Below are 115,343 nucleotides of genomic sequence, written 5' to 3' on the forward strand. Positions count from 1 at the left end.
TCATCGAGGGACGCCCGCAGCGTGACCACCACGCCTGCCTCGAGCAGCTCGTGACGGAGTGCGTCTTGCGTCAGCGCGCCGCCACCCAGGGCAACGACGCCCCCCTCTGCGGCAGCCTCGCGCGCCGCCTGTGCCTCGAGCGTCCGAAACGCCGGCTCGCCCTGCTCTGCGAAGATGCGCTCGACGCTCATCCCCGCGTGCTGCGCGATGCGCTGGTCGAGGTCGATGACGGGCCGCCCGAGGTGGCGTCCGAGCGCCACGGCCACGGTGCTCTTGCCCGCACCCATCGGTCCTGAGAGGAAGATCGTTCGCACGCGACGCTGCGCCATGGGCATCCCCTAGCAGACGCGGCGGGGGGTGGCATGGTGGCCCGCCCCAAACGAAGCGAGGCGACCTCTCGCGAAGTCGCCTCGAAGACGGCCGGGCCGCTTTCGCTTACTGCGGCATCGACTCCGCGCGGTTCACGATGCGCGGGGTGATGAAGATGAGGAGCTCGTTGCGGTCATCACGGACCTGGCGGTTCTGGAAGAGCACGCCCAGCACCGGGATGTCGCCGAAGAAGGGCACCTGCCGGATGCTGCGGCTGGTGGTGCGCGTGTAGATGCCGCCGATGACCGCGGTGTGCCCGTCGGGGATGAGCAGGTCCGTCTCGGCCTCGCGCTTGAGGATGGTGGGGTCACCGCGAACGCTGGTACGGCTGAAGTCGGGCTCGTCGCGCGTGACGCGCACGTGCATGGACACCGAGCCGTCTGCCGTGACGTGCGGGCGCACGTTCAGCTCGAGCTTGGCCTCCTGGAAGGCCGTGTTCACGCCCTGAGCGCTCACCACGGAGTACGGGATGAGGGTGCCCTGCGCGATGGTGGCCTCGTGGTTGTCGAGGGTCAGGATGCGGGGCGAGCTGATGATGCGCACAGTGCCGCGCGCCTCGGCGGCGCTGAGGCGCACGTTGAGGTTGAAGTTGCCGCCCACGCTGCCCAGCGTCATGCCGAGCGCACCACCCGCGCCGGTACCGACTGCAGCGGGAAGGTTCACAGCGTAGTTGGGCGTTGCGAACGTGTTGGAAAAGGGCGACAGACCCGCCGTGGGTGTGCCTGCCGCGTCGGTCGCGCCACCCGCTACGCCCACGTTGCTCGGGAACACCAACCCTGTGGGGTTTCCGGTGGAGCTGCTCATGGAGACGTCGCCGCCCCACTGAATGCCCACGTCGCGCGAGTACTGGCTGCTGGCCTCGACGATGCGCGCCTCGATGAGGACCTGCGGCGTCTGCGTGTCCAGCGAGCGGATGAGCTCTTCGACGGCGTCGAGGTTCTCCTCGATGTCGCGCACGATCATCATGTTGGTGCGCTCGTCCACGGACACCGAGCCACGCTCGCTGAGCAGCTCGGTGACGCGCGGGGCAACGTCGGCCGCCGTCGCGTAGCTCACGGGCACGAGCCGGGTTTCGATGGGAGCGAGCTCGATGGCCTGGCGCTGCCGTGCGATGGCAGCCTCCCGCTCGGACTGCAGCTGGGAGAGCGGCGCCACGCGGATGAGGTTGCCTCGGCGCACCATGCCGAGACCCTTGGCCTGTAGGATGACGTCGAGCGCCTGGTCCCAGGGGACGTTCAGGAGGCGCAGCGTGATCTGACCCGTCACGTTGTCGGCCGCGATGATGTTCACACCGCCGACCTCGGCGAGGAGCCTCAGGATGTTGTGGATGTCCGCGTCCAGCACGTCGAGGTCGATGCGGCGACCGGAGTAGCCACGGCGACCCGCGCCCGCCACCTGGAGAGGGACATCGGTAAGGAATGCGGCGGCTTCGTCGGTCTCGACGGTGGTCACTTCGTCACCATCGCCGAGGAGACCCTCCATCTCTTCCCCGTCGCGGAAGTCACGCTCGCGAGCCACGGTGCGGGTCCGCGGCCGAGCCTGCTGGGTCGGGTCGCCCGAGAACACCCAGAGGATGCGGTTGCCGGCGCGCACGGCCGTCCCGGTCGCGCCATCAGCGCGCACCACGCGCACCACCACGCCGTCGTTGGTCTGCTCGACGCGCACGCGACGCACCAGGCCGTCGGCGCTGCCCTGGGTCTGCTGCGACACGCTCGGATCCAGGACGGCGCCGCGGATCTCGAGCACGTTGTCACTGCCGCGCTGCACGACCCGGAACGCGGACGCTCGGTCCAGCTGCAGAATGACCCGCTCGCGCCCGTCCCGTGACTCCACGGAGACACCCGACAACGTCGTGACGTCGGCAGGCACCGAGAGAGCCGCCTCGGGGATGGCGTCCGCAGACGCGGGCTGTGCCCAGAGAGCGGGCAACATCACTGCAAATAGGGTCGCGGAGAGGGCGCGCATATCAGGACTCCTGAGGTGAGTAGCGAGAGCTTCCATCGTCTTGCTACTCATCGCAAAAAACAGGCGAAACAACTTCATCAACCGCCGCTTGGAATCGTGGGAATGACGGGGGTTGCCGTCTCCCCCGTGATGGGCGCAACCGAGCCCAAGCTCATGAGCAACATCTGCTCGTCACTACGCAGCGTGAGCGTCCGCGTCAGTGCCGGTTGATCGGGCGCAGAGGGGTTCTCACGGGTGAGCACGACCTCGTTCGCGCGGATGCGGTCCACGCGCCACACCAGCGGAATGGCGATGCCGTCGGAGCCACCTACCTGCACGGTCTCCGGTCGCCCGATGTACTGGCGAGCGCGGACCGTGTAGCCCACACCGCTGCGGTCCGCGATCATCGCGCGGCCGCCCAGGCCACCAGTGATGATGCCCAGCACGCGCATTTCGTCGACGCTGGTGTCGGACATGATGCTCTCGACGGCAGGCGGCGCGATCACTTCGATCTCGAAGTGCCGGAAGGGGTCGCGCTGCTGTACGTCGATCTCGACGAACGCTTCGTCTGCGTAAACGAGGGCGGCGGGACCGGCGTCAGCGGCTGGCTCGGCCGGCGCGTTGGGATCCGCAACCGGCGGAGCCACTGCGGCACCTTCGGCGGTCGCCGTGGGAGGCGGCGCCGTGACCGGGCCACCGGCGCCAGCCTGGATCGGGTCGTCACAGCCGGCCGCGGCCAAGCACGTGGCGAGGAGCACAGACTCGATGGACCAACGCTGCGAGCTGAAAGGCGTGCGGCTCATGTGCCCGCTCCTGTATGCGGCGGCGGGGCGCCGCCCGCAGGGGCGCCTTCGGCCTCCGGCCGCTTGAAGGTGATGGCTTTGACGCTGATGGTGAGATCTTGCGTGTCCTCGTCCGGATGCTGGAGCGTGATGTCTTCCATGCTCACGGCGCGGTCGAGGCGCGACACGCTGTGGAAGAACCGCGCGATCTGATGGTGTGTCCCGGTGAGCTCGAGCTGGACGGGGATGCTGGTGTAGAACTCGCCCGGCTCCTCCGCCTGGGGCTCCACGTTCCGAAGGCGGATGCCGCACAGCTCGGCGGACCGGTTGATCTCCTCGAGGAAGGCGGCCATCTCGGCCTGCTCTGGCAACACTCGCCGGCTGCGGATGTCGACGGCCTCGCGCGCGGTCAGCTCTTGCTGAATCTGCACGAACTCCTGCTGACGCTGCAGCGCCTCGTTGCGCTCGGTGGTCTTCGTGGCGTTGGCCTGTTGCGCCGAGCTGATGTCGTCCGTCATGGGCTGGTGCAGCACGAAGAAGTAGAGCGCCGAAACCAGGCCAAAGATCACGAAGAGAATGGCCACCTTTCCGGCAAGAGGCACGTTCGCGAAGGTCGGGTTTTGTTTTGGCGGTGCCATATCAGTACCTCACCCGGCAGTTCAGATCGAAGGCGATGACGCTCTCATCGTTGACCTCGGCACCTGCCGTCCTCTCGAGGACGACCTCGGCAAAGAGCTCTGACAAGGAGAGGCGTCGCAGGAACTCCGCGACGTCTTCGTTGGTGCGTGCCTCGCCCGCAATCTCGCAGACGCGCTCGCTCTCGGTGAAGGATTTCAACCAGAGCCGGCGCACGTCCCAGCCTTCACGGAAGCCAGCGTACGGGTTCACCTGGCGCTGACGCTCGAGCGCTTCCGGGTCGATGGTGGGCCCCCCCGGCACGCTGAGGATGCGCGAGAGCTCCATCATCACCCGGAGCGGGCCCGTGCGAGCCGCGTTGAGCTCGGCCACCACTTCTTCGAGCCGAACGCTCCGCGCCAGCTGTGCGCGCAGCTCATCCAGCCGGGCGGTGCGCTGCTCGAGGTCCGCGATTTCGGCATCGAGGTCGCGGTTGGCGCGCTGAATGCCTTCGAGCTCGCCCTGATACTGGAAGTAGACCAGCGCAAGCCCAATGCCCCACAGGAAGGTGGCCAGCAGGTAGATGCCGGCCCAGAGCGGTCCGCTCCCGGACGACTGTGCCTGCGCCTGCTTCTTGGTCTTCGGGAGGAGGTTGATACGAATCATTGCGCACGCTCCCTGTCTTTGCGAAGGGCGAGCCCCATCGCGACGGCCGCCTGCGCGGTGCGACCTTGGAGCGCCACCGGGTCGATCAGCTTGCCTGCGGGCTGGGCCACGAGCAGGGAGTCGAGCAGTGTGACCTTGGAGCGCGAGCGCTTGGCGAGCGCGTCCAACAGCGCGCGGATGTTCGCCGTGCCACCCGAGCAGTAGATGCTGGTGATGTCACGGTCGCCGCTGGTCGCTAGGTAGAAGTCGAGCGAGCGCTGAATCTCACCCGCCAGCTGCTCCACCGACTGGTTGATGATGCTGGGGACTTCCTGGGGCACGATGCCGCGCCCGTCACCGCCGCACTTGTAGGCCTCGGCCTCTTCGCGGCTGATGCCGAGCTGACGCTGGATCTCGTCCGTGATGGCGTTCCCGCCGTTGGCGATGTCACGCGTGAACGCCGTGGTGCCGTCGGCCAGGATGTTGACGGTGGTGAGTGACGCGCCCACGTGGATGAGGACGATGGTGTCCTTTGCAGGCGGCGGACCGTAGGCCGTCTCGTACACGTTCTGGACGGTGAAGGCGTCGAGGTCCACGACCACGGGCTGCAGGCGCGCCTCGATGGCGAGGTTGTAGAGGTCGTTGATCTCCTCCTTCTTCGCCGCCACCAGCAGCACGTCCATCTGACCCTGGTCTTCGCGCCGAGTCAGCGTCTGGTAGTCGAGCGTGACCTCGGCGAGATCGAACGGGATGTGCTGCTCGGCCTCCCAGCTGATCTGCTCGGCCAGCTCCGCGGGCGTCATGAGCGGCATCGCGATCTTCTTGATGATCACGCTATGACCGCTCGCTCGGAGCGCCACACGCCGGTTCTTGGAGCCGTGGAAGAGCTTTTCTAGCCCCTCGACGACGGCGCCGGAGTTGATGATGTGCCCGTCGACGATCGTATCCGCGGGGAGCGGATGGAAACCGAAACGTACGAGCTGACGGGGGGCCTTTCCGGCCTCCTTGATTTCACAGACCTTGATGGCTGCGGAACCGATATCCACGCCAACCAGGTTCTTGCCTTCCGATGCCATCGACCCGCATCACTCCTCCTCGCCGAATACTCGAACTCGATCCGCGAGGCTGAGGCCTAGAGCTTCGAGGATCTTCCGCTTGGTATCCACGCGGCACCCGAAGCCTTTTTCAACACGATCGATCGTCAACACCGAGAGATTCGCACTGCGCGCCAGTTCTGCCTTGGACATCATCCTTTCGATGCGGATGCGACGGACCGTGTTGGGCTTGCGCTCTTCAAGGATCGTCGTCCGCTTCTTCTCGCTCTTGTCGGGCCTCGCGCTGGTGTCGCGAGGAGACCCGGGATCTGCTTCGCCCGCGGGGGCGGGTGTGGCAGCGGGCCTGAGGTCCGACGCCCGCGGTTGTCCTGGCGCCGTGACGGCGACTGGAGACGCGGACGCTGCCGACATGGGCCGCCGACCGCTTGCAGCGGCAGGTGCGGCCACGTCGTCCGACGCAATCTCAGAGGAACCGGCCGAATTCTCGGCGGGCATGCTGGCCTCTGGGATTTGGTCGTCTTCCGTCATGGCTCGGGCAGATGTCTAGCAGCGGTGTGAACCACCCTGGGCCGATTCACAAGCCACGCTAGGTGTGAAACCTAGCATCGTCAAGCAAGTTAGCATAACTTACCTATGAATTATAGGTAAGTTGAATGTAAGTGTGCCCTCTGCACCGACGGTAGCTGAGTGGCGATCGTTGGGGTAACGATCGTATCCACAGCCACGAGACGCTTCGTGCTCATCTTTCGGATGTCAATGAACGAACAGACTGAGGACATGCTCGCACCCTCCTCGGGCGAGGGCAAAAAAACGCGCAAGATGCCCGCTCGGGTGTGCCCGGAGAGTCGCTCGGGTGCCGTCGGTTGCCCCCGCGGCGCCAACGCGTTAGACCCTAGCGCCGTGCCGTTGGAACCGACCGTGTCTGCCTCCGCGAAAGTCGCTCTCCGCCCGCGGGCTCGCGCCCTGTGGACGCTGGGGTGCGCGCTGGCCCTCGGCCTCTCGGCGCTGGTCGTGTTGCTCCCCATCGCCTCCGCGCAGCGACAGCACCGCGTGCGCTCGGGGCAGACGCTGGCCGCCATCGCCACGCGTCACCACGTGAGCCTGTCGAACCTGGCGGGCGCCAACCGCTTGCGAACCACCGCCCGGCTCCAGGTCGGCCAGGTGCTCACCATCCCGGAAGAGGGCGTCGCCTACGTGGCCGTTGGGCAGACCCTCTCGCACGTGGCGCGCGAGAACAACATCACGTCGGAGCAGCTGGCCCGAGCCAACCGCATGGCTGTGGACACGGTGCTCCAGCCCGGGCAGCGTTTGGTGCTCCCTGGGCACGAGAACACGGCCGCAGCGCGTCAGCAGTACGGGCGCCCGCGCAACCCTGGGGTGGTCACCTTCTTCCGCTTCTCCAGCCGTGAGACGGCGCGCATCCGCGTGCTGGACAGCCGCGGTCGCCCGCGCGCGGCGGCCCGCACCCAGCTGTCACGGTTGATGCGCGAGCGCGGGACCGATGACACCACTCGGGTGGACGACCGCCTGATCCGCCTGCTGGTGCAGGTGAGCGACCACTTCGGTGGGCGCAAGCTCTACATCATCAGCGGCTTCCGCGCGGCAGGCGGTTTCACGCGCGAGTCCAGCCGTCACGTCGAGGGCAAGGCCATCGACTTCCGCATGGATCGCGTGAGCAACACCGACCTGCGCGACTATTGCCGCCAGCTCCCCGACGTGGGCGTGGGCTACTACCCGAACAGCACCTTCATCCACCTCGACACGCGCTCGGAGTCCGCCTACTGGGTGGACTACTCGAGCTCGGGCGAGGCCCCGCGATACCGCCGAAACGGCAGCGCCGATGGCGCAGCCAGCGGTGGTGAAGCAGGAGACGCCGAAGGCAGCGACGGGGCGGCAGACGCGTCCGCTCCCGAGTGACACGCAGGCGTTCGCGCTCCTCCGGAGCTCAGGGGCACTGCCGATAGAGCGAGGGGGTGGCCTCGCACACGCCGTCCGCACCATCTTCGCCGCCCACGCACGCGCGCAGGGCACCACAGACGGGCTCGCCAGCGGGAGCACAGTCTTCGAGCGTGCTGCAGGGCTCGCCAGGCGGTGCCTCCGGGACGCGCAGGTCTTCGGCGCAGCCCAGGGTGAGGGTGACCAACAGGAGCCCGAGCAGGGTCGTGGGGGCTTTCGCTAGGCGTGCTTCGGGCATCCGTCAGAGGATGCCATGCTCCTTCAGCCGCCGGTAGAAGGTCCTGCGGGGAATGCCCAGCTCGGCCGCTGCCCGTACGCGGTTCCACCCGGCCGCGGTGAGCGCCTCGAGGATGCGTTCGTGCTCGAGGGCCTTCCACTCCGTCTCGCTGCGCGGCGCAGGGGGCTCTGGGGGGGTGGCGGGCTGGGACGCAGGCGGACCCAGCGCCGGCAGCTCGTCCACCTCGAAGTCGATGGGCTGCGAAGCGCTCGGCGTGACCGGTGGACCCCCCAGCAGCTCATGGAACACGTCCGCATCGAGCACCGGGCCGTCGGAGAGCACCCACGCGCTGGCCAGCAGGTGCTCCAGCTGGCGCACGTTACCAGGCAGCCCCGAGGCTGCGATGCGCGCGAGCGCTCTCGTGGTCAGCCGGGCAGGCGCGTCTCCCCGCTCGCGCGCGAGCTGGGCCAGCAGGTGGGCGGCGAGCAGGGGCAGATCGGTGAGCCGCTCGCGCAGCGGGGGGACCACGATCTCCACCACCTGCAGACGGTAGAAGAGGTCCTCGCGGAACGTGCCTGCCGCCACGCACTCTGCGAGCGGACGACGCGTCGCCCCCACGATACGCACATCGACGTGGACGTCGTGGTCACCCCCGAGAGGGCGCACGCGGCCCTCTTGGAGCACCCGCAGCAGGTCCACCTGCATCTTGGGGGGCATGTCCTCGAGCTCGTCCAGGAAGAGCGTGCCGCCCTCCGCGCGCACGAAGACGCCGTCGCGGCTCCGGTCAGCGCCGGTGAAGGCGCCACGCACGTGGCCGAAGAGCTCGCTCTCCAGCAGCGAGGCGGCGAGCGCCCCGCAGCCGAGGGCAACGAACGGCCGGTCCCGACGGCGCCCGCTGCCGTGCAGGGCGCGAGCCACCAGCTCTTTTCCCGTCCCGCTCTCCCCGCGCAGCACGATGGGCAGGTCCACGTCCCGAACGCGGTCGACGCGCGCCAGCATGGCGCCGAGCGCTGCGCTGCGGCCGATGATGCCGAAGCGCTCGTACCCCGTGCGGAACGGCTCCGCGACCTTCGCGAGCGCACGCTGCGTGTCGGCCAGCTGGACCTCGCGACGCCCCAGTGCATCTTCCAGCGCTCCCCGCGCGGCCTCTAGCTCGTTCCTCTGTGCCAGCAGCTGGTCCCGCTGGGTGGCCAGCGTCGCGAGCGCCTGATGCGTCTCGAGCGCCACCGCCGCCTGATCGGCGAAGGCCAGCAGCAGGTCGAGGTCGTCGGCGTGGAAGCGCGCACGCCGCGAGCGGTGCTCGAGATAGAGCGCCCCCAGCACGCCGTCGCGTCCGCGGATGGGCACGCACGCCACGCTGGTCAGCGCGAGCTGGTGCACGCTCGCGAAGTCGCGCACGCGTGGGTCGTTCTGGGCATCCACCGTCACGATGGGGCGCGCGTCCAGAATGACCGACTGCGCAATGCTGCGGCTGAAGGTGGCGTCGCCGGGTGCGCCGAGATCTCCCCCCGCGTGCCGCTCGATCTCCGGCGTGGGCCCAGCGGCGCCCGCGAGCAGCACGAAGCCGCGCTCGGCCCCGGTCAGATCCACGGCGCCATCGGTGATGCGCTCGAGCAGCCGCGGCAGCTCACGTTCGCGCGCGAGGCGCGTGATGGTCTGGAAGACGCGCGCCAGCCGGTCGCGCTCGTCGCTCGGACGGGCGTCCACGAGCCGTGCGCGAGCTCGTGCATGCCCACGGCCCAGGCCCTCGAACAGGCCCGCGCGCAGACGGGGGGGCAGGGTCAGGCCAAGCGTCTCGAGCTGTCCGAGCAGCTCGGCTTGGGCTCGCGACAAGGCCTCATCATTGCCCTGGTCGCGCGCTAGGATGACCGTGGCCGCCAACGCCTCGGCGCCCAGCATGCGCTGAGGGAGCATACTGGCGTGCTGCACCAGCGCCTCGACGGGCGCCCCCGAGGCGGCGTGGTGCCAAGCTAGGAGCAGGCGCTGCAGGCTGCCGCCCGGCAGAGATTGGCACACCTTGGCAGAGACCTCGAGATCGCTCGCACGGCGGCGCACGAGGCGCATCGTGACCTCGAGGACCTCAACTCGGGTGGCCGCCCAGCGTGCCCCCTCGGCGCGCAGCTGCTGCGCCGCCTGCTCGAGCGCCAGCAAGGCGGCGTCCGTATCCCCATCCCGCTGTGCGAGCAGGGCCAACTGTACCCTCATGGGGGGTGTCGGCGGCCCGTCAGGGCCATCCAGCACGTTTAGCAAGACGCCAATCGAGCGCGCCTCGTCCACGGCGCCCAGCCGCACCAACCAGCCCGCGCGCAGCACACCCGCCTCGCGCGAACGCTCGGTTTCCTGCTCGAGCAGGCGCAGACCGTCCCCGAGCCGCCCGCCCTCGAGCAGCGCATCCGCCAGCTCCAGCCCACGGTAGCGGGCCATGTCGAGGGGCCCCTCGGCGCACAGCCAGTCGTGATGCCAGATCTCGTTCACCTGGCGGTGGTAACACAACTTGACACAGTTCGGCGCACATTCGGCGCGGGGGCGAGAGCACACACCGTGCGCGAAGTGCAGCCGGTGGAGGGCGGAGCGTGGTACATGCCGGGCCATGAGTGCGTCCCCTGCCCTACGGAACGTGGCCGCGTGGGCCGGCGCGGCGGCTGCCGCCTGCCTCGGCGCCGGGCTGTGGCTCGCCAGTCGCCCGGGTGCGCCGCTCAGCGCTCTCGGCTACCCCGGCTACGACCACGCGTTCGTGGGCTTCGTAGCGCTCGTCCCCATGATGGTCTGGCTCGAGGTCGCACCGCAGCGGGTGAGTGCTTGGGCCGGTGCGCTGGGCGCGCTGGGCATGGGAGCCGGGATGGCCTTCCTGGCCGCCTACGGTGCCGCCCTGAGCGTGCTGCCGGCGCTGGGTGCGCTGGGCTATCCCGAAGCCGACGCGCGCGCGACCGCGCAGCTGGCCGCCGCCGTTCAGGCGGTCCCCGTGGCGGTGGCCACCACCCTCACCTGGTTGGCCGTGCGGCGCGGGCGGCGCGCGCCGGGGTTCATGGTGTTCGCCTGGGTGGCGGCCGAGGGCCTCGCGCCACTCGGAAGCGAGCGCTTGGCCGTGGCTCTGTACGAGCACCCGGAGTGGATCGCGCTCGCGTCGCTGGGCGGGCCCTCGCTGGTGAGCCTCCAGCTGGCGCTGGTGAACGGCGCCATCGCCGAGTGCCTCCTGCTGGCCGTTCCGCCGCGCCGCCGCCCGTACCTGGTGCTGGCCGCCGCCGTGGCGATGGGCGGCAGCCTGGGCATCCACGTCATCCGAACGGAGGCGCTGGCCATCGCGACCACAGGCGCCCCCACGGTGGAAGTGCTGGTGGTGCAGACCGGCGGGACCGACGACACAGGGCTCGCAGACCAGACCACGGCGGCGCTGGGCCAGCTGCCCGAGGACGACGCGCCCGACGTCGTGGTCTGGCCCGCCGGCGGGTTCGTCACGCCGCTCGAGTGGTCCGAGCTGGATCTGGCAGCGCGCCTGCCCAGCGTGGAGCTCCCCTTCGTGGTGGGCACACCCATGGTGCGGGGCGAGCCGCCCGAGGGACCCAGCATGAACACGCTGGTGCTCGCGGATGCCGCGCACCAGAGGCAGTCGCTGTACCAGGCTGCGGTGATGGCGCCGTTCCTCGACTTCACGCCGCTCCCCGAGCTGCTGCCCACGAGCGTGCGCGCCCGCATCCATGACGCGGGCCGCCGTCCGGGCCAGCACGGCGCCATGTTCGAGGTCGCGCGCGTGCCCTTCGGCGTGATGGTCGGGTGGGACGACATCAGCGGGCCCGAGCTGCGGCGGCAACTGGACGAGCAAGACCCCGAGTGGCTGCTGAGCGTGGTGGACGACCGCGCCTTCGTGGGCACGCCGCTGCCCGAGTACCACCACGCGTGCGCCGTGTTCCGCGCCATCGAGCAAGGCCGCTTCTTGGTGCGCGTGGCCGCCGAGGGGGGCTCGGCGCTGATCGACCCGCTGGGCGCCGTGCGCTCACGCTCCGCTGTGTGCCAGCCGTTCGCGCAGGTGGTCGAGGCCCCACGGCTGCACGCCGCGACCGGCTACCGCGTGGTGGGGAACTTCGCCACCTTGCTGTGCCTCCTGTTCGCCCTCTCGATGGTGCTGCTGCGGCCCGCGCGGCCACCCAGCGAGGGCGACGGGGACGGCCGCCCCGAGGCGGGATGACCCCGCGGCTCGTGCCGGCGGCGCTCGTGCCGGGCGACCACGTGGCCTTGGTGGCCCCCAGCGGGCCGTTCGACCGTGATGCCTTCGAGCGCGGCGTGGAGCTGCTGAGCTCGCGCGGCTACGTGTGCCACTACGACGAGGCCATCTTCGCGCGGGACGGCTACCTGGCTGGCGACGACGTGCGCCGAGAGCGCGAGCTGCTGCGCGCCCTGGCGGACCCCGCCATCAAGGTTCTCATCGCGGCGCGGGGGGGCTTCGGAGCCACGCGGCTGCTGCCCCGCCTCAGCGTGTCGGCCGTGCGCGCAGCGGGCAAGGGGCTGGTGGGCTTCAGCGACATCACCGCACTCCACGCACTCTGGGCGCGCGCGGGGGTGGCGTCGCTGCACGCCGCGATGGTGGCCAAGGTGGGTGACCTGGACGACGCACTGCAGCTGCGCTGGCTGCACGCGCTCGAAGGCGCGCCCTCGCCGGCGCTCACGGACCTCACCACCGTAGTTCCGGGCCGGGTGGTGGGCCCGCTCGTGGGCGGCAACCTGGCGGTGCTGGCGGCGCTGGTGGGGACTCCGTTCGCGCCTCCGCTCGATGGTTCGGTGCTCTTCCTCGAGGACATCGGCGAGCGCCCGTATCGCATCGACCGGATGCTCACCACGCTCACGCACGCCGGCTGGTTCGAGCAGGTGCGCGGGGTGGCCTTCGGCGCCTTCACGGACTGCGCACCCGGCGTCGACGGCGTCAGTGGGCGCGATGTCCTGGTGAGGCACGCGGAAGCGCTCGGGCTGCCTTGCGTGCTGGACGTTCCCGCTGGCCATGTGGACGACAACCGCGAGCTGCCGCTGGGGCGCACCGTGACACTGGACGCCACCGCCAGGATTCTGCACTTCGAGTAGCTAGGCGGGCTTCGCACCCACAGCGCCGCGAAGCCCCTGTACTTGCCAGGTGATTCGCTTACGATGGGGCGAGGCAACGACCGGTGCAGCTACTCGCGAGCGGAAAGACCCACGCAGGTCGACGAACCTCCAACGAGGACTGTTTCGGAATCGAGCTCGACCTGGGTCTCTTCGTGGTGGCCGACGGGATGGGCAGCGCGGGAGAGGCGGCGAGCCGGCTGGCCGTGGACACCATCTGCGCGCACTTCCGGCTGGCCGGGCTCGGCGACCCGCTGATCGAGTTCGACGCGGCCATCGCCAACGCTGCGCAGCGCATCGACCGTGACGAGCGCAGCCAGAACATGGCGGCCACGCTGGCCGCGCTCTCGCTGTTCAACCAGGGCGCCACGGTCGCGCACGTGGGCGACAGCCGTGTCTATCGCCTGCGCCACCGGCGCATCGAGCGCCTCACGCGAGACCACTCCGTGGTGAGCGACATGGAGTTCGCCCTGGGCCACCCCATTTTGCAGCGCTCGTCGCACCCCATGGGGACGGTGGTCACGCGCGCGCTCGGCGGAGGCGGGGATGCACGCCCCGACGTACGCTTCCTGGACGTGGCGCCGAAGGACCGCTTCCTGCTCTGCAGCGACGGGCTCACGGACTCCATCGTGGAGTCCGAGCTGCGTCCGCTGCTGGCCCGGGGAACGCCCGACGAGGCCAGCGACTACTTGATGGAGCAGGCCATCCGCAACGGCGCACGTGACAACGTGACGGTCATCGTCGTGGACGTGTTGCGCCTCTGAGCCGCGCCGCGGGACGCTCGCTCAGTTGGGGATCAGCTCGTGCATGCCGGCGCCGCGCAGGTCTTCGGTGACGAGCCGAGTCAGCTGGTCGTTCCAATACTCCACGGCCACGCGGTCGGTGTCGGCCTCCATGTGCGGGTTGCCCACGCCGCTCTCGTCGGTGAGGTACGTGTAGGGCGCGCCCGTCACGGTGGCCATCGCGCGGAAGAGGAACTCCACCTCGCGGTCGGCGCCGCTGGCCGCCACGGGCAGGAGCCGGATGCCGCGGCGTGACGCGTCGCGCATGGCCTGCACGTAGGTGTACGACGACTGGTAGTGCTGTGGGGGTGCGTCGGCGATCACGACCATGACGCGCACGGCGTCCCCGTCGCTCCACGACTGCCGCGCGAAGGCAGCTGCGAGGCCCGCGTTCAGGTCCTCGGGGTAGTCGCCGCCACCGTCGGCTCGGATGGACAGCATGGTGCGCGCGAAGCCCTGGATATCCGACGTGAAGCGGATCTCCTGGAGCGGCTCGCGGTCGCCGCGGTCGCGATAGAACGTGGCGCCCACGCGGATGGCCACCTCGGGCGACGCGGCGTGGATGCGACCGACGATGTCCGCCACCTCGGCGTTCACGTAGCGCAGCTCGTCTTCCATGCTGCCCGTCACGTCGATGAGGAAGGCGAGGTCCAGGCGCTGCGGCGCCGTGGCGGTGACGCCCTGCATGCGGAAAACGACGTCTTGCCCGTCACCGGCCATGGGGATGCGCGCGGCCACCTGCGCGCGGACTCCGCCCGCCGTGACCGTGGCCTGGACGTCCGAGCCCACGTCACCGAGCACGCCCGGGAAGTAGTCCCAGTAGCCGTCGGCCATGGTGGTGCCTTCCACCTGACCGCCCTGCCCGCCCAGCGACACGTTGGCGCCACGGAAGGGGCGACCCTGCGCGTCCACCACGCGGAAGCGGACGCGCCGCGAGACGTCGAAGCCGGCGCGCTGCGCCTCGAACGGACGACGGTTCACGTACTCGAGGTAGTTCCCGCGGCGGTCGGTGTCGCCCACGGTGGCGGCGGTCAGCACGCGCGACTGCGGGGCCACCTGCTGCTGTGGAGTGGGCATGGGGTCCGGGATGGCGATCTCCGACTCCTCGATCGTCACGGTGACGGTCACGTCCATGGGGGCAGAACGCATGCTCGAGGGGGAAGGCGCCTCGGCGGCGTATGCCTCCGAGCTGGGGCGACGGGCGCCCGCGGTGTCGGGAGCGGCGGCGCGTGCCGGGACGCCGCCCGTGCCCCCCTCGTGGCGAGCGGGCGTCGATGGGGCCGGAGACGACTCGCGCGCGACGCCGTCGAGCTCGCCCCCGCCGGCGTATCCTCCCACGCTGTCGTCGGAGGGGGCGTAGTACCCTTCGCTCCCGCCGCGGGGGCTGCTGCTGCCCGTGCTCTCCGCAGACACCAGGGCCACTTCGCTCGTGGACGACTCGGTGGAAGCGCCGGTGCGGGGCGTGTGAGCCGTGGAGCCGCTGCAGCCGGCGAGCGCGAGCACCAGGGCGAGACGCTGGGGCAGGCGCCGCGTGGCGCCGGTGAGACGTGAGCTGAACATGGAGGACTCCTTGGTGGCGTACCAGTCGCCGGGTGAGCGTGGGACCCGCTCGTGCCTCGACGGCTTGGGTGATTCGCCTGTTCAACGCCGCCTCGCGCCCCGGCCTTACACTCTCTTTGTCCGTTCGTTCGTTGTGGCGCTCTCGCCCCAGGGTGTAAGCCACCCGGGTGGAGACACGTTCCTCCACGGTGACCGACGGCCAGCTCGCCATGTCCCTTCCCGCGCCCCTCGGGACCACACCCTGGTCACCGGGAACGCGCCTGCGAGCGGGGCTGTCCGCCGTGCTGGAAAGTGCGGCGCGCTTGCCGTACAAGGCGGGAGTACGTGGCGCTGCCCTCCCCGGGCGGCCCGTGCGCGAGGCATGGGTGGCCAACACGGAAGCGGCGGATCGAATCGCTTGGGAGCGCACACTGCTTCGCCGCATCCGTGCCGGCGAGCGGGCCGCGTTCGCCGAGCTGTACCGCGCCTACGCCCCCGTGCTCTACCGGCGGGTGCTGCTGCCCAAACTAGGCGCGCCGGGCGCCGCGGAAGACGCGCTGGCCGAGACCTTCCGCACGGCCTTCGTGAAGCTCGACAGCTACGAGGATCAGGGGGTGAGCATCTACCACTGGCTTTCGCGCATCGCGTCCAACAAGGCCATCGACATGCACCGGGCGCGCGCCCGGACGGACCGCGCCCTGACGCAGCTGGAGGGGCTCCTGGCGCCGCTCGAGCAGCCCGGCGCGCGAGATCCCTTCGGCGAGCTCAGCGCACGCCGCGACCAGGCCGCGCTCGAGGCGCGCATCACGGAGGCGCTGTCCGCGCTGAACCCGCGCTATCGCCGCGCCATCGAGCTGCGCTTCCTGGAGGAGCGCGAGCGGCCGGCGTGCGCCGAAGCGCTGGAGGTGAAGTTGGGCACCTTCGATGTGCTGCTGCTGCGGGCGCTGCGCGCGTTTCGACGCGCGTGGGACGAGCGCGAGGCGTCGGGCGCGAGCGCGCGGCGTGTGCCAGAGAGCGAGGCTCAGGATGACTGACGAGCACCGCGAGCCCAGCGTGGACGACCTGCCGAGCGAGGAAGAGCTGGCGGAGGCGGCGGCGCTGGCACGCGCCCTCGAGCGCGAAACGCTGGACGAGGCCCAGCTCGACGCGCTGCTGCCCGCGCTCGAAGCGGGACACCTCCTCAAGATGACGCGGGCCCCCGAGCTGAGCGAGGCCCGCCTGTCGGCGCTGTATGCCGAGCTCGAGGCGTCGCTGCCCGCTACCAACCCCACGGTCGTTCGTGAGACCGGAAGCACCGGAGCGTTCATGGGGTGGCGTGCCCTGCGTGCGTGGCTGCTGGTCGCCACGAGCGCCAGCCTGGCCGCCGCCGTGGGCCTGTGGTTCTTCTCCCGCGACGCCGCCGCGCCGAACACGGAGGCGTCGCTACCCCCGCCTTCCCTCGCCGTGCTCGAGGCGCAGCTCGGCGCAGTCCAGCGCACGGAGGGAGAGAGCACGGACACCACGGCCAACGCGGGGGCGCAGCCGTTGGCGCAGGCCATGCGGCCATACCGCGAGGAGCTCCTGGCCCAGCTCGCCACGGAGTACGCGCCATGAGCCGCTGCCTGTGGAACGCCCTCCTGGTGTCGGCGCTGGTGCTCTCGGCGCACGGGTGCGACGAGCCCGCAACGAGCCCGAGCGAGAGTGCATCGGCCTGGGTCGGCGCCCTGCGAGAGGCACACCAGCGCGCGGACGCTGCGGAGCAGCGCGGAGACGTGGCCGCTGCGGCGGCCGCGCTCTCGCCGCTGGCCAGCGCCCCCGCACCGGACGCGGTGGCCGCGACCCACGCGCGGGCGGCGCGTCAAGACCTGTACTTCCGCCTGGCCACCCTCGCGGCGGGGCAGGACGACCACGAAGCCGCACGCGCGGCCGCGAACTCGGGCCTGGCTCTGGGCCACGGCGATGACGTGCTGACGGCCAACCTGCTGATCGCGCGCGGCGAAGCCCAGGAAGCGCTCGGTGAGCGTGAGGGGGCGAGCGCCGACTACCTCGCCGCGCTGCGCATCAACGAGGTGCTGCTGGATGCCGTGCTCGCCGGGGAGGAACCACGATGACCCTGCGCCAGACGCTGCGCTTTTCGGTCGGCGCGCTGGCCCTCACGCTCGCGTGCGGGCCGGGTTGCGCCGGGTCCGCGCAGGGCGGCGCGGGGTCGACCTCTCCGGAGACCGCGGAAGCCGCCCCTGCCGACCTCTCCATCGACTTGGCCATCGAGTGCCGCGCGGAGGCCACCACCGGCGGTGAGGAGGTGCTGCTCGAGAGCAGCGGCGTGCCCGTCTCGGAGGCCGAGCTCGACGTCCAGGCGGCCCCACCGCCGAGCCGGGCGCCGGAGGGCGGCGCCGCGCCCACCACCGCCGCAAGCTCGCCCGGGGACGTGGTGGGCGACCTCTACACGACCCAAAGCGCCGGACTGGGCGCGCTCGGGTGTGCGCTGGACGCTTCCGACTGTGCGAGCGCGGCTCAGCTCGGAGACGAGATCTGTCGGCTCGCCGAGCGGGTGTGCGGACTCGCCCCGGATGACGCCCGCTGCGACGAAGCCCGCAGCCGCTGCGCCCGGGCGCGTGCTCGGGTCAACACGAGCTGCGGCCCACGCTAGAAGCGTCGTCGTCTAGGCGGAGAGTTCCTCCACGCCTGCGGCCCGCGCCACGTCCAGCACCTCGCGCACCTTCGAGGCCAGCGCGTACGCGTCCACGGGCTTGCGCAGCGTCGCGGCGAAGTCGCCGGACTCGGCCGCCTCTTCGTCGTGGCCCGACATCAGGATCGCGGGGAAGACATAGCTCTGTGCGCGCAGCTCCGCGAGCAGCTCTCGCCCACCCATGTGCGGCATCACGGCGTCGGTCTCCAAGAGGTCGATGGGCTCGCGCTGAACCACCTTGAGCGCCGCCTCGGCCGACCAGGCGAGCTCCACACGGTACCCGCAGAACTCGAGGATGGCCTTCGACGCCAAGAGAGGGCCGTCGCGGTCGTCGACCACCAGCACCGTCTCGTGTCCGACAGGCAGCGCACGTGTGGCGAGTTCCACGGGCACCACGCTCTCGGCGGTGGGCACGGCTGGGATCCACAGCTCCACGAGCGTGCCCTCCCCGGGGGTAGACTCGAGGTGCACGAAGCCACCGTGCTCGCGCACCGCCACGTGCACCATGGTGAGCCCGAGCCCCGTGCCCTCCTCCGGTGAGCGCGTGGTGAAGAACGGCTCGAAGACGCGCGCCTGGTGCTCGAGCGGGATGCCGCAGCCGTCATCGCTGACGGACAGCACCAGGTACTCCCCGTCGCGGCCGCCACGCCCTTCGCTATCCATGGCCAGGCGCGCCCGGATGGCGATCTCTCCCGCCGCCGTGGTGGCGTGCTGCGCGTTGAGCGCCAGGTTGAGCAGTGCCTGCTCGAGCAGCCCGACATCACCCATGAGGTAGCCCGTGCCGATGTCCGGCACTTCCACCGTGACCTTGCGCTCGCCGGAGGTGCCGCGCTCCACCAGCACCGCCACCCGTCGCACCAGATCCGCAGGGCGGAAGGGAGCCAGCTCACCGCTGGGCGCCCGCGTCAGGACGCGCAGGCGCTTCGATAGGTCTGCCGCGCGCAGCATGCTCTGCTCCATGAGGTCCACGTACGACAGCGCGCGCTCATTCAGTTCCGGCATGCGGCGCAACAGACCTACGCCACCCAGCATCCCGCTCAGCAGGTTGTTGAAGTCGTGCGCGATGCCTCCTGCCAACGTGCCGAGAGCCTGCAGCTTCTGCGCCTGCATCAGGTCCCGTTCCTGAGCGCGACCCTTCTCGCGCAGCGCGCGCTCGTGGGCACGGTTGCCCAGCGTGCGGGTGGCCAGCGACGCGACCAGCAGCACTCCGCTCCACAGGAACACAGGGGCCAGGGCGGGGCTCCATTGGTCGCGCTGCGTGTACGTCACCGCAACGACCATGCCCAACATGCCGGACGGCACGAGCGCATCCCAGAACGCACCCTCGCGGGGACGTGGCAGGGCGACCTCGGCCTGCAGCGCGTCCTCGAGGTACGCCCCCGCGATGACGAGGGCGAAGCCCAGCACCCAGAAGACGTCGAGGTCGTGACCCGCTTCGTAGCTGTTGGTCAGCAGGGAGTGCGCGTAGAGGGTGGTGACGAACGTGAGCACGGCCATCGCCGCGATGAGCCAGCCGAGCACGCCGCGGTTCTCGCCCCACTCGCGCTGCCAGTAGGACACCAGGGCGAACGACAGCGCCGAGAAGTGGAGCACGGGATAGCCCAGCGCACACGCCACGTAGAGCGCGGAGGCATGGCCACGCGCCGGCACGTAGTAGAGCACCGCCGTGATCATGACCATGGCGGCCAGCGTCACCCCATAGTCACCCACCAGCTTGAGACCGAGAGGCGCATCGCGCTCCCCACGCCCGTACTCGTAGAAGCCCAGCAGGAAGGGCGGGACGAGGCCGAGGAAGCCCAGCTCGCTGACCGCTGGAAAGGGCGTGAACTCGCCGACCACGAGCTCGAGGTAGTTCCACACCAGCATCCCGAGGAACCACGAGGCGCAGCCAGCCCCGAAGAACGCGAAGGCGCGCGCGCGGTGGCGCTGATGGGAGCGTCGCGCCGTGTGGAAGCACTTGGCCGCTGACAGGAAGCTGATCAGCGTCCAGCCTATGTTCGCCCACCAGTGCACGAACGTCTGGTGGTCTCGGAGCCCGATGTCGCCAACGCCGTAGGCCACGGTGATGAGCGCTAGCGCGGCGAGCACCCGCAGCGGGACGCGCGCTCTCTGCACGTTGGACTGGAGATCGAGTTCCACCTGTCTGTCAGGATGCGCGGCCCTGCCCCCCGCCACAAGAGCGGGAGTTCGCGCCGTGACAGGTCAGTCCGTGCTGACGCCGTAGCGCCGGAGCTTGTCCAGGAACGTGGTGCGCTTGAGGCCGAGCGTGCGCGCCGCTTCGCTCTTGTTGCCGCCCGCCCGCGTCATGGCGCGCTCGAGGATCTTGCGCTCGAGGTCGTTGAACGTCCCCACCCACTCGTCGCCGGCGCCCACCTCCGCCTCGGGGGGCAGTGCGACAGCGCTCTCGCTGGGCGGGCGTTCCGCCGCTCCGGACTCCACACCCACACGAAAATCCGCGAGCAGCAGCTGGGGGCCGCCCGCGCGCGCGACAGCCTCTTCGACGCGCTCGGCCAGCTCGCGGACGTCGCCATCCAGCTGCGCGCGCACGAGGTAGTCCACGACGGCTTGCGACACACCGAGCAGCTCACGCCCCAGCCGGCGGCATGCGCTGGCCACCGCCAGCAGGGTCAGCGACGGGACGTCGGCGGCGCGGCGTGCGAGCGGGGGCACGGCGACCACGCGCTCTCCCACCATTCGACCGAGCGGCGCCGCCAGCGTCCCGCGCGCCACCAGCTCGTCGAGCGGCGTGCGCGTCACCAGCACCACCCGGGCGGCGTTGTCCGCGCGCGGAGGGAGCGCGCTGGCCGCTCCCGTCGGCTCGTCCGGTGACGCCCCGTCCACCGCAGCCGGAGGCGCCATGAAGAGCGCGAGGGCCTCCTGTGCGGCCATGGAGAGCGCCGGCACATCGCGCAGCACGAGCGTCCCCTCCGCAGCGTGGGCCACCCAGCCCGGGTCGCCGGTCTCGGGGTCCCCCATCAGCGCCACCAGCGTCTCGCTGTCCGCAACGGACGCGCAGTCCACCACCACCAACGGCCCCTCGGCCCGTGACCCCTCGCGGTGCAGCAACTCCACCAGGTGCAGCAGCGGCGCCCCCGTGGGCGCCAGCAGGCAGAGCGGTTCGAGCCCGGGAGCCAGCGTGGTGAGCTGCCCCTCGCAAGCGCGCATGGCCGGGCTGTAGGCCACGCGCGGCAGCTCGGCGCCGCCCGCGCGCCCACCTGCCTGCAGCAGCTCGAGGCTCCCGCGCAGGCGCGCGACGCGCAGGTCCCGCTCGTGAAGCTCGTCCAACACTTGCTCGTGCGCCTGGATGAGCTGGCCCACGCGCGCCTGCGCCCGCAGCTGCCCGGCCATGGCGCCGAGCTGCGACGCCAGCCGTCGCGCGAAGGCCTCGGCGGCGTGGATCTCTTCGAGCGCCAGCGCGCTGCGACGACGCCCACGGGGAATGACCAGCAGCCCGTCCACGTGCCCATCGTTCGCGAGCGGCAGGATGGCGAGCGCATCGTGCTGTGCGAGCGCGTCCAGGAGCGGACGCAGCTCCGGGCGGCGTACCGACTGGGCCTCGAGCTCGGGCACCAGCGTGAGCGTGCCAGGGTTGTCGAACGCGAAGTCGATCAGGCGCGTGGAGAGCGAGGCGGCCTGCACGCGCGGCATCCCCGCTGCGTCGATGGTGACCACCCGTGCGGGCTCGAGGACATAGAGCACGGGCTGGGCATCGGACTCGCCCGCCGCCTCGCGCAGCGCGGGCAGCACCGCGGCCCCGAGCTCCGTGAGCGTGGGCACGGCGTCGAGGCGCCTGCCCGCGAGCGCCAACGCATCGAGGAAGCGACCTCCGTAGGGGGCGATGGCGCGCCGCACCAGCGGGGCGAGCGCGCGATCCACGGCGAGCGTCAGCCCTGCGGCGACCGCCCACGCCCAGGCCGGGGCCGGATCGCTCGAGCCGAGCGCATAGCGTGCGAGGGCGAAGCACACCGTCACGAACCCCACCGCGAGCACCGCGCGCACGATGCGCCGAACCGCAGCTCCGGCGTAGACCCGACGGCGCGGGTCCACCATGGCCACGTGCCCATAGAGCAGCACGATGGACAGCACGGCCGCCGTGAGCGCCTCGGCCGCCGGATCGGGCACCAGCACGCCCACCCCCAGCAGCCACGAGGTGAGCGGCAGCGCGACCACGACCACCACCAAGCCCATGACGCCCCAGGCGTTGGAGGCCAGCGCAGCCGGCCCGCTCCCGAGGCGACGGCGGCCCGCGCGCAGCACCAGCGCAGCCGTGAACGCGCCCCACATGAAGAGGCGAGGTGCGCCGCGCAGGGCAGCCTCCGGCAAGAGGTAGCCCTCGTCGGACAGCTGACTGGGCGGGAACGCGCCGAGCAGGCCGAGGAGCGCGCAGGCCAGCGCCAGCACGGTGGCGAGCGGCGCGAGGCGCAGCAGACCCCCGGGACGGTCCGGGACGACGAGCGCGAGCTGAAAGACACGCGCCCCGGCCAGCGGCATGGCCAGGGAGTGCGCCACGAGCCGCAGCGGCGAGGCCGGGTCAGGAAGCAGGAAGGCGGCCAGGATGATGCCGGCGAGGACCCCGACGCCGCTCACACGTCGCGCCCCCGCGGCGTCCACGTGGCGGAGGAAGAGCGGGGTCAGTGACAGCGCGAGCGCGAGCAGCCCGAGCGGCGTGCGCACGCCCTCGAGGCCGCCCGCAGCCGACGCACCCGCGAGCAGGTAGAGGACGGCCGCCGGACCGACGACGGGGAGGATGCGGCTGCGCGAATTCATGGGGCGTTGCCGCAGCCCGCGCTACGGCGACGGACCATATCACCGTCGGGCGGTGGTTCCAGCAGCGTGCAGCCCGTGGGTGAACCAAGTGGGCGTCAGGCCACGCGTCAGGGACCGGCGTCCACGCCCGTGTCCTCGGGACCCATGTCCTCGGGCCCGAGATCCACACCCGTGTCCACCGGGCCGAGGTCCACACCCGTGTCCACCGGACCGAGGTCCACGCCCGTGTCCACCGGACCGGCATCGACACCCGTGTCCTCGGAGCCGCCGTCCGCGGGGCTGCCCATGTCCTCTGGAGGTCCGCCGTCCACCTGTCGCCGCTCGGTGCACGCCAGGTTCAAGCAGCGCAGACCCGACACGCAGTCCGTGTCGCGCCGGCAGTAGCCACCGATGGTGCGCGGCGCAGGCCCCTCGCACGCCATGGTCAGCAGCAGCAGAGTGAGGGGGAGCGCGCCGAGCAGGCGACGCGCGACGCAGCTGAGGTGGGAGTGATGCATGACGCTCGACTCAAAGGTGTGTCACAGATAGGACCTGACTGGCAACTTCCATTCTCGGTGGAGGTTGGCCACTGGGAGGTGATCGCGTGGCAGGAGACGGCAGCGCTCAACGGAAGCCGCTGCGCTCGGCGGAGGGCTCAGCTGAGCGCAGACAGACTCGGTTGCGCTCGACTGGGCCCGCGCGCCCTCGCCCGCCTACGTCTGAGCCAGTCGAGCCCAAGCGCGGACGAACGCCCCCGCGGCGCTCCACGCGCATCGCTCCATGCGCTCACCCGTCGGGCTCATCCGAGCCACGAACGTCAGCCACCGCCGGGGCGGGGCAGGGGTCAGCAAGGGCGTGGGGGGACCCGGAAAAGAAACGCAGCGCAGCGAAGTGCACTTTTCCAGGGAGTCCCGACAGGACGCGCCAGCGCGTCCGTGCCCGCCGCGACCCCTGCCCCGCCCCGGCGGATCGATCACGCCCGCCAGCATCACGAGCAGCCACAGGAATAGGTGGATCAATCGCCCGTTGCCCATCGCCGCCGGGTAAGAGAGACTCGCGGGATGAGTCCGCCCTCGAGCGGCGAAGCCCCGCGCCCGTCCCCTGCCACCCTGACCAGCGGAGCGCTGGTGGGTTCGACCATCAAGGATCGATACCACCTCGTTCGGTTGATCGGGGATGGTGGCGTGGGCGCCGTGTACAAGGCCGCCGACCAGCTCCTGCGACGCTTCGTCGCCATCAAGCTCCTGCACCCCACCACGGCCCGCAAGCCCGAGGCCGTGGAGCGCTTCTTGCGCGAGGCGCGCTCGGCGGCGGGCATCGGTCACCCCAACGTCACGGACGTGCTCGACTTCGGTGAGGAGCGCGGCCAGCCCTTCCTGGTGATGGAGTACCTGCGCGGTCGCAGCCTCTCCCACGCCATCGCCCACGACGGCCGCTTCAGCGTGGAGCGCGCGTGCGCCATCGCCACCCACAGCCTGGCTGGTCTCGCCGCCGCGCATCACCGCGGCATCCTGCATCGCGACCTCAAGCCCGCGAACCTCATGCTCATCGCGCAGTTCGGTGACCCGGACTTCGTGAAGGTCTGCGACTTCGGGTTCGCCACGCTGATTGGCCCGCGTTCCGTCGATGAAGCGCGCTCGCTGACGCCTGCGCGCACGCTGGTGGGGACGCCCGCCTACGCGGCGCCCGAGCGGCTGCGCGGTGACGACAAGCCCGACCCCCGGATGGACGTCTACTCCATGGGCGTGGTGCTCTACGAGATGCTGGCCGGACGCCGCCCGTTCGACGGCGCCACCTTCCAGGAGCTGTCGCACAAGGTTCGCCAGGAGCCGCCGCCGCCGCTGCGCTACCTGCGCCCGGACATGCCCGATGCCCTCGAGCGCATCGTGATGAAGGCGCTGGGCAAGGAGCGCGAGACACGCTGGCGCGACGCCGAAGAGTTCGCGGACGCGCTCGTCCCGTATGGCGGCAAGCAGGTGCTGCGCGCCGACCAGCCATCGGACAGCTTCACCATGGACCTGCTGCGTCTGCGCGCGCGAGAGACAGAGCACCGCGACCGGGTGAAGCGCTCCGACACCGGTGACTGGGGCGTGTTGGCGCAGGAAGCCCCGCCCGAGCCCGCCGCGCCGGTGTCGAGCCGCGGCAGCGACCGCCTGGACACAGGCGCGCAGCCGAAGAGCGCGAGCCTCGAGATCGACGTCTCGTTCGACACGGCGCCGGGGATCGGGGACGCGCTGCGAGAGAAGCACACCGAGCGCGCGCCACCCAACCACGACGAGGTGCCGCTGCGCGACACGAACGTGGACGCGCTGCCCACGCTCGTCATGCGCGCGTTCGAGGGCCGGCTGGTGCTGGCCGTGCTGCGGTACGTGGGCGACCGCTTCGGGCAGCTGGCGCTGCGCGACCTGCTCACGTACCTGCCGCCGCTCACGCGCGACCTCTTCGCCGCGGGCGTGGCCGAGGACGACTGGGTCCCGTACGATGCCGTGCTGGAGCTGCTCGAGCGCATCGACGCCACCATGGGGCGCGACGACCTGCACTTGGTGGTCGAGTGCGGCCGCGAGATGGCCTCTGCCGTGGCAGCCCGGGTGAAGGAAGAGCTGGGCGATGCCCCGCCCGAGCTGGTGGTCACGCACTTCCCCAAGCTGGCCGCGCGACGCGTGCGTGGCGTGACGTTCCGGGTGACGCGCGTAGGTCGCGGGTACGCGCAGCTCTCGCTCGACGAGCAGGGGCAGTCCACGCTGACAGGTGGCGTCTGCACGCTGGGCCTGCTCGAGAAGCTCCTGACCAACGCCGGCGCCGAAGAAGCCGAGGTCACCATGACCGCCTGCCGCGCCCTGGGCGACGACGACACCCGCTTCGACCTCACCTGGCTGGGCTGACCCGAGCCGAGCCCCGGCTGGCGAGAGGGACCCCTCTCAACGGAAGATGGTGCGGCCTTCGGTCTCCCACCACTGCCGGTACTTGCGCTGGGCCACCTCACGGTCGCGCTTGGGCAGCGAGTGCTGGTAGCCGTAGTAGGCCTGTGTGAGGTGCTTGAGCTCGTCGCCGGCTAGGCGGCGGAGCTTCGCGTCTTCGTGCATGAGCGCCTCGATGAGCCACTCGATGCGGTGCTCGCCGCGGTGCTCCTTGACCCAGCCTGCCCACGCGTCGCGCGAGCGGCCGAAGTCCTGGCGCGTGATGAGCACCAGGCTCTGGTGAGCGGCCTCGCGCAGGCGCTCTTCGTCCACGTCCAGCATGCGCACCAGCAGGTCCAGCGCGCCGTCGTCGCGCAGGTGGCCGAGTGCCTTGATGGCCGCGAGGCGAATGGGCACGGGACGCGCCGGGATGCGTGCGCTGGCGCGAACGCGATCGATGACCCGCCCGAACTCACGTGGGAAGCGGCGCAGCGGCCGGAGCACGTCGAGCGCCAACGCACGCGTGCCCGAGTCCACGTCGAACACGCGCCGCCCGAGGGGACCCACGAGATCCCTGTGCACCAGCTCCGCCGACAGCAACGTGGCGTAGAAGCGCACGTCGTGGTCTTCGCGGTCGAGCAGGGCAGCCACGTAGGGGACCGCTACCTCGCCGAATGCCACCATGGCACGCGAGACGGCCGAGATGTCGCGCCCGCGCGGGAGCCGCTGATGCGGCGCGTTGCGGTCGAACCAGAGCGGACCGGGGAACTCGCGGACCAGCGCGGGCAGCACGCCCTCGCCCGCGCGGAGCGCCGCCTTCACGGCAAAGACGTCTTCCGGCCCCGCGTTCAGCAGCTGCTGCATGGCGGTCTCGACGCTGTCGCCGAGGTCGAGGATGACCGACGGCATGCCGGGATCGACCGCAGCACGCGCGTTGGTGGTGGCCGAAGCGCTCGTGGTGGCGGCGGTGACCGTCAGCTCGGGCTCGTCGTCGTCGTCGTGTGCGGCCTCCGCTTCGCGCGCTGTGGGCGCAGGCGGGCGGTTCGAGCGCAGGCGGCGACGCTCGGCTTCATCCGTGTTCGGGCTCTCGGAGCGGCTCGCCTCTTGCTCACGCGGAGGTGGAGGACGCGACGAGCGCGAGCGCGCGACGACGTCGGTGGTCCCCTTCATCGAGTACACACCGGCTGCCGGGCGGAAGCTGGCGTTCCCGCGCGGTGGCTCCTCCGGGACGGGCACCACAGTGCCCATCACCACCGCCTCGGCGAGGGCGCGGGCCGTGGCGCGAGCGCGCTCGCTGTCCACGACGGTCACCGCGCGCGTCACGGACACGCCGCCGGTCTTTCGAACCAGCGCCTCGGCGGGCACGGGGATGTCCACGAGCGTGGCCTGTTGGCTCGCGGCGCGCTCGGCGCTGGCGGGCGGGGCGTCGCTGGGCTCGCTGGGCTCATCGAAGCCGGGGGCGTCGTGCTCGCCCGTGACCAAGGTCGCGTCTTCGAGCGCCGCCTCGGCACCGTCCAGCATGGTGGAGCCTGAGGCTGTGTCGAGCGTGACGGCCGGGGGTGCCTCCCACGCGGGCTGGGCGGCATCTGCTGCGGGCTCGGGCGCGGGCTCGGGCACTCCGAGATACGCCGGTTCGGGGTCCTCGGGGGTGGTGTCGTCGACCCCTGGCCGGGCCTGAGCTGGCACGCTCTGCGCGCCCGCCGTGTTGGCCACGGGGGACGGGGGAGGTGGCGCCGTGCGCGGCACACCGAGCAGATCCATGGCCTGCGTGCGACGCTTGGGCGCACGCGCCCGCGGCGTGTGCGAGACCTCGGCCACCCAGTTGCGGCGACCGCCCTGCCAGCGCTTGGCGATGTTCCCCTTCGGGTCCGCTGCCTCGGCCTCGGGCGCCGCCTTGCCGAGCTTGCGGCGCAGGATCAGGCGCTGGAACGCCTCGCTGATGCGCGGCATGAACGCGACGAACTCCGGCACGTCCGAGATGCCAAAGTCCTCGCCGCCGCGGTCTCCGTAGAACAAGAGCACCACGCGCTGGCGGATGACCACCGGCGCCACCACGCACGGCTGCGCCTTGTCACGGCCCAACGCGCCGGCCAGCTGTTGGTCGGCGCGTGTGCCGCCCTCGAGGTCGCCCATGCGCGGCTGCGCCGTGCGGAAGGCATCACTCAGGATGCCAGCGTCTTCCACCGACGCCGACGTGCGGCGCACGGTGGCGTAGTCCGGCCCGCGGCCCTCCACGTCCAGCCCCTCGGCCACGTCGTCTTGCACCATGAACAGCACGGCGCAGTCGAAGAACTGCTGCACGAAGGCGAGCGACACCTGCAGCACCTCTTCGCGGCTGCTGGCCTGCTCCAACAGCTCTACCGCCAAACGTGCCGTGAAGGGACCGCGGATGCGGTGCAGCAGCTCGGTGCGCGGGGGCCGCTCCATGAGTGCAGAGGCCGTCTCCCCCGTGGGCGGCTCGGAATCGCGCGTGGGCACCGCGGGGGCGTTGGGCGGAGCAGGGAGGCTCGGCTTCGTGGCGCCGAAGCCTGGGGGATCGGCCACGAGCGACGTGCGCTCGATGGACTCGGCGCCCACCACGCGTGCCACGTTGACGGCCACGGCGACATTCCCGCGGCCTGCCGCAGGGACCTGCCCGTATTTCGCCGTGCTGCCGGTGCGCGCCGAGTAGGTGGCGCTGGTCCGACCTTCCGGCTCTGGCGCGGGCGCAACCGCGGCGACGGCGGCGGCCTCGATGGCGGGGGCCAGGTCGTCGGGCATGGTGCGCCGGTTGTCGTCGATGGCCGCGACCTCCACCAACGTGCCGGCGTCGGCGTCGCCCAGCTTGCGCCCCAAGCGCTTGAGGCGCGGCGAGAGCTCCACGCCGTAGTGCGCGCCCAGGGCGGCCTCGAGGCGCGCCTGGGTGGAGATGCGCTGCTCGATGGCGGCCCCGAGCAAGAACGCCAGCTGCTGCTCCACCTCACGGCTGAGCGGCTCGTGCACGGCCAGGGCCACACGCCCGGGGTGCACGCCGAGCGGCACGACGCGGTGCTGCTCGGCCACCTCGCGCGGGACCAATCGAATGACGTCACGCGACACCGCCATGAGGTCCGCCGCCGCCACCGGAGACAGCTCGAACACCGCTGCACAGTACGACGCCAGGACGTTCTCGGGGGCGGCGCCCACCTCGAGCAGCACCGTGTCGAGGGCACCACCCGAGATGACTTGGCGCTGGATCGCCTCCTCGATTTTCTTCACCGGAACCACTCGGTCCCGGACAAGCAGCGACGTCAGGGCCGACATGGGGCTCCCATGGTCACGTTCCCTGCCGAAAGTGTCAATGATTGCGGTGCGCGACTCATGACTGCCGAGCCGCTGGATCCTCCGGAAAGCGATGCCGCGGATAGCGCCGGCGTAGCTCCTGGGCGAGGCGCGGATAGTGACGCTCCCAGAAGCCCGCCAGGTCGGTGGTGACCTGCACCGCGCGTTTGTTGGGGGCCAGCAGGTGCAGCACCAGGGGCACCTCACCGCGGGCCACGCTCGGACCGCGGGTCATGCCGAAGAAGTCTTGCATGCGGGACTCGATCCAGGGCGCGCGCTCGGCCTCGTAGTTCACCGGCACGCGCGCGCGGGCCGGCAAGGAGACCGTCTCGGGAGCGACGGTGTCGAGCGCCCGCCGTGTGGCCTGGTCCAGCATGCCCAGCAGCGTGGGGAGCAGCGCCAAGGACTTGAGGTCGGCGAACGAGCGCCGGCCATCGCACAGCACACGCAGGGCCTCGATGATGCGCGCGTCGTCGATGGCTGGCGTGGCCACGCCGTGTGCACGAGCGAACGCGACACGATGTTGGAGCGCCTGGAGCTCGTCCATGTCCACGAAGCGCTGCAGGCCTGCGGCGAGCGCCGCGCGCGCCAACGTGTCGGCCACTTCGTCCCCGGACACGTCCCGCCGCACGCTCTGGTCGATGACCAGGCCGTCGTAGCGCAGCCCGCTGATCTGCTCCACCTGCTCGCGCCGCGCGTCGAAGCGCGTCTCCACGTAGCTCACGACGCGCTCGGGAAAGGCATCCAGCAGGTCCTCGGCGTCGACGGCGCTGGCGCGCTCGATGACGGTGCGCTGCTGCTGCCGGCGCGCGTCCACGCAGACCATGAATTCCGCCTCGCGCACCACGCTCTCGGGGGCGAGCTCGCCGCTGCCGCCGCCGGCGAACACCACCGCGGGGCGGCCCGCATCGCGGCGCTTGCCCACACGGTCCGGAAAGCCCACCAGCACGGCGCGCGCGATGGCGGTGCGCTCGGCGTCCAGCGGCGCATCGGGCACGCGCGGCAGGCGCAAGGCGCGGGCCAGCTGGTCGCGGCTCTGCTTGACCGTGTGCACCAGCGCGGGCTCGAGCTCGAGGCGACGCAGCACGCCAGCCGAGAACCCGTGCGCCTCCGCCTCCTCGAAGGCCTCCACCTGCTCCACCACGTCGCTGTCTTCCACCCGCTCCCGGCCACGCCCTCGCGGGCCACCCAGGTGCGCGCGGCTCCCGCGACGGATGTCGCGTTCGGCGATGAGCGCGGCCACCAGCGCCCCGCGCGCGCCCGCCCCTCGCTCGCTGGCCTCCAGCATGAGGCGTCCCAGCCTGGGGTGCGTGGGCAGCGTGGCCAGGCGCCGGCCGAGTGCGGTGGGGCCGAGCATGCCAGCCTGCTCGTCGAGCGCACCCAGGCGCTGCAGCAGCTCGAGCGCGGCCGTGCGCGCGGCCTCGGGGGGCGCCTCGAAGAACGCGAAGGTGCGCGCGTCGTGCCCGAGCGTGGCCAGCAGGAGCAGCGCCTCCGCCAGCTCGGCGCGAGCCACTTCGGGGGCGTCCTGCGCGTCGCGCGAGTCGAAGTCGTGGCGCGTGTAGAGCCGCTCGCACGTGCCGGCCTGCACACGACCCGCGCGGCCGGCCCGCTGCACGGCGCGCGCGCGGCTGATGCGCTCGGTGACCAGGCTGCTGAGGCCCGTCCACGCCTCGTGCCGCGCCACGCGCGCGAGCCCGCTGTCCAGCACGTGCGTGACGCTGGGCAGGGTGACCGAGCTCTCCGCCACGTTGGTGGACAGGATGACCTTGCGGCGCGCGCCCCGCTGCACGGCCTGGTCCTGCTCGCGTGCGGGCAGGTCCCCGTGCAGCAGCGCCAGGTCCGCGCCCGCGTGCTGCACCAGCTCGCGGCAGGCGTCCGCTGCGCGGCGGATCTCGGCCGCGCCCGGCAAGAACACCAGCACGTCGCCAGACGTCTGGGCCAGCGCGCGGCGCACGCCCCCCGCCACGCGCTCTTCCAAGTGGCGCGTGTCCTCGCGGTCGGCGAAGCGCACGTCCACCGGGAACTCGCGGCCCGGCACCCTCACCACGGGCGCGTCCAAGAACGCGGCCACCGGCGCGGGGTCGAGCGTGGCGCTCATGACCACCAGGCGCAGGTCGGGCCGCGCGGAGGCGCGCGCGTGGCGGCACAGGGCCAGGCCCAGGTCCGAGGCCACGCTGCGCTCGTGGAACTCGTCGAAGACCACCGCGGCGAGGCCCCGCAGCGTGGGGTCGTCCGCCAGACGCCGCAGCAGCACGCCCTCCGTCACGAAGCGCAGGCGCGTGCGCGGCCCGGCCAGCGTCTCGAAGCGCACTTGGACGCCGACGCTCTCCCCCAGCGCCTCGCCCTTCTCGTCGGCCACCCGCGCCGCGGCCATGCGCGCGGCGAGGCGGCGAGGCTCGAGAACCCACACCTCTCCGGGCAGTCCGTCCGCTTCACACTGGAGCAGCACCGCGGAGGGCACGCGCGTGGTCTTGCCCGCGCCAGGCTCAGCCACGATGACCACCGCGCCTGCCCGAACGAGCGCCGCCCGGATCTCCGGGAGGAACTGGTCGACGGGCAGCGCGGCCTCGGCGCGCGGTGGCAGAGCGCGTGTCACGCTGCGTCAGACGCGCGTGAGCTTGCGGTACTTGATGCGGCGCGGCACGTCCGCGTCATCACCCAGGCGCTTCTTCTTGTCGGCCGCGTAGTCGGAGTAGCCACCCTCGAAGAACACCACGCTGCTGTCGCCCTCGAAGCCGAGGATGTGCGTGCAGAGCCGGTCCAGATACCAGCGGTCATGGCTGACGATCAAGCAGCAGCCGGGGAACTCCAGGATCGCTTGCTCGAGCGACTGCAGCGTCTCCACGTCGATGTCGTTGGTGGGCTCGTCGAGCAGCAGCACGTTGCCGCCGCTGCGCAGCAGCTTGGCGAGGTGCACGCGGTTGCGCTCACCGCCCGAGAGCGCGCCGACCTTCTTCTGTTGGTCGCTGCCCTTGAAGTTGAACCAGCCCACGTACTGGCGCGCGCGCACGGTGCGACCGCCACCCACGTCGATCTCCTCGGTGCCGCCGGAGACCTCGTCGTAGACGCTGGCGTCGCCCTTCAGGTCGGCGCGGCTCTGGTCCACGTAGCTGAGCTTGACGGTCTCGCCCACCTCGATGTGCCCCGCATCGGGCTGCTCTTCGCCCACCAGCATGCGGAAGAGCGTGGTCTTGCCCGCGCCGTTCGCGCCCACGATGCCCAGGATGGCGCCGGGAGGCAGCGAGAAGCTCAAGTCCTCGTACAGCAGCTTGTCGCCGTAGGCCTTCTTGATGCCGTGCACCTCGATGACCTTGCGGCCCAGACGCGGGCCCGGCGGGATCTTGATCTCAGCGCCGTCGCGCTGCTCGCGGCCGGCCTCGGCCACCAGCGTGTCGAACGCCTCGAGGCGCGCCTTGCTCTTGGCCTGCCGCGCCTTGGGCGAAGCACGGACCCACTCGAGCTCGCGCTGGATCTTCTTGCGCCGCGAGCTGTCGGACTTCTCTTCCTTCTCGAGGCGCTGCGCCTTGTTGTCGAGCCACTCGGAGTAGTTGCCCTTGAAGGGCAAGGCCTTGCCGTGATCCAGCTCGAGGATCCACTCCACCACGTTGTCGAGGAAGTAGCGGTCGTGCGTGACCAGGATGACAGCGCCTGGGTACGCCTGGAGGTGGCCCTGGAGCCACGCCACGCTCTCGGCGTCGAGGTGGTTGGTGGGCTCGTCCAGCAAGAGCATGTCGGGCCGCTGCAGCAGCAGGCGGCACAGCGCCACGCGGCGCTTCTCACCACCCGAAAGCACCTTCGGGTCGGCGTCGGCCGGCGGCAGGCGCAGCGCGTCCATGGCCAGCTCGAGCGTGTGCTCGAGGTTCCAGCCGTCGGCCGCGTCGATTTTGTCCTGCAGGACGCCCTGCTTCTCCAGCAGCTTGGTCATCTCGTCGTCGCTCATCGGCTCGCTGAACTTCATGCTCAGCTCCTCGAACTCGCGCAGCAGATCGCGCACGGGCTTCACGCCCTCTTCGACGGCTTCGCGCACGGTCTTGGCGTCGCCGAGGTCCGGCTCCTGCTCCAAGTACCCCACGGTCAGGCCAGCGCGCTTCCAGGCCTCGCCCGTGAAGTTGGTGTCCACGCCCGCCATGATGCGCAGCACGGTGGACTTACCGGTGCCGTTGACGCCGATGATGCCGATCTTCGCGCCCGGCAGGAACGAGAGGTACAGGTTCTCGACGACCTTCTTGTCCGGCGGGTGAACCTTGGTCACCCCCTGCATCGTGAAAATATAGTCAGCCATGTGGGGTCACTCCTGCTCAGTCGATGGCGATCAGCGTCACGTCGAACACGAGCGTGCCCTGCGGGCGCTCGGGCTGGCCATCGTACGCGAGGTTGCCGGGGATCCAGAAGCGACGCTTCTCGCCAGCGACCATGAGCTGCATGCCTTCGGTCCAGCCGGGGATCACGCCATTGAGCGGGAAGGTGGCCTCGCGGCCGCGACGCAGCGACGAGTCGAACAACGTGCCATCCGTGGTCCAGCCGCTGTAGTGCACGGTGACCGAGCTGGTGGCCGTGGGGTGCACGGTGCCCGTGCCGGGCTGCAGGACCACCGAGGCGACGCCGCTCGCGGTGCGCTCCGCGTTGCGCGGCGCGGCGGCCACGTTGTCGGGAGTGACGGGCGGCGCGGTCTCGATGCCCAGCAGCTCCACGTCGAAGACGAGCATGCCGGCCGGACGGCCGGGCTGGCCGCGGTAGGCGAGCTCTTCGGGGATCCAGAGGCGGCGCTTCTCGCCACGCACCATGAGCTGCAGACCCTCGGTCCAGCCGGGGATCACGCCGCGCAGCGGGAACGAGATGGGCCGGCCACGCTGCACGCTGGAGTCGAACATCTGACCGTCCGTGGTCCAGCCGGTGTAGTGCACGATGACGACGTCCTGGGCGGTGGGGTGGTCGCGACCCGTGCCCGCCTCGAGGACGCGCGATGCCACGCCGGTGGCCGTGCGCTCGGCGTTGGCCGGCGGCGCCGCCACGTCTGCGGGAGCCGGGATTCCGGGCGGCTCTTCGGGGGCGGGCGCAGCGGCCGCTTCGACTTGTGCGCCAGCCTGGGCACCCGCTGGCGGGTCCTCGTGAGCCTGGGCGCGAGGTCCGCGCGGGACGTCGGCAGCGGCAGACTCACCTTCGCCGCGGGGCTCGTCGCCGAGGCCGTTGCTGCTGGTGCGGCAGCCGCCAGCAGGAACGAGGAGCAAAAGGGCGAGCCACAGCGCGGAGGAGCTTCGTTCGGTGAAAGACATGCGCCGCTTGGTACCCGAACGCGCAGGGGATGTCGAGACGCCAGCCTTGCGCGCGGGTGTGCAAACCTTTCCAAAATGTGACGGGCGTCGCTACCATCGCGTGAGGAACGACACCCCGCGTGACCCCTCCCGACGACGACCGCCCCACACTCCTGCTGTTCGGCGACGGCGAGCCCATGCTCGAGGCGCTGGTCGCGGCCTTGAGTGGGCGGGCCATCGTCATGGTGGAAGACGAGGCCGACTCGGCCGTGGCCGCGGTGCTAGCCAACGTGCCCGACGTGACGGTCTTCGTGGGGCGCGCTGCGCAGCCCGAGCAGGCGGCGGCGCTGTTGCGCGAGCTGGGTGCCCACGCGCTCACCGCTTCCAGCCCGGTGGCGCTGCTGTCTTCGGACGACAGCCTCGCGGCGCGCCTGCGGGCCGCCGAGCACGGCGTGGTCACCATCCTGCAGCGCAGCGCCAGCGCGGACGCCATGGCGCGCCAGATGCTGGAGCTGGCCACGCGCCTCTACGACGACCCTGGGGTGCACGAGGCGGGTGAGCTGGCCGAGGCCTCGGTGGACGACCTGGTGCAGATCCTCGGGCGCGAGCTGCAGAGCGGCATCCTCTCCATCACGCAGGCCGACGGCGCGCGCGCCGAGCGCTTCGTGGTGCGCGCCGGGCAGCCCATGCGAGCGGCCATCAGCCAGTTCATCGAGCGCGTGCGGCCGCTCATCGCGGAGGCGAAGCCGCTGCACTATGCCTTCCACGAAGCGCCGGTGGCGCCGCTCTGGACACTGGACGACGAGGCCGAGGCCGAGGCCGACGGCTCGGCCCGCAAGGGCCTGCGTGACCGTCGCTTCTTGTTGATCGCCAACAACCCCGCCGCTGCCGATGCGCTGGCGCAGGAGCTGCGTGCCAACGGCGCGCTGGTGGTGGTGGTGTCGGCCGACGGGTCCGGCTGGGACCGCGCGCGCGACCTGGATCCCGAGATCGCGCTCATCGATGAAGAGGGCCTCAACCACTGGGGCTTCGACGCCGTCGCCCGCTTGCGCGCGGACCCACAGCTGCGCTGGGCGTCGCTGGTGGTGATGGACGCGAAGGAGCTGCTGCCCGAGGACGGCCCGCCACGCGTGGAGCGCCTGGCGGCGAACATCGCGAAGCTCACCGAGCCGGACGCGGCGCTGCGCGCCCGGGCGGCCGCCCACGAGGTCTTCGACGCGCGCATCGAGACCGTGGGCCCCACGCGGCTGGTGCGAGCGCTGCTCAGCACGGGCGGCGCGTGGAACCTGCAGGTGCGCCCGCGCGGCGGGGCCACGCTTCAGCTAGCCCTCGCCGAGGGGCTGGTGGCCGGGGCCAGCGCCCACCTCCCGGACGGCCGTCGGCTCGAGGCCGCTGCAGCGTTCGCGTGCCTGCTGGTGGCGGGGGCGGGCCGCCTGCGCGCCGAGCCCGCCACCCACCCGAAGCTCGCCAACATGCTGATGCCGCTCGACGAGGCCGTGCGCGCCGCGCACGCCGAAGGCAGCCCCATGCCGGTGACGCACAGCCCGTCGGCACCGCCGCCGCCTCCGGAGCGCGGCTCGCGGCCGTCGAGCCCGCCGCGCGCACGCGCTGCGGCCAGCCAGACCCACAGCACGGAGACCAACGCGCTGGTGGGAGAGCTCGAGGACCTGGTGGGTGGCCTGCAAGACGCGCTCGAGGGCCAGCCCACGCGGCCGAAGGGAGTGGCCCGGGTCGCGGCGCCGCGGCCACCGGTGCGCCCGGCATCAGCGCCCGTCGTCTCCGCTTCGCCAACCGCCGCCAAGCCCGCGCCCGCCAACGTCGCGCCCATTGCCCCCAAGCCCGCGCCGACCACCGCTCCCAAGCCCGCGGTCGGCGCGCTCGCCGAGCCCGCTCGGGCCCCGGCGGTCCCGCCGCGGACGGCCAGCCCAGCCACCGCGGCCGTGGCGCGGGCCGCTGCCGTTGCCCCAGGCACCCATCCCGCTGCAGCTCCCGTGGCGAGCTCCAGCAAAGTCTCATCACCGCCTGACGCCAAGCCCGCCACCGCGCGGCCCGCGCCCCCGCCCAGCACGAGCCCTCAGGTGGCCACCCGCGCTGCCCCGCCCGGCGCTCCCCTGGGTGCACCCGTGGCACGCTTGGCGCCCGCCCCGTCGCCGGCTTCCGGCGCGCGCCCGCCCACGCCGGCCGCCGCCGCTACGCGGCCACCTCCCCCGGCCCTCGCGGCCGCCAAGTCACTGCCGCCTCCGCCCCCCGCGGCCGTCAAGTCACTGCCCCCGCCCCCCCCTCCCACGCGCACGTCGCTGCCACCGCCTCTCTCGGAGGACAACAAGCCCACACTCCCGCCGCTCCCCGGCGCTGGCCTGGCCCCCCACCCGCCGGCACCGCCCTCGACACGCCCGCCTCCTCCGCCCTCGACCGCGCCCACTCGAGCCGCTTCGGCTCCTCCTGCGGCCCTGGCTGCCGTGGTGCCAACGGTTGCTGCGCCACTCGCGGAAGTGCCCGCGCCACCCGCGCCCCGGCCCGTGCCCATGCCGCAGCCGCCTCCCGCCACGCTGCCCGCCCAGCCGCAGCCCGTCATGGCACAGCCGGTCGTCTCCGCGGACGAGGCGCCTCGGCGAAAGGTGTCCCCCGTGCACGTGGTCATCGGGCTCGCCATCATCCTCGCCGGCATCGCAGGGTTCGCGCTGGTGTTCACGTTTGCGGCGCAGGGCCCAGCGAGCGATCCCGGCGCCGCCCCCACGCCCGCCCCGCTGGCCACGCCCGCGCCAGCCCCCCTGCCAGCCGCGCCTGCAGCCACCGCGCCCGCACCCGTGTCCCGCGCGCAGGCCAACGCCCAAGCGCCCAGCGCACCGCGGCTCCTGTCGGTGGACCCCGGGCCCATGCCGGAAGAACACGCCGGGGCCGCCGCCACCGTGGAGCGCTACCGCGACAGCCTCGCGCGTGGTGCTCGCGCCCGCTCGCGCGGCGACCTCGAGGTGGCGCTCTCGTCCTATCGCTTCGCCGCGCACCTCAAGCCGCGTAGCACCGACGCCGCGCTGGGCATCGCCCGCACCTACCTGGACGCGCAGCAGCCCGCCGATGCGCTGCGCTGGGCCGAGCGCGCACGCGACGTGGAGACGCGTGGCATCGAGGGGCGCCTGATGGTGGGCGACGTGCTGCTGTCGATGGGCCGGCACGACCAAGCCATCGCCACGTGGCGCGAGGCGCAGACGCTGGCCCCACGCGAGCGCGCCCCCGAAGAGCGCATTCGCCGCGCCGAAGAAGACCTCGCCGAAGAGGACTGACCCCGCCGCCGGTGCGGCCTACTCGTCGCCGCGCTCGAGGGTTGGCGCCGGCGCCTCGCTCCGGCTCACCTCGTGACCCTCCACGTCGATGACACCGGCCACGGGGCGTGCGCCTGGTCGCCCCGTGCGGGAGCGCATGCCGGGGCCGCCCATCGACACGGTGCCCATGGTCACCACCTCCACGTCGCCGCGCGCCACGCGACGCTCGAGCCACGTGCGAACGCCCCGCGCCCACAGCGCGCGCGTGCCCGGGATGAGCAACGACAGCCCCAGCACGTCGCTGAGCACGCCGGGGACGATGAGCAGGGCGCTGCCCAGCAAGACCAGCACGCCACCCAGCACGCCCTCTTCGGGCATCTGCCCGCCCGCCAGCGCCTCGCTCCAGCGTGCCAGCACGCGCGCGCCGAGGCTTCGCGCGATGACGGTGCCCACCACGCTGGTGACGAACAGCAGCCCGAGCGTGGGCCAGAACCCCAGCGCCCGCCCGAGGGCGAGGAGCACGTAGAGCTCGGTCAGCGCAAAGAGGACGAACGCGAGGAAGAGCCTGCCCACCCGCGCCTCACTCCGCCTGCTGCTGTTGGGCGCGCCGCTCGGCCTTGCGCTGCGCCTTCGCGGCCTCGGCTGCGCGCTTGGCCTCGGCCTCGCCCGGCACCTCGCGCTCGGGCGAACGCCCCGCCGGCGCCGTGACGATCACCTCGAGCAGCATGGGCGTGGCCAGCGCGATGAGATCGATGTCCGGGTCCAGCTGCTTGCCCAGCCCCTCGGCCACCAGCATGGCGATGTGCACCACCGTGAAGCTGGGGTCGATCTGCACCTTGTGGCGCCGCAGGATGTTCATGATCCCGGCCACCACCTCGCTGGCCTCCAGCTCGCCCAACGGCTTGCCGTAGAACGTGTCGAAGTAGGCCGTGACCTCGCGCTCGTACTGCGCGTAGTCCTTGGTGCCCACGGTGGGCGCGTACACGTAGAACAGCCGCGCCGCCGCCTTGCCGTCCTTCTGGCTGAGCGCGTGGAAGGTCTCGATGAAGGGCCGCATCAGGTCCTTCGGGATCTCGGCCACCAGCCCCAGGTCGATGAGCACCACCACGCCCTCGTCGGTGAGCATGATGTTGCCGGGGTGCAGGTCGGCGTGCACGAAGCCGTCCTTGAAGACCATCTGCTGGATGGCCGCCGCGCCGCGCAGGGCCAGCAGCTTGCGGTCGCCGCCCACCTTCTCGGGCTCGGTGGCGCGCACGCCGTTCACGAACTCCATGGTGAGCACGCGCCGCGAGCACAGGCCGTCGATCAGCTTGGGCACCTCCACGCCCTCCACGTGCGCGAAGTTGGCCGCGAAGCGCCGGTTGTTGTTGGCCTCCTGCTCGAAGTCCACCTGCCGGTGCATGGCCTCTGCGAACTGGGCCACCGCGCCGCGCAGCGAGAGCAGCTTGAGCGAGGGGATCCACTCCAGCATGCGCGCGCCCACGTCCATCAGCACCAGGTCGCGATCGATCTGTGGCGCGGCCAGCGGGCGCTGCACCTTGAGCGCCACGGCCTCACCCGTGTCGAGGCGCCCACGGTGCACCTGCGCCACCGACGCTGCGGCCACCGGCACCGGGTCGATCGACACGATGCGCGCGCGCGCTTCCTTCGGCAGGTCCTCGTCCAGCACGCGGACCACCTGCTCGAACGGGATGGGCTGCACCTTGTCCTGCAGCGTCTCGAGCTCGCGCACGATGCCCGGCGGGATGATGTCCGGACGCGTGCTCAGGATCTGCCCGAGCTTCACGTAGGTGGCCCCCAGCTTGTCGAGCGTGCTCACCAGCACCTGTCCACGCAGGTGGTCGCGTGCCTCGGTGTCCAGCCGCCCGGCCACGATGCGCCGGCCCATGTAGCGAAAGAACGCCCCGGTGAGCACGGCCAGGATCGCGAGCGAGCGGAGCACCAGAGACAGGAAGCGCATGGCTCACGGTGTAGTTCCGAGCGGCCCGCCCGTCTACCTGGCGCAGAATGGACGAGCCGCGCACCTCCGCGCACACTCACGCCATGACGGAGCCGAAAGACAGCCAGTTCCCGGTGCCCGAGGAGCAAGTGGGGGCCGTCCACGGCTACGGCCCGTGGCCGCTCCTGACGCTGCGCTGCATCATCGGCGGCACCATGATGGGGCTCGCCAACCTGGTGCCCGGCATCAGCGGCGGGACCATGCTGCTGGCCAGCGGCATCTACCCGCGCTTCGTGCAGTCGGTCGCGGAGATCAGCCGCTTCAAGTTCCGCAAGCACTCGCTCTTCCTGCTGGGGATGGTGGCGCTGTGCGCGGGCCTCGCCATCTTGGTGCTGGCCGAGACGGTGCGGAACACCACGGTCGAGCACCGCTGGGCCATGTACAGCCTCTTCATCGGGCTCACGCTGGGCGGCGTGCCGGTGGTCTGGGGGCTCGCGCGGCCCGCCGACGGGCGTGTGTTCGCCGGCTTCGTGCCCGCCTTCTTGCTGATGGTGGTGCTGGCCTTCGTGGACAGCGGCGAGACCACGTCGGCCTCGGGCTTCGGCTTCATGTTCATGGCCGGCGTGATCGGCGCGAGCGCCATGATCCTGCCGGGCATCAGCGGCGGCTACCTGCTCATCTTGTTGGGCGCGTACCTGCCGGTGCTGGACGCCATCAGCGTCTTCAAGGACGCCCTCCGCGCCGGGGACCCGATGGCCGCCAGCGACGCGTTCGTGACGGTCATCCTGCCGGTGGGCCTCGGCGTGCTGGTGGGCGTGCTGGCCGTCAGCAACCTGATCGAGAGGCTGCTCGCCAAGTACGAGAAGCCCACGCTGGGCGCGCTGCTCGGCTTCCTCTTCGGCAGCGTGGTGGGGCTGGCCCCCTTCCGCGAGTTCTACCGGCCGAGCGTGGGCGACCTGGTGGGCGGCATCCGCATGACGGCCGAACGCCTGGCCGAGCTGCCGCAGCACAAGTGGCCCACGCGGGCCTTCGAGCCCACCAACCTGCAGCTGATCGGCGCCGTGGGCATCGGCATCCTGGGGTTCTTGCTGACCGCGCTGCTGGCCAAGTACTCGAACCGCGCGCCGAGCGAGCGGGCCATTCAGCCCGTGCCCTCGCAAGACGGAGACTGACGGGCGCAGGCGCTCAGGCGTAGAGCGCCGCGAGCGCCTCGCCATAGGCTGCGAGCACCGCGCCGCGCTTCACCTTGAGCGTGGGTGTGAGCATGCCGTTCTCGGTGCTGAACTCCTCGGTCACCAAGAGGAACTTGCGCACCTTCTCGAAGTGGCGGAACTCACCGCTCTGCCGGTCCAGCTCGCGCTCGAAGAGGTCCTGCACGCGCGGGTCGCGCACGGCCTCGGCCGCCGTGGCGGGCACCCGATGCTGCGCGCACCACGGCAGCAGCAGGTCGAAGTCGGGCACGATCACGGCCACGTTGTACTCACGGTTCTCACCGAAGAGCATGACGTTCGAGATGTAGGGGCTGAGCTTGAGCTGCTCCTCGAGCGGCGTGGGCACCACGAACTTCCCGTTCTCGAGCTTGTACTGCTCCTTGATGCGCCCGGTGATGTGCAGGAAGCCCTCCCCGTCGAGGTAGCCCATGTCGCCCGTGCGCAGCCCGCGCTCGCCCTTGCGCTCCACGAACACTTCGGCGTTCGCCTCGGGCAGGCCGTGGTAGCCCAGCATCACGTTGTGCCCGAAGACCAGCACCTCGCCGTGCTGGGGGTCGCCCGTCACCGCGCGGTCGATCTCGATGCGCACGCCTGGGAGCACCTTGCCCACCGAGCCGATCTTGCGCGAGCCCGGGTAGTTCATGGTGGCGATGGGTGACGTCTCGGTGAGGCCGTAGCCCTCGTAGACCGGGATGCCGAGGCCGTCGATGAACTCGGCCACCTCGCGCGAGATGGCCGCGCCGCCGCTGAACGCGTACTTCAGCTTGCCGCCGAAGCGCCCGCGGATGTGGCTGAACACCACGCGGTCGAAGATGACGTGCTGCAGATCCGCCACGCCGCTCGACTCGTTGCGGCCCGCCAGGTCCTTGCGCAACTTCGAGTTGGCCAGCGCGGCGCGGAACAGCTTCTGCTTGCGGCCGCCCTCCTCGGCCACCTTTTTGTGCACCGTGTCGTAGATCAGGTTGAAGATGCGCGGCACCGCGAAGAGCAACGTGGGCTGCACCTCCCCGAGGTTCTGCAGGATGCGCGGGACCGACTCGGCGATGGCGATGGAGGCGCCCATCGAGAAGAGCCCGTGCAGCTCCACGGTCTGACCGAAGGAGTGCGCCCAAGGCAGGAAGGACAGCGAGCGGTCCTCCGGCGCCATCGGGAACACCTCGTGCACCGCGCTGACGTTGAGCGCGATGTTGGCGTGCGAGAGGATGACGCCCTTGGGCGTCCCCGTGGTGCCCGACGTGTAGAGGAACGTGGCGGGTGTGCTCGCCTCGGCCGGGACCACGGCCACCGCGGTGTGTCGCCCGCGGTCGCGCAGGGCCTCGTAGGTGCTGTCCGCGCTGCCCGGCTGGTGTGCGAGCGAGACCAGGTGCTCGACGCTCGGGAGCTGCGCCCGCGACGCGGAGAGGGTGCGCGCGATGGCCTCGTTGGCCACGAACACCACCCGCGCGCCGCTGTCGCTCAGGATGTAGCGCCACTCCTCCGCCTGCTGGGCCTCGTACATGGGCACGTAGGCGGCTCCGAGGCCGTAGGTGGCGTGCGCGAGCGCGGCCCACTCCACGCGGTTGTTGGCGATGATGGCGACGCGATCCCCCGGGCCCACGCCCAGGCTCGCGAGCCCGGCGCGGATGCGGTCCACCTCGCGGCCGAAGTCCCCGTAGGTGGTCCACGTCCACGTGCCCCCGCGCTTGGTGCCAAAGAGCGGGCGCTCCGCGTACTGCGCGATGCTGCGGTGGAAGAGGTCGTTCAGGTCGCGAAAGAGCGGGTCGAAGGACATGCGGCCGGGATGGTAGCAGGCCGCTCCCGCGCTGCGGGGATGTCAGTCCTCGATCGCGTAGCGCATCTGCTGGGGCTGACCCTCGTGGGTGAAGTCCACCACCAGCTCGCTGGCGACGCGCAGGCCGTCCCACACGCGGAACGCCTGCTCCGGGCGCTCGATGGGCTGGGCGTTGACGCGCGTGACCACGTCGCCGGGGCGCAGCGCGATGTCGGCGAAGCGCGGATCCTCGGGGAAGAAGCGGGTGATGCGCCACCCCACGAAGCGACCCGCCTCCACCTGCGGCTCGGTGCCCACGCCGCCCAAGAAGCGGCCGAGGCCACCTTCCAGCACGGGGAGCAGCTCGGCCCGGGTGATGGTGCCAGCTCGTCGGGGCTGTGGGGGCTCGGCCGGCGCCTCCACCACGGGCGCCTCCACCGCGGCCGTCTCGGCGGGGGTGGTGCTGCCGCCGCAGCCGCCCAGGGTGAGCAGCAGCGCCAACCACGATGCGCTGACGACAGCGGACGCGAGCGGGCGGTGGGAGGAGCCGAAGAGGAGCGGAATCCGAGAGCGCATACCTGTTTCTGCCCCCTCGGACGCCGCCCGGTCAAGATTCCCGCCTCTCGCCCACTGGGGCGAATTGGACGGGGGCCGCTCGGGTGCTAGCCCTTGGGCCATGTGGAAGCACGCCCGGGTCGCCGTGGTCATGCCAGCGTACCTGGAAGGACGCATGATCGTGCGCGCCCTCGACGCGGTCCCGGCCTACGTGGACGACATCGTGGTGGTGGACGACGGCAGCCCCGATGACACCTCGCTGCGCGCGGGCGAGGTGGCGCAGCGGGACCCACGCGTGCGGGTGCTCCGCCACGAGCTCAACCGCGGCGTGGGGGCCGCGCTGGTGACGGGCTACGAAGCCGCCTTCTCGGCCGGCGCCGACGTGGCGGTGGTCATGGCGGGTGACGGCCAGATGGACCCCGCGGACCTCCCAGCCCTGCTGAGCGCGGTCATCGACGGCGGGGCGGGCTACGCCAAGGGCAACCGCTTGGCCTGGCCCGGAGCGCGCGAGCTGATGCCGCCCCAGCGCTTTGCGGGCAACCACGTGCTCTCGGCCCTCACCCGGCTGGCCACCCAGACCAACGTGGAGGACTCGCAGTGCGGGTATTGCGCGCTGCACCGGGACGCGGCAGCGCGGCTCGACCTCGGTGACCTGTGGCCGCGCTACGGCTACCCCAACGACCTGCTGGCGCAGTGCGCGGCGCGCGGCGTGCGCGTGGTGGACGTTCCCGTGCGCCCGGTGTACCGCGACGAGATCAGCGGCATCGGCTGGCGACACGCGCTGTTCGTCGTTCCTTTCGTGCTGGGGAGGGCCACCCTGCGCCGCCTCGCCGAACAGAGCGCCGGGCAAGATGCGCTCGTGGCGCATGGGTCGATGGGCTCGCTGGCCACCCGCGCGACGCTCGCGCCGCCCCCGTGAGCCGCGTCGCCTCGCCGGGCCTGCGGGTGCTGCTGCTGACCACCAGCTACCCCGCTGCGCCGGACGATACTGCGGGCATCTTCGTGCAGGGCTTCGCCGAGACGCTCGTCGCGCTGGGGCACCACGTGGACGTGGTGGCCCCGGCGCTCGCGCCCTCCCCGGCGCAGCCCCTGTCGCACTCCGCGAACGTCCCACATGGCGGGCCAAGCAACGCGCACGAGCCGCCGCGAGTCACGCGCCTCACCTACGCGCGGCCAGCGTCGCTCCAGCGCACGTTCCACCGGGCAGGCGCCCCCGAGAACCTGCGCGCCGACCGGCTGGCGTGGCTGGGCGCGCTGACCTACCCGCTGGCGCTGGGACGCTACCTGCTGCAGCACGCCAACGCCTTCGACGTGCTGGTGTCGCACTGGGCCGTGCCGAGCGCGTACGTGGCCACGCTGCTGCCCGAGCGTTCGCGTCCGCGCCACGTGGTGGTGACGCACGGAGCCGACATCCACCTGCTCGAGCACGTGCCCGGCGGGGCTCGGCTGGCGCGGCGCATTGCCCACCACTGCAGCGCCATCACGTTCGTGTCGGCCACGCATCGTGCTCGCTTCGAGGCGCTCGTGGGCCACTCCCTCCCGCACGCGTCGGTGCTGGCCATGGGCGTGGACCTGGCCCCCTCTGCGCTCGACCGGCAGCAAGCGCGCGCGACGCTCGGGCTAGAGGGACCCGTGCTGTTCACGCTCGGGCGGCTGGTGCCCATCAAGGGCCTCGACGTGCTGGTCGAAGCGGTGCGAGGCGTGCCCGACGTGACGTTGGTGGTCGCCGGCGCGGGCCCCTCACGCGAAGAGCTCGAGCGCCTCGCGGAGCAGCACGGTGTGCGCGTGCGCTTCGTGGGCGTGGTGCTGGGCCGCGAGAAGGCCATGTGGTTGCGGGCCGCCGACGCGTTCGTGCTGCCCTCACGGCGGCTGGCTTCGGGGCGCGAAGAAGGCACGCCCACCGCCATGCTCGAGGCCATGCTGGCGGGCCTGCCGGTGATCGCGTCCGACACGGGCGGCGTCGCCGAGGCTCTGTGTGACGGCGAGCGGGGTGTGCTGGTGCCGCCCGATGACCCGGCCGCGCTGCGAGCTGCCGTGGTCGCACTCTTGGCCGACCCTGCGGCGGCTCGCGCCCGCGCACGGAGCGCAAAGCAAGCGGCCGAGGCACAGACATGGTCTGCCCTCGGCCCGCGCCTCGACGCTCTGGTTCGGGGTTAGCGCCCGATCAGTTCTGAACGGTGCGCGTGTTGGGCGGCGCGCGGAACGTGAAGCGCTCGTCCGGCACGTCGCGGTTGAACTGCATGTCCGCGAAGGTGAAGCGGTTGGTGTTGCCCTGCGCGTCGCGAATCAAGACGCGCTGCACCACGCCGGCGCGCTGCTCGCCCTCGCCCACCACGCGCACGAAGAACAGCAGCTGCTCGTAGTTCGCGTTGGGGCGGCGCGGGCGCAGCGCCAGCACGTAGCCGTCGGGGAACTGGTGCTGCCGCGCGTTCAGCAGGCGGAAGTTGAAGTCGCGGTCGAGGCGGCCGGTGCCCGTCAGAAACGAGAAGGCCTGCGGCAGCTGGTCGCTGTCCATGGCGCGCTCGATGAGCTGACCCTCGGTCTCACCCGACTCGGGCGGCTGATAGACCACCAGGCGCGAACCATCGCTCACGAACACCTGCCCGTTGGGCGCGGCGTAGTCGAAGCGCATGCGCCCCGGCTTCTTGAAGACCACGCGGCCGTTGGAGCGCACGCGCCGGTCGTACACCTTGGTGAACTGCTCCTGCTCGAAGTTGGCCTGGAAGCTGGTGGTCTGGTCGTAGAACGACTGCACCAAGCCTGCGACCTGCGCGGCGGTCATGCGCGCGGGGGCCGCTGCGGGCGCGGGGGTCCCGGCAGGAGGCGGCGTCGCGGGCCGCATGTTGGGCGCCGGGTTCTGCGCGTGGGCGCCTGCCACGAACGCCGCGCTGGCGAGCATGGACATCAGCACCACGAGGCGGACACGGGTCGAGCGGCGGGGAAGCGAGGAGGTGGCAGGCATAGTGTTTCGAAGAGGCTCCGTGGGCAGAACGAGGCAGCCGCGCGGAGTATTCATGCCCGGCCGACAAATGGCCAGACGCTATGCCTGCAACGAGTGGTCAGTTGGGCTCGGTGACCACGGCCTGGTCGAGCGTCACCGCGGTGCCCGCCATGAGACGCCCGTCGATGGACGCCCCGGTGCGCAGCGCGATGGAGGAGGCCGAGAGGATGGTCCCCTCGCAGTGCGCCGTGGTGTCGAGCTCCACGAGGCCCGCCACCTGCCAGAACACGTTCTCCGGGAGCGCGCCGCCGCTGAGCACCACGTTGGCCCCGCTGCCGATGGTCAGGTTGCCCGCGACCTGGAAGACCCACACGTCCGTGGCGCTGCCGATCAGCGTCACGTCCGAGTTGATGATCAGGCCGGTGTCGAAGCGATAGACGCCGCGCGCGACGGACATGCCGCCGATGTTGCCGTCACCCAGGTTGGTGCTGTTGGCCGGACGCGCGGCGGCGTCTTGGTAGGCGAGCGTCATGTCACTCACCGCGACGGTCAGCAGCGCCGGCGTCGGCACCGCGTAGTCGCTGGCGTAGACGCGCCCCACGACCTGGTCGGACATGGAGAAGGTGTTGGTGGCGTCCGCCGAGAGCGCGAAGTCCGTGATGGAGACGGCCAAGCCCGGGCTGACCGCGATGTCGCCCGTGATCTCGGAGTCGGGCACCGAGGAGATGCCGGCCTGCGAGAGGATCACGAACTCACCCGCCGAGCGGAGCGGCACGGCCGAGCCGGCCGAGGTGCTGTCGCCCGTGGTGAACGTCCAGGTGTTGTTGGCCGCCAGCGCCACGCCAGCAGCGCTGGTCGCGGCCGTGGTGACGAGCACCGTGTAGGTGGTGTCGACCGCGAGGAACTCGGCCGGCCAGAAGGTCGCCGTCGTGCCCGAGTACAGGATGGTGCCCGCCGTCAGCACGGAGGGGGTCCCCGAGCTGACGGTGAAGGTGGTCGCGCCGACCGTCGCGGGGTTCATCGGCTCGCTGAAGGTCACCGTGATGCTGGTGTTGCGCGACACGTCGGTCGCGCCGCTGCTGGGCGTGTAGTCGGTCACCGTGGGCGTGGTCTCGCTCCCTTCGTCCGGCAGCACGCCGTTGTCGCGGTCGGCGCCGCCCGAGTCGGAGCACGCTGCGGCCAGCATGGAGAAGAGGAACAAGAAGGCGCTGTGACGCGCCGCGGAGCTCTTGAAAGCAGTCATGACGGTCCCGTGTGCACGGTCCGAGCCAAGCCACGTTCCCTCGCGCTTTCGGGCAGTTGCACAGACGCTGGTGCTGGAGGTCGGCCGGACTCCATCAGAACGATGGGCGCACGAGAGGGTTGCGATTCCCACGGACCCTCTCTAGCCTGAGGGCTCGATAGGCTCTGCGCGCGCTCAGCCGGTTCGCCAGAGCCACCCACCCCCTGGGAGCGCCTATGTCAAAGTCCTCGCTCACGTCCGAAAAGCTCGAATTCCAACTCGAGCGCCTCACGACCAAGCACCAGAAGCTCGACGCGCGCGTCAGCGAGCTCGACGGGCGCTTGTCTCTCAGCGCGGACGAAGAGACGGAACTGCAGCAGCTCAAGAAGGAGAAGCTGGCCCTGAAGGACGAGCTGGCCGAGCTGTCCAGCCGCTGAGGCGGGCTCGCTAGGGTGTTTCGTTCGAGAGCTCGGCGAGCGTGATCGCGAGCGTGCGTCGCCACTCCGGTTGGAGCCCGGTGCCGTCCGGCCCCGCGATCACGTGCGCCAGCGCCAGATAGTGGCGCGCGTCGCGGCGCTCCCCCAACCGGTAGGCCGTCATGCCGCGCAAGTAGTGCCAAGCGGCCTGGTCGTGCCGCTCGGCACCCGGGATGTCGCGCTCCACCGCGTCCAGCCAGGTGAGCGCGTCTTCGTAGGCCGCCGCAGCGTAGCTCTTGCGGGCGCGGCGCAGGTCGTCCGACAGCCCCGCGCAGCCCAACGCGAGGGCGAGCGCGCCGACACCCAGCGCGGACACTACACGACCACGAACCACTCGGGACCAGGCGCTCTTCACTCCCCCCGTGTAGCCCGCTTCGCGCGCCGAGGGCAAGCCACGCGCGCCGCGAGTCCTTTACCCGCCGCCTGCGGGGCAGTACACCCGCCGCATGTGGGTCGAGCGCTACGATCGCGGCCAGCTTGAACTCGGCGCGCTGGCGCAGCGCCTGGGCGTGCACGGCGGCCTCGCGTGGCTGGACGGCGAGGGGCTCTTGAAGGCGGGCTGGTCGTTCCTGGGCTGCGCGCCGGTCGACGTGGTGCGCGCCACCTTCGCTGACCAGGAGCCGCTCGCGCGCCTCACACCGCTCGATGCGGACCCTCGCGTCGAGCATGCGTACGTGGGCCCCGCCGCGGGAGACGCGCTCCCCCCGCTCGCGCGCGTGCCGCGTCACATCGGCTACCTGGCGTACGATGCGGCCTTCGCGCTCGAGCCGCACCTCGCTGCCCGTCACCAGCGCGACCCGGCCAGCACCACGCTGCACTTCGCGCGCTACGACGCGCTGCTGGCCGTGGACCACGAGCGCGACGCGGGCTTCCTGCTCGCGGACAATCAGGCTGCCGCGCGCGGCCTGCGGGAGCGCCTCGACACCCCACTGGCCAGCACCGCCAGTGTCAGCGTCAGCGAGGCGTGGGCACCTCCGCCCGAGCGCCATGCCGGCGCCATCCGCGCGGCGCTCGAGCACATCGCGGCCGGCGACTTCTACCAGGTGAACCTCGCGCGCCGCTGGACCGCCAAGTACAGCGGCGACCCGCTCTTGCTCTTCCTGGCCATGCGCCGCGCCAGTCCCGTGCCGCTCGGGGCCTACCTGGACGCGGGCGACCACGCCGTGCTGGCCCGCACCATGGAGACCTTCCTGCGCTGGGAGCGCGACACGCGCGAGCTCAGCACGCGCCCCATCAAGGGCACCATCCCGCGCCGGGACGACATGGACGAAGACGAGCGTGTCGCGGGCCTGCTGCGCGCCGACGCGAAAGAGCACGCCGAGCACGCCATGATCGTGGACCTGATGCGCAACGACCTCGCGCGCGTGGCCGAGACCGGCAGCGTGCGCGTCACGGCGCCCTTCTCGGTGGAGCCCTACGCGCGCCTGTCGCACCTGGTCACCACCATCGCGGCCACCACCCGCCCGGAGGTGGGCCTGGTGGACATCCTGCGCGCCACCTTCCCCCCGGGGAGCGTGACCGGCGCGCCGAAGCTCGCCGCCATGCGCGCCATCGAGGCGCTCGAGCCCGAGCCGCGTGGGGTGTACTGCGGCGCCATCGGGCACCTCGATCAGCGCGGCGGGCTGTCGCTGGCGGTGGCCATCCGCACGGCGCTCGCGCACGCCGACGTGGTGCACTACTACGCGGGCGGCGGCCTGGTGGCCGCGAGTGACCCCGAGCGCGAGGTGGCCGAGACCGAGCTCAAGGCGCGTGTGTTCCTGGACGCGCTCGACGAGCTGCGGCGCCGGTAACACCCCGTCGACATGAATTCGACAAGCTGACGGCGGCGCCAAGCCGTCTCCTCCACGTGGTCGTGGTCGTGGTCGTGGTCGTGGTCGGCGACGGCGACGGCGACGACCAATGACTCGTCGCAAGTCAGTCGGCGGAGGCCGAGCATTGTTCAATGCAGGGAGAGGGGGGGGTGGGGGGGGGGGCTGGGGGGGGGGGGGGGGGGGGGGGGGGGGGGGGGGGGCGGGCGGCGGGGGCCGGGGGGGCGCGCCGGCGGGGGGCGCGGGGGGGGGCGGCCGCGCGTGCGGGCCCGTCGCGGGGTCGGCCGGGCGGTCTGGGGCGGGGCCGCGGGGGGCCTTCGGGCGGTGTGGTCCGGCGGCCCGCGGGGCCGCTCGGGTGGTTGCGTCGCCGTCGTCGCGGCGGGGGCCGGGGCGGCGCCGCGCTGGGCCGTGGCGGGGTGCCCGCGGTCCGGCGGGGGGGCGGCCCCGCGCTGTGCCGGGCGTGCGCGCGGGGGGCTGCTCGCGGTCGGCGGCGCGCCTCCTGCGGGTTCGGCCGCTCGGCCGGCGGCGTGGCCGCGCGGGTGGCGGGTCGCGGGCGCGGCGTCGGGGGCGTGGCGCGGCCGGGGGCGGGCGGCGCGGCGCGGGGGCGGGCGCCTCCTCCCCGCCGGGGTCGGGGTATTTCAACGGGCTGCTAAGCACCCCGCACTAAAGTGACTAAAGTCCGGGGCAGCAACCCTGGCCAAGATTCATTGCGGAAGTCCGCCCCATGACGGGCGCGGACTGTGTGGTTCAATGCTGGATGTGTCTCGAATTCAATCTCGTCCGCAGTTTGGAACTCGACCGTTCGCGCACGCGACGGCGACCGCCTTTCGCCGGGTGCCAATGCCGCCGAAACAATCCCGATTCATGCAAGCCGGATCCAACCAAGACTCGAGATGAGTCGCTAGCCGTCGCCGTCGCCGTCGCCGACAACGCTCACGACAACGCGCGGGCGGCAGCGTGGATTTGGCACTGCGACGCGGTACTACGGTGCGGCGAGGATCCCGCCCGCTACCGCCACGCGCACCAGCGCGTCTTCGTCCAGCAGCGCGGCGCGCGCGCGGTCTGGGTCGCCGGCGTCGCGCGTGAGTGCGGCCGCGGCGATGCGCCGGTGCGTGACCCGCGTGTCCACCAGCGCAGCGTCCAGCAACGCCAGCGCGGCAGCATCTCCCTCGCGCGACAGTGACACCGCCGCCATCACGGCGGGCACGTCGTCGCCGGCCAGCATCTCGCGCAGCGCCGCCTGCCCGGCCGCCTGCGAGGACACCCCACGCAGCAGGGTCTGCGCGAGGATCAGCCGCGCGCGGCGCACCGGCTCGGCCTCGAGGCGGGCCAGCAACTCCGCCTCGTAGCGCGGCGCGCCAGTGGATGGATCGGGCGCGAACACGAGCGTGAGCGACGAGAGCGCCACCGCCGCCTGGGCGCGGATGTTCTCGTCGCTGTGGGCGAGCGCGCTCACCAGGTAGTCGGCCGCGCGCGGCGCCTCGGGCTCTTCTTCGCGCTGCGCGAGCAAACGCGCCGCCTCCACGCTGCTGGTGCTGGGAGGCGTGGCGAGAAAGCCCGCGAGCACGCCGGACGCCTGCACGGGGTCGGCGTGGGAGAGCGCCATCAATGCAGCCATGCGCACGCTCCCGTCGGGGTCGCTCAGACGCTCGCGCAGCTCGGCGAAGGCCTCCGGCCCCTGGTGACCGAGGGCCTGGAGCGCCGCCACGCGCACGGTGAGCGCGGGGTCCACGCGCGCCACCTGCTCGAGGGCCACGCGCACCTCCGCATCCGGTGCCGACTGCCGGAGCCGCATGGCGGCCGCACGGCGCACCCGCGCGCTCGGGTCTGTGAGCGCCGCGCGCAGCACCGCAGCGTCATCCGCAGCGCCAGGGTCGAGCGCGCCCTGGGCCGCGGCGCGCGCCTCGTGGTCCTCGGCGTCCAGGAACGCCCGCAGCTCCGCGCGCGCCAGGGCATCGCCCGCGTCGGACTGCAGCAGCAACGCGGCCGCACGCACCGCCGGCTGCGGGTGCTGGGCCAGCCGCCCCAGCGCGCTGCGGCCGTGCTCCCCCGCGCGGCGCAGCTGCGAGAGCGCGGCGTCACGCACAGCGCCGTCCTCCGACTCGGCCGCGAGCTCGAGCGTGAGCGCCGCCACGTGACGCAGCAGCCCCACGTCCGGACCGTCGCTGCTGCGCACGCGCTCGTACGCCGCCAGCGCCTCCGGCACACGCCGCTGCTGCACCTCGGCGCGTACCGCCGAGCGTGGACCGCTGGCGCACGCCGCAAGGCCGAGCACCAGCGCGATGGTCAGCGCTCCCCGCCTCACGGCGTGGCTCCCGCGCCTTCCGGTCCCGCGGGGAGCTCGCGAACCAGCTTGAGCAGGCGCCGGAACGCGCGAGCGCGCCCGGTCTGCAGGATGTGCCCGCCCTCGAACACCTCGAGCGGCACGTCGAAGTGCGACGCGATGCGCACGCCGTGGCTCATGGGCGTGATGGCGTCACGCTCGCCCACGGCCACGAAGCAACGCTCGCGCGAGACCAGCAGCGGCCGCCGCAATGGACTGATCAACGCGTGCGCCTCCTCGAGCAGGTGGTGGATCTCCGTGCGCTGCGCCTCGTCGCCCGGCAGCTGCCCGGCGTCACGCGTCCAGTCCGCCACCGACGCGAGCGGGATGAAGGGCACCGCGAACGCCAGCCGCGGCTCCACCGTGGCGAGCAGCGCGGTAGAGAACCCGCCCAGGCTCATGCCCATCATGCCCACGTGCGCGTAGCCCTCGGCCAGGCTCAGCCACAGAACGAGCGCACGCAGGTCGGCCACGGTCTGGCGAAAGCCTTCGAGCGCGAAGGTGAGGTCTGCCCCCGGCCAGCGCGGCGGGCGCCCGAGGCCGCGGTCGTTGCGCGGCCCGTGGAATGGCAGCACCGCCAACACCACGTCCACCCCGCGCCGCAGGAAGCCGTCAATCGGCCAGACCCACTCTTCGGCGCCGAGCGTGCCGCCCAGGTACCCGTGCACCAGCACGATGGCCGTGCGCGCCGGGCGCCGCCCCGCGAGGATGCGCCGGGCGTGCACGGTGCGGTTCGGCGTGAACGCCGCGAAGGCCTCGCCCACCTCGCCGAAGTGCGGCCGGTGCGGGCTCGGGAAGCGCAGGTCCTCCACCAGGCGGCCGGACACGCTCGAGCGGCCCAGCGTCACGCGCGATCTTCGCACCTCGGGCACCGAGGGCACACCGAAGAACGCGTCTGGATCCGTGAACCAGCGCGGCTCGTTCCAGCGCGAAACGAATGCGCTGAGCGACTCTACGTACTGGTCGGCGGAGCCACGCGGCGCGCGCTTGGCCCGCAGGACGTTGTCGTTGAAGAAGCGGTCCACCACCCCAGCGAGCGCGCCCACGGCCTGCTGTCTCTTGCTGTCCGCGACGCGACGCATGGTGGGGGCCGCGCCCGGGGTCACTTGCCCTTGGGCGGCGGCGGAGGCGGAGGCGGCGTGGTCTGCTCCACGAGCCAAGCATCGGTGGACATGAACTCGACGCCGTCCACGTCCGCTTGGTCGGCCAGGTCGGGGTGGTCCGTGATCACGCGCTTGGCGCCCGCCGCCTTGGCGGTGGCGGCCAGCGCCTTGGCCCAGTCACCGGCGTCATGCTCGGCGATCTTCACCTGCTCCACCAGCGAGCCGATGGTGGTCATCTGGATGGCCACGGCCTCGGGCTTGAACGCGGGCACGGCGTGAAGCATGGCCTCCACGCGCGCGAGCACCCAGGCAGACGTCTTGGTCTTGCCGTGCTTTGCCACGCCACCCAGCACGCGCTGGACGACCTGCTCGGGGGGCGTACCGACACTCACGGACGCGTTCACAAAAACATCGGGTGCGAGGATCACGTTCACGTTCAGGTTATCTCCAGGACCGATGATCCTGCCGCAGGGTGCCGAGGTCAACCCTCACTTGAGCAACGTGTAAGGGTTCTCGGCGCCGGTGCGTTCAGCCCTTCAATCTCACCGCTGCCCGCTGCCTCGGAGGTCCCGTGTCCTACATCACCCGCCATCCCGCCGCCGCGATCGTCTTCACCCTGGCCATGGCCCTCGCCGCGCCCCCACCGGCCCGCGCCTTCTGTGGCTTCTACGTGGCCGGCGCGGACACCAGCCTCTACAACGACGCCACCATGGTGGTGCTGATGCGCGACGGACAGCGCACCGTGCTGTCCATGCAGAACAGCTACTCGGGCCCCATGGAGGACTTCGCCATGGTGGTCCCCGTGCCGGAGGTGCTGCACGAGGAAGACGTGCGCACGCTGCCGCCCGAGATCTTCCGCAAAGTGGACCAGCTCAGCGCCCCGCGCCTGGTGGAGTACTGGGAGGAGGACCCTTGCCACCCGCAGTACACCTACGAGATGAGCGCGGTGCCCACGTCGGCCGCGGCTGACGGCATGGTGGAGGAGGAGTCCGGATACCAGGTGCGCGTGGAGGCGCGCTTCAGCGTGGCCGAGTACGACGTGGTCATCCTGAGCGCCGGCGACAGCAACGGGCTCGAGCGCTGGCTGCAAGACGAGGGCTACAACATCCCGAGCGGCGCGGCGCGCGTGCTGCGCCCCTACGTGGAGAACGGCACCAAGTTCTTCGTGGCCAAGATCGACGCCCAGCGCGTGCAGTTCGACGCCAACGGGCGCGCCATCCTGTCGCCGCTGCGCTTTCACTTCGACGACCCGCAGTTCCAGCTGCCGGTGCGCCTGGGGCTGCTCAACAGCCAGGGCGAGCAGGACCTCATCGTGCACACGCTGGGCAACGGCACGCGCTACGAGGTGGCCAACTACCCGAACGCCACCATCCCCACCAACCTGATCGTGGACCAGCAGGTGCGCGAGCACTTCGGCGCGTTCTACGAGACGCTCCTCGAGCAGACGCTCGCCCAGCACCCGGGGGCGGTGCTCACGGAGTACGCGTGGAGCGCGTCTTCGTGCGACCCGTGCCCGGGGCCCACGCTGGACGGCGGCGACATCATGACGCTGGGCGGCGACGTGATCCCCAGCGGCGGCAACGGCGACTGGGTGCTCACGCGCCTGCACTTCCGCTATGACGAGCAAATCCTCGGAGAGGACCTGGTGTTCCGCCCCGCGCCCGGCATCCGCGGCGGCAACGGCCTGCCCGACGCGAACGGCCGCTTGGCAGAGACCGGCGCCATCGAGAGCGGCAGCTGGAACAGCTTCCAGGGGCGCTACGTGCAGCTCCACCCTTGGGAGGGCGACATGGACTGCCAGAGCCCGGTGCGCGGGCAGTGGGGCTACAACAGCGGCCCCATCTCGGCGCCCAGCCGCCTGTCGGACCCCACGCTCAGCGCGGCCAGCTTGCCATCGGGTGTTGGCGTGGGCAGCGGCGGTGGCAGCTCGCCGCAGGGCTCGCGTGGCTGCGGCCGCTGCTCCCTCGGAGCGCGCGAGTCCGGCGCCCTCCCCGCGCTGCTCACCCTGGGCCTGCTCGCCGTGATCCAGGGGCGCCGGCGCCGGCGCTGAGCGTGGCTGTGCGAGCGCCGCCCGGGGCGCTCACGGCACCAGCACCACCTTGCCCACGTTCTTGCCCTGCTCGAGGTAGCGGTGCGCCTCGGCCGCCTCGGCGAACGGGAACACCTTGTCCACGTGCGGCATGATCTTGCCCTGCTCGAACAGCACCATGAGGGCGCGCGCCTGGTCGGCCAGCATGTCCACCTCGTGCCACAGGTGGCCCAGGTTCACGCCCGACATGCCGCGGTTGTCGTCCATGAAGTTGCGCGGCGAGAACAGCGGCAGGCCCGTGAGCTCCTTCAGGATGCGCCCCAGGTTGCGCTTCTCGCCGCCGTTCATGTTGGCCCAGCCGAACGCGATGAGCTGGCCCGAGCTGCGCAGGATGCTGTAGCCCTTCTTCCAGTCGCGCCCGCCGAGAGCATCCATGATCAGGTTCACGCCCCGCCCGTCGGTGAGCTTCTTGATCTCCTCGACGTAGTCGTTGGTGCGGTAGTCGATGGCGTGATCGCAGCCGTGCGAGCGCACGTAGTCGTGCTTGCCCGCGGAGGCCGTTCCATACGTGGTGATGTCCGGTACCGTCTTGCAGAGCTGCAGCACCGCCGTGCCCACGCCGCCCGCCGCCATGTGGATGAGCACGTGGTCGCCGGGCTTGATGCGCGCCACCTGGAACAGCATGTGGTACGCGGTCAGGTAATTCACGGGCAGCGCCGCGGCCTGCTCGAAGGTCATGCTGGCGGGCATGCCGAAGATCTGGTTCTCGGGGACCACCACGCAGTCCGCGTGCCCGCCGAAGCGCGTGAGCGCGGCCACGCGGTCGCCCACCTTCACGCTGGTCACGCCTTCGCCCACGGCGTCCACCAAGCCCGCAGCTTCGTAGCCCGGCACGAAGGGCATCTTGGGCGCGTCCGGGTACAGGCCCTGGCGCGCCATGACCTCGGCGAAGTTGAGGCCCGCCGCGTGCACGCGCACGCGCACCTCACCGGCCTTGGGCTCGGGGTCGGGGCTCTCACGGAGCTCGAGGACGTTGGCCTTGCCAGCTTTGGGGATCCAGATCGCGCGCATGGGGTTCTCGATGGGTGACGGGTCGGAGAAGAGCCGCGCCGGGCGCGGAGGTCGAGTGCGTCGTCTCGCTCGCGAGGAGCGTTACGCGCGGAGCACGATCTTGCCGGTGGTGCTGCCGCCTTCGAGCAGCGCGTGGGCTTGCTCGGCCCGCGCGAGGGCCCGCTCGGCGCCGATGAGGGGCGCACGCAGCTGGCGCTCGGCCAGCGCGCGCATGAGCCGCTGCCAGTCTTCACGGCACGCGGCCGGGCCACAGCCAGGGCTGGCCGTGATGCCATACGGGCGCACGCGAACACCGGGCTGGAGCGCGGCCCGGAGCGCATGACGCATGCCGCTCGCGATGCCGGCGAGCCCCTTGCCCATGTCTCCGGAGACGCCCAACGCCACCAGCGTGCCGCCCGGCGCGAGGGCCTTCGCGCTCTGCACCAAGTGCTCCCCGCCGATGCCGTCGATGACCGCGTCCACGCCGCGCCCGCCGGTGCGTTCGCGCACCACCTGCACGAAGTCTTCCGTGCGGTAGTCGATGGGGGAGCCCCCGCGGTCCAGCACCACGTGGTGCTTGCCGGCCGACGCGGTGCCGAACACCCGCAGCCCCAGGTGGCTTCCCACGTCCAGCACCGCGCAGCCCACGCCGCCCGCCGCGCCGTGCACCAGCACGCTGCCCCCGGCGGAAACAGCGGCCACGCGCGTGAGCGTCTGGAGCGCCGTGATGGCGTTCAGCCCGAGGCCAATGGCGTCCCGCGCGTGGACCGCGTCGGGGATGGGCACGCAGGCCGTGGCGGGCACGATGACGTGCTCGGCGTAGCCCCCGAAGCCGGTGAGCGGCATGAGCACGGCCACGCGCTGCCCACGCAGCAGCGTCACGCCCGCGCCCACGGCGTCCACGTCGCCCGCCACGTCGTAGCCCGGCGTGAAGGTGAAGGGCGGCGCCAGCACCCCGCGCCGGCGCATGACATCGCCATAGGCCACGCCGGCGTAGCGCACGCGCACGCGCACCTCGCCCGCCCCGGGAGACAGCAACGGCCCCTGCACGAAGTCCATGCGCCGCCGCGAGCCGCGCCCGCTGATCTCGATGCGCCCGCTGGTCACGCGTGCGCGCTCGCCTCGGCCTTCTTGCGCTTCATGGCCACCTCGCGGGGGTCCCGCTCCAGCCACTCGATGCGCTTGCCCTCGCGGAAGCGCCGCGACACCACCTCGAGCGCCGTCTGCGGGATGCGATGGAGCGGCACGCTCTCTGGGAAAGCCACGGCGCAGTAGTTCACGAAGTCCACCACGCTGAAGAACTCGGGCGGGAACTCGGCGTCCTCTTCGCTGGGCTTCGGGTAGTCGAAGCGCGCAGCCCGCGCGATGTAGCCTTCGTCGCCCAGGAAGAGCCGCAGGTACGCGTCGGGGTCCGCCACGATCATGCCCAGCAGGCGGCGCCGCGCGCGGTGCACCAGCGTCTTCGGGCTGAGCAGCGCCTCGGTCTCCAGGCGCAGCGCCTCGAGCCCACCCGGGTGCGTCTGGATGACCTGCAGGTCCCACACGGGCATGCCCTGGTGATAGGTGAAGTGCAGGTGTCGGATGACCGACTGCAGCTTGGCCGCGAAGCCCGTACCCGTCTCGAGGTGGTCACGCCCAATCAGGCCCAGCAGCACGGGCTGCCGCACCACGGGGTGCCCGAGCGGCGTGCCCGCGTAGTACAGCTCGTTGGTGGCGTCGCTGCTGATCACGTACGGCAGCATCTGCAGCTCGCCCTGGCGCACCTGCATGGCGGTGGGGATGCGCGGGACGAGGCCGGCTTCGACAAACGGCGCGAGGCGAGCGGCGAGTGAGTAGCGGTGCGGCATGTGCGGAACTCCAGCGTGACGTAGAAGGAAGGGGCTGGACAACCCCCTAACTGTGTTTTACAGTTGTGTATCACAGCTGGGGTGCCGTCAAGAGGCCCGCGAGAGAAAATGTCCGAGACCGAACGCAGCGAGACCACGGTAGACGTCCTCGAGCGCACGCTGGTGCGGCGCATCCTGCGGCGTGAGTACGCGCCCGGGGTGAACCTGCCCTCGGTGCGGCAGCTGGCGGCCGAGTTCGACGTCACCGCTCCCACCATCCAGCGGGTCACGGCGCGGCTCGAAGCGCACGGCCTGGTGGAGGCCCGCCACGGTAGCGGCGTGCGCGTGCTGGACGCCACGAAGAAGGGCGGGCTGTCGCTGCTACCGCTGTGGTTCGACGCGTTGTCGGACAACCCGCAGGAGGCCACGCGCGTGTTCCGCGAGTGCATGGAGCTGCGCCGGCTGGTGGCCGTGCACTTGGCCCCGCGCATCGACGTGGTGAGCGCGGCGCCGGGGCTGTTGGCTGCGCTCGAGCGCACGCGCGAGGCAAAGACGGTGGACGAGCTCATGGAAGCGGATCTCAGCTTCACGCGCGCCGTGCTGGACGCGGCCGGGCACTTCGGCGCCACCGCGCTGTTCAACACGGTGGAGACCGTGATCCGCAACGTGCCCGGCGTGGCCGACGCCTTCTACGGCGACCCGGAGCTGCTGCGCGCGTCGCTGAGCGCGGTGGTGGGCGCGGTGGCCCAGAGCGGGGCGGAGCGTGACCAGGCCATGCTCGCCGCGCTCGAGCGCTGGGACGAGCAGGCGGCGGCGCGCTTCGAGGCGTTCGTGACGGCGCGGGCGCGTGAGAACGGCCCGCGGTCTGCTAGGAATCGGGCATGACGCTGTTCCGCCCGTGCATCGACCTCCACGACGGCAAGGTCAAGCAAATCGTCGGCGGCACGCTGCGCGATGAAGGCGCGGGCCCCGTCGAGAACTTCGTGGCCGAGCAACCGGCCGCGTGGTTTGCCGAGCGTTATCGCGCCGATGGGCTCACGGGCGGGCACGTGATCAAGCTGGGGCCGGGCAACGAAGAGGCCGCGCGCGAGGCGCTGGCCGCGTGGCCGGGCGGCATGCAGCTGGGAGGCGGGGTCACGGTCGACACGGCCGCCGAGTGGATCGGGCGCGGCGCGGCCAAGGTCATCGTCACCAGCTGGCTGTTCGTAGACAAGCGGCTCTCCATGGAGCGCGTGGAGCAGCTGGCCCTCGCCATCGGCCCCGAGCGGCTGGTGGTGGACCTCAGCTGCCGCCGCGTCCCGGGTGGCTGGCGTGTGGCCACGGACCGCTGGCAGACCATCACGGAAACGCCGATCGACAAAGACACACTCGCCTCGCTCGCGCCGCTGTGCAGCGAGCTGCTGGTGCACGCGGCCGACGTGGAGGGACGCTGCGAGGGCATCGACGAAGAGCTGGTGCGGGTGCTGGGTGAGCTGTGCCCCCTGCCCTGTACGTATGCCGGAGGAGGCCGCGACATCGCGGACCTCGGGCGCGTGGCCGAGCTGAGCGGCGGTCGCGTGGACCTGACGTATGGGAGCGCGCTAGACCTGTTCGGCGGGAGCCTGGTGAAGTACGCGGACTGCGTGGCATGGAACCGCGCTCACGCGGCGGGCTGAGCGCCAACGCCCGCCAAGCTCCGTCTGAACCCGTGGTCATCGCCTGCCGAGTCGAGGCCATCAGGTAGCTTCGTGCACGTCCTGACTGGCGGGCGCCATGAACGTGGCGATGAAGCGCTGTACCGCTACGGAGCGGGGACGCTCCCTCAGGTACAGCACGGCCGGCTCGCTCGGCGGGCTCGGGTAGCTGATCGGCAGCATCACGATCCGCCCCGCGTTCTCGTAGCGCGTGAGGATGGAGGTCGGCCCCAGCACCAGCATGTCGGTGCGCTCGGCGGTGCTCACCAGCACCTCGTAGTTGTCGCAGGTCAGCCCCACGCGCATGTCCATCTGCGGGAAGTTGGCGCGGATCCACTGACGGATGCGCGGGGGTGCCGTGGCGGCGCCACGGGGGAAGGTCAGCGCATCCAACATGGTGGGCGGAGCGGCCCTGCGATGCAGAGGGTGGCCGGGGCGCGCGGCCACGCGGATGGGGTCGCGACCGAGCGAAGCGACGTGCACGTCGGGGTGCGGCTGCTCCTGCTCGTAGTCCGCGACCACCAGGTCCAATTCGCCCTCGAGCAGCCGCGGCACGAGGTCCTCGGTGGACCCGCTGCGGACGATCACGTCCACCTCCGGGTGGTCCGCACAGTAGCGCGCCAGCACGAGCGGCAAGCGGCCGAGCGCGACCACGGGGCCCACGCCGACCGCCACGCTGCCCAGCTCACCGCCGGTGTGCAGCTCGACCTCGCGCTGCACGTCGTCTGCCGCGCGCAGGATGGGGGCCGAGCGCGCCAGCACGAGCTGCCCGAGCGGGTTCAGCACCAGGCGCCGGCCGCTGCGCTCGAAGAGCGGGGCCCCGAGCGTCTCTTCGAGCCGCTGGATGGACTTGGTCAGCGCGGACTGGCTGAGGTGCAGCGCCTCGGCGGCGGCCTGCAAGGTGCCTCGCTCGTGCACAGCCACCAGGTGGCGCAGGTGGCGCAGCTCGAACTGCGCGTCAGGAGCATTCCTGTCACTCATGTTTATATGAAAACATACCACTTCTAAGAATAGTTTGACGCGGGCATCGTGAGGCGATGGACTACCGCCTCGCCATCCTCGCCGTGTACCTCGGGTTCGCCGCCCTCGAGGCCGTGTCTGGGCGCCATCGAACGCGGGAGATCACCTCCGCCGACTGGCGCCTCGACCTGGTCTCCACCGCCCTGACGACCGCGCTCGTCAACCCACTCGTCATCGCGAGCTCTGGGGCGCTGCTCGCCGTTGTGCTCCCCGACGCAGCCGGGGCCCTCGCAGACTGGCCGGTCTGGGCCATGGTGCTGGCGCTGCTGGTGGGCGACGACCTGCTGCAATACGCGTGGCACCGCGCGTCGCACAGCGTGCCCTTCCTGTACACCTTGCACCGAGCGCACCACTCGGCCCGCTACATGAGCGTGCAGATGATGTTTCGCAACAACGTCTTCTACTACGCCTTGATGCCCAGCATGTGGGTGAGCGGGCTGCTCGTGTACCTGGGCATGGGCGAGGTCTACGTGGGCTACCTCGTGGTGAAGCTCTCCGTCATCGCGGGCGCTCACTCGAGCGTGGCGTGGGACGCGCCTCTGTACCGCGTGCGCACCCTGCGACCGCTGATGTGGGTCGTGGAGCGCGTCATCTCCACCCCCTCCACCCATCACATGCACCACGGCCGCCACGCAGACGACGGGGTCACGCACTATGCGGGCAACTACGGGAACCTGCTCTTCTTCTGGGACGTGCTCTTCGGAACCGCGCGCATCACGCGCCGCTACCCGCCGTCGTTCGGTATCGAGAACCTGAGCCCACAGCCCTGGCACGTGGAGCTGAGCTGGCCCGTGGCGCGCCTGGAGGATGCCTCCGGGCACGTCCCCCACGCGCCCGCGCACGAGAGCTGACCCGGCCGGGGAGCCTTTCCGACCCCACGGCCGCGCATGAGTGGCATCCTCGCACCGTGAGGTCCCTCGGTGCACTCGCGACGGGCGCTGATGACGGGCGCTGGCACCTCGCGGTGGGCGACCCCACCTGGACGGCATGGCTTGCGGTCGCCGCATACGCCGTTGCCGCGTGGCTGTGTGTGCGCGCCGCTCGTGCTCCGCGGGAGACGGACCCCGCAGCCCGACGCCTCGCGCTCTTCTGGCTGCTGGCCGGCGCCCTGTTGCTGACCCTCGGGGCGAACAAGCAGCTGGACCTCCAGACACTCTTCGTCGAGGCGCTGCGCGACCGCGCCCAGGAGCAGGGCTGGTACCAGGAGCGGCGGCTCTATCAGCGCTGGTTCGTGGGCGGCTTGGGGATCGCGGCCGTGCTGGGCTTGGTTGCGCTCGCAGTCGGACTCTGGCCCGTGCGGCGGCGTGTGCGGCTCGCGCTCCTGGGCTTGGGTGGGTTGTTGGGCTTCGTGCTGATGCGGGCCGCCATGTTTCAGCACGTGGGGCCGGGCTGGTTGGCGCACAGCGCTCCCGCGCACGCTGGGATCGAGCTGCTCAGCGTGGGCCTGCTGGCGTGGGCCGCGTGGCGCGCGGGGCCGCAGCCGTAGAGGTGGCGCACGAGGGATGCGGCTGCCCGATGCGAACGAGCTGCGGGGCTCAGTTTCTCGCGTCGAACAGCGTCGCTTCGTCGACAGGCTCTGTGCCAGCGTCGGCCGTCCATGTGCCGGCGTCAACCGGCTCTGTGCCGGCATCGACCGCCTGTGGGCCGGCGTCGACCGCTTCCATGCTGCCACTGCCCCATCGGTCACGCGAATGCGCGCGTGCCTCGGTCGCGCCATCGCCTCCCGTCGCGGCCAGAATAGGAGGAACGGGCGACCCGTCCGCCGAGCCGGCGGTGTGAGCGACGACCGACCAGGACGATGCCGGGGATCCAACGTCGGAAGGGGGCGCGCTCGTGTCGGGCGCGGCCGCCGCCACCGTGACCACGCCGCCCTCGGCGCGAATGCCTCCCGGCTGCGTGGGTCGGTACGCGACCGTGGGGACGAGGAAGAGCAGGAGCGGGGCGAGCGCGAACATGGCGGCACGCCGCCAACGACCCCACCTGGGCAGTAGAGAAGCGAACAAGGCGGAGGCCTCGAGCTCGTCCAGATCGTCGTCGTGGGCGGCGTCGACCACCGAGCGTGCGCCGCCGCGGTCTGGATCGATGCGACGGGTCACCGCCTCGGCGTCGACGGAGACGAGGAGCAAGGGGGTGGCGGGGCGTACGCGCACAGGCGGCGGCTCGTGCCCAGAGGGCATGAGCGCGGGGGCCGGACTCGACTGCCGTACCTCCACGCGGTGCGCGCTGGAGAGCGAGAGCTCGTCCGAGTCGCGGACGATCTTCGGCGGCACGGAGCGACTGCGCGATGGCACGAACTCGACCTGCGAGGCTGCGGCAAGCGCGTCGCGGAAGGCGGCGCCGTCCGGGAAACGCGCCACGGGATTGCGCACGAGCGTGCTCTCGACGAGTCTGGCGATGGGCTCCGGCACGTCGAGACGCTCGCGGAGCGAGGGAATCGGGCGCGAGGCGATAGCGAGGATCGCGCCCGTCAGCGACTCGCTCTCGAAGGGGCAGTAGCCGGTGATGCACTCGAAAAGCACCACGCCGAGCGACCACACGTCCGACGCCGGCCCCGCCTGGAAGCCCTGCGCGTGCTCCGGGCTCAGATACCCGGGGGTGCCCATGATGACCCCGGGACTCGTCACGCCACCCCTGCGCTCGGAGAAGCACGCGATGCCGAAGTCCAGGAGCTTCGGGCGCACATAGCCCATTCCGTCGTCTTCGAGGAAGATGTTGTCGGGCTTCACGTCACGATGAACGATGCCGAGTCGATGCGCGGCGGCGAGCGCGTCGGCCACTGGGAGCAGGATCATGGCGGCTTGCATCGTATCGAGCGGGCCGTTCTCCTCGAGCCTGTCGGCGAGTGACTCGCCGCGCAGCAACTCGAAGACCATGTAGACGGACGCATCGTCGTGCCGCCCCATGTCGAGGACTTCGACCACGTTCGGGTGTTCGATGGCGGTGGCCGAGCGAGCCTCTTGGAGGAAGCGGTGACTGGCGTCGACGTCCAACGCCATCTCGTTCAGGAGGAGCTTCACCGCGACGTGGCGTCCGGTCCACGTGTGGATCGCTTCGAAGACGGTGCCCATCCCGCCGCGGCCGAGAACGCGCTCCAGCGTGTACTTTCCGTCCCCGATGGTCGTGCCGATTCGTTCTTGGTCCGTGAGAATAGGCATCAAAGCATCGAGTCCGATGGCCCTCGTGCAAGTAGCGCGCCGTTGCTCCATCGCTTCGTGCGCAGTCGAGAGGTGTGGCACTCGCACCTGCTGCGAAGAGGAGGGTGCGCAGCGTCGTCCCCCCCCGATGGGCCTCGGTGCTCTTGGTGCATGGCCACCAGATCGATGTAGCCCGTTGGTCAGAATGACGTGGCGGTCGGTGTCGTGAGGGCAGCGGCTGCGCCGTCATGGCGGCGGCGGGTAGACCTGCCAGAGCTGCGGGCCGTCGCCGTAGGTCGTCATCTCGAAGCCGGCGGCGAGCGCGCGCGCGTGCATGGCGAGCGCGTCCGCGCGGCGCGGGAAGATCAGCCGCACCGACTTGACCGGCGTGCCATCGGGTAGCGCGCCCGCGCGGGCGATGGCCTCGGCTGCGGCCCAGCGGTCCTCTTCGATCGAGCCGTCGGGGAACACCACCAGCGCCTGGTGGCCGACCTGGGTCTCATCGTTGTAGAAGGTCATCCCTTCGACGACCCGTAGGCGAGGCGAGGAGAGTGCGCCCACCGCGCCGTCGCCATGCTCGTTCCAGCCGCGTTCGGGCGGGGCCTGCACCAGCGGCGTGATCCAGCGCTCGTGCGCCGACCGCGCGGCTGCCACCGCAGCGGCGTCCTGTAGGTCGGTCGCGAACGCGATGTGCACGACGTCGCGATCGATGATGCGCGACGCGCCTTGCGGCAGGGGTGCTTGCTCGAGTGCCTCGAGGACCGCCGCGCACTCCGCATCGGCGCGGTGCCAGGCACGGCCCAGGTACTGGTCGAGCGAGCCTGGCGGCCAGTCCAGCGAGGTGCGGGGCGGCGTCGGTCGCGGGTAGGTCGCGCGCGCCGGCTCGAAGCGCCCGGTCGCAAACCGCACGCGGGCTGCGGCCAGCCCGTGGCTCCACGTCCTCACCCAGCGTGCCACGTCGTCGCGGAACCGTGGATCAGCGCCCGCCACCGCAACGGCGAACCGCGGCCCCACGGGTTCGAGGCCCAGGAAGATCTCGAACTCCGGGTCGGCCGGGTCGCCCGCGAACAGCGAGACGATGCCGTAGCGCCACGCCGCAGCGCGCCGGCGCAGCTCTGCCATGGAGTGGATGGGCTCGGGTGGCGCAAAGTCGTGCGAGACGTGGGTTGCCCGGCCGAGGTATCCGTCGGCCGCGAGCGGAGCGAGCAGCGTGTCGACGACGACCTCCGTGGTGAGCCACTGCTTCACCGCCTCGGCATCGGCGTAGCACTTCATGCGGATCACGAAGCCGTCGGCGTTGTAGCCCATGCGCCGCACTCTAGCGGGGTCCCTCGACCCTGGCGACGACCGTGTGATTTCGCTGCACCCTCGGCCGGGGTGGCACGCATGGCCTCCCCTGTCAGGCCGTGAGTTCGGAAGCCGGAGGCGTCTCGCCGAAAGGATAGAAGAGCGCAAAGAGGAGCGCCGGGGTGACCCAGAAATTCACTTCTGCGAAGATTGCGCTCGACCAGTGGAACACGGTCATCGCGACCAGGAACGCGAGGATCGCGCGCTTCGCGCGCAGGAAGAACACGAGCGGGAAGCCGAGCTCCATCACCAGGATGCTGAGGACGGTGAAGTGACAGAGTAGCGGGTTCTCTGCGAACCAGCCGAGTGTGCCGTCGTCGATGCCCCAGCGCGTACCCTTCATGATGAGCATCTTCTGGATCGCGGTTCCGTCGAGCACCCAGTCGAGCCCGCTCACCCGGAGCTTGGCGAGACCTGCCACGAAGTAGAACCCGCAAACGTAGGTCTGCGCGGCTCGAATCGGCCAAGACGTTTGCCAGGCTTCGAGCGGTGGGTCGACGGGAAGACGGCCGGCGCCGCGAATCTCCGGAAACCGTGAGAACGCGAGCAGCAGGAGCGCGTGAAACCACATGTAGAAGCGGTGGTGCTCGTCGCCTGCCGTGCTGTCGCGGACGCCTTGCAGGTAGAGAAAAGACACGCAGATGATCGCGATGGCCGCCCGGACGCGGAATCCGACGAGGAGAGCCAGGTTGCCGACCATCAGGAGGCCGAACGCGAGAAGGACCGTCACGGGATGCGCGCGATCGATCCCGAAGACGTGAAAGAACCAGACCGGCTCGAGCAAGCGCATCGTTGGGCCGGCGAAGTCGATGGTGAAGAGCGTGTGAAAGTCGCTTCCGCTCAAGACCATGAGCCCCACCGCCAGCACGACACGCGCGCGAACGAGCCGCTGCACGCTCACGGGGTGCTCGAAGAAGTGGCGGTTCCAGGACCTGCGCGCTCGCTCTAGTAGCACTCGAGACCCCGCGGCGGCTCGTGGTCGAGCGTCATGCTCACCGCCCCGTTCTCCCAACGAAGCGTCGAGACGTTCTCGTACGGCGCTCCGACGAGGCGCGGGTTGCCGTGAAGGTCCACGACCTCGACGAGACTTCGCCGCGCCCTCATCTCGACGATGAAGCGGGGATCCTCCGGCCGAAGACCCAGCGTCTCGTTGGCCGCCGTCATGATCCGGCTTGCCCAATCGACGCGCACGAGGTCGATCTGCCCGGCGTCATCGACGGCGCGTCGATGCTTCGGTGGGCCGAGCCCGAACGCGCGCTGAGTGAAGATCTTTCCGAACGCGCGGAAGGGGATGTTCATGTCCACATGGGAGAGCCATCCCGTGCTCCCGTCGCGGCGGACAATCTCGAAGCCGCGTGTACGAACCGACTCCCCGTCGAAGACCGAGACCCACATCGAGTCCGAGCTCCGATTCATCGCGTACATCGGCGCCCACGACAGTGGGAACCGGTCGATGCGGAGCGCCGTCGGAATGACCAGCGCGATGAGGAAGTAGAGCGCGAGGGCGATTGACGCTCTGGTGGGTGGGCGGCTGACCGACACGGCACGCAACATATCGGGCTCAGCCCCCCCGGAAGGAATTTTTTGTCCCATGGGCGGCGGGGTGGGCCGCGGGAATGCGCTGCCCGGGCCGTCGCCCTCGGGCCGAACTCGGGGTCCCGTCCCCGCCCCTGCCGCTCAGCTCTCGTGCTCGCGGGGCGCCGCCGTCTTCGCGCGCACCTCGAGCTCGAGTTCGGCCTCCACCTCGCTCATGGCGGCACTCACCTCGTCCACGCGCACCCGCGTGCCGAGCGCCTGCGCCCTGCGAGCCCCAGCGCGGATGATGCCCGCCAGGTTCTCGGGGGCCTCCGACGCCACGTAGGCCACGTGGTCCTTGCCGCCCGCGTCCACCCACTCCACGCACAGGATGGGCTTGCTGGGGTGAATCGCCGCGAAGGCGCCCTTGCCCTCGTTGATCACGCGCTGGCGCGCCGCAGGGTCGTACTTGGTGAGCGTGACCTGCGTGACCCCTGCGAGCGGGATGCGCAGCTCGTGACGCACCCCGGCGTGGCACACCACCTCGCTCTTGGTGACGATGGTGCGCAGCACGCTGCCCGCCACGCTCGCGAAGCCCAGCGTCGCGGCCACCAGCGCGAAGAAGGCGCCGCCAGCTAGCGCTTGGAGGTCGCCACCGGCGGCGGCCACGAAGCCCACCACGGAGAAGCCAGCGCTCGCGAGCGACAGCGTGCCCACGAGCAGGAATGCACCGCGGAAGGTCACCTTCTCGCTGTGCACCACGTCCTCCACGCCCAGGTACTGCCGCTCGAACTCGTCGGTCATGCTTCCACCCACCAGCAAGAGTGCCACAGCGGGCCGGGCTCCGCTCGAGAACGGGGGTGGCCCCGAGGCGCGCTGAGCGCGGTCCTCGGAGCCGGAGGGAAGCAGTGGGTCCTGGGCGCCTGACGTTCTCAAGCGCCGCGTGTGCGTGACGACCTCCGGACATGCGCGAGGGCCAGCAAGAGGAGCCCCGGCCACCACGCCGCGCCGTCCGCTCGGCTCGAGGCGCTGCAGCCCCCGCCTCCGCCCGCTGGGGGAGGCTGGACACCGCTATCGCGGGTGCCTCCATCGGGCGTGGTGCCGCCCGCGTCCATCGTGCCCATGCCCGCGTCCATCGTGCCCATGCCCGCGTCCATCATGACCATGCCCGCGTCCATCGTGCCCACGCCTGTGTCGGTCGTGACCATCCCTGCGTCCGTCGTGACCATGCCCGCATCCGTGCCCATGCCCGCGTCCATCATGCCCGCGTCCATCATGCCCGCGTCCATCATGCCCACGCCCGCGTCGGGGTTGGGCGGCTCGTCCACAGACGTGACCGTGATGGTCACGGTGGCCGTGACGCTGCCGTTCAGCTCGTCGCGCACGCGGTAGATGAACGTGTCCATCCCGAAGAAGTCCGGCGCCGGCGTGTACGTGAAGGCGCCACCCGCCGCGAGCACGAGCATCCCGTTCATGGGGGGCGTGACCACCTCGGCGGTCAGCGCGTGTCCATCCACGTCCTGCGCGGCCGGGTCGTCCATCAGCACGTTGCCGTCGAGTGCCTCGTCCTCCTCCGTGGTGTAGGCGCGGCCCGCGCTCGTGGGCGCCGTGTTGGTGTAGCGCACCACGCACGAGCTGCTGTGCGGGATTCCCTGGTCGTCCGTGACCGTGATGGTGGGCACGTAGCGCAGCGGCAGCGTCTGCGGCGTGGCGTAGACATGCGTGACCACGTCCCCCGTCGCCGTCGCGCCGTCGCCCAGCTCCCACGCGTACGACACCACGTCTCGCGCCGCGTCGAGGTGGAACGACGTGCTCGCGTCGAGCGTCACCTCCACGCCCGCCTGCGTGCGCACCGATGCGGTCGCCTGGCACTCCGCGCGTGGGCCGCGCTCCACCACAGCCTGCGAGAGGATCGTGACCCCAATGGGGACGGCCGCGGGTCCTCTGAGGCGGAGGATCCCGCTGTCCATGTAGGCTCCCGCGAGCCAGCTGGGGAAGTGGTCCAGCAAGGCGCGGGCCATGCCCTTGGGGCCGGCGCTCGCAGGGGATCCGCTGGGCACGTCGTTGCGGAACCAGTCCCACGGCGGCACCTCGTCCGCGGCGCGGTCGTCCACGAAGCGAATGGGGGTCGGGTTTCCGGAGGCGTCTGCGGCCAACCGGTACGCCATCGCGATGCTCCGCAGGCCCTCGGCGAAGATCCCATTGGAGTCCGGAGTCCCGCTGCCGTAGTTGTCGTTCAGGCGGTGGTACTCGGCGGTCCACAGGTAGACGCCCAGGAGATCCCGAGCGGGTCCCCCGCCCGTCACCAAGGGGTCGTAGCCGACTCGGTTGTGGAGGTGCATCAGCCCACCCGCTGCCGTGGACGCGACCCCTTCGGCAAAGGTCGTCTCGGGGAACGTGCCGGAATGGGCGCCGTCGTACCAGGTGCGCGGGCCATAAGACGAAGGCGGCCGGGTCGCGTAAGAGCTCAAGGACTGCGAGTTCTCGCTTCGAACGAAGGTGTGGGCCGCTGGCGCGATGCCCCACGCCCTGCGCGCCAGGTGCATCACGCTCGCCGCGCACCCACCCGACTCGGTGTCGAGGGTTCCCGCGTTCGCGAAGCCACTGTCGCCCCAACTCCCGCGGGGAGGAAAGTTCGTCGCGTTGTCGATCTGCGTGAGCGCGTAGTAGTCCACCATGTCCTCCACCAGCTGGCGATAGGTCAGCCCGCGTGCGCCCACGGGGCCCAGCAGCGCGACACGCTCCGGGGCGGCGCTGGCGATGAGCGCGATGCCGCCGAGGCTGTTGATGCATGGGCGATACGAGTTGAGCGCGCGGATCGCGTTGCCGTTGCCGTTGCCGTCCGGTGCGCCCGCGTTCTTGTTCGGAGCAGGGACCACCTGCAGCGAGACCTCGAGCCAGCGCAGCAATCGACTCACGTCGTGCACGTAGGGGTCCACGGAGCCATCTCCGTCGGGCAGGTGGTTGTTCACCGCGAGCGCCTGGACGGTCAGCGGGAGCACCTCCTGCATGTTGGGGTAGTGATTGCGGGGCATGACCACCCCAGCGGGCACGCCTTCGGCCGTGTAGCGGCCCAGACTCGCGTGGAACGACCACAGCGCACGGTCGATGGTCATCTCCATCTCGGCGTCGAGCGTGGGTTCGCGCAGCATGACGAGGAACACCGCTTGGAAGGGGACCCCGAAGCGATCCGTCACCGTCAGCACCGCCTCGAAGGTCTGTCCGGGCGTGCCCGTGTAGGTGTGGAGCGTGGCCAGCTCACGCGGGTCGGACGTGTCGAGTGGAACGGCGGGAGACCCGTCGCCCGGATCCCACTCCGCCGAGGTGATCACCGCCGGCGTGTCGCCGCGTCCGAGCGCCACGCCCTGCAGCAGGATGGGCACGCCCGCGACCGCCGTGTGCGGGCGCGTCGGGTCCCCGAGCCACGGTACCGCCAACGGCCGCGTGGGGAGCTCGCACACGTTGCCCACTCCGTTGCCATCCGTGTCCGTGTTCAGCGGATCAGCGTCGCCCGGGCAGAGGTCCTGGGCATTGGCGAGGCCGTCCGCGTCGATGTCGGGGTCCAGGCAGTCGTCCACGGTGTCCCCGTCGCGATCCCCCGGGGCCGAGTACCAGGTGGTTCCTGCGGCGGAGCTCGCTGGCGGTCCGTTGTCCGTGAGCGCGCGCCACGGGTCGTCGCAGTCTCCTCCGGAGTCGTCATGCAAACAGTGCGACTCGACCCCGGACACCGCCCACGTCACCTCGGCTGCGATCACGCCCACGGACGCGCTCCCTCCGACCAGGCGGGCGGAGAGGTTGGTGCAGAGCGGCGCGCTGGTGATGCTCTCGAGCGCCGCGCCCGTCGTCGAGGACTCGAAGACGAAGGAGCCTGGAACCACCATGATGGTCGCGATGGGCATGCCGTCCGCCAAGAGCTCCACCTGCACCGGCTCGGTGGCATACACCCACGCGGTGAGCGTGACCATGACGGGCGCGTCCAGCGTGGGGTCGGCCGCGGCGCGCGTGGGGGCCAACATCGGCAACGTGGCGAGAACGGCGATCAGGCGCAGGGCACATGCCGCGCGCGTGGGGAGGTTCGACATCGGGGTGTCCTGGGGGGGGATGCTGCGTAGCAGCGTCTCACCGCCCGCCACAACCGGACAAGCGGAAGAGTGCGGCGTCAGCGAAACCCATGACGTGTGCGATTCGAGGTCGGCTACCGTGTGCGCATGGGAAACGTCTTCCGTGCCTTGGTCGGGACCTTGATCGTCGGCTTGCTGTGGGGTGCGCGCAGCGCGCATGCCGAGGAATACGTCGTCGGCAGCGGCAGCTACCCCACGCTCGCCAGCGTGCCCTGGAGCTCGCTCACGGCGGGCGACATCGTGACCATCCCGCATCGCGCCGAGCCGTACCGCGAGACGTTCGCGGTCACCACGTCGGGCACCGCGCAGTCGCCCATCCTCATCCGCGGCACGCGCGGCGCTGGCAACGCGCGGCCCGTCATCGACGGTGAGAACGCGGTGCAGGGCGCGGGCACGCACGTGCGCTCGCTGCTCAGCCTGCGCAACGGCGCGCAGCACGTCGTCGTGGAGGGGCTCGAGTTCCGCAACGCGCACATCGACTTCGCGCACGACGGCCTCTTCCCCGGACACAACGCGTCGGGCATCTACGTGGAGGACGCATCGCACGTGGTCATCCGCGACTGCGAGCTGCACGGCAACGGCAACGGCCTGTTCTCGGCGCCGGGCACGGTGGACCTCCGCGTGGAGCGCAACTACCTGTGGGGCAACGGCAACGTGGGGCGCGCGCTCGAGCACAACAGCTACACCGAGACGGACGGCATCGTGTTCGAGGGCAACCGCTACGGGCCCCTGTGCAGCGGCTGCTTGGGCAACAACCTGAAGGACCGCTCGGCCGGCACGGTCATTCGCTACAACTTCATCGAGGGCGGCAACCGCGCGCTCGACCTGGTGCACGCGCAGACCGACGACGAAGACTTCACCATGCGCGTGGCCAGCACGCCCACCTACGTCTACGGCAACGTGTTCATCAAGATCGACGACACCACCCAGTCGCAGGTGGTGCACTTCGGCGGCGACGACGACACCTTCCCCGAGACCTACCGCCGCACGCTGCGCTTCTACAACAACACCGTGTACTCCACCCGCGCGGTGCGCACGACGTTCTTCCACGCGGACGCGCCCGCGCCCGACCTCGACATCCGCAACAGCATCTTCGTGACGCCCAGCTCCACGCAGATCTACCTGCTGGACAGCAGCACCAGCACGGGCGCCACCGTGGCCATCGTGAACAGCTACCTGCCGCCCACCTGGGACGTGAGCGTGGAAGCCGCGCTCGACGCCGTGGTGACCACCACCAGCGTCACCACCGGCACCACGCCCGGCTTCGTGGACGGGGCCGCGTTCGACTTCCACCTGGTGCCCAACGCCACCGTGCGCAACGGCGGCGCGGCGCTGGCGGGTGGCGTCCCGGCGCTGCTGCTCGAGTACGTGGCGCACCTGGCCACCGCTCCGCGCAACGCAGACGGCCCGCTCGACCTCGGCGCGTTCGAGGTCTGCGACGGCGACTGCGAGCCCGTGGTGGCCCCCGACGGTGGCGTCACGCCCATCGGTGACGGCGGGGTCATCCCCATGCCGGACGGCAGCACCGGCGCGGACGGCGGAACGGAGCCCGGCGACGGGGGTGGCTGCGGCTGCAGCGTTCAGAAGCGCTCATCATCGCCCTGGCTCGCGTTGGGCCTGGGTCTCGTGGGCGTGCTCGCGTGGCGCCTCAGAAGGCGTCGCCCAGCGTGATGTGAATCGCCCCGCCCGGGCCGCCGAAGAGCCGTCCGCGATGGGAAGACCCCGCGCAGTCCACCACCACCAGCGTGTCGGGCTCGGTGCAGTACCCGAGCTCACGCTGGTCGCCCCCGCCGAGAACTTGCGCGCCCGGCACTCGGAAGCCGACGTCCACGCGGATGGGGCCCACGATGGTGTAGTAGCGAACGCCGCCGCCCACGCTCAGCTGCAGGTAGTTGAACCGGAAGCGCTCCTCGCGGCTCGCGTCCCCCATGTCGGCGAAAGTGGCCAGCCAGAGGTTCTGGCTGATGGGCACGCGCAGCTCGAGGTTGGCCTCCCACAGGCGCGTGCCGCCCGCTTCGCCGTCGCCCAAGCGCTGCGCGAGGAAGCCACGGTTGCTCACGGGCCCGCCGCCACGAAAGCGATGGATGTCCGGCCCCATGCGCAGCGGGTTGTCGGCGCTGATGGCGTCTCCGAAGTTCTCGCGGCCGAAGATCGCCCCTATGCGAAAGCGGCCCGCGAGCACGATGCCCGCCGGCAGCGGGGCATACGCGCGGATCTCGGGGAGGATGCGGAGGTAGCTCCAGTTGCTCGGTAGGCCGAAGCCCGCCTCTTGCAGGCGCAGGCTCAGATACAGCCCCTGCCGAGTGCGCACGGGCTGGTCGCGCAGGTCGAGCTCCAGCGTCTGCTGCCAGTACGTGACCAGCCAATCTTGCTGAGCGTCTGATGCGGACATGGGGCTTCCCGGCACCATGTACGAGGCGATGTGGATGCCCGCGGAGATGCGGATGCGCCGCTCCCAGAACGCGCGCTCGAGGTCGACGCCAGCACGAATGGCGTGCCGGAAGAACGCTGCGTAGGGATCGGGCCCCACGTCGTACAGGCCCGTGATCTTGAGCGACGTGCGCGCCTCGATGAAGGCGGGCTGCTCGAACTCGAGCGTCAGCACGTTGCCGAGGTTCTGGTTCGCGGCGAAGCTCGAAAAGCGGGGAAACTGCTCGTTCGAGATCAGGCGCACACGGTCCTCGAGGGAGAGGCGTCGCATGCCGCCGAACAGGTTTCGGTTCTCCCAACCCGCGAGCACGTGCAAGTCCCACTGGTTCACGAGCTGCGCGTCCCCATCGGTGGTGCTCAGCGCCTGGCCCGTCTGAACGCCGCCGCCCAGCATGAAGCGGTTGCGTTGAGCGGGCGTGACGCGGATGACGATGGGCACCACGTTGACGCCGGCCACGACATCCGCCTCCACCTCCACGGTGGAGAAGGCACCCAGCGCGAAGACCGCCTGCTGCGCGTCGAGGATGTCGCTCGCGTCGTACAGCGTGCCGGTGCGGAGCTTACTGGCGCGCCGGATGGGGCCCACCGGCAAGTCCACTTCGCCCTCGACGGTCACCTCCCCCACGCGGCAGACGGGGCCCGCCGTGACGCGGTAGTCCACCTCGGCGGTGAGGGCCGCCCGCAGGATGCGCACGCTGCCCTCGACCACCGCATGGCAGTGGCCGCGATCCGCCAGCACGCCGAGCAGCTGGGTCTTGCCCAGCTCGTACGCGTACTCGTCGAAGCGCTCCTCGGGATCGAGGTCGACGGCGTCCTCGAGCTCTTCGGCGAGGTCGGGGTCGATGACCTGCCCCTCTCCGTGGAGCACACGCACCGTGGTGACACGAATGGGATCGCCCTCGTCGATCACGATGGTGATGCGCACGCGGCAGCCCTCGTCGCCGTCGTCACGCTCGCAGGCGGTGTCCTCCTCGACTAGGTCGCTGTCCCGCGCCGCGGCGGGAGTGATGCGCGTCTCGACCACGCGCGCGTTCGGATAGCCGCGCGCGCGGTACCAGCGGATGACGCGGTCGAGGTCCTGGTCGAACAGCGACTGATCGAACAGCGGCCACTCGGTCCAGGGCCACGTCCAGAGGCGCAGCTCCGCGTAGCGCGCGTCGAAGGGCGGCTCCCCACACGAGGGGCTGCCGGGCAGGCCGAGCGTGATGCCCACGCGCGTTCGCTCGTGGCTGGCAAGGCATGTCGCGAGAGCGCGCGCATCGATGTGCTCGGCGCCCTCGAAGCGCAGGCGGGTGATGCCATAGCGATCCTCGGGGATGGTCTTGCACCCACCCACCAGGAGACAGAACGCGACGAAGGCGAGCCGCTTCATCGCTGCCACAGCACGTCCAGGGACCAACCGCTGCGCGGGGCGAAGCGACCACGCGTGACCAGGCTGCGAGGATGACGGAGCTCGATCAGGAAGCCGCCGGAGGCCTGGGAGTTGGTCTCTTGCACCGCAGCCCGGTTCTCGTTGGTCCCGGCGCTGCTCACGAAGCCCTCGATGTAGAGGCCCAACACGATGTTCCGCAGGAACTTGGGGATGAGGCGGTTGGCCTCGAACCCCACGCGGGCGCTGACGCTGTCGAAGCCACCGCCCGTACTCACGCCGATGCGCGGGACGGCATCTCCCAGGCCGTGTCGCGCGGCCGCCGTGAGCAGCCCCACCGTGAGGCTCGCGAGCGCGCTCTGAGCCTGTTCGGTGGCTTGCTGACCCTCCCCGCCCGACGAGAAGTCACCGACCTCACTGCACTGCGACGTGGTGATGCACTGCACCGCGAGGCCCGCGGTGATCTCGTTGCCGCTCCGGTCGAAGAACGTGAGCTGGAGCTCCATGAGGTTGCCCTTGATGCGCACGCGCACCTCGTTGTCGAGACCGGCGTTGGACACCGCCGAGAGATCGAGCACGGGCGAGATGGTGGTCCCTCCGGGGAAGCTCACAGTGCCCTCTTCGATGTCGAACGAGCTACCGAGCAGCTCGAGGTAGCCGCGCTGCGTGCGCACCACACCGCTCAGGCGGACGCCCTCCTCGACGACACCGAGGTCGAGCGACGCCGTCAGCTGGATGGCGAAGTCCGAGCGCTGCACCCAGAACGGGCGCTCGAGATCGATGTGGAAGTACGTGGGGACGAAGGGGGACTCGTCGTCCACCTCGCTGGTCGCCACTGCCTCCTCCGGCTCGATGACCTCCGGTGGCTCCCAGCCCGCTGGGTACGAGTCCAGGTACACGATGTCGTTGTTCTGCGCGAGGTCTTGCACCGCGGTGCGCAGCTCGTCCGGCATGGTCACGACCAAGCGCTGGAACACCAGCTCGCCGCGCAGCGCATCGCTCCGCCGCTCGAGGTCCAGCTCCGCGTGCGACGTCACCGTGGCGATGATCAAGCCCGCCTGCCGCACCGGGAAATCCCATGCTTCGAGGGTGGCTTCGAGGCTGGTGGGCTGACGACCGCTGAAGTGCCCCTCCCCTGTGACGGATATCCGTCCTCGCACATCGCGCGCCCGCAGCTCGTGAACGACGATGCTGCTGGGGGTGAGGGACACGTGGGCTTCGAGGTCCGACAGGCGCTGTCCGAGCCCAGGCATCATGAGCGTCGCCGCGTGGAGACGGATCTCGCCGCTCGGCACCGGCTCATCGAGCGTCCCGCTGATCTCGAGGTGGCCGTCGATGGTCCCCGCGCGGCGTCGGACGAACGGCGTGATCCCCGCGATGGGTTCGAGAGACAGGTCCGTGAAGCGCGCTCGCATGGTCATGGCACCATCGGGGATGGCGGGCGCGAGGCCATCCACGCCCCAGGTGAACGGGAACTGTACCTGGACGTCGCCGCGACCACCGTCGCTCGCACGCACGACCACCTCGGACGTCGCGCCCGCGTTCGTCACCGAGGCATCCAGCGCCATCGCCACCGCCGCATCGCGACCGAACACCAACGCCGGTGCCACGAGGTGGATCCCCAGCTCGGCCGTCGGACTCCCGAGGCGCTCGCCGGTCAGCGTCCCGTCGACGGTGCCGCGCACGTGCTCGCACACGATGGGGAGGCTGCCGAGGTCGAGGGCCACGATGCGCCCCGCGAGGGCAGCGCTGACGGTCGGGGCCTGCTCCCCACTCAACCAGCTCTCGATGGGGGTCGCTGCGCTGAGCTCGATACGGAGCGGCTGCTGGCCACCCGTGTTCACGATCAGCTCGGTGGCGGTGTGCTCGTTGCGAAGCGTACCCGTGAGCGCCACGTCGAGCGCGTCGCCGCCACACGCTGTGACGGCCGTCCCACTGCCGAGGACCGCCTCGGTGTCCGCAGCAGGCGGTGACTCTGGCTCGGAGCCGGGCGTGGCGCTCCTCGCCGGGGCGAGCAGGTGCGCCTCCCACTCGCCCTCGATGGGACGCCCCGGCACGTGACGAACGGTCGCGGTGGCGTTCACGCGGCCGCCGAGCGATCGCCGGAGGCTCGCCGATCGCTGGGCAGCTGGTCGAGGGGACGCTCGGCGAGCCACGCGGTCACCTCGAACGGGGTCTCCGACAGCACGACCAAGCCCGACACGAGCGCGCTCGACGGCGCTTCCAGGGTCACGCGGGCTTTGACGAGCGCGCCCTCGTCATCGGTGGTCAGCAGGTTGGCGACCAGCGTGTCCTGCCACTGCGCTTCCAGCTGCGCCGCGAGGTTGGGAGGCGGGGTGGGCAGGCCAGGGACCACCAGCGAGAGCACGCGAAGGTTCGACGTGAGCTGCGGTGCCGCGGCCACACCGGCGATGTGGACATGGCCCGAGAGCGTCCCGGCCACTCCCAGCGGGTCTGCGCTCACGCGGTCGGCCAGCCCGAGCGCGACCTCGTCGAACCTGACCGTCACGTCGAGCGTGGCCTGTTCGAGGACGCGGCTCACGGGGAGCGGGCGACCCCACTCTGCTCCCCCCGCGATGGTCACGGTCCCCGCGTCCGCGAGCGCGATGGTGGCGTCGACTCGCGCGCTGGTGGTCCCGTAGGCGAGGGCCACCTCGGCGCTCAGGTCGCGGAGCTCCTCGTACCTCACGCTGGAGAGCGCCAGGTTGGCCTGGATGGTGGGCATGCTCGTGGTGCCCGCCAGGTGAGCGGTCCCGCCGAGCTCGGCCTCGAAGCCCGGAATGGGAATGGCGAGAGCCGCCAAGAGATCGTGCAGCGCGAAGCGCTCGAAGCGCAGGTCGGCGCTCAGCGTTCCGCTGCCGCGCAGCGCGCCCGCGAGCGTGAGGAGGCTGTCCACGTGCGAGAGGGCGACGCGGCCGATGCGGAGGTCCCCCGACTCGGTCTGGTACGCCAAGTCGTCGACCTGTAACTGCCAGGGATCTTCCGCCGTGCCCGCGGTCCCGGTCACGCCCGCACGCCACGTACCGCCACGCTCCCGGGCGCGCGCGTGGAGCCGCAAGGCGCGCGACTGCAGCAGCTGCGACTCCACGTCCAGCGTCACGTCTCTCAGGCCTCCCACCGCGTGGACGCTCGTGCGTGGCGAGCGCAGACCGCTCCCCGACGTGTCGGCCAGCTCCGTGGCGAGGATTCGGACATCCATGCGTGGATCCGCGGTGGTGCCTTCCACCCTACCCCCGAGCCGCACGCGACGCGCGCGAACGCCTCCAGCGCGCAGGCCACGCACGCTGGCTTCGAGCGCGATGTGCACCCCACTCGGCAGCTCGGGTGCTGCGGGCTCGTCGAGTTGCACCGTCACGTGGGCGCTCAGCGCGCCACGCACGTCACCCAACAGCGCCGCGAGGGCCGGCTCGTCCGCGGGCCTCAGCTCGTTCACGTCCAGCGTCAGCGCCACCGCGCCCCCGAAGCCCACGCGCCCGGTCAGCGTGAGTCGCGGCGGCGTCGCCTCGGCCACGTTCAGCAGCGTCAGCGCGTCGATGTCGAAGAAGCGATCGCGCATGTTCAGGCGGCCGCTCAGCAGCACGTCGGGCAGCGGCTCATGATCCAGCACGGCCTCTTCCACACGCAGGCTGATGGCGGTCTCCGCCTCCACGTACACCCCGGACTCGAGCGTGAAGCAGCCCCGCAGGTGCTTGTCCGGGAGGCTGCTGTGCAAGGCCAGCAGCGTCAGACCCTCGGTGCACACACGCGCGCTGCGATCGCCATCCATCACGTAGCGGGCGGTGACGGTGAGCGACTCCTCCGCCACGTGGATGGTGCTCTCGAGCCGCGCGTCGCGCAGGCTGCCCGTCAGGTGGATGTCGGCGCGCACGCTCTCGGGCAGCTGCGTGGCGAGGTCACCCTGTCCGAACGCCGCCAGCATGCGCGTGGTGAGCGGCGCGAGCCCCAGGCGCACGTCCACCGAGGTCTCGAGCAGATCGGCCTCCCGTGAGGCCGGGTTCCGGACGGTCGCGTCGAGTGAGATCACGTCCCCATCGCCGCGCAGCACCGTGTCCAGCTGGGACGCCGCGCCCGGCGCCGAGTCATAGCCGCCGCGCAGGGACCGGGTGCTCACCAGCGAGGTCCCGCCCCGCGAGGTCCGGAACGAGGCGCTGTCCAGCGTCACGCGCACGTCGTCGGCCACCTGCACGCGGCCGCGCAGGCTCACGTCGCGCACCTCCACCGGCGGCTGATCGAGCACATCCAGGATGACGGTGCTGCCGCGCACCTGCACCGCGTCCAACACGACCACCAGCGCGCTCTCCGGCTCGACGAGATCGGGCTCGTCATCCACGAACGCCTCCACCAGCGTCAGCCCCCCTCGCTCGCTCGTGCGAAGCACCACGCGGGCGCCGTGCACCACCAGCGACTCGAGCTCCCACCCGCCCGCGCAGGAGCGACGAAAAGCGCACGAGGGTGCGGGCCTGCCTGACCCGCAGCACTTCGAGCCCCTCGCGGTCCAGCACCACGATGTCGCGCAGCGTGATGCCCCCCGTGCGCGCCTCGGTGATGCTGCCCACGTGGATCTCCCCGGGGATCAGCCCGGAGATCATGGGCACGAGCCGGTCGAGCAAGACCTGTCGGCCTGCATGGGTCTGGAGCGCGCCATAGGCGGCCAGCACCAAAGCCACCAGCAGCACGAGCAGACCCACGACGCCCTTCAGCAGCCGCAGCGTCCAGCGCCGCAACCGGCTCGGCGTTGGCCGTGCCTCGGGCTGTTCGGGTGCTTCGATGGGGGAATCGCTCACGCGCGCACGCCTACGCAAGAAGCGTTCCGCCGCCTCGTTGAAGGGTTCACACGCGGGCTCCTCGACGCCGGAGCATCAGAATGATGTAGCCAGAGCGCTCAGAACATCGCGCCGTAGGTGATCTCGATGCCGTAGCCCCAGCGCGTGACGGGCACGTCGTCCACCTGCGCCACCAGCGGCTTGTTGCCCCCCACGAAGTAGAACATGGGGTGGAACAGCCCGGAGCGGCCCACCAGCACGTCTACCCCCGCGCGTGCACGGGCGGTCGCACCGAAGTCCTCGGTGTTGTAGAGCAACCCGGGCGCGATCCCCAGCGCGATCAGCACTCGGTCCGACACACGCAGGTGCAAGCTCACCTCGATGTGCAAGAGCATGCCGAAGCTGGCGGTACCTGCCTGTGACCCACCGTAGATCTCGTGGATGTAGGAGAAGCCCACTCCGTCGAAGGCGAACCACGTGACGAAGGGCGCAAAGCGCAGGCCGATGAAGTCACTCGCGGCGAAGATGGAGCCCGAGCCGCCGACCTCCAGCACGCCCGCCGACGCGTAGGCCACCGGGCCACCCACGCCGGCCTGTTCCACCACATCCACGCGCGACTCACTCATGGGCCGCTGCAGCACGGTCGGCACTTGGGGCGTTGGATCGGGTGTCGCTGTCGCGAGGTCCGAGTCCTCGTCGGCGGCGACCTCGTCGGGCTGCGCCAGCTCGTTGGGCGAGCTGGCCGAAGCGGGCGCCTCGCCGCGTGGGTCGGCCTCCTGGGCGGAGCCCCGCGCCGGCGAGAGGATGCCCACGCAGCAAGCGGTGGTCAGCAACACGTAGCGCGCGGCGCGAGAGGACATCGGATGCCGTAGCACGTCGTGCGAGGTCAGGACCCGTCGCCGCGCAGCGCGCGTCACTCGGGCGCGATCAGGGCTTGCTCGCCTCGGCCGGCCGGGCGCGCGGCCGCTCCCACGGGCGCGTAGCTCCCGCTGCTCAGCAGCTCGAACACGGGCGCAGACGTGCGGCTGGGGTCGGCTCCCTCCACGAAGAGCGCCCCCTTGACGGGACGACGGCTGGACGTGGTGGCCAGGCTGGCCTCGAGCCGCACGAAGCGGGGCCGGGCGTCTCGTGGGAGCTGCGTGTGCACGTGCCGCGCGAAGGCGTCGAACGAGAAGCTCGGGTCCACCACCAGCGCCACCATCACGGCCCGCTCGCCGTCGGTGACCACCGGGTACGCGCAGGCGTCGCGCACACCGGCCACCTCGGCGCAGATGTCCTCGATGTCGGCCGAGCCCAGCGTCATGCCATACACCCGCACGTCGTCGGCCACGCGGGCGGCGAACGACACCCACTGCCCCTCGTGCAGGGTCATCAAGTCGCGCGTGTTCACGTAGCGCTCGTCCTTCCCGAACGGGTTCACCAGGATGCTGGCGGCGTTGTCGGCCGGGTCCTCGAAGCCCTCGAACGCCATGAGCGGGCCGATCTTCGCCAACAGCACGCCGGACTCACCGGGGCCGGCCTGCACCAGCTTTCCGCCCTCGCGAATGAACTCTTCGGTGACGGGGTCTACGCGCGCCAGCACTTGCCCGCGCCCTGCTCCGAGGCGACCCACCATACCCTCGTGGCCCGAGAGGTTGATGAGCCCCACATGGCCGCCCGTGGCGATGTAGTTCTCGAGCAGCGAAGGCACGCTGAAGCGCTCCTTGAAGACGCTCCAGACCTCGGCAGCGAGCCCGCTGCCCAGCCAGACGCGCGTGCGGTGCGTGGTCTCCTTGGGGTGCACGGGGGCACGCAGCAGGCCGCGGCAGGTAGAACCCAGATACGCCACCAACGTCACGTCGTAGCGGTCGCAGTCTTCCCAGAACGCGGCCGGGTCGAAGCTGCGCCGCAGCGCCAGTGCGCCCCCTCCCGTGAGCGCCACGCCCCACGCTTGGTAGAACGCGGCGCGGTGCGCCAGCGGCAGCCCGGCGTTGTACGTCACGTCGGTGGGGTTGCTCTTGAGAACGGCCTGCCCGAAGTAGTAGCAGCCCTGCAGGAAGCGCTGGTTGGTCACCAGGGTGATGCGCGGCAGCTCCGAAGGCCCGCCGCTGGCCAACAGCACGAAGGGCAGCCGCATGTCGTGCCCATCGCTCACGGACAGCGGCTTGCCGGAGGCGTCGCGCACACGCCGCGCGAAGTCGTCCCACTCGGGCAGCGGCCGCTGCGGGTCCTCTGCCCAGCGGTCCAGCTCGAGAGGCTCGCGCACGTCGGCCCACACCAGCCGCTTCTTGGGCAGCCCGGCACCACCCTCGCCCAGCGCGGTCCAGGCGGCGTGGCACTCGGACCCCACCAGCACCGCGTCGGGGCGAATCACGCGCAGCGCATGCACGAGCGCGTCGCCTACCAGCGTGCTGGGCAGCAGCGCCGTGGCCACGCCCAGCTTGGCGGCGCCCAGCGTGGCGACCAAGAACTCGGGCCGGCTCGCCATCATGAGCACCAGGCGTTGGCCCTTCTCCATGCCCAGGGCCTGCAGCGAGCGCGCCACGGCGTTGGCGCCGCCGTCGAGGGCGCGATAGGTGTAGCTGCCGTCCGGGCCCGTGATGGCCAGGCCGTTGGGCTGCTGCTCGGCCCAGTGCTCCACCAGCCGCACGGGCGTGAGGTCCGAGTCCTCGCGCAGCTTGACCATGGAGTAGTAGGCCGCGCGCGACATCAAGGCCGTGGCGAGCGCGTTGTCGCGCAGCGTGTCGAGCCGCTTCATTGACGCGCTGCTCCGTGCGCCCGCTGCGCTCGGTACGCGTCGTGCGATGTCGGTTCCATCTCGGCCACCACCACGACCCTTCGCTCTTCGCTGAGCCTCATCGTCCTAACACGTCCGAGGGGCTGCACCAAGGGTGGCCATGGGCATCCGCTGTCAGCGGACGATCAGGACCTCGGCGGGGTGCACGCTGACCACCTCCACGCCGGAGGGGACCCCACGCACCTGCACCCGCACCGACTGCGTCCCTGGTCCCATGGGCAGCCCAGCGAGGTCGACCACGGGCACCAGCTGCAGCGGATCGATGTCGCGGATGATCTCGCGCAGGCCGCGGATCTCCACCCGGACCTCGGCCGGCCGCGCGCGCCGGAACGCACCGTTGAGCGCTTCCAGAGCGAGCCCCCGGAAGGTGCGCGTCTCGAGGTTGCGACCCACGCGATACGTGACGCTGACCTGCGACTCGCTGGTGAAGCGCGTGAGCTCCGGCAGCCCCACGACATCGAGCCGGCGCTCCACCGTGCCCTCGCGCAGCGTGGTGAGGTCCACCGGGCTGGTGAGCAGCACGCTCAGCCCCGCGACGGCCGACTCGGGCCCCACTACCCCCAGCGAGCTCGGCACGGGCACGGCAGGCCCGGTGAGCACCAGCCCGCTGCGCAGCTCGCCCACTCCGTCCACCTCCACGGGCACCTGGCGCTCCACGCGCTGCTCCCAGCTGAGCGGGATGCTGGCGGGCGCCATCTGCGAGAGCGCGACACCCGCAGGCAGGTCGAACTGCTCTTCGCTGAAGTAGTAGACGTCCAGATCGCCCGTGCGCAGGTCCAGCTCCACGGGCGGCAAGCTGGCGCTCACCAGCGAGTTGATGGCCGAGCGGCTGCCGTGCAGCGTGAGCCGCACGCGCGGCGGCACCTCGCTGGTCAGGATGCGACCCGAGGCATCGCTCGGCGGGATGACCAGGATGTCCACGTCCACCGAGCGGCGCACGTCTTCGGAGCCGTGCACCCACGAGTACAGCAACACACTGAGCGTCAGCGCTCCGAGCTTCAGCCCGAGGTTGCGCGTGACCCAGTTGCCCTTCTTCACCGCCGCCGGCGCGCGGCCCTCGGACAGCGTCATGGCAGCGTCTCCTCGCCGCGCCGCTTGGTGTTGGTGGGCACCGTGGGCGTGGCGTCGCGCGGCTCGACGGCCCCGCGGCTGCCCGTGCCCACGCCTTCGCCCCCCACCAGCGAGATGCGCCCCGTGGGCGGCGGCGGCGGGCGGCTGTTGCGTGCCGGGCGGTAGAACAAACCGAAGAGCGCGTCACGCAGCGAGCGGCCGTCGAGGTTGCGCACGATGTTGCCGTCGAAGCACAGCGACACGGCGCCGCGCTCTTCGCTGACCACCACCACCACCGCGTCGGTCTCCTGCGTGATGCCGAGCGCAGCGCGATGGCGCGCCCCGAGCGTGCGGTCCACTGCGCCGGCCAGGGGCAAGAAGGCGCCTGCCTGCCACACGCGTCCGTCGCGGATCACCAGCGCGCCGTCGTGCATGGGGTTCTCGAAGCTGGGGATGAAGATGGTGTAGAGCAGCTCCTTGCTGACGGTGGCGTCGAGCGTGGTGCCCTCCTCCATGAACTCGGCCAGCGAGGTGCCGCGCTCGAACACGATGAGCGCGCCGATGCGTTTCTGGGCCAGCTGGTTGGCGGCCTTGATGACCTCCTCGATGACCTGCGTCTCTTTGGCCGTGCGCTGCCCGCGGAAGAGCGAGCTGCTGCCCACGCGCGTGAGCGCGCGCCGGATGTCGGCCTGGAAGATGACCACGATGATGAGCACCACGTACGTGGTGAGCTTGTCGAGGATCTGCCACGTGGTGAGCAGGCCGAACTGCCGCGCCGCAGCGTAGCCCAGCAGCAAGAGCCCCATGCCGATGGCCATCTGCATGGCCCGGGTGCCCTTGAGCATCACCAGCATGGCGTAGATCAGCGTGGCCACGATGCCGATGTCGAGGCAGTCGCGCAGCACGTCGGCCGCCGCGCGGTCGAAGAAGTTGGCCACCCCCGTGGTCATGGCCGTGTAGAGCTGAATGACGAAGTCAATCATGCGCACCCCGCTGCTGCGCGGCGCGCCGCATGCCGAGGGACACATCCACCACTTGGCGCATCTCGGCCACATCGTGCACGCGCACGGCCGCTGCGCCGCCCATGACCGCGGCGCACACCGCGGCAGCCGTCCCGAAGACGCGCTCGTCGGGGGGTGGCTTGGTACCATCGGCGCGCGGCGAGAGCTCCGCGATGAACGACTTGCGCGACGGGCCCACCAAGACGGGGAAGCCCGACGCGACCAGCTCGTGGGTGCGCGCCAGCAGCGCCGCCGATTGCGCTGAGGTCTTCGCGAACCCGATGCCCGGATCGATCCACACACGCGCGCGCGGCACGCCAACGTCCATCGCTCGCTGGGCCGCCAGCGAGAGCTCACGCAACACGTCGGTCACGACGTCATCGTACGCGATCTGTGCGCCGGCTACTTCACCTCGTCCGCGATTGTGCATCAGCACCAAGGTGAGCCCCTCTTCGGCGGCCACCTCGAGCAGCGCCGGGCTCGCCCCGCCGCTCACGTCGTTCAGATAGCGCGCGCCCGCCCGCGCGGCCCGGCGAGCCACCTCGGGCTTGGTGGTGTCGATGCTGACCGTGATGCCGGCCGCGCAGAGCTCCGCCACCACCGGCTCGGTGCGGCGGATCTCCTCGTCCTCGCTGACCGCCACGTAGCCCGCGCCGTAGGCCTTGCCGGCCGGGCGTGTGGACTCCCCCCCCACGTCGATGACGTCGGCCCCGGCGCGGCGCATGGCCTCCGCCCGCGCGAGCGCCGCGGTGCGGTCCAAGAACAGCCCGCCATCGCTGAACGAGTCCGGCGTGACGTTGAGGACGCCCCAGAGGGCACAAGCGACGACGCCCGCCCCCTGGTGAAGGGTGGCGGGCTCTGCGTTGTTGTCTCGAGGCGTGTGGCCCCCCTGCATGAAACTCCTGCGAGCGAAGGCCCGCGCACCACCCTCAGCCGGGGGTGGGTACCTCGCGCGGCCGCGGCTGGAAGATGGAGCCCTTCTTCTTGTCCTTCTGGTCGCGGCGCTTCTCCGCGTAGCTCGGGACGATGATGTGGCGGTTCGGGGGCAACGGGCCTCCGCCCATCACGGCCTCGATCTCTTCGCGGTCCAGCGTCTCGCGCTCCAGCAGCGCCTCGGCAATGGCCTCGAGCTTGTCGCGGTTGGCCTCCAGCAGGGAGCGCGCCCGGGCGTACTGCTCGCGGATGATCGTGCGGACCTCGTCGTCGATCTCCTTGGCGGTCTCTTCCGAGTAGTCCTTGTGGTGGTTGCTGCCCAGGAAGCCCGAGTCTTCCTTCTCGACATAGGCCAGGGGCCCCAGCTTCTCGCTCATGCCCCACTCGGTGACCATGGAGCGCGCCAGCTGTGTGGCCTTCTTGAAGTCGTCCGAGGCGCCCGTGGTGAGCTGACCGAAGACGATCTCCTCTGCGATGCGGCCGCCGAGGGCCATGGCGATGCGGTCACGCACCCACGCCGCCGAGTAGCTGAGGCGCTCCTCGGAGGGCAGCGACATGGTCACGCCCAGCGCGGGACCGCGCGGGATGATGGTGACCTTGTGGATCGGGTCGTGGTTGGGCAGCAGGTTGGCGACCAGCGTGTGACCGGCCTCGTGGTAGGCGGTGGTCTTCTTCTCCTTCTCGCTGATGACCATGGAGCGCCGCTCGGAGCCCATGAGGACCTTGTCCTTCGCCATCTCGAAGTCCTGCATGGAGACGAAGTCCTTGTCCTGGCGGGCCGCCAAGAGCGCGGCCTCGTTGACCAGGTTCTCGAGGTCGGCCCCCGAGAAGCCCGGGCAGCCACGCGCGATGATCTCGAGCTCGACGTCGTCGTGGAGCGGGACCTTGCGGGTGTGCACCTGCAGGATGCCGAGGCGCCCACCCAGGTCGGGGCGCGCCACGATGATGCGGCGGTCGAAGCGACCCGGGCGCAGGATGGCCGGGTCCAAGACGTCCGGGCGGTTGGTTGCGGCCACGATGATGACGCCGTCCGTGGACTCGAAGCCGTCCATCTCCACCAGCAGCTGGTTGAGCGTCTGCTCGCGCTCGTCATGACCGCCGCCGAGGCCGGAGCCACGGTGCCGACCGACCGCGTCGATCTCGTCGATGAAGATGATGCACGGCGCGTGCTTCTTGCCCTGCTCGAACAGGTCACGGACGCGCGAGGCGCCCACGCCCACGAACATCTCCACGAAGTCGGAGCCGGAGATGCTGAAGAACGGAACGCCGGCCTCGCCCGCGATGGCGCGCGCCAAGAGCGTCTTGCCGGTGCCCGGAGCGCCCATGAGGAGCACGCCCTTGGGGATGCGGCCGCCGAGGCGCTGGAACTTCTTCGGGTCCTTCAGGAACGCGATGATCTCTTCGCAGTCGTCCTTGGCCTCGTCGATGCCGGCCACGTCTGCGAAGGTGACCTTGTTCTGGCTCTCATTGAGCAGGCGCGCCTTGGACTTGCCGAAGCTCATGGCCTTGCCGCCCGACGCCTGCAGCTGCCGCATGAAGAAGAAGAAGATGCCCAGCAGGAACAGCATGGGGAGCCACGTGAGCAGCGCACCCGCGAGGATGTTCTCCTCCTTGGGCTGGTACTCCACGCGCGCGCCGCTGTTCATCAGCATCTCGTTGACCTGGTCGCTGAGGATGCCGAACGTCTCGCGCGGCTGCGGCTCCGGGCGCTCGCCGTCGGCTCCGCGAACGCGGTAGCGGTAGTGGCCCGTGGCATCTTGGGTGCGCACGACCACCTCGGTGACCTTGCCCTCCTGGATGTCCGTGACGAACTCCGTGAACGCGACGGCGCGCGGAGGCTCGCTGTGCGAAGACACCATCGTCCAGATGGCGACGAACATGAGGATGAGGAGGACCCATAGGAGCAGGGTCTTGTGGCTCTGTTTCACAGCGAACCTCGTGTGCGGGGTGCCGAGATCGGGAGGCGCCCCGACCGAGGATACCCCGTATTACACATATAACTTTGTGGTCTCTTCCGAGCCGGGGCGCAACCCCCCTCGGTCGTGGTCTCTTCCAGCAGGCGTGCGCTCTTCGACCAAGTGGTCGCCCACCCGACGAAAGGAGACGCCGCGTCCGACGAGGATGTGAGCCCCGGCGCCCGCCCGAACGGCTTGCTCGAGCTCCAGCAGGTGCGCGCGACGGCACGTGACCGCTGGCGTGAGCGCGCCCTCGACGAGCTGACGGAGGGCCTCGAGCCGCAGCGCCCTGGGAGCCGCACGGAGCGTGAGGACGTCCAGGCAACGGAAGCCCGACTGGGGCACGAGGGCGGCGTCGAGGAGCTGCGCTCCTTGGCGCTCGACGAGCTCGACCAGATCGCGGGCGTCATCGGCCAGCTCGGCGAGGTGACGGTCCACCTCGGCGTCCTCGACGCGTAGCGCTGGCAGCGTGACGTGCCGCAGACGAACGCGCTCGAAGGCATGGTCATGATTGCTTGGGTCGGTCACCGCCACCAAGACGTTACGTCCGTCACGCATGCGCTCGTCGGCGCCCTGCCCGCGGGTTTCGAGATAGGCGTGCACGTCGGCGCGCGCGCAGTCGATGAGCGGACGAACCACCGCGTCCTCGCGCGCGGGAGCGATGCCGCGCAGGCCGCGCACGCCGCTGCCGCGTAGGAGCCGCGCCAACACGGTCTCGGCTTGGTCATCGCGGGTGTGGCCCACGGCCACCACGTCGGCACCGAGCTCGCGCCGCAGCGCTTCGAGGGCCTGGTAGCGAGCCTGGCGTGCTCGTGCCGGCGCTCCCGGACCGGGCTCGAGCGCGAGCGCGAGGCCACGGAACGGGACACCCCATCCCTGCGACAACTGCGCCACGTGCTGCACTTCCTCAGGCGCTTCGGGACGCAAGCCATGGTCCACGGATGCCACCGTCACCGTCAGCGCGAACGCTTCTGCGAGGCCCACGAGCACGTCGGCGAGCACGACGGAGTCGGGCCCCCCGGAGCAGCCCACCAGGACATGGGCGCCGTGGCGAAAGAGGCCACGGCTCTGGATGGTCGCGCGAACGGTGGCGATCAGCGGTGCCAGCGCTCCGCCTCGCGCCTCAGAAGACGCCGCTGAAGAGCGAGATGCGCACCTCGGTGGTGGGGCGAACCCCCAACAGCAGGTCGTCGCGGGTGGTGGCGCCGCGGCTGGAGACGGCCACACCGGGCATGCCCAAGTGCAGGCCATACTCGCTGCGACGTAGCAGGCCGCTTCCGGCACGGGCGATGCTCTCGCTGCGACGGCGGGCGGACGCCTCGGCCTCGGCGGCAGGAGAAGCCGGCGCGGCTTCGTCCTCCTCGTCTGCGGACTGCACGTCTTCATCATCCGCGTCGTACGAGCGCAGCGCGACGGTGAGCACCACCGTGGGCACGATCAGCGCGATGCTGATGGCCAGGATGGCGGTGGAAGCCTCCACCTGGTTGTTGCGGTCGAGGCCGTAGTACCCGCCGAGGGCACCGCCTGCAGCGCCGATGGCCGGGAAGACGACGAGCGCCCACCACTGGTCCAGGCCTGCAGCAGCCGGGATGACCAGGCCGAGCTCGGCGCCCAGGATGCCCAAGCCGAAAAGGCCCTTGAACCCTGACTCCTGCTGAACGAGAGCGGGTTGCGCGTCTGCGCGGGCGGGGTCCACCGCGGTGACGGCGAGAGAGAGAGCCAGGGTGATGGCGGCGACACGAAGCATACGGTGAACCATGGAGCCCCTCCGAGAGCGGAGAAGAAGTACGTCGACCGGGGAGTGTAGAGGAGTGTGCTGCTGCTGGCTAGATCGCGTGCCGCTCGAAACATCGAGCCGAGCCCCCGGAAAGCACGCGACGGAGGTAGGTTGTAGCGCACCCGCCGAATGTTCACCAGGGTCATCTGGTCGCCCGGGATTGACCGCCGCCCCCCTTCGATTTATTTAGCGTACGAAATATGCCCGGGGCATCCACCGAGAAGAACACGCGCGACGCGATGCTCGACCTGAAGCAGGACGTGGATCCCATCCTCGAGACATTCGTGTTCCTCTACACGGAGAGCCGGCGCGCCACGAAGGACGTGGCCCGCGAGCACGGTCTGACCGGGCCGCAGGTGACGGTGCTCAAGCTGCTCGAGGGGGTGGGCGATCTCTCGCTGTCCGAGCTCTCGGAGCGGATCCAGGCGCGGAACAGCACCATCACGGGGATCGTCGACCGCATGCAGCGGGACGGACTGGTGGTGCGGCGCCGCTCCGAGCGCGATCGCCGGGTCATCGAGATCGTGCTGACCCCCCGCGGTCAAGAGCTGGCCCGCGCCATCCCGGTGCAGCCCATGCAGATGTTCGCGTCCGCGCTGCGCTCGCTGCCACGTGAGGACCGCGAGGCCCTGCGGCGCATCCTGCGCGCCATGAGCGATCACGTTCGGACCCTGACCGAAGACGCCCCGCCCACCTGAGAAAGAGACGAGACCATGGAAGACCGAGGATATGGAGCGATCACCGTCGGACTCGACGGCCACGTGGCGACCATCACGCTCAACAACCCGGAGCGCAAGAACGCCCTCTCGCCGCGCATGGTGAACGAGCTGCTCTACGCGCTCGACGACGCGCGGGACACCCCGGCGGTGCGCGTCATCGTGCTGACCGGCGCGGGGGAGTCGTTCTGCGCGGGCGGCGACCTCAAGCAGATGGCGGGCGACGGTCCCGAGCTCGAGCGCCGTGGCGACTTCGACGACCTGTTGCTGCGCTTCGTGGGCCTGCACAAGCCCGTGGTAGCCGCCGTGCGGGGGCATGCCATGGGCGGCGGGCTGGGGCTGGTGGCGGCGGCGGACTTCGCCATCGCCGAGGCCGACGCGACGTTGGGCACCCCCGAGATCAAGCGCGGGCTGTTCCCCATGATGATCATGGCCCCGCTGCAGCGGGTGATGCCGCGTCGGGCACTCATGAACATGATGCTGCTGGGCGAGAAGCTCACCGCGGACGACGCGCTCGCGCTGGGCATCCTCTCGCACGTGGTGAAGCCCGGTGAGCTGGACGCGAAGGTGGCCGAGGTGGCGGGCAAGCTCGCCGCACAGAGCCCGACAGCGATGCAGATGGGGCTAGCGGCGTTCCACCACCAGGCGGACATGGGCATCAAGGCGGCCGTGCCGTACCTGCGCGACCAGCTCTACGCCCTGCTCAAGACCGAAGACGCGAAAGAAGGCCTGATGGCCTTCTTCCAGAAGCGCGCGCCCGTTTGGAAGGGGCGCTAGTCAGTCAGCCGGGGGCTCAGCGCCAGCGGCCACGGCCACGACCGCGACCCGGGCCACGGCCATCCACCGCGATGAGCGAGACGTCGTCCACGTAGCCGCCGAGACCGTTCGAGCGGCCCACGTGGCGCAGCTCGATGCGCGTGCTGTTCCCCGTCGCCTGGAAGCGGATGGTCTGGTAGCTCCACTGCGTGTCGCTCAGGTGGCTGCCCTCGGCCTCGAGGGTGGACACGACCTGTCCGTTCAAGACCACCGCCACGCTGTTGTCCACGCGCGGCGTGCCGGGACGCGCGCTGAACGCGAGGCGCAGGTCGTAGTGCTGTCCGGGCACCGTCTGCACGTCCTGATAGATGGCCGATGACGAGTGGCTGTCCAGCTCCACGAACTGCGCGCCCTCGGCCGCGCGGCCCGCCACGTTGTTCTGGAGCTCGATGCCGGGGCCGGACGCCAGCTGCCAGCCGGGCAGCGCGGAGAGCACCTGCCACGTGCCGGGCGCGAGGCGCTGCTGCTCGAAGCCGCCGTCGAAGAGCAGGTTGCCCCCCTGCTGGGGCGGAGGCTGCGTGGGCTGCGGCTGCACCACCACGGGCGGCGGGCTCTGCGGCTGCACGATGACCACGCCGATGTTCGAGCGCGCGTCCGGGCCGGCCGGGCGGTCCACCCGCCACCAGCCGAGCGCGCCCTGCTGGCACGAGTAGGCCTGGGCATAGCGAACGCGGACCTCGTAGGTGCCGGGCTGGTTGGGGATGACCAGCTGGAAGCGCACGGTCTCGAAGCCGCGGCTGTGCGAGCCACCGTTCCACACGCACTGCTGCGCCTGGGCCTCACCGCCGAGGCCCACGATGACCTGGTTGATGGCGCCGCCGCAGCCGGGGCAGTTGTGCTGGATCTCCATGGTGCCTTCGACCACGCCGCCGTTCGACACCGTGATGGAGGGGCCCTGACCGGCGAGACGCACGTTGCGCACCACGAAGCGCCCGGGCTCCTGGAACACGGGCGAGTACTGGACCTGCGTCACGGGCTGCGGCGGCACGTACACCGGCTGCGGCTGCGGCTGGGTGGGGACGTAAACCGGCTGCGGGTTCTGGGGCGGCACGGCGCCCTGGCCTGCGAATGGCATGGGGACGTCCACGGCCACGGGGTTACTGTTGTACGGGACGGTCTGCCCGAGGGACTGCGCCGCCTGCAGGATGGCGTTTCCCATCACCACCTCGAGGCACGAGGTGTACTGGGGGCCGCCGGGGTTCTGGCTGGCGTTGACCTCGAGGCGCCCGTTGAGCGTGCGCACCACGAAGCGCGTCTGCGTGAGCGGAGACGTGGCCCGCGAGAGGAAGCGGTCGCACGAGCGCAGGTCGTTCGCGCCGAGCGAGCCGGCCCGGATGAGCTGGTCCTGCAGCTGCATGTCCGGGTTCTGGAGCGGGGTGGCCGTGGGGCCCCCGCGCTGGGCCAACGCGGGCAGGGAGCCCACCGTCAGCAGGACGAGGCAGAGCAGAGCAGGGATGCGGCGCAGCGCGCGTGTCGGCTTCATGGGTTTCCTCGGAGCTTCCGGGCGCGCAAGACTGCCGCCACGGCATGAACGTGCCGGACCGACGCCCAGCGCAGCAAGCGTATTCAGCGAGCCGGGCTCGGGACAGGACAGCAGGTCAGGGCTGGATGAGCGCCTGGACGCTGAGCTCCAGCGCGCCGCCGCCGCGATAGTGGTCCGGTGACAGGGTGCCCACCGCCACGATCTCCGTCGCCACGCTGTCCGCGCTGGGGCCCCCATCACGCTGGAAGGCCGTGAGCTTCTCGCCACCCGCCCGGAGCGTGAGCTTCAGGTGCTGGCCGTCACCCACCGCGCGCGCATCGATGACACGCGCGGCCAGCGCGAAGAGCGGCGAGGGGTTGCCCTCGCCGAGGGGCTCGAGCCCCTGCAGGTCCGTCGCGCTGGGCAGCGCAAAGGTGTCTCCCACCTCCACGTCCACCAGCGGGAGCGGGCGTGTGTGGTCGCGACGCGGAGTGGCGGCCGCGAAGCCGGCCCGCAGCGCGTCGAGCCGCGCCTCGTCCATGGACAGCCCGGCCGCCATGGCGTGGCCGCCGAACTTGAGCAGGTCACCACGGCACGCGCTGAACGCGTCGTGCAGGTGATAGCCATCGGGCGTGCGGCCGCTGCCGTGCCCCACACCCGCTTCGTCCAGGGCGATGACCACGGCGGGGACGCCGAAGCGCTCCACCAAGCGCGCCGCCGAGATGCCCACCACGCCACGATGCCAACCTCGCTCCGCCACCACGATGCCGCTCGTGGGGTGGTCGCCGTAGACCGTGCGGGCTTGCGCCACGGCCTGCTCCGTGACCGCGCGCTCCACCGCCTTGCGCTCGTCGTTCAGCTGCTCGATGCGCCCGGCCAGCATGCGCGCGTCCACCGGGCTGCGCGCGCGCAGGAGCTGCAGCGTGAGCACCGGGTCCGCCAAGCGCCCGGCTGCGTTGAGGCGCGGCCCGAACTTGAACGCGATGTCCTGGCCACCGATGGCCGTGCCCGGGCGCACGCGGGCGTTCTCGCGCAGCGCGGCGATGCCCGGACGCGCGTTGGGCGCCCCCAACAAGCGCAGGCCCGCGCGCACCAGTCGCCGGTTGTCGCCCTCGAGGGGCATCACGTCGGCCACCGTGCCCAGCGCCACCAAGTCCAGCCAAGGGCGCAGGTCCAACTTGCTGCCGAGCGCCGCGCGGACGCCCGCGCCCAGGGTGAAGGCGAGGCCTGCGCTGCACATCCACTTGAACGGGAACTCACAGCCGGGCTGATGTGGGTTGAGGAAGGCCAGCGCCGGCAGCGGCTCGTCCGGCACCAAGTGGTGGTCCACCACGATCACGTCCACGCCGCGAGCACGGGCGGCGGCGATGCGCGGGTGATCGCTGCTGCCGCAATCGCACGTGACGATCACGTCCGGAGACACCGCGAGGCAGGCGGCCAGCGCCGGCTCGCTGAAGCCATAGCCGCCCGCGAAGCGGTTGGCGACGAACGGCATCACCTCCGCGCCGAGCGCCTCCAGCACGTCGCTCAGGATGGCGGTGCTGGTGGTCCCGTCCACGTCGTAGTCGCCGAAGATGGCCACCCGCTGGCCGTGCTTCGCGGCGAACGCCAACCGCTCACACGCCTCCGCGCGGCCGCGCATGCCGGCTGGGTCGGACAGCCCACCCAGGGTGGGCTCGAGGTAAGAGCGCGCTGCGGCCACCTCTCCCAAGTTCCGGTGCAGCAGCACCTGCGCCACGCTGGCACCCAGCCCCAGCTCTCGCCCGAGGGCGCGTGCATGGGCCACATCGGGAGGCCGCAGCCGGTAGCCCGGGCGCTCGATCACCACGCCCCCCTCTGCGTGCGCGAACGGGCCCTGAACGCGATTCGCCCGCCGGGTGGCGGGCGAAGATCGCGCAGAGGGCTGGGCGTCACGCCGCCTTCGCGAAGAAGCGCCGGTCGATCCACTCGGTCATGGGCGCCGCCACGTAGATGGACGAGTACGTGCCGACCGAGATGCCGATGAACAGCGCGAACGAGAGGTCCTGGATGACCGACGTGCCGAACACGAAGAACGCGCTGACCGAGACCAGCGTGGTGGCCGAGGTCATGAGGGTGCGTGAGAGCACCTGCGACGAGGAGATGTTGATCAGCTCGCTGAGGCTCTTGTCCTTGTAGCGGCCCATGTTCTCTCGGATGCGGTCGAAGATGACGATGGTGTCGTTGATCGAGTAGCCGAGGATGGTGAGCAGCGCCGCGATGGTGGTGAGGTTCATCTCCTTCTGGACCAGCACGTAGATGCCGACGGTGATGACCACGTCGTGGAACAGCGCCAACACCGCGCCCGGCGCGAAGCGCAGGTCGAAGCGGAAGGCCACGTACACCATGATGAAGGCCACCGCGTAGAGCAGCGACTGGATGGCCGCGTCGCGCAGCTGCTCGCCGGCCTTCGGGCCCACCCACTCGATGCGCAGCGGCGCCGCAGGGGCGCGCTCCCCGAAGGTGGCCTGGAGGTCCTGGAAGACCGCGTCGCCCACGCCCACCAGCGAGGCCTCGAAGCGGTGCTCGGCGGTGCCGCCGAAGCGCGTGACTTCGCGCACGGAGACGCCGTTGTCGCCTTCGCCCTCGATGGCGCCACGGATGACGGCCACATCGGCTGGGCCGGAGAGGCGCAGGCTGATCTTGTCGCCGCCGGGGCTGACCTTGTACTGCAGCACCGTGACGTCGCCGAGGGCGCTCGTGAGGCGCGACTCGATGGCCGCTTGACCTCTTCGGTGATGGCAGACGTCTCGTTGACGCGCAGCATGTAGGTGTTGGCGCGACCCTCCACCGTGACGACGTCGGCGCCGGGGTGGCCCGCTTCGCTGAGCGCCTCGCGGAGCTCCGTGGTGGTCACGGCGCCGTTGAACTGCACCTCGAGCTCGGTGCCGCCCGAGAAGTCTAGGCCCAAGTTGGCACCGGGGTAGAACAGCGACGCGAGGCTGAGGATGACCAGGGTGGTGGACACGCCGATCACCGGGAGGCGATAGCGCATGAAGTCGATGTACGTGTCGGGCTTGATAAGTTCCATAGTGTCACCCGACCCGCAGACGCTCGACCTTGAGGCCACGCACGATCCAATCGAGCATGACCCTGGAGCAGAAGATACCCGTGAAGAGAGAGGTCACGATGCCGAGCATGAGCATGACGGCGAAGCCCTTGATGGGGCCGGTGCCGAACTGGAAGAGCACGATGCCCGCGATGAACGTGGTGATCTGGCCGTCGAAGATGGAGGAGAACGCCCTCGAGAAGCCCTGATCCACCGCCGCGCGAGGCGACTTGCCGAGGCGCAGCTCTTCTCGGATGCGCTCGGTGATGAGCACGTTGGCGTCCACGGCCATACCCACGGTGAGCGCGATGGCCGCCACACCGGGCAGCGTGAGCGTGGCGCCGAGGGCCGCCATGAGCGCCAGCAGCAGGACCACGTTGAGCACCACCATGACGTCGGCCACGAGCCCGGCCACCTGGTAGTAGATGGCCATCATGAGGAGCACGAGGCCGATGCCGATGAGCGCGCCGAGGCCGCCCTTCTCGATGGAGTCTTGGCCGAGCGTGGGCCCGATGAGCTGCTCGTTGGCCGGGCGGAGGGGCGCGGGCAGCGCGCCCGCCTTGAGCACGACCACCAGGTCGTTGGCCTCTTCGATGGCCTCTTGGCCGCCCATGCCGCCGCCGAGCGTGATCTGCGCGTTGCCGCCGCCGATGCGCTGGTTGATGACGGGGGCACTGAAGACCTTGTCGTCGAGGACGATGGCCATGCGGCGCTTCACGTTGCGACCGGTGAGCTCCTCGAAGCGGTCCGCGCCGCGGGTGTTGAAGCGCAGGCCGACGTACGGGGCGTTGCCCTGGGTGGGGTCGAACGCGACGGCCGCGTCTTCCACGTCTTCACCCGTGACGTTCGCGCTGCTGAACACGTAGAACGTGCGCCAGCCGCGGTCTTGGGCGCGAGCCGTGGGGCCCCCGACCTCGCCCATCAGGAGCTCGTGGCCGGTCGGCACGTCCAGCGTGGCAACGTAGGCCTCGAGGCGTTGGTAGGCCGCGACCGACGACTCTTCGCCATCCGCCATGGCGGAGAACAAGTAGGAGACGCTCACGCTCGGGCGCTCTTCGCCTGCCGAGGTGCTCTCGACGAGCATGGTCACGCCCTCGGGCAGACCGTCGCGGAGCCCGGCGACGTAGTCACCCTCGTCGTCGAGCACCTTGAACTCGAGGCGAGCGGTGCGGGCGATGATGCTGCGGATGCGCTCGAACTGCTCCTCGGTGGCGCCGGGGACCTCGACGATGATGTCGGAGTCGCGCGCCATGACGGTGGTCTCGGCGATACCGAGCGTGTTGATGCGCTCTTCGACGGTGTGCTGGGCCTGCTGCACGGCCGTCGCCCGGAGGGTGTCGAGGTTGTCCTCACGCATCTCCAGCGTGACGACGTTGCCCGTGGTGGACACGATGCGCATCTCACCGAAGCCCTCGTCGCGGAGCCAGTCACGGTCGAACGCCTGGGGGACGCTCCCGGTGAAGGTCACCGTCGCACGGAGGCCGCCACTCAACGTGGCCACCTGCACCTGCTCGGCCACCTGCTCGAGCTGCTCGCGCGTCGCGGTGTCGGCGTCGTTCTCGCCGTACACTTCGAGCAGCACGCCCAGCTTGCGCACGAGCTGTTCGCTCAGGGTGTCGCGGCGATCACGGATGTACTCCTCGACCTCCACCTCGTACTGCAGCCGCAAGCCGCCACGGATGTCGAGACCCGGGCTGATGCGGCCCGAGAACCACTCCGTGACGAGCTCCGGCGCCGTGCGCCCCGCGTCGGGGTCCGAGGACACCCGCCAGTCGTCGATGGTCGGCCAGAGCTGGAGCCCCGCCAAGAGCGCGACACCGACCACGGTCGCGAAACGTAGGTACAAGCCTCTATCCATGAGTCCCTTGTGAGCGGTGTTCCCCGCTCGGCGTGAACGTGTGCGAGCGCACGCTCAGTCCTTCTTCTTGTCGGCTTTGTCAGCCTTGTCCGACTTGTCGGCCGGGCTGGTGGTGCCGGAGTCCGTGCCCGGAGCTTCCTTGCCCAGGATCTGCGCGCGAAACACGTTGATCCGGGTCTTCGGAGCGATCTCGAGGATCACGTCCCGATTGTCGTTCGAGAAGCTGACGATCTCGCCGCGGATGCCGCTGTTGGTGCGGACGATGTCCCCCTTCATGAGGGCCTTCAGCGTGACCTCTCGCTCCTTGGCGCGCTTCTGCTCGGGGCGCAGCACGAAGAAGTACATGAACGCCAGCATGACCACGAGCATGAGCATCGTGGACGAGCCACCCGCGCAGCCATCGAGCGGGCTGGCTGGTGCTCCTGCGCCACCCGTGGCGCCCGCCGAGTCGGCGGCGCCGCCCGTGGACTCCGGTTGCAATCGGAGCATGAATTCGTAGAGCGTCGCGAGAGGGGCCATGAGTCGGCGGGTTCCAGTCGAGCGGGGGAAAGCGAGGGCGGGCGGTGCCCGCTACGAAGTGAGCGGCTGGGGAAGCTGGCCCCCGGTGCCCCGCTGGGCGCGCGAGTACTACTCCATGGGCTCACGGTGGTCAATACGCACGGGAACCCGCACCATGGACGGCCCAAGGGGTCGCCACGACGCGAATCTCGGCCCGTTCCGCGCAGATGCGGTACCTTGCGGCTCGCGATGGTCTCGAGCTCAGTGCTAGTGGTGCTCCCCGACGACGACACCCGTCGTCGCTTGGTCGCGGCCATCGAGCGGGCCGGCTACGACTGCCTGGGCGTGCCGAGCGGGGAGGCTGCGGTCGACGCCTTCGTCCAGCGGCCCGTCGACATCGTTTTCACCGCGCTGCGGCTGCCGGGGCGGGACGGCGCCGCCACCATCGAGTCGCTGCGCTGGGCGCCAGGGGGTGAGCAGGCTCACATGGTGCTGCTGGGGGCGCTGACGGACTCCCCCGCCCTCCAGCGCGAGGCCGCCCGGCTCGGGGCGCTGACCTGCTTGGTGGGCGACGTCTCGGACGGGGACCTGCTGCGCGTGGTGGAGAACATCGTCCGCCGCGAGCTGCGCCCGGACTCCATGCCGCCCCCGGCCATGGACATCGGGACCAAAGACGACACCCGCCGCTACACCCGCACCGACAGCTCGGAGGGCGACGCGGTCGAGCGGCACCTCGGCAGCGGGCTCAGCGCCCCCGACGCGCTGCAGGGGCGCCTGTCGGACGTGCCCTTCGCGTCGGTGCTGGTCCAGATCTTCGAGAGCCGCGCTACGGGCGCGCTGGCCCTCAACAGCGCCGGTGACCCCCGCGCCACCACCACGGGGGAGTCGCCGAAGAAGGTCATCTTCTTCCGCCGCGGTGTGCCCCAGTCCGTGCGCTCCAACCTGGTGGAGGAGTGCCTGGGTCAGGTGCTGCGACGGCGGGGCATCATCGACCAGGGCGTGGTGGACGACTCCCTGCTGCGCGTGCGCGCCGGTCAGGGGCGGCAGGGCGCGGTGCTCTTGGCCATGGGGGCCATCACCCCGCACCAGCTGCGCGACGCCCTCGAGCACCAGCAAGAGATGAAGGTGTTGGACGTCTTCGGCTGGTCGGCCGGCACGTTCGAGTTCGCCGACATGGACCCTCCGCAGGAGACGCTCACGCTCGAGATGTCGCTCTTCGAGTTGGTCATGCGCGGCGTGCGCGAGCGCATCCCTCCCCCGCGTGTGGTGGAGCTGGTGGCACCCACCCTGGACCGCTTCGCCATCCCAGTCCCTGACCGGCTCGCACCCTTCCGGCGGATGGACCTCGCGCCGGAGCTGCACACGCTGCTCTCGCAGCTGGACGGGCGCTCCACCCTGCGGACCCTGCTGGGCGGCCCGCCCACGGCGCGCACCACGCTGACGGGGTTCATCTATACGCTCACGTGCGTGGAGGCCATCGAGCTGCGCGACGGTCCGCTCGAGCACAGCGTGTCCCAGCTCCCCAGCGACCCCACGGCGCGACCGACGGCGCCCCCGGGTGAGCTGGCCGCCGTCTCGAAGCAACACCTGGACAGCGCGCTCACGGCCTTCCGAGAGGGCGAGCAGGCGCTGGCCATCGGCGCGTTCGAGACCGCCCTGGACGCGTTCGCGCGGGCCACCACGCTCGATCCGGACGAGGGCCTCTACTGGGTGTATCTGGGCTACTGCCGCCACGCCTCACACCGCGACGACGCCGAGGAGGCCGACCGCGCGCTGGCCGAGGTGGTCGCCGGCTGTCGGCTGGTGCCACGCGTGGCCGTGGCGCACTTGCTGCGCGCGCGTGTGCTGCGGGACCGCGCCAAGTGGTCGGCGGCGCGCAACGCCTACGAGCGTGTGCTGCACATCGACCCGGACGACCAAGAGGCCATCGAGGGGCTGCGGGCCCTCGCGACGCTGTCCGAGTCCTGACGGGTGTCGACGGAACCCTCGCAGAGCGCGGTCGGTCCTCGTCAGGGAGACGTCCTGTGCTACAAGGGCGCCATGGTCGACAAGGTCGAAAAGATCTGGATGGACGGCGCGCTCATTCCTTGGGACGCCGCTCAGGTACACGTGCTCACCCACACCCTGCACTACGGTCTCGGGGTCTTCGAGGGCATCCGCTGCTACAAGCTCGATGATGGGCGCTCCGCCATCTTCCGGTTGGAAGAGCACATCCGTCGCCTGTTCGACTCGGCGCGCATCTGCACCCTGCCCATGCCGTACGACCACGACACCCTGGTCGAGGCCTGTAAGGAGACCGTCCGCAGCAACGGCCTCGACGAGTGCTACCTGCGTCCGCTCGCGTTCATTGGCGACGGCGCCATGGGGCTCGGCGCCCGTGACAACCCCACCCGTGTCTGCATCGTGGCCTGGCGCTGGGGCGCCTACCTGGGCGACGAGGGCGTCCAGAAGGGCATCCGCGCCAAGATCAGCTCGTTCAGCCGCGCGGGCGTCAACTCGCTCATGGCCAAGGGCAAGGTCTGCGGCCACTACGTGAACTCCATCCTCGCCAAGCGCGAGGCGCTGGCCGCCGGCTACCAGGAAGCCATCATGCTGGACCCGCAGGGCTACATCTCCGAGGCCAGCGGCGAGAACATCTTCGTCATCCGTGACGGGGTGGTCTCTACGCCCGCGCTGGGCGCGTCCATTCTGGGCGGCATCACGCGCGACTCGGTCATCACCATCCTGCGCGAGATGGGCGTCCCCGTGGTGGAGCGCTCGCTCGGCCGTGACGAGCTCTACATCTCGGACGAGATCTTCATGGTGGGCACCGCCGCCGAGGTCACCCCCGTGCGCGAAGTGGACGACCGGCCCGTGGGCAAGGGCGTGCGCGGCCCCATCACCGCCGAGGTGCAGGACCGGTACTTCAAGGCCGTGCGCGGGGTGAACACGCCGGTCCCTGGCTGGCTCGACATCATCTGAGAGGCGCCGCCAAATCGCCCGGGCGCGGCTTTCGTCCTCGCGACCGGGCTCGAAATGCAGGAGCATTCCTTCGCCCGTCCGCTGCGGGCGCGCTCGCGCTCGGACGATTTTTCGGCGCCTCTCCCCAGCTGAGCGCCTCGAGGGTGCCAGCTGGCCGCGCTTGGGCGAGCTGGCAGCGTTCCTTCAGCCCGCGCTCTCGCCAGCTGGCTGGGTCCCGCGACTTGGCAGCCGTTGTGTCAGCCCGCGCTCTCGACTAGGGCTCGGTAGATGACGATGCGGCGGCACTGCGGGCAGTCGGTGAGCTCTTCGCCGCGCTGCATGTTGATGAAGAGCTGAGCGGGCAGCGCCATGCGGCAGCCGGGGCAGGAGCCGTCGGCCACCACCACCACGGCGTCCATGTACTTGGTGCGCAGGCGCTCGTAGCGCTTCACGGTGGAGGGCGAGATGCGCTTCAGCAGCTCGTCTCGACCGGAGGTGACCTTCTCACGCTCGGCGCGGAGCTCGGTCAAGCGCATGCCGCTCTTGGTCTCTTCCGAGCTGAGGATCTCGCGGGCCTCGGCGAACTGCGCCTCGCGCTGCGCCATGGCGGTGCGCTTGGCGGAAAGCGCCTCGTCGGTGGCGCCGAGCTCGCCTTCCTTCTCACGGATGCTGCGCCGGAAGGAGTCCACTTCGCGCTGTCCCGCGTCGCTCTCCTTGGTGTTCTGCGCCTGCGCCAGCTTGGACCGCCCACGGGCCAGCCCCTCGACGCGCTCGTGGATGGCCTCGGCCAGCCGCTTGCGCAGCCCCTCGGCCTCATCGAGCTGCGCACGCTCACGGGCGAGCAGGCCCTCCAGCACCGCCACGTCCGCCGCCATGGACTCGAGCCGCGCGGGCGTGTCCTTCAGCTCCTGGTCGTAATTGACGGCCGCGGCATCCATGGCCGCCAGCTTCGAGAGTGCCACCAGCTCTTCACGCACGCGTTCTGTCTCCTGTCAAAGCGATGACAGGCCCTTAGCGTGACTGGCTGGCGGAAGCAAGATCCATCCTCGGCCCGCTCTCGGGGGTTCTCTGGTGAGGTGAGCGATGGGAGCGGGACGGGCACCCTGGTCTGCGGGGGCGCTCGCGCTGGCGCTCGCTCTGATACCTCCCTGAAAACGGCACTCGCGCTACGCGCTCCGTTTGTTTTCTGGGGCCCATCAAGCCCTGCTGCCCAGCGCGCCCGCCCCCCTCCACGGTGACGCGCGGAGAGAGCGCGCGTGTGGCCCGGCTGGGAGTCCGGCTTCCGCCTCGTCTCGTCGGGGAACTCGACTGAGCTCGACGGAGCGCGGAGCGTTCCCTCGAGTCCCGGCGCTCATCTGAACCCGACTGCACGCGGCCGAGTCGAGCGCGCTCGGCCCCGACCGACCCGTTCCGGAGCGGTCACCTCGGGCCGTAGTTGGTCGAGAGGTAGCGGAGGATGCGGGCGGACTCGAACATCTCGGTGCCCGTATTCGGATCCACGAGGTAGGGCACCTGCACGCGCCCGGTGCGCTCCTGCAGCGCCTTGCGGTTGCGCTGGGTGGGCGCGTAGTCGGGCGCGAGGAGCTCGCGCAGCGCGGGAATCACGATCCACTCGACGGGCTGGTTGCGGCCGCAGTTGCGGAGGATGTAGGGGAGCTCCAGCTCGCACAGCCGCTCGCGCACCATGCGCGAGAAGGGGCTCGACTCGAAGCTGTAGAGCTCGAGCGCGTGCTCCGGCAGCCGACCGGGCCGCGCCTTGATGCCATGCCCCACCCGCAACGCCGACGCCGCCATCGACGGCGAAGTGCGCAGGGCCTTGATAGCCGCATGGCTCGGAGCCCCACCGCCCGCGTAGGTCTCGTAGAGATAAGCGACGATGTCCGCCGACTCATAGAGCCGCGCCCCCGTGTTCGGGTCATGCAGATAAGGGAAGAGCTCCTTCCCCCCCCCGCGCCCGCACCTCGGGCCGAAAGCGCTCCCCACCCTTCGGGCACGGGAAGATGCGCGCATCGAGGTCGAGCTCCGTCAGCACGTTGCGGACCACCCGACAGAACGGGCAGTTCTCCATCTCGTACACCTCGAGCAGCTGCTCGGGCTGCCGCGCCGCCCGGAGGATCTGCACGCCCCAAGGCCCCGCGGCGAGCGAGGCAGCGAGCGAACCAACCGAGTCGAAAGTGTGCTTCATGAACGAACCTCTCACCGTGCGGGACCGCGCAGAGTCCCGCACTGTAGATCCTCCCACGCCGCGCAGTCACAGCATCTGAGCCCGAAGGCACCGCGGCCCACGGCCGTACCGGACGCGTTCCGTCGCGCTGCACGCTCATCCAAGCCCACCCGCACTCCGGCGAGCACCCCCTCAACCGGCGGAGCCCCGAGCCCCCGTCTCATTCCGGCGGGCCCCCTCGAGCCAGCTGAGCCCATCCGGCCCCACGCACTCCGGCGCGCCCAGCGAGCTCAATCCACGCTCGCGTGGAGGGCGACGGGCGCCCTGGGCAGCGGGGGTGGGGGGGGCCCCATTTCAGCGTCCGCAGGACGCACGGAAATGGGGGAGGCACCCGAGGGAGCGCCAGCGCGACCGGCCCCGCAGACCAGGGTGCCGTCGCCCTCCTCACGATCACGCCCGCATTCGAACCCGGTGCGAGCAGGAGCGCATGGAAAAAACGGTGGGCCCACCTGGACTTGAACCAGGAACTACCCGTTTATGAGACGGGGACTCTAACCAATTGAGCTATAGGCCCGAGCGCGGCTTCAGTTTTCCATGAAGCTGCGGAGCTGCTTGCTGCGGCTCGGGTGGCGCAGCTTGCGGAGCGCCTTGGCCTCGATCTGCCGGATGCGCTCGCGCGTCACCTCGAAGTCTTGACCGACCTCTTCGAGCGTGTGGTCGCTCTTCTCGCCGATGCCGAAGCGCATGCGCAGGACCTTCTCCTCGCGCGGCGTCAGCGTCTTCAGCACGCGGCGGGTCTGGTCCTCGAGGTTGCCGTTGATGACCGCATCCACCGGCGACACCACCGACTTGTCCTCGATGAAGTCGCCGAGATGCGAGTCTTCCTCTTCGCCGATGGGCGTCTCGAGGCTGATGGGCTCCTTCGCGATCTTGAGGACCTTGCGGACCTTCTCGAGCGGCATCTCCATGCGCGCCGCGATCTCTTCCGGCGTGGGTTCGCGACCCAGCTCCTGCACCAGGTAGCGCGAGGTGCGGATGAGCTTGTTGATGGTCTCGATCATGTGGACCGGGATGCGGATGGTGCGCGCCTGGTCCGCGATGGCCCGCGTGATGGCCTGCCGAATCCACCACGTGGCGTAGGTGGAGAACTTGTAGCCGCGGCGGTACTCGAACTTGTCCACGGCCTTCATGAGGCCGATGTTGCCCTCCTGGATGAGGTCCAGGAACTGCAGGCCGCGGTTCGTGTACTTCTTCGCGATGGACACCACCAGGCGCAGGTTGGCTTCCACCAGCTCGGCCTTGGCGCGGTCCGCCGAGCGCTCGCCCTCGGCGAGGTCACGGTAGGTCTTGCGCAGCGCCTCGATGGGCAGCCCCGCCTCTTCTTCCACGGCGTGCAGCGCCTTGAGCGCCTCGCGGCAGGCTTCGTCGGCCATGTGGATCTTCTCCACCGAGCCGTACTTGCGCGCGAGCCTGCGCTCGACCGCCTTGCTGGCTTCCATCTCGCGCATGACGCGCTTCATGTCGGCGTGCTTGAGCCCGCCCACACGGCGCTCGCACTCCTGCACGTTGCGCTCGGCGCGCTCCACCTTGCGGATCAACGTCTTGATGCTGAGCACCATCCGGTCGACCTGCTTCTTGTTGAACTGGATCTCGGCAAGGGCGTGGATCTGCTCGCGGCGGTTCTTGAGAAGCTGCTGCTCGAGCGACTTGCGCGCCTTGTCCACCAGCTTCTTGTCGAGGAGCTCTTCGCGGATCTTGGCGGAGGCGGCCTCGAGGCGGCGCACCTTGTCCACGATGCGGACCACCGCGTCGCGCACTTCGTCGTCCGTGGCGGTGGTGTTCGGGTCGCCGAACTTGGCGACGTCCTTGACCACGTCCTTGATGCGCAGGCGCTGCTTCTTGAGCGCGTCGCCCATCTCCACGATCTCGGCGATGCCCGCGCGCGAATTGAGCAAGACATCGAACACCCGCATGTCGCCGGCCTCGATGCGCTTCGCGATCTCGACCTCGCCCTCACGGGTGAGCAGCGAGACGGAGCCCATCTTGCGCAGGTACATGCGCACGGGGTCGTTCGACTTGGCGGCGTAGGCGTCTTCGCTGGCGGCCGGCGGCAGCGTGGGGGTCTTGACCTTCTGGGCCTCGGGGCGGCGCTTGACCTGGCTGGCCTGGTCCACCACCTCGATGTCCTCGTTGCCGAGCCACACCATCAGGTCGTCGATCTGCTCGGACGTCACCATCTCGGGAGGCAACGCATCGTTGACCTCGTCGTACGTGAGGAAGCCCTTCACGCGCCCCCGCTCCAGAAGCGCCTGAACCTCGCGTCGTTCCCGACCCTTGCCCTTGGAATTACGGCCCGCCTTCGTCGGCTTGCCGTTGCCGGACGGGGTGCTCGTGCTGTCCATCGTGTCGTCGTCGGGAGCCGGGATATTCGTCGCCATTATCACCCCTTGATGGTGCTGCCGCTTTGTTGCTTCAGCTTGTGCGCCCCGCGGGACAGGGCGACGAGTTCTTCGGTGAGTTCTGCAGCGAGCGCTTCATCGCCCGTTCGCCGCGCTTCTAAAATTCGTCTCTGGACTTTTGGGAGCTCTGCCTCAATGTTTCGCAGGGCGAGTTGCCTAACGCCACCCCCCAGCGTTTGACGAGCCGCCGATTCGTCCATCGTCTGCCGAGCCAGGCGATCTTCGAGCCAACCAAGAGCGGGATTTCCGAGCAATTCTGCAAGCAAGGCCGGTCCGTCGAGGCTTCCTAGCGACTCGAACATGGCCGACGAGGCCTGAAAGATGGCGCGAAGATCGGGGCTCGTCAAAAGCTCGCCGAAATTAGTTGAGTCGTCGCTGACAAAGAGTTGGGGATGGTCCAGCAGCGCGGTCATCAGTTGGGTCTCGATGGCTGGCAGATCGGGAGGCCTCACCCGGGCCTGGGGGGCGGGGCCACTGGGCTGCTCCTCGCGGACCCGACGCTCTTGCCGGCTAGCGCGAACTCCCTCGTGGAGCTGCCTGCGGACCTTGTCCACGTCCGTGCGCCCGAAGCGCTGGGCAATCTTCTCCTCCCACATTTGGGCCTCAACGGGATTTTTGATCTTCAGCAAAATCGGGCCGAGATCTCCAATGGCCGTTGCACTGCGTGACGGATCGCCGCCGCCCTCCGCGGCAGCATCCTCCACCAAGTACTGGATGAGGGATGGAGCCGCCTTGATACGCTCGTCGAGCGCGCGGGCCGCGAGTGCCCGAGCTTCGTCGGGCGTAGTGTCGGGGGCGCCCGAGTTGCGCAGGAAGGTGTCCGGGTCTTGACCCTTCGGGAGCGTGACCACTTGCGCGGCCACCCCCTGGTCGAGCAGCAGCTCGCCCACGGTGCGGGCCGCCTTCTTGCCGGCCGCGTCGCCGTCGAAGAGCAGCACGGCGCGCTCTGCATATCGCCGCACCAGCTTGGCGTGCGCCTCGGTGAACGCCGTGCCCATGGGCGCGACCGAGTTCGCGAAGCCGGCCTGGTGCAGCGCCACCAAGTCGAAGTTGCCCTCGCAGATGATTAGCCAGCCCTGGCGCCGGGTCTCCACGCGCCCCTCGAACAGGCCGTAGAGCACCTCGCCCTTGGTGTAGAGCGGCCCCTCCGGACTGTTGATGTACTTGGCGCTGGGGCGGTCATCTGCCGGAGCGTCCGGGGGCGGTGGCAGCTCACGCCCGCTGAACGCGATGACGCGGCCGTGCACATCGGTGATGGGGAACATCAGGCGATGCCGAAAGCGGTCGTAGTAGCCCTCGCTGCGTCGCTTGCCGATCAGACCCAGCGACTCGACCGCGCGTGGGTCGTGGCCGCGGTACTGCAGGTACTCGGCAAGGCCACTCCAGCCGCTGGGGGCGTACCCCAACCGAAAGTGCTCCGCGCTCTTGGGCGTGACCCCGCGCCCGTCGATGGCTGCTTGCGCCATGTGGCCATGCGGGTGCTGGCTGAGCTGCGCCATGAAGAAGCCGGTGGCGTCGTCCATGATGGCGACCAACCGCTCGCTCTCGGCGCGACGCTGCTGGTAGGCGCGCTCCTCGGCCTCGTCCAGCACGGGGAGTTCCACGCCGGTGCGCTCGGCCAGCTCGCGCGCCACCTCGGGGAACGGCCGCCCCTCCAGCTGCATGACGAAGCGAAACACGTCACCGGAGGCGCCGCAGCCAAAGCACTTGTACATGCGGCGCGCGGGGTTGACGTTGAACGACGGAGAGCGCTCGTTGTGGAAGGGGCAGAGGCCCGTGAAGTTGCTGCCCGACTTCTTGAGGCGCACGTAGTCACCAATGATGGTGACGAGGTCGGCCCGCTCGCGGATCTCGGCGATGGTCTCTTCCGGAATCCTCAAGTTTCGTCCTCGGAGCGCCGCATCGGACTGCGCAAGATACGGAGCGCGACTGCCAGTGGCAATGGAGGATGGCCGCGCAGGCGCACTTGGTTCACGCTGCCGCGATGAGCGCCCGGCCCGACGCCGCCAGCACGCCCGCGCGCACCTCCGCCTACAAGGAGGTGCTGGTCGTCTACGCCGCCGTGTGGGTGGTGACCTTCTTGCTGTCGCAGACCGAGGGCGTGCCGCTCATCGGAGAGCACCGCGGAGAGCTGGTGGGGCTTCTCTTCTTGGCGTGTGCCATGACGCTGGGTGCGCGCATGGGCCTCGAACGCGCTGGCCTGACGCTGGGCGGGCTCATGCTGCCCGACCCGGAGCCGGCGCACGAACGCCCCGGCATGCGTGATCCGCTCGGCGTCCTCGATCTGCTGCGCGGCATCCGGGGTGCCCTGCCCGCGGCGCTGCGCGAGACGGGGGTGGCGCTGGTGGTGGCGCTGGTGGTGTTCCCACCCTTCATCTTCGGCTTCTACCTCTACGCGGAGCCCATGCACCCCTTCGGCTGGAGCGGCGTGGCCAGCACACCCGCGCAGTGGGCAGAGTGGGGCCAGCTGCTCCTCGCGCAGCTGCTGGTGGTGGCGCTGCCCGAGGAGGCCTTCTTTCGTGGCTACGTCCAGACGCGCTTGGCCAACGCCACGCACGCCACCGACCCACGCCTGCGTGCGCCTTCCGTGCTGCTGGCGCAGGCGGTGCTCTTCGCGCTGGTGCACCTCGCCTCGGTAGCGCACGTCACGCGCTTGGCCGTGTTCTTCCCGGCGCTGCTCTTCGGGCTGATCCGCGCCAAGCGCGGCGGCATCGGGGCCGCGCTGGTGTTCCACGCGCTGTGCAACCTGCTCAGTGAGGTGCTAACGCGAGGGTGGCTCTCATGACGCTGCGCACCGCCGCCCTCTTCGACATGGACAAGACGCTGGTGCCCGTGAACACGGGCTCCCTCTACGTGAAGTGGCGCTACCGCCGCAACGAGGCACGCAAGCGCGACATGCTCCGCTTCGCCGCTTGGATGGCGCAGTACGCAGCAGGGGTGCTGGACCCGGTCGAGCTCAGCGAGAAGGGGCTGCGGGCGCTGGCCGGCGTGGACGAGGCGCAGTTTCGGCGCGAGTGCCTGCAGTGGTACCGCGAGGAGGTCGCGCACCTGGTCACGCACGCCGCCCGCCGCGAGGTGGAGCTGCGCCGCGACCAAGGTCACGTGCTGGCGGTGCTGAGCGCGTCCACCGAGTACGTCACCGGCCCGCTCGCGGCGTCGCTCGGCATCGAGCACGTGCTGTGCACCACGCTCGGCGTGGACAGCGCGGGCCTCTTCACGGGAGACGCCTCGCTCTGCTACGGCGAGACCAAGCTCGCCCGCGCCACGGCGTGGGCCAGCGAGCACGGCATCGACCTCGCGCGCAGCAGCTTCTACACGGACAGCGTCAGCGACTTGCCCGTGCTGAACGCGGTGGGCGAGCCGCGCGTCGTCAACCCCGATCCACGCCTGCGCCTTCGGGCCGCGCTGCAGGGCTGGCCCATCGACATCTGGCGCTGAGAGCACCCATGACCCAACCGCACACGCTGCACCTCCCTCCCCGCCACGTGCTCGAGCGCATCACCACCATCGCGCTCGAAGAAGACCTCGGCCGCGGCGACCTCACCACCGAGGCCACCGTGCCGGACCACGTGCAGGGCGCGGCCACGTTCACGGCGCGCGAGCCGCTGGTGTTCAGCGGCCTGGCGCTCATCCTGGAGGTCTACCGGCAGGTGGACCCGAGCGTGGTGGTGAGCGCTCAGCGCGCCGATGGCGACCGGCTCACCAAGGGGGAGCACGCCTGCCGGGTCAGCGGGTCGGCGGCCAGCATCCTGCGTGGTGAGCGCGTGGCGCTGAACTTCGCGCAGCGCATGTCGGGCGTGGCCACGCTCTCGCGGCGCTTCGTGGATGCGCTCCCCGCGGGCAGCCGCACGCGCATCGCCGACACGCGCAAGACCACGCCGGGGCTGCGCGCGCTCGAGCGCTACGCGGTGCGCTGCGGTGGCGCGTACAACCACCGCGAAGACCTGAGCAGCGCCGTGCTCATCAAGGACAACCACGTTGCGGCGGCGGGTGGCGTGGCGGCGGCCATCGAACGCGCGCGCGCCTACGCGCCGCACACCAGCCGCATCGAGTGCGAGGTGGACACGCTGGCCCAGCTCGAGGTGGCCCTCGCCGCCGGCGCGGACATCATCATGTTGGACAACTTCGACGACGAGTCCACGCGCACCGCGCTCGCCATCGCCAAGGGGCGCTGCGTCATCGAGGTGTCGGGCGGCATCACGCTCGCGCGCGTGCACACGCTCGGCGCGCTGGGCGTGGACGTCATCAGCGTGGGCGCGCTCACCCACTCGGCGCCCGCGGTGGACCTGGGGCTCGACTGGTCCGTGCCGTGACCGTGTTCGACGCCGAGCGCTGCGGCTCGTTGCTGACCACGGAGCGCCTGGGCCGCTCGCTGGTGGCGCTGAGCGAGACGGACTCCACCATGGACGACGCGCGCGCTGCGGCGGACGATGGCGCACCCGAGGGGCACGTCATCTTGGCGGACCATCAGCGGCGGGGGCGTGGCAGTCACGGCCGCGTGTGGAGCTCTCCACCGAGCAGCGATCTGTACTTCTCCGTGGTGCTGCGGCCTGCCCTCTCGCTCGCGGACCTGCCGCCGCTGACGCTGGCGGTGGGCCTCGCCGTGGCCGACGCGCTGGCGCACGAGGCGCCGCACGCGGACGTGGGCATCAAGTGGCCGAACGACGTGTTCGTCGACGGCAAGAAGTGCGCTGGGGTGCTGGTGGAGACGCGCAGCGTCGGGCTGGACCCGGCGGCGGTGATCGTGGGCATCGGCGTCAACGTCAACCGCTTGGAGTTCGCCCCCGACTTGGCCGGCGAGTCCACCTCGCTCGCGCTGGTGACGGGCCAGCCCATCGACCGGGAGGCGCTGCTGGCCAGCGTCTTGCTGCAGCTCGAGCGGCGCGTGACCCGCTTCGTGGCGCACGGCGCTGCGGTCATCGTGAGCGCGGTGGAGGAGCGCTTGCTCTACCGCGGGCAGCACGTCGCCATCGACCAGCACCGAGGCACGCTCCTGGGTGTGGACGCCGATGGGGCGCTCCGGCTGCGGGTCGACACCGGCGGGACGGTGCGGGTGCTCTCGGGCCGACTGCGGCCGGACCCGGGATAAGGGCAACTCGTCGCCGTCGCCGTCGCCGTCAACGCTCACGTCAACGTCCACGTGGGAACAGGTTGGAGCCGCTACTGCGGGGTGAGTCGCCAGTAGCCGCGCGGCGCGGTGGTGGGCGTGGGCTGCACCCGCGTGGGCACCTGCGTGGTGGCGGCGGGCGGGGTGCCTTGATAGCCGGGAGGCGAGCCTTGGACGGTGGTGTCCGGGTAGACCAGCTGCCCCGTGCGGGTGCCGGCCGGCACAGGGAAGTACCACCAGCGGCCCTCGTGGAAGAGCCAGTAGCCCGCCACCCCGCGGTGGGCGCGCGTGAGGCGCAAGGTGGGGAGCGTGCCCGTCGTCTGAGCCTGGGGTTGGGGCTGCTGCGCGTAAGCCTGCTGCGCCTGGGCCTGGGGCGGCGGGGGCACGCTCGCGACCTGCGGAGCAGGCTCGGGCGGGTAGTACTCGTCGGGCTGCGCGGGCTCGGGCTCCACCAGCGCCGGAGTCGCCGGGGGTGGCTGCGGCACGTCCGCGACGCTGGGGGGCGGCAACGCCGGCTCGGGCACCAGCCGGGCCATCAACTCGGTGAGGTAGATGCCGTCCGTGCCCTGCGCGAGCCCCACGCCGATGTGCGTGGCGTTGGGGTCCAGCAGCTGTGCACGGTGCGCTTCGCTAGCCAAGATGGCCTCGTGGGCGGCCATGGCGCTGGGGCGACGCGAGATGTTCTGGGTGACTCGCAGGGCGCGGACGCCCGCCGCGCTGGCCCGGTCGGCTGGCGAGCCGGTGGTGGGCGACACGTGCGCGAGCGCCTGGGCCTGCGCCATCTCGGCACTGTGACCACGCGCGGCCTGCATCAGACCGGCGTGGCTCACCAGCGGGCCCAGCGACTCGGCCGCTCGGAGCATGTTGATGGCGTCCAGGATGGCGCCCTCCTCACCAGCCTCGCTGTCCGGCGTGGCGGTGGCTGCAACGGCGGGGGCTGCAGGGGCGGGGCGCGCGGGGGCCGCGGGCGCGGGGCGGGACCCCTCGATGGGGGCGGGGGCCTGCTGACGCTGGGCGCCTACGTGGAGCGGCGCAGACAAGAAGGACAGCGCCAGGGCCACGACGCCCCCCATCTGCCGCGGCGAGGTCCAGACGCGGCCGATGGTGCCATGGAGGGGTGGGGACTCGGGGGGGAGCACGGACATCAGGATAACGCCTAAAGCAATGCCCGCGCCAACAGGGTTCGCGCCTCGAGGATCCCACGTGGGAAGCCTGAAACCCCCTTGGAGGGGCCCTGTGGTGGGGTGGCGGGGCGAGCTGTGACCGGTCGAGGGGTGTGAACCAGGAGCCCGCCCGGGTCCCGGGGGTCACACCGTGACGGCGCGTTCACGCCCGCTTGCAAACCCGTGGCAACCCACGCACACCGTTCCCCGGATGACATCGCTGGCACACCACCTCGACCTCCTCGAGCACGGCGTCGGGGCGTATCGCACTTCGGACCGCCTGCTGCGGGTCACGGGAGACGACCGCCTGACCTGGCTGCAGGGCCAGCTCACGCAGGATGTTCTCACGTTACGGCCAGGAGGCTCGGCCTACGCCCTCCTGCTGCACCCCACGGGCAAAATCTTGGCGGACCTCGACGTGCTGTGCCGGGAGACTGATCTGGTGCTGGTGTGCCCGCTCGACGCGGTGGACGAGGTGAGCGCTCAGCTCGAGCGCTACGTCATGATGGAAGACGTGGAGCTGGAGCGGCTTCCGGGTGCGGTGCTCGCGCTGCAGGGGCCGCGCGCCGTTGCCCTGCGCGGAGCCATCCGCGACGCACGCGGGACCGACGCGGTGTTCGAGGTGGACCGTCTGGGTCGCGGCGGCCTGTTGGTGCTCGAGAGCGCGGACGGTGGCGAGGACGCGGTGGGCGCGGGCGCGGCCTTGTTGCCTTGCGTGGTGGAAGCCGGCGGCGGCTGGGTGTCCGCCGAGGCCACGCTGCTGGCGCGCCTGCGAGCGGGCCGGCCCGCGTTCGGAGCCGACTTCGGGCCGAGCGTGCTGCCCCAGGTGGCGGGGCTCACGCGCCGCGCCGTGTCGTTCAAGAAGGGCTGCTATCGGGGGCAAGAGCCGGTGGTCATGCTCGAGCATCGTGGCTCTCCGCCGAAGCGGCTCGTGCGCCTCGAGATCCAGGCGGCGGACGCGCTGCCTGCGGGGACCTCGCTGAGTGCCGCCGACGGGGCCCCGCTGGGCGCGATTACGAGCGCAGCCCGCGGACCGGACGGCGTGGTGTACGCGCTGGGCACGCTCAAGCGCGGCGCGGCCCTCACCGACGTGACCGGCGCGGGCGATGACGGCCAGCGCTACCCCGCGCGCGTGCTGGAGTTCGCGGAGTGAGCGGCGGGCTGCGCTACGAGGGCCGCGTGTTCCGGCCGCCCAGCGAGCACGACGCGCTGATCGTGCAGGCCACCATCGGCTGCTCGTGGAACCACTGCACCTACTGCGACATGTACCGGGACAAGACGTTCCGCGCGCGCCCCGTGGAGGACACCCTGCGCGACCTGGACGTGGCCGCCAGTGAGCACGCGCGAAACGTCCGGAAGCTGTTCCTGGCCGACGGCGACGCGCTGGTGCTGCCCACGGACACGCTCCTGGCCATCCTGGTCCGCGCACGTGAGCGCTTCCCGCGCCTCGAGCGCGTGTCGTGCTACGCCATGGCCCGCAACGTCACCGGCAAGTCGGACGCCGAGCTGCTGGCGCTGCGTGACGCAGGCCTGACCCGCCTCTACATCGGCCCCGAGTCGGGCGATGACGTGGTGCTGAAGCGCATCGCCAAGGGGGACACCTTCGCAGGCCATGTGAGCGCGGCAGAGCGTGCGCACCGCGCGGGCATGGAGCTCAGCGTCATTGCGCTGCTCGGCATCGCCATGGAGCGCAGCAGCGAGCACGCGCGCGCCACGGCCGCGCTGGTGACCGCCATGGACCCGGCGTTCTTCTCGGCGCTCACGGTCACCGTGGTGCCGGGCACGCCGCTCGCCACGCTCACCGCCCGAGGGAGCTTTCGCGTCCCCGGCGTTCCGGAGCTGCTGCGAGAGCTACGCGAGATGGTGTCGTTGGCGCGCCCCACAGACGCGCTCTTTCGCACCAACCACGCGTCCAACTACCTGCCGCTGGGCGGGCACCTTCCGCGCGACGCGGAGCGCATCTGCGCCACGATCGACGCGGCGCTCGAGGGACGCATCCCGCTCCGACGTGAGGCTCAGCGGGGCCTCTGACGATAGCCCCGGCGCTCAGGCGCTGAAGCTGGAGCCGCAGCCGCAGGTGGCCTTGGCCGCCGGGTTGAGGAACTTGAAGCCCGCGCCGTGCAGGCCCTCGACGTAGTCGATCTCGGTCCCTTCGAGGTACTGGTAGCTCATCATGTCGATGTAGATGGGGATGCCGTGCGACTCGAAGGTCTGGTCGAGGTCGGTGGTCTCGTCCTCGAAGAAGAGGTCGTAGGAGAAGCCGCTGCAGCCACCGCCGATGACGCGGACACGCAGGCCCTGGGTGCCCAGGTCTTCGGCCTCGCGGATTTCACGAACCTTCTCGGCAGCTTTGGTGGTCAGGGTCAGCTCGGACATGGTCGAAGGCCTCCAGAAAGGGAACGCGCGAACTATAGGGCGGGGGTCTCCATCGTGCCAGCTGGAAACTCACGTTAGGGGATGCTGGTAACGTTGAGCTGCACAAAAACGACGTCTCTTCACTCCCGGTCTTGACGTTGTCGGTTCCAAACATTACGTAACGTCACGTTAGTTTTGAAGACGCAACCGCGTCAGGAAGTGTTCTAGGTGTTCCATGATGATGCCGCGTGACGCATCGCTCGACCGCTACATCGACCGTGTCAGGTCGCTCCCGAAGCTCTCCCGCGAGGAAGAGCACGAGGTAGCCCTGCTCGCGCGTACCGGTGACGAGCAGGCGATCCACCGGCTCGTCGAGGCAAACCTACGTTACGTCGTGGCCATCGCGCTCCAGTACCGGCGCTACCCCATCCGCATGGGAGACCTCATCGCGGAGGGCTCGCTGGGTCTGATGACGGCGGTCAACAAGTTCGATCCCGAGCGCGGGACGCGCTTCGTGACGTACGCGGGCTACTGGATTCGAGCGTTCGTGCTCGAGTCGGTGGTGCGCTCCACGACCATGGTCGGAGGCGGGACGGGCGCGCTGCGCTCGAAGCTCTTCTTCCGGCTGCGGCGCGAGCGGGCGCGGATCGCCGCGACGGAGCAGAGCCCCGAGCGTCAGGTCGAGCTGCTGGCCGTGCAGTTCGAGACGACCCCGGAGCGGATGCAGACCATGCTGAGCCAGCTGGACGCGCGCGAGCTCTCGCTCGACACCCCCGTGCACGACGACGCCCGGGACACCCTGGGCGCCTCCTTGCAGGACACCGCCCCGCTCATGGACGAGCAGATGGACCGGACGCGCACCGACGAGCGGATCGCGGCCATCCTGAAGCAGGCCATGCGTGAGCTGGACCCGCGCGAGCGGTACATCGTCGAGCAGCGCATGCTGGCCGACAACGACGAAGAGGCCTCGCTGGCGAGCCTCGGGCGTGAGCTGGGCGTGAGCCGTGAGCGCGCCCGTCAGCTCGAGACGCGGGCGAAGCAGAAGCTGCGCAAGCACCTCGAGGCCGTCTCGGCATGACCCCGGCGACCGGCGGAGCGATCCGCCGGTCGTCTCGTTCGGGCAGCGACGCCTCTCAGAACGAGATCTCGACGCCGCCGGCGAGATCCAGGCCCCAGCTCATCTTGTTGCCAGCGCCCATGGGGACCAACACCACCAGCTCGGGCTCGAGGTAGAAGCCGAAGCCATTGAAGACGCGGTAGCTGGTGGTGAGGCCGGCCGAGACCGAGAGCAGGCCGGTCTGGATCCACGGCTCGCGCATGCGCACGTCCGGCGTGGCTGGGTTGGGGCGCTGCGTGGGCTGCAGCTGGATCTGGCCGATGCCGATGCCAGCATGGAGCGCGACGTTGATGCCCGTGAAGGTCGGCCGCGTGAGCTGGAGCTGCCCGCGCAGGTTGAACATGACGCGCGAGAGCGTGCCGAGCCCGGCCTTGATGTTGACGCGCACCCCGACGGCGAGACCGACGCGGTCCGTGAAGTACCCGCCCACCTCGATGTCGAGCTGGTGGCTCGGCACGAAGCCGTTGCTCGTGACCCGCACGTGGCACTCGTCTTGGGTGGCGTAGATGACGCCGCCGATGTCGCGCTCGGGGCCCGGGTTGCAGCCCGACAGACCGGTGCTGGGGTCGATGTAGGCCGCCCAGTCGGGAGAGTTCCAGTCGCCCGGCGGGATGGCCGGGTTGTTGTCTTGCGGCGGCAGGCCATCGGCCACCATCCCGCTGGTGGCGTAGAACATTCCGGCGCCTGCGCCGAAGTGGAAGAAGAAGCGCGGGCCGGGCTCCTGAGGCGCCGTGCTGCGATCCCAGCTGCAGAGGCCCTCGAGGCACTCGAGGCCCGAGGCGCACTCCGCGCTCTCGGTGCAGGCGGCGCCCTCGCCCTGCGGCGCGCTCTCGTCGCACTCGTCTTCCGCGCACTGGGGCTGACCCACGCACTGGGCTGCGGCCGCCTGCCCGGGGAGGGATGGCGCGGCCAGGCTGCGCTCACCCACCACCACCACCTCGAACGGCTCGTTGGCGCTGCCGGCGAAGCCCACCGAGCTCCCTCCGGGACCGAAGACCACGATGTAGTAGCGCACCGAGGGGGCCACGACGCGACGGCAGGGGATCTCGGCGCCGTAGCCGCCCGCCATGGCCGTCATGGCCACGCGCTCGTAGCGGCGCATGCCGCCGGTCCGGAAGTACAGCATGACCTCGCTGATTTCGGTGCCACCCGGCACCTCGAGGTAGACGGGCACCGGCGTGTTCACCAGCTGTTCGGCGATGGGCTCGTGCTCGAGCGCCAAGCCCTGACCACCTGCGGCCGCGCCGGCCGTGGCACCACCACCGCGGCTGTGGCGCTGCTGCGCGAGGATGAAGCGCGACTGGATGTCGGGCGAGCTGAGCGCCGGATCCAGCTCGATGTTGGCGTCGGCGTTGAGCGCCTGGACGAACAGGTCGAGGCCCGCTCCGGTGTCCTGGCGCGCGCCGATC

91 protein-coding genes, 1 tRNA gene and 3 pseudogenes (2 of these 95 running past the window's edge) are annotated in these 115,343 nt (G+C 70.8%); 32 read left to right on the forward strand and 63 right to left on the reverse strand.

What is annotated here, in order from left to right; genetic code table 11:
• The 7 genes from aroB to IPI43_02240 all read right to left on the reverse strand — a co-directional run.
• Nucleotides 1–329, reverse strand: the 5' portion of a protein-coding gene (gene aroB / locus IPI43_02210; GenBank protein ID MBK7772941.1) for a 3-dehydroquinate synthase. The gene continues 1,261 nt to the left of window position 1, outside the view; the window shows 329 of its 1,590 coding nt (coding positions 1–329); the start codon lies at nucleotides 327–329; the stop codon falls past the left edge of the window.
• Between the two features lie 106 nt (nucleotides 330–435).
• The gene (gene pilQ, locus IPI43_02215; GenBank protein ID MBK7772942.1) at nucleotides 436–2,412 is read right to left on the reverse strand and encodes a type IV pilus secretin PilQ; all 1,977 of its coding nucleotides are present in this window, start codon (nucleotides 2,410–2,412) and stop codon (nucleotides 436–438) included.
• Nucleotides 2,412–3,116 carry a hypothetical protein gene (locus IPI43_02220; protein ID MBK7772943.1) on the reverse strand — a complete coding sequence of 235 codons (705 nt, stop codon included), beginning with the start codon at nucleotides 3,114–3,116 and terminating at the stop codon, nucleotides 2,412–2,414. Before IPI43_02220 ends, pilQ begins: the two co-directional genes overlap by 1 nt.
• The gene (gene pilO, locus IPI43_02225) at nucleotides 3,113–3,697 is read right to left on the reverse strand and encodes a type 4a pilus biogenesis protein PilO (GenBank protein MBK7772944.1); all 585 of its coding nucleotides are present in this window, start codon (nucleotides 3,695–3,697) and stop codon (nucleotides 3,113–3,115) included. The genes IPI43_02220 and pilO overlap by 4 nt, the downstream gene beginning before the upstream one ends.
• Before the next feature lie 37 nt (nucleotides 3,698–3,734).
• Nucleotides 3,735–4,376, reverse strand: a complete 642-nt coding sequence (locus IPI43_02230; protein ID MBK7772945.1) for a PilN domain-containing protein — start codon at nucleotides 4,374–4,376, stop codon at nucleotides 3,735–3,737.
• Entirely contained in the window at nucleotides 4,373–5,431 is a 1,059-nt protein-coding gene (pilM, locus tag IPI43_02235) for a type IV pilus assembly protein PilM (GenBank protein MBK7772946.1), read from the reverse strand. Before pilM ends, IPI43_02230 begins: the two co-directional genes overlap by 4 nt.
• 9 nt (nucleotides 5,432–5,440) lie before the next feature.
• Complete coding sequence (locus IPI43_02240; GenBank protein ID MBK7772947.1) at nucleotides 5,441–5,821, reverse strand: helix-turn-helix transcriptional regulator; 381 nt, start codon at nucleotides 5,819–5,821, stop codon at nucleotides 5,441–5,443.
• Between the two features lie 507 nt (nucleotides 5,822–6,328).
• Between IPI43_02240 and IPI43_02245 the strand changes: the two genes are divergently transcribed.
• Nucleotides 6,329–7,327, forward strand: a complete 999-nt coding sequence (locus IPI43_02245) for a LysM peptidoglycan-binding domain-containing protein (protein ID MBK7772948.1) — start codon at nucleotides 6,329–6,331, stop codon at nucleotides 7,325–7,327.
• 28 nt (nucleotides 7,328–7,355) lie between these two features.
• Here the strand turns inward: IPI43_02245 and IPI43_02250 are convergent, their stop codons facing one another.
• Nucleotides 7,356–7,604: a hypothetical protein gene (locus tag IPI43_02250; GenBank protein ID MBK7772949.1), complete on the reverse strand. Its 249-nt coding sequence runs from the start codon at nucleotides 7,602–7,604 to the stop codon at nucleotides 7,356–7,358.
• A gap of 3 nt (nucleotides 7,605–7,607) precedes the next feature.
• Nucleotides 7,608–10,058, reverse strand: coding sequence for a sigma-54-dependent Fis family transcriptional regulator (locus IPI43_02255; protein ID MBK7772950.1), 2,451 nt, complete (start codon nucleotides 10,056–10,058; stop codon nucleotides 7,608–7,610).
• 115 nt (nucleotides 10,059–10,173) lie between these two features.
• On the opposite strand from IPI43_02255, the gene IPI43_02260 reads away from it, so the two are divergent.
• The 3 genes from IPI43_02260 to IPI43_02270 all read left to right on the forward strand — a co-directional run bounded on the left by IPI43_02260 (nucleotide 10,174) and on the right by IPI43_02270 (nucleotide 13,435).
• Nucleotides 10,174–11,766, forward strand: a complete 1,593-nt coding sequence (locus tag IPI43_02260; GenBank protein ID MBK7772951.1) for a hypothetical protein — start codon at nucleotides 10,174–10,176, stop codon at nucleotides 11,764–11,766.
• Complete coding sequence (locus IPI43_02265) at nucleotides 11,763–12,653, forward strand: LD-carboxypeptidase (GenBank protein ID MBK7772952.1); 891 nt, start codon at nucleotides 11,763–11,765, stop codon at nucleotides 12,651–12,653. The genes IPI43_02260 and IPI43_02265 overlap by 4 nt, the downstream gene beginning before the upstream one ends.
• Before the next feature lie 83 nt (nucleotides 12,654–12,736).
• Nucleotides 12,737–13,435, forward strand: a complete 699-nt coding sequence (locus tag IPI43_02270) for a serine/threonine-protein phosphatase (protein MBK7772953.1) — start codon at nucleotides 12,737–12,739, stop codon at nucleotides 13,433–13,435.
• A gap of 21 nt (nucleotides 13,436–13,456) precedes the next feature.
• On the opposite strand, the gene IPI43_02275 is transcribed toward IPI43_02270, so the two are convergent.
• Nucleotides 13,457–15,013, reverse strand: a complete 1,557-nt coding sequence (locus IPI43_02275) for a VWA domain-containing protein (protein MBK7772954.1) — start codon at nucleotides 15,011–15,013, stop codon at nucleotides 13,457–13,459.
• A 167-nt stretch (nucleotides 15,014–15,180) separates the two neighbouring features.
• Between IPI43_02275 and IPI43_02280 the strand changes: the two genes are divergently transcribed.
• Genes IPI43_02280 through IPI43_02295 form a run of 4 tightly spaced genes read left to right on the forward strand, consistent with a single transcriptional unit; the run spans nucleotide 15,181 to nucleotide 17,621 of the window.
• Nucleotides 15,181–16,026: an RNA polymerase sigma factor gene (locus IPI43_02280; protein ID MBK7772955.1), complete on the forward strand. Its 846-nt coding sequence runs from the start codon at nucleotides 15,181–15,183 to the stop codon at nucleotides 16,024–16,026.
• Entirely contained in the window at nucleotides 16,019–16,585 is a 567-nt protein-coding gene (locus IPI43_02285) for a hypothetical protein (protein MBK7772956.1), read from the forward strand. Before IPI43_02280 ends, IPI43_02285 begins: the two co-directional genes overlap by 8 nt.
• Nucleotides 16,582–17,082, forward strand: coding sequence for a hypothetical protein (locus IPI43_02290; protein ID MBK7772957.1), 501 nt, complete (start codon nucleotides 16,582–16,584; stop codon nucleotides 17,080–17,082). Before IPI43_02285 ends, IPI43_02290 begins: the two co-directional genes overlap by 4 nt.
• Nucleotides 17,079–17,621 (forward strand): hypothetical protein, encoded by a 543-nt coding sequence (locus IPI43_02295; GenBank protein ID MBK7772958.1) that lies wholly within the window; start codon nucleotides 17,079–17,081, stop codon nucleotides 17,619–17,621. The genes IPI43_02290 and IPI43_02295 overlap by 4 nt, the downstream gene beginning before the upstream one ends.
• Nucleotides 17,622–17,633: 12 nt before the next feature.
• Here IPI43_02295 and IPI43_02300 read toward each other — a convergent pair whose 3' ends face one another.
• The 3 genes from IPI43_02300 to IPI43_02310 form a co-directional block, all read right to left on the reverse strand.
• Nucleotides 17,634–19,799: a response regulator gene (locus IPI43_02300; protein MBK7772959.1), complete on the reverse strand. Its 2,166-nt coding sequence runs from the start codon at nucleotides 19,797–19,799 to the stop codon at nucleotides 17,634–17,636.
• Between the two features lie 63 nt (nucleotides 19,800–19,862).
• Nucleotides 19,863–22,427, reverse strand: a complete 2,565-nt coding sequence (locus IPI43_02305) for a sigma 54-interacting transcriptional regulator (protein ID MBK7772960.1) — start codon at nucleotides 22,425–22,427, stop codon at nucleotides 19,863–19,865.
• 107 nt (nucleotides 22,428–22,534) lie between these two features.
• Nucleotides 22,535–22,924, reverse strand: coding sequence for a hypothetical protein (locus IPI43_02310; GenBank protein MBK7772961.1), 390 nt, complete (start codon nucleotides 22,922–22,924; stop codon nucleotides 22,535–22,537).
• Between the two features lie 543 nt (nucleotides 22,925–23,467).
• Between IPI43_02310 and IPI43_02315 the strand changes: the two genes are divergently transcribed.
• A complete protein-coding gene (locus IPI43_02315) occupies nucleotides 23,468–25,288 on the forward strand; it encodes a serine/threonine protein kinase (protein MBK7772962.1) in 1,821 nt (606 codons plus the stop codon).
• 36 nt (nucleotides 25,289–25,324) lie between these two features.
• Here IPI43_02315 and IPI43_02320 read toward each other — a convergent pair whose 3' ends face one another.
• The 4 genes from IPI43_02320 to IPI43_02335 all read right to left on the reverse strand — a co-directional run bounded on the left by IPI43_02320 (nucleotide 25,325) and on the right by IPI43_02335 (nucleotide 33,876).
• Nucleotides 25,325–28,540 carry a hypothetical protein gene (locus tag IPI43_02320; protein ID MBK7772963.1) on the reverse strand — a complete coding sequence of 1,072 codons (3,216 nt, stop codon included), beginning with the start codon at nucleotides 28,538–28,540 and terminating at the stop codon, nucleotides 25,325–25,327.
• A gap of 100 nt (nucleotides 28,541–28,640) precedes the next feature.
• Complete coding sequence (gene hrpB, locus IPI43_02325) at nucleotides 28,641–31,187, reverse strand: ATP-dependent helicase HrpB (GenBank protein MBK7772964.1); 2,547 nt, start codon at nucleotides 31,185–31,187, stop codon at nucleotides 28,641–28,643.
• Between the two features lie 18 nt (nucleotides 31,188–31,205).
• Complete coding sequence (ettA, locus tag IPI43_02330; protein ID MBK7772965.1) at nucleotides 31,206–32,885, reverse strand: energy-dependent translational throttle protein EttA; 1,680 nt, start codon at nucleotides 32,883–32,885, stop codon at nucleotides 31,206–31,208.
• 16 nt (nucleotides 32,886–32,901) lie between these two features.
• Complete coding sequence (locus IPI43_02335) at nucleotides 32,902–33,876, reverse strand: FKBP-type peptidyl-prolyl cis-trans isomerase (protein MBK7772966.1); 975 nt, start codon at nucleotides 33,874–33,876, stop codon at nucleotides 32,902–32,904.
• Between the two features lie 119 nt (nucleotides 33,877–33,995).
• On the opposite strand from IPI43_02335, the gene IPI43_02340 reads away from it, so the two are divergent.
• On the forward strand, nucleotides 33,996–37,136 hold the full coding sequence (locus IPI43_02340) for a hypothetical protein (protein ID MBK7772967.1): 3,141 nt from the start codon (nucleotides 33,996–33,998) through the stop codon (nucleotides 37,134–37,136).
• Between the two features lie 18 nt (nucleotides 37,137–37,154).
• Here IPI43_02340 and IPI43_02345 read toward each other — a convergent pair whose 3' ends face one another.
• Nucleotides 37,155–37,688 (reverse strand): FxsA family protein, encoded by a 534-nt coding sequence (locus tag IPI43_02345; GenBank protein ID MBK7772968.1) that lies wholly within the window; start codon nucleotides 37,686–37,688, stop codon nucleotides 37,155–37,157.
• 7 nt (nucleotides 37,689–37,695) lie between these two features.
• A complete protein-coding gene (locus IPI43_02350; GenBank protein MBK7772969.1) occupies nucleotides 37,696–39,075 on the reverse strand; it encodes an AarF/ABC1/UbiB kinase family protein in 1,380 nt (459 codons plus the stop codon).
• Nucleotides 39,076–39,158: 83 nt separating this feature from the next.
• Between IPI43_02350 and IPI43_02355 the strand changes: the two genes are divergently transcribed.
• On the forward strand, nucleotides 39,159–40,226 hold the full coding sequence (locus IPI43_02355) for a DUF368 domain-containing protein (protein MBK7772970.1): 1,068 nt from the start codon (nucleotides 39,159–39,161) through the stop codon (nucleotides 40,224–40,226).
• A gap of 13 nt (nucleotides 40,227–40,239) precedes the next feature.
• On the opposite strand, the gene IPI43_02360 is transcribed toward IPI43_02355, so the two are convergent.
• Both IPI43_02360 and IPI43_02365 read right to left on the reverse strand, forming a co-directional pair.
• Nucleotides 40,240–42,036 (reverse strand): long-chain fatty acid--CoA ligase, encoded by a 1,797-nt coding sequence (locus IPI43_02360; GenBank protein ID MBK7772971.1) that lies wholly within the window; start codon nucleotides 42,034–42,036, stop codon nucleotides 40,240–40,242.
• A 42-nt stretch (nucleotides 42,037–42,078) separates the two neighbouring features.
• Nucleotides 42,079–42,591 carry a hypothetical protein gene (locus tag IPI43_02365; protein ID MBK7772972.1) on the reverse strand — a complete coding sequence of 171 codons (513 nt, stop codon included), beginning with the start codon at nucleotides 42,589–42,591 and terminating at the stop codon, nucleotides 42,079–42,081.
• A gap of 100 nt (nucleotides 42,592–42,691) precedes the next feature.
• Here IPI43_02365 and IPI43_02370 point away from each other — a divergent pair, with 100 nt between their 5' ends.
• Both IPI43_02370 and IPI43_02375 read left to right on the forward strand, forming a co-directional pair.
• Nucleotides 42,692–43,489, forward strand: a complete 798-nt coding sequence (locus IPI43_02370; GenBank protein MBK7772973.1) for a glycosyltransferase family 2 protein — start codon at nucleotides 42,692–42,694, stop codon at nucleotides 43,487–43,489.
• A complete protein-coding gene (locus IPI43_02375) occupies nucleotides 43,486–44,727 on the forward strand; it encodes a glycosyltransferase (GenBank protein MBK7772974.1) in 1,242 nt (413 codons plus the stop codon). The genes IPI43_02370 and IPI43_02375 overlap by 4 nt, the downstream gene beginning before the upstream one ends.
• 7 nt (nucleotides 44,728–44,734) lie before the next feature.
• Here IPI43_02375 and IPI43_02380 read toward each other — a convergent pair whose 3' ends face one another.
• Entirely contained in the window at nucleotides 44,735–45,475 is a 741-nt protein-coding gene (locus tag IPI43_02380) for an outer membrane lipoprotein carrier protein LolA (GenBank protein ID MBK7772975.1), read from the reverse strand.
• Nucleotides 45,476–45,629: 154 nt separating this feature from the next.
• Nucleotides 45,630–46,754, reverse strand: a complete 1,125-nt coding sequence (locus IPI43_02385; GenBank protein ID MBK7772976.1) for a DUF3494 domain-containing protein — start codon at nucleotides 46,752–46,754, stop codon at nucleotides 45,630–45,632.
• A gap of 215 nt (nucleotides 46,755–46,969) precedes the next feature.
• Between IPI43_02385 and IPI43_02390 the strand changes: the two genes are divergently transcribed.
• Nucleotides 46,970–47,170: a YdcH family protein gene (locus IPI43_02390; GenBank protein MBK7772977.1), complete on the forward strand. Its 201-nt coding sequence runs from the start codon at nucleotides 46,970–46,972 to the stop codon at nucleotides 47,168–47,170.
• A 10-nt stretch (nucleotides 47,171–47,180) separates the two neighbouring features.
• On the opposite strand, the gene IPI43_02395 is transcribed toward IPI43_02390, so the two are convergent.
• On the reverse strand, nucleotides 47,181–47,525 hold the full coding sequence (locus IPI43_02395; protein ID MBK7772978.1) for a hypothetical protein: 345 nt from the start codon (nucleotides 47,523–47,525) through the stop codon (nucleotides 47,181–47,183).
• A gap of 130 nt (nucleotides 47,526–47,655) precedes the next feature.
• Here IPI43_02395 and IPI43_02400 point away from each other — a divergent pair, with 130 nt between their 5' ends.
• Nucleotides 47,656–48,999, forward strand: a complete 1,344-nt coding sequence (locus IPI43_02400; protein ID MBK7772979.1) for an anthranilate synthase component I family protein — start codon at nucleotides 47,656–47,658, stop codon at nucleotides 48,997–48,999.
• A gap of 162 nt (nucleotides 49,000–49,161) precedes the next feature.
• On the opposite strand, the pseudogene IPI43_02405 reads toward IPI43_02400, so the two are convergent.
• The 4 genes and pseudogenes from IPI43_02405 to IPI43_02420 all read right to left on the reverse strand — a co-directional run bounded on the left by IPI43_02405 (nucleotide 49,162) and on the right by IPI43_02420 (nucleotide 52,835).
• A pseudogene (locus tag IPI43_02405) lies at nucleotides 49,162–49,248 on the reverse strand (energy transducer TonB).
• 751 nt (nucleotides 49,249–49,999) lie between these two features.
• Nucleotides 50,000–51,322, reverse strand: coding sequence for a HEAT repeat domain-containing protein (locus IPI43_02410; GenBank protein MBK7772980.1), 1,323 nt, complete (start codon nucleotides 51,320–51,322; stop codon nucleotides 50,000–50,002).
• A complete protein-coding gene (locus IPI43_02415; protein ID MBK7772981.1) occupies nucleotides 51,319–52,422 on the reverse strand; it encodes an alpha/beta hydrolase family protein in 1,104 nt (367 codons plus the stop codon). The genes IPI43_02410 and IPI43_02415 overlap by 4 nt, the downstream gene beginning before the upstream one ends.
• 20 nt (nucleotides 52,423–52,442) lie before the next feature.
• Nucleotides 52,443–52,835 (reverse strand): hypothetical protein, encoded by a 393-nt coding sequence (locus tag IPI43_02420; protein MBK7772982.1) that lies wholly within the window; start codon nucleotides 52,833–52,835, stop codon nucleotides 52,443–52,445.
• Nucleotides 52,836–53,065: 230 nt separating this feature from the next.
• Here IPI43_02420 and IPI43_02425 point away from each other — a divergent pair, with 230 nt between their 5' ends.
• Nucleotides 53,066–54,493 (forward strand): DUF2330 domain-containing protein, encoded by a 1,428-nt coding sequence (locus tag IPI43_02425; GenBank protein MBK7772983.1) that lies wholly within the window; start codon nucleotides 53,066–53,068, stop codon nucleotides 54,491–54,493.
• Between the two features lie 30 nt (nucleotides 54,494–54,523).
• On the opposite strand, the gene IPI43_02430 is transcribed toward IPI43_02425, so the two are convergent.
• From IPI43_02430 to IPI43_02440, 3 genes are all read right to left on the reverse strand, one after another.
• Nucleotides 54,524–55,543 carry a zinc-binding dehydrogenase gene (locus IPI43_02430; GenBank protein MBK7772984.1) on the reverse strand — a complete coding sequence of 340 codons (1,020 nt, stop codon included), beginning with the start codon at nucleotides 55,541–55,543 and terminating at the stop codon, nucleotides 54,524–54,526.
• A gap of 81 nt (nucleotides 55,544–55,624) precedes the next feature.
• Nucleotides 55,625–56,629: a zinc-binding dehydrogenase gene (locus tag IPI43_02435; GenBank protein MBK7772985.1), complete on the reverse strand. Its 1,005-nt coding sequence runs from the start codon at nucleotides 56,627–56,629 to the stop codon at nucleotides 55,625–55,627.
• The gene (locus IPI43_02440; GenBank protein ID MBK7772986.1) at nucleotides 56,626–57,369 is read right to left on the reverse strand and encodes a hypothetical protein; all 744 of its coding nucleotides are present in this window, start codon (nucleotides 57,367–57,369) and stop codon (nucleotides 56,626–56,628) included. The genes IPI43_02435 and IPI43_02440 overlap by 4 nt, the downstream gene beginning before the upstream one ends.
• Before the next feature lie 108 nt (nucleotides 57,370–57,477).
• Here IPI43_02440 and IPI43_02445 point away from each other — a divergent pair, with 108 nt between their 5' ends.
• A complete protein-coding gene (locus tag IPI43_02445; protein ID MBK7772987.1) occupies nucleotides 57,478–58,233 on the forward strand; it encodes a FadR family transcriptional regulator in 756 nt (251 codons plus the stop codon).
• Entirely contained in the window at nucleotides 58,230–59,003 is a 774-nt protein-coding gene (hisA, locus tag IPI43_02450; protein MBK7772988.1) for a phosphoribosylformimino-5-aminoimidazole carboxamide ribotide isomerase, read from the forward strand. Before IPI43_02445 ends, hisA begins: the two co-directional genes overlap by 4 nt.
• A 60-nt stretch (nucleotides 59,004–59,063) precedes the next feature.
• Here the strand turns inward: hisA and IPI43_02455 are convergent, their stop codons facing one another.
• A complete protein-coding gene (locus IPI43_02455) occupies nucleotides 59,064–60,002 on the reverse strand; it encodes a LysR family transcriptional regulator (GenBank protein MBK7772989.1) in 939 nt (312 codons plus the stop codon).
• A 56-nt stretch (nucleotides 60,003–60,058) separates the two neighbouring features.
• Here IPI43_02455 and IPI43_02460 point away from each other — a divergent pair, with 56 nt between their 5' ends.
• Nucleotides 60,059–60,892 carry a sterol desaturase family protein gene (locus IPI43_02460; protein ID MBK7772990.1) on the forward strand — a complete coding sequence of 278 codons (834 nt, stop codon included), beginning with the start codon at nucleotides 60,059–60,061 and terminating at the stop codon, nucleotides 60,890–60,892.
• Between the two features lie 56 nt (nucleotides 60,893–60,948).
• The gene (locus tag IPI43_02465) at nucleotides 60,949–61,527 is read left to right on the forward strand and encodes a hypothetical protein (protein MBK7772991.1); all 579 of its coding nucleotides are present in this window, start codon (nucleotides 60,949–60,951) and stop codon (nucleotides 61,525–61,527) included.
• A 49-nt stretch (nucleotides 61,528–61,576) separates the two neighbouring features.
• On the opposite strand, the gene IPI43_02470 is transcribed toward IPI43_02465, so the two are convergent.
• The 6 genes from IPI43_02470 to IPI43_02495 form a co-directional block, all read right to left on the reverse strand.
• Entirely contained in the window at nucleotides 61,577–63,196 is a 1,620-nt protein-coding gene (locus tag IPI43_02470) for a protein kinase (protein MBK7772992.1), read from the reverse strand.
• Between the two features lie 225 nt (nucleotides 63,197–63,421).
• Complete coding sequence (locus IPI43_02475) at nucleotides 63,422–64,483, reverse strand: hypothetical protein (GenBank protein MBK7772993.1); 1,062 nt, start codon at nucleotides 64,481–64,483, stop codon at nucleotides 63,422–63,424.
• A gap of 91 nt (nucleotides 64,484–64,574) precedes the next feature.
• Nucleotides 64,575–65,423 (reverse strand): HTTM domain-containing protein, encoded by an 849-nt coding sequence (locus tag IPI43_02480; protein MBK7772994.1) that lies wholly within the window; start codon nucleotides 65,421–65,423, stop codon nucleotides 64,575–64,577.
• Nucleotides 65,424–65,467: 44 nt separating this feature from the next.
• Nucleotides 65,468–66,064 carry a hypothetical protein gene (locus IPI43_02485; protein MBK7772995.1) on the reverse strand — a complete coding sequence of 199 codons (597 nt, stop codon included), beginning with the start codon at nucleotides 66,062–66,064 and terminating at the stop codon, nucleotides 65,468–65,470.
• Nucleotides 66,065–66,199: 135 nt separating this feature from the next.
• Entirely contained in the window at nucleotides 66,200–66,841 is a 642-nt protein-coding gene (locus tag IPI43_02490) for a hypothetical protein (protein MBK7772996.1), read from the reverse strand.
• 128 nt (nucleotides 66,842–66,969) lie between these two features.
• A complete protein-coding gene (locus tag IPI43_02495) occupies nucleotides 66,970–70,119 on the reverse strand; it encodes a cadherin-like domain-containing protein (protein ID MBK7772997.1) in 3,150 nt (1,049 codons plus the stop codon).
• A 126-nt stretch (nucleotides 70,120–70,245) separates the two neighbouring features.
• Here IPI43_02495 and IPI43_02500 point away from each other — a divergent pair, with 126 nt between their 5' ends.
• Nucleotides 70,246–71,829: a right-handed parallel beta-helix repeat-containing protein gene (locus IPI43_02500; protein ID MBK7772998.1), complete on the forward strand. Its 1,584-nt coding sequence runs from the start codon at nucleotides 70,246–70,248 to the stop codon at nucleotides 71,827–71,829.
• On the opposite strand, the gene IPI43_02505 is transcribed toward IPI43_02500, so the two are convergent.
• The 12 genes from IPI43_02505 to IPI43_02560 form a co-directional block, all read right to left on the reverse strand.
• Nucleotides 71,807–73,960 (reverse strand): BamA/TamA family outer membrane protein, encoded by a 2,154-nt coding sequence (locus IPI43_02505; GenBank protein ID MBK7772999.1) that lies wholly within the window; start codon nucleotides 73,958–73,960, stop codon nucleotides 71,807–71,809. The two genes, IPI43_02500 and IPI43_02505, sit on opposite strands and share 23 nt — an antisense overlap.
• Nucleotides 73,957–76,041 carry a translocation/assembly module TamB domain-containing protein gene (locus IPI43_02510; GenBank protein ID MBK7773000.1) on the reverse strand — a complete coding sequence of 695 codons (2,085 nt, stop codon included), beginning with the start codon at nucleotides 76,039–76,041 and terminating at the stop codon, nucleotides 73,957–73,959. The genes IPI43_02505 and IPI43_02510 overlap by 4 nt, the downstream gene beginning before the upstream one ends.
• Nucleotides 76,038–78,338, reverse strand: a complete 2,301-nt coding sequence (locus tag IPI43_02515; GenBank protein ID MBK7773001.1) for a hypothetical protein — start codon at nucleotides 78,336–78,338, stop codon at nucleotides 76,038–76,040. Before IPI43_02515 ends, IPI43_02510 begins: the two co-directional genes overlap by 4 nt.
• Nucleotides 78,280–78,741: a hypothetical protein gene (locus IPI43_02520; GenBank protein ID MBK7773002.1), complete on the reverse strand. Its 462-nt coding sequence runs from the start codon at nucleotides 78,739–78,741 to the stop codon at nucleotides 78,280–78,282. The genes IPI43_02515 and IPI43_02520 overlap by 59 nt, the downstream gene beginning before the upstream one ends.
• A gap of 98 nt (nucleotides 78,742–78,839) precedes the next feature.
• A complete protein-coding gene (locus IPI43_02525; GenBank protein MBK7773003.1) occupies nucleotides 78,840–79,580 on the reverse strand; it encodes a hypothetical protein in 741 nt (246 codons plus the stop codon).
• Nucleotides 79,581–79,633: 53 nt separating this feature from the next.
• Nucleotides 79,634–81,457: an AMP-binding protein gene (locus tag IPI43_02530; GenBank protein ID MBK7773004.1), complete on the reverse strand. Its 1,824-nt coding sequence runs from the start codon at nucleotides 81,455–81,457 to the stop codon at nucleotides 79,634–79,636.
• 153 nt (nucleotides 81,458–81,610) lie between these two features.
• Nucleotides 81,611–82,567, reverse strand: coding sequence for a hypothetical protein (locus IPI43_02535; protein ID MBK7773005.1), 957 nt, complete (start codon nucleotides 82,565–82,567; stop codon nucleotides 81,611–81,613).
• Nucleotides 82,564–83,529, reverse strand: coding sequence for a TIGR00159 family protein (locus IPI43_02540; protein ID MBK7773006.1), 966 nt, complete (start codon nucleotides 83,527–83,529; stop codon nucleotides 82,564–82,566). The genes IPI43_02535 and IPI43_02540 overlap by 4 nt, the downstream gene beginning before the upstream one ends.
• A complete protein-coding gene (folP, locus tag IPI43_02545; GenBank protein ID MBK7773007.1) occupies nucleotides 83,522–84,442 on the reverse strand; it encodes a dihydropteroate synthase in 921 nt (306 codons plus the stop codon). The genes IPI43_02540 and folP overlap by 8 nt, the downstream gene beginning before the upstream one ends.
• A 34-nt stretch (nucleotides 84,443–84,476) precedes the next feature.
• A complete protein-coding gene (gene ftsH, locus IPI43_02550; GenBank protein MBK7773008.1) occupies nucleotides 84,477–86,408 on the reverse strand; it encodes an ATP-dependent zinc metalloprotease FtsH in 1,932 nt (643 codons plus the stop codon).
• A gap of 60 nt (nucleotides 86,409–86,468) precedes the next feature.
• Entirely contained in the window at nucleotides 86,469–87,437 is a 969-nt protein-coding gene (gene tilS / locus IPI43_02555) for a tRNA lysidine(34) synthetase TilS (protein ID MBK7773009.1), read from the reverse strand.
• A gap of 121 nt (nucleotides 87,438–87,558) precedes the next feature.
• Nucleotides 87,559–88,182: a hypothetical protein gene (locus tag IPI43_02560; GenBank protein MBK7773010.1), complete on the reverse strand. Its 624-nt coding sequence runs from the start codon at nucleotides 88,180–88,182 to the stop codon at nucleotides 87,559–87,561.
• A 269-nt stretch (nucleotides 88,183–88,451) separates the two neighbouring features.
• On the opposite strand from IPI43_02560, the gene IPI43_02565 reads away from it, so the two are divergent.
• Both IPI43_02565 and IPI43_02570 read left to right on the forward strand, forming a co-directional pair.
• The gene (locus IPI43_02565; protein ID MBK7773011.1) at nucleotides 88,452–88,910 is read left to right on the forward strand and encodes a winged helix-turn-helix transcriptional regulator; all 459 of its coding nucleotides are present in this window, start codon (nucleotides 88,452–88,454) and stop codon (nucleotides 88,908–88,910) included.
• A 15-nt stretch (nucleotides 88,911–88,925) separates the two neighbouring features.
• Nucleotides 88,926–89,705 (forward strand): enoyl-CoA hydratase/isomerase family protein, encoded by a 780-nt coding sequence (locus tag IPI43_02570; protein ID MBK7773012.1) that lies wholly within the window; start codon nucleotides 88,926–88,928, stop codon nucleotides 89,703–89,705.
• Nucleotides 89,706–89,721: 16 nt separating this feature from the next.
• Here IPI43_02570 and IPI43_02575 read toward each other — a convergent pair whose 3' ends face one another.
• The 5 genes and pseudogenes from IPI43_02575 to yajC form a co-directional block, all read right to left on the reverse strand.
• Nucleotides 89,722–91,227 (reverse strand): DUF642 domain-containing protein, encoded by a 1,506-nt coding sequence (locus IPI43_02575; protein MBK7773013.1) that lies wholly within the window; start codon nucleotides 91,225–91,227, stop codon nucleotides 89,722–89,724.
• 115 nt (nucleotides 91,228–91,342) lie between these two features.
• On the reverse strand, nucleotides 91,343–93,031 hold the full coding sequence (gene recJ, locus IPI43_02580; protein ID MBK7773014.1) for a single-stranded-DNA-specific exonuclease RecJ: 1,689 nt from the start codon (nucleotides 93,029–93,031) through the stop codon (nucleotides 91,343–91,345).
• Nucleotides 93,032–93,116: 85 nt separating this feature from the next.
• Nucleotides 93,117–94,255, reverse strand: a pseudogene (secF, locus tag IPI43_02585) (protein translocase subunit SecF).
• Between the two features lie 4 nt (nucleotides 94,256–94,259).
• A complete protein-coding gene (secD, locus tag IPI43_02590) occupies nucleotides 94,260–96,131 on the reverse strand; it encodes a protein translocase subunit SecD (GenBank protein MBK7773015.1) in 1,872 nt (623 codons plus the stop codon).
• A gap of 54 nt (nucleotides 96,132–96,185) precedes the next feature.
• Nucleotides 96,186–96,620 carry a preprotein translocase subunit YajC gene (gene yajC, locus IPI43_02595; GenBank protein ID MBK7773016.1) on the reverse strand — a complete coding sequence of 145 codons (435 nt, stop codon included), beginning with the start codon at nucleotides 96,618–96,620 and terminating at the stop codon, nucleotides 96,186–96,188.
• A 258-nt stretch (nucleotides 96,621–96,878) separates the two neighbouring features.
• On the opposite strand from yajC, the gene IPI43_02600 reads away from it, so the two are divergent.
• Both IPI43_02600 and IPI43_02605 read left to right on the forward strand, forming a co-directional pair.
• A complete protein-coding gene (locus tag IPI43_02600; GenBank protein ID MBK7773017.1) occupies nucleotides 96,879–98,597 on the forward strand; it encodes a DUF4388 domain-containing protein in 1,719 nt (572 codons plus the stop codon).
• Nucleotides 98,598–98,669: 72 nt separating this feature from the next.
• A complete protein-coding gene (locus IPI43_02605) occupies nucleotides 98,670–99,590 on the forward strand; it encodes a branched-chain amino acid transaminase (protein ID MBK7773018.1) in 921 nt (306 codons plus the stop codon).
• Nucleotides 99,591–99,826: 236 nt separating this feature from the next.
• Here IPI43_02605 and IPI43_02610 read toward each other — a convergent pair whose 3' ends face one another.
• The 5 genes and pseudogenes from IPI43_02610 to IPI43_02630 all read right to left on the reverse strand — a co-directional run bounded on the left by IPI43_02610 (nucleotide 99,827) and on the right by IPI43_02630 (nucleotide 106,072).
• Nucleotides 99,827–100,546, reverse strand: a complete 720-nt coding sequence (locus IPI43_02610) for a hypothetical protein (GenBank protein ID MBK7773019.1) — start codon at nucleotides 100,544–100,546, stop codon at nucleotides 99,827–99,829.
• A 442-nt stretch (nucleotides 100,547–100,988) separates the two neighbouring features.
• A pseudogene (locus IPI43_02615) lies at nucleotides 100,989–101,754 on the reverse strand (glutathione S-transferase N-terminal domain-containing protein).
• Between the two features lie 479 nt (nucleotides 101,755–102,233).
• Nucleotides 102,234–102,307: transfer RNA gene (locus IPI43_02620), tRNA-Ile, on the reverse strand.
• Nucleotides 102,308–102,317: 10 nt separating this feature from the next.
• Nucleotides 102,318–104,171, reverse strand: a complete 1,854-nt coding sequence (gene rpoD / locus IPI43_02625) for an RNA polymerase sigma factor RpoD (GenBank protein ID MBK7773020.1) — start codon at nucleotides 104,169–104,171, stop codon at nucleotides 102,318–102,320.
• Between the two features lie 2 nt (nucleotides 104,172–104,173).
• Complete coding sequence (locus IPI43_02630; GenBank protein ID MBK7773021.1) at nucleotides 104,174–106,072, reverse strand: DNA primase; 1,899 nt, start codon at nucleotides 106,070–106,072, stop codon at nucleotides 104,174–104,176.
• Between the two features lie 104 nt (nucleotides 106,073–106,176).
• Between IPI43_02630 and IPI43_02635 the strand changes: the two genes are divergently transcribed.
• Genes IPI43_02635 through IPI43_02650 form a run of 4 tightly spaced genes read left to right on the forward strand, consistent with a single transcriptional unit; the run spans nucleotide 106,177 to nucleotide 109,281 of the window.
• The gene (locus IPI43_02635; GenBank protein MBK7773022.1) at nucleotides 106,177–106,977 is read left to right on the forward strand and encodes a CPBP family intramembrane metalloprotease; all 801 of its coding nucleotides are present in this window, start codon (nucleotides 106,177–106,179) and stop codon (nucleotides 106,975–106,977) included.
• Nucleotides 106,974–107,630, forward strand: a complete 657-nt coding sequence (locus IPI43_02640) for an HAD-IB family hydrolase (GenBank protein MBK7773023.1) — start codon at nucleotides 106,974–106,976, stop codon at nucleotides 107,628–107,630. The genes IPI43_02635 and IPI43_02640 overlap by 4 nt, the downstream gene beginning before the upstream one ends.
• A gap of 8 nt (nucleotides 107,631–107,638) precedes the next feature.
• Nucleotides 107,639–108,505: a carboxylating nicotinate-nucleotide diphosphorylase gene (nadC, locus tag IPI43_02645; protein ID MBK7773024.1), complete on the forward strand. Its 867-nt coding sequence runs from the start codon at nucleotides 107,639–107,641 to the stop codon at nucleotides 108,503–108,505.
• A complete protein-coding gene (locus tag IPI43_02650; protein ID MBK7773025.1) occupies nucleotides 108,502–109,281 on the forward strand; it encodes a biotin--[acetyl-CoA-carboxylase] ligase in 780 nt (259 codons plus the stop codon). The genes nadC and IPI43_02650 overlap by 4 nt, the downstream gene beginning before the upstream one ends.
• A 71-nt stretch (nucleotides 109,282–109,352) precedes the next feature.
• On the opposite strand, the gene IPI43_02655 is transcribed toward IPI43_02650, so the two are convergent.
• Entirely contained in the window at nucleotides 109,353–110,444 is a 1,092-nt protein-coding gene (locus tag IPI43_02655; protein MBK7773026.1) for a CAP domain-containing protein, read from the reverse strand.
• 229 nt (nucleotides 110,445–110,673) lie between these two features.
• Here IPI43_02655 and IPI43_02660 point away from each other — a divergent pair, with 229 nt between their 5' ends.
• Both IPI43_02660 and IPI43_02665 read left to right on the forward strand, forming a co-directional pair.
• The gene (locus tag IPI43_02660) at nucleotides 110,674–111,615 is read left to right on the forward strand and encodes a hypothetical protein (protein MBK7773027.1); all 942 of its coding nucleotides are present in this window, start codon (nucleotides 110,674–110,676) and stop codon (nucleotides 111,613–111,615) included.
• Nucleotides 111,612–112,493 carry a radical SAM protein gene (locus IPI43_02665; protein ID MBK7773028.1) on the forward strand — a complete coding sequence of 294 codons (882 nt, stop codon included), beginning with the start codon at nucleotides 111,612–111,614 and terminating at the stop codon, nucleotides 112,491–112,493. The genes IPI43_02660 and IPI43_02665 overlap by 4 nt, the downstream gene beginning before the upstream one ends.
• A 15-nt stretch (nucleotides 112,494–112,508) precedes the next feature.
• On the opposite strand, the gene erpA is transcribed toward IPI43_02665, so the two are convergent.
• The gene (gene erpA, locus IPI43_02670; GenBank protein ID MBK7773029.1) at nucleotides 112,509–112,838 is read right to left on the reverse strand and encodes an iron-sulfur cluster insertion protein ErpA; all 330 of its coding nucleotides are present in this window, start codon (nucleotides 112,836–112,838) and stop codon (nucleotides 112,509–112,511) included.
• Between the two features lie 214 nt (nucleotides 112,839–113,052).
• Here erpA and IPI43_02675 point away from each other — a divergent pair, with 214 nt between their 5' ends.
• The gene (locus IPI43_02675) at nucleotides 113,053–113,895 is read left to right on the forward strand and encodes a sigma-70 family RNA polymerase sigma factor (protein MBK7773030.1); all 843 of its coding nucleotides are present in this window, start codon (nucleotides 113,053–113,055) and stop codon (nucleotides 113,893–113,895) included.
• 55 nt (nucleotides 113,896–113,950) lie between these two features.
• On the opposite strand, the gene IPI43_02680 is transcribed toward IPI43_02675, so the two are convergent.
• Nucleotides 113,951–115,343, reverse strand: partial view of a tetratricopeptide repeat protein gene (locus tag IPI43_02680; GenBank protein ID MBK7773031.1) — the 3' portion only. Its footprint extends 266 nt past the window's final position; the window shows 1,393 of its 1,659 coding nt (coding positions 267–1,659); its start codon lies beyond the right edge, outside the window — the gene reads right to left on this strand; its stop codon occupies nucleotides 113,951–113,953.

Source organism: Sandaracinaceae bacterium, from assembly GCA_016706685.1.
Classification (GTDB): Bacteria; Myxococcota_A; Polyangia; order Polyangiales; family Houyiibacteriaceae; genus JADJJE01.

Coding starts and splice junctions, on each gene's coding strand:
- pilQ (MBK7772942.1), bottom strand. CDS start 2,412: ATGAAGTTGTTTCGCCTGTTTTTTGCGATGAGTAGCAAGACGATGGAA.
- IPI43_02220 (MBK7772943.1), bottom strand. CDS start 3,116: ATGAGCCGCACGCCTTTCAGCTCGCAGCGTTGGTCCATCGAGTCTGTG.
- IPI43_02230 (MBK7772945.1), bottom strand. CDS start 4,376: ATGATTCGTATCAACCTCCTCCCGAAGACCAAGAAGCAGGCGCAGGCA.
- pilM (MBK7772946.1), bottom strand. CDS start 5,431: ATGGCATCGGAAGGCAAGAACCTGGTTGGCGTGGATATCGGTTCCGCA.
- IPI43_02240 (MBK7772947.1), bottom strand. CDS start 5,821: ATGTCGGCAGCGTCCGCGTCTCCAGTCGCCGTCACGGCGCCAGGACAA.
- IPI43_02250 (MBK7772949.1), bottom strand. CDS start 7,604: ATGCCCGAAGCACGCCTAGCGAAAGCCCCCACGACCCTGCTCGGGCTC.
- IPI43_02260 (MBK7772951.1), top strand. CDS start 10,174: ATGAGTGCGTCCCCTGCCCTACGGAACGTGGCCGCGTGGGCCGGCGCG.
- IPI43_02265 (MBK7772952.1), top strand. CDS start 11,763: ATGACCCCGCGGCTCGTGCCGGCGGCGCTCGTGCCGGGCGACCACGTG.
- IPI43_02275 (MBK7772954.1), bottom strand. CDS start 15,013: ATGTTCAGCTCACGTCTCACCGGCGCCACGCGGCGCCTGCCCCAGCGT.
- IPI43_02285 (MBK7772956.1), top strand. CDS start 16,019: ATGACTGACGAGCACCGCGAGCCCAGCGTGGACGACCTGCCGAGCGAG.
- IPI43_02290 (MBK7772957.1), top strand. CDS start 16,582: ATGAGCCGCTGCCTGTGGAACGCCCTCCTGGTGTCGGCGCTGGTGCTC.
- IPI43_02295 (MBK7772958.1), top strand. CDS start 17,079: ATGACCCTGCGCCAGACGCTGCGCTTTTCGGTCGGCGCGCTGGCCCTC.
- IPI43_02305 (MBK7772960.1), bottom strand. CDS start 22,427: ATGAATTCGCGCAGCCGCATCCTCCCCGTCGTCGGTCCGGCGGCCGTC.
- IPI43_02310 (MBK7772961.1), bottom strand. CDS start 22,924: ATGCATCACTCCCACCTCAGCTGCGTCGCGCGTCGCCTGCTCGGCGCG.
- IPI43_02315 (MBK7772962.1), top strand. CDS start 23,468: ATGAGTCCGCCCTCGAGCGGCGAAGCCCCGCGCCCGTCCCCTGCCACC.
- ettA (MBK7772965.1), bottom strand. CDS start 32,885: ATGGCTGACTATATTTTCACGATGCAGGGGGTGACCAAGGTTCACCCG.
- IPI43_02335 (MBK7772966.1), bottom strand. CDS start 33,876: ATGTCTTTCACCGAACGAAGCTCCTCCGCGCTGTGGCTCGCCCTTTTG.
- IPI43_02350 (MBK7772969.1), bottom strand. CDS start 39,075: ATGCGCTTCCTGTCTCTGGTGCTCCGCTCGCTCGCGATCCTGGCCGTG.
- IPI43_02355 (MBK7772970.1), top strand. CDS start 39,159: ATGACGGAGCCGAAAGACAGCCAGTTCCCGGTGCCCGAGGAGCAAGTG.
- IPI43_02360 (MBK7772971.1), bottom strand. CDS start 42,036: ATGTCCTTCGACCCGCTCTTTCGCGACCTGAACGACCTCTTCCACCGC.
- IPI43_02365 (MBK7772972.1), bottom strand. CDS start 42,591: ATGCGCTCTCGGATTCCGCTCCTCTTCGGCTCCTCCCACCGCCCGCTC.
- IPI43_02370 (MBK7772973.1), top strand. CDS start 42,692: ATGTGGAAGCACGCCCGGGTCGCCGTGGTCATGCCAGCGTACCTGGAA.
- IPI43_02380 (MBK7772975.1), bottom strand. CDS start 45,475: ATGTCCATGCTCGCCAGCGCGGCGTTCGTGGCAGGCGCCCACGCGCAG.
- IPI43_02385 (MBK7772976.1), bottom strand. CDS start 46,754: ATGACTGCTTTCAAGAGCTCCGCGGCGCGTCACAGCGCCTTCTTGTTC.
- IPI43_02390 (MBK7772977.1), top strand. CDS start 46,970: ATGTCAAAGTCCTCGCTCACGTCCGAAAAGCTCGAATTCCAACTCGAG.
- IPI43_02400 (MBK7772979.1), top strand. CDS start 47,656: ATGTGGGTCGAGCGCTACGATCGCGGCCAGCTTGAACTCGGCGCGCTG.
- IPI43_02415 (MBK7772981.1), bottom strand. CDS start 52,422: ATGCGTCGCGTCGCGGACAGCAAGAGACAGCAGGCCGTGGGCGCGCTC.
- IPI43_02425 (MBK7772983.1), top strand. CDS start 53,066: ATGGCCCTCGCCGCGCCCCCACCGGCCCGCGCCTTCTGTGGCTTCTAC.
- IPI43_02430 (MBK7772984.1), bottom strand. CDS start 55,543: ATGCGCGCGATCTGGATCCCCAAAGCTGGCAAGGCCAACGTCCTCGAG.
- IPI43_02440 (MBK7772986.1), bottom strand. CDS start 57,369: ATGCCGCACCGCTACTCACTCGCCGCTCGCCTCGCGCCGTTTGTCGAA.
- IPI43_02445 (MBK7772987.1), top strand. CDS start 57,478: ATGTCCGAGACCGAACGCAGCGAGACCACGGTAGACGTCCTCGAGCGC.
- hisA (MBK7772988.1), top strand. CDS start 58,230: ATGACGCTGTTCCGCCCGTGCATCGACCTCCACGACGGCAAGGTCAAG.
- IPI43_02455 (MBK7772989.1), bottom strand. CDS start 60,002: ATGAGTGACAGGAATGCTCCTGACGCGCAGTTCGAGCTGCGCCACCTG.
- IPI43_02460 (MBK7772990.1), top strand. CDS start 60,059: ATGGACTACCGCCTCGCCATCCTCGCCGTGTACCTCGGGTTCGCCGCC.
- IPI43_02470 (MBK7772992.1), bottom strand. CDS start 63,196: ATGCCTATTCTCACGGACCAAGAACGAATCGGCACGACCATCGGGGAC.
- IPI43_02475 (MBK7772993.1), bottom strand. CDS start 64,483: ATGGGCTACAACGCCGACGGCTTCGTGATCCGCATGAAGTGCTACGCC.
- IPI43_02490 (MBK7772996.1), bottom strand. CDS start 66,841: ATGACCGACGAGTTCGAGCGGCAGTACCTGGGCGTGGAGGACGTGGTG.
- IPI43_02495 (MBK7772997.1), bottom strand. CDS start 70,119: ATGTCGAACCTCCCCACGCGCGCGGCATGTGCCCTGCGCCTGATCGCC.
- IPI43_02500 (MBK7772998.1), top strand. CDS start 70,246: ATGGGAAACGTCTTCCGTGCCTTGGTCGGGACCTTGATCGTCGGCTTG.
- IPI43_02505 (MBK7772999.1), bottom strand. CDS start 73,960: ATGAAGCGGCTCGCCTTCGTCGCGTTCTGTCTCCTGGTGGGTGGGTGC.
- IPI43_02525 (MBK7773003.1), bottom strand. CDS start 79,580: ATGTCCTCTCGCGCCGCGCGCTACGTGTTGCTGACCACCGCTTGCTGC.
- IPI43_02530 (MBK7773004.1), bottom strand. CDS start 81,457: ATGAAGCGGCTCGACACGCTGCGCGACAACGCGCTCGCCACGGCCTTG.
- IPI43_02535 (MBK7773005.1), bottom strand. CDS start 82,567: ATGACGCTGTCCGAGGGCCGCGCGCCGGCGGCGGTGAAGAAGGGCAAC.
- IPI43_02540 (MBK7773006.1), bottom strand. CDS start 83,529: ATGATTGACTTCGTCATTCAGCTCTACACGGCCATGACCACGGGGGTG.
- folP (MBK7773007.1), bottom strand. CDS start 84,442: ATGCAGGGGGGCCACACGCCTCGAGACAACAACGCAGAGCCCGCCACC.
- IPI43_02560 (MBK7773010.1), bottom strand. CDS start 88,182: ATGCTTCGTGTCGCCGCCATCACCCTGGCTCTCTCTCTCGCCGTCACC.
- IPI43_02565 (MBK7773011.1), top strand. CDS start 88,452: ATGCTCGACCTGAAGCAGGACGTGGATCCCATCCTCGAGACATTCGTG.
- IPI43_02570 (MBK7773012.1), top strand. CDS start 88,926: ATGGAAGACCGAGGATATGGAGCGATCACCGTCGGACTCGACGGCCAC.
- IPI43_02575 (MBK7773013.1), bottom strand. CDS start 91,227: ATGAAGCCGACACGCGCGCTGCGCCGCATCCCTGCTCTGCTCTGCCTC.
- secD (MBK7773015.1), bottom strand. CDS start 96,131: ATGGATAGAGGCTTGTACCTACGTTTCGCGACCGTGGTCGGTGTCGCG.
- yajC (MBK7773016.1), bottom strand. CDS start 96,620: ATGCTCCGATTGCAACCGGAGTCCACGGGCGGCGCCGCCGACTCGGCG.
- IPI43_02600 (MBK7773017.1), top strand. CDS start 96,879: ATGGTCTCGAGCTCAGTGCTAGTGGTGCTCCCCGACGACGACACCCGT.
- IPI43_02605 (MBK7773018.1), top strand. CDS start 98,670: ATGGTCGACAAGGTCGAAAAGATCTGGATGGACGGCGCGCTCATTCCT.
- rpoD (MBK7773020.1), bottom strand. CDS start 104,171: ATGGCGACGAATATCCCGGCTCCCGACGACGACACGATGGACAGCACG.
- IPI43_02635 (MBK7773022.1), top strand. CDS start 106,177: ATGAGCGCCCGGCCCGACGCCGCCAGCACGCCCGCGCGCACCTCCGCC.
- IPI43_02640 (MBK7773023.1), top strand. CDS start 106,974: ATGACGCTGCGCACCGCCGCCCTCTTCGACATGGACAAGACGCTGGTG.
- nadC (MBK7773024.1), top strand. CDS start 107,639: ATGACCCAACCGCACACGCTGCACCTCCCTCCCCGCCACGTGCTCGAG.
- IPI43_02655 (MBK7773026.1), bottom strand. CDS start 110,444: ATGTCCGTGCTCCCCCCCGAGTCCCCACCCCTCCATGGCACCATCGGC.
- IPI43_02660 (MBK7773027.1), top strand. CDS start 110,674: ATGACATCGCTGGCACACCACCTCGACCTCCTCGAGCACGGCGTCGGG.
- erpA (MBK7773029.1), bottom strand. CDS start 112,838: ATGTCCGAGCTGACCCTGACCACCAAAGCTGCCGAGAAGGTTCGTGAA.
- IPI43_02675 (MBK7773030.1), top strand. CDS start 113,053: ATGATGATGCCGCGTGACGCATCGCTCGACCGCTACATCGACCGTGTC.